Below are 89,325 nucleotides of genomic sequence, written 5' to 3' on the forward strand. Positions count from 1 at the left end.
TGGGGCAACAAGAAGTACATGAATATGAGGCACCTGGAAGCTGCTCTGGAGGACACCTCTATTGCCGGCTGACTTCATTCCACCCAGAGTCTGCATACTAATTTGCGAAATAATCTTGACACTACCCCATCCACAACTGGCAGTTTATCCAAATTGCGATATTCCTTCATAACACATTGCCTCACATAGAACTGGTAATTCTCAATAGCTGCCTCTTGCTCTGGGGAACATATAACGGGATTCTCTCCAGCACGTAGCAGTTGATAGTCAAGAGAATACGCCTTATCAATTCCAAAAATCAGATGTTCGGCCAACTCGGTATTTAACACAGATTTTTCCCGACTGGCCTCCTGTTCAATGGCTTTGCAGTGCATTTCCCATCCTTCAATTTCTTCCGCTTTGCTCATGGGTCTGGTTCTATAGTCCTCCATCGTGAGCGAAGCATCCGGGATGATTTTATAGTGAGCCTCATACTGTACGGTTCCTTCTCTATGTAAAGCCTCCAGATTGCTTTTCAGGATATCCTTCACCTTCTCGGATATGATACTACGATATTCCTTTTCACCAGGGGCCATAAACTCATTTCGTTTCCATAAATTATAGTCCAGCTCATTGGTCTGCCGCTCTAATTGCTTCATCAACTCGGAATTGTTTTTCTTCAATTCGTCGAAATACCTGGAGAATACACCTACTTGATTCGCCAGAGTAGAGTATTTTCCCTCAAACGTTCCCAAGCTCACCAGCAGCGGCTTTATATCGTCAGCATATATTCCATGTTTTCCCCTGCCGTCATTTTCTTTAGGCAGTGGTGGATTGTGAATTTTGGTAACAATCACAGCATTTTTCTTGACACACGACGGGTCCGCTTCACATAGTTTCCGATATTCCAAATAACGAGATAGGTTAGCTTTGACTATATCCAGGTTATTCTTTCCTGTAGGTGGTTTCCTGCCTGTAACCGCACAAAATAGTTTAGAAAATGAAGGAAATATTGCATTTATGTCGATATTTCGCGTTTCATAATTATATTGAGTTAATTTCTTTTCCATGTATCACTCCTTTCATAGAAAACCAATTCACAAAACACTGGTACTTCTTCCCTGTTTATATTAACTATTATTATAGGGAGGTAAGAAGTACCATAAAATTTTCGGATGGTCAAAGTGTGGTACTTTTTCGGTCCCCTATATATTAGATAGCTAAACTTCTTGCGGATATTTAAGTAACTGTTTATTGCTCTTTCCTACTGCATTTTATCGCCCTCCTACTCTTATCCGAAAGCCAAATAGAACCCTCGCCAGAATCATCCAGCGAGGGCTCAACATTAGGTGTTATCCCCAGACCGCTTTCATCATCTCAGTCAAAGTGCCATCTCATATTCCAAATTCCGTGTTCCAGTCAAGTTCCGTGTTCTTTACCATTGGGCCCGGGGCTAACTGATGAGTACATATTACCATACATCGCTCCATTTGTCAAGGCGATTTTGGAATTACTCATCCGAAAAATGATTAGTTTATCTAAAATTTTAGATTAATTCATTTTAATTTGTGAAGAAAAGTTATGAACAAATTGCACAATGCCTTGACGCCCAGGTATCTCTAGGTGTATAATACCTGTGATAAATAAATTTTGAAAGGGGAACCAGAAATGACTACTTCAACAAAAATCCTAACCCACTACGGCTAGATGCCGACACGCTCATGCGCCTTATCACCGTATCTGCGTGGCGAAGAAAGGAGAAATTATGCCACGCCCAAAGAAAAAGATTACAGCTCAGAACAAGAAGCCTGAACCGGGAAGAAAAGCAAACGGTATGGGTTCACTCAGACAGATAATCAGAAATGGTAACGCCTATTGGGAGGGCCGATTCTCAGTAAAGGACCCCGAAACCGGAAAGCTGAAACAGCATTCTATCTCTGGGAAAAATAAAACCGAAGTCGAGAAAAGATTACGCAAGGCACTTGTAGAAGCCGAAGAAGGAACCTATGTAGAACCCTCCAAAATAACCGTGGGCCAATGGCTGGACATTTGGCTGGAGACTTATCTGAGCAATGTGCGGCCTTATACGGTCCTGAGCTACACCCAGCACGTTAACAACCATATCAAACCAGCACTTGGCGAAATAAGGCTCGATAAGCTGCGCACCCATTCGATTCAGCAGTTTTACAATCGTCTCGGAATGGCTCATGGGGATAAACCTGGCCTGTCCCCTAAAACTGTGCAGAATATCCATGGAGTGCTTCACAAAGCATTGCAGCAAGCGGTTAAAATCGGCTATCTGCGTACAAATGCTTCGGATGCCTGTGAATTACCCAGGGCAGAAAAAACGGAAATCAAGCCTCTGAGCGAAGAAGAAATTCAAACCTTCATGAAAACCATAAAGGGCCATAAATTTGAAACCGTCTTTTTGGTGCTGATGTTTACTGGCATACGCCGTGGGCAGGTTTGCGGTTTGACCTGGGACCATGTAAACTTTGAGAGAAATACCATCTACATCAACCGACAACTCCAACAGATTCCAGGTCAGTCTGGAGTTTTTCACCTTACGCCTACAAAGAATGGAAAAGGACGTACTATTACCGCCGCCGCCTTTGTTATGGATGCTCTGAGGCAGTATAAGGTTCAGCAGACAGAAGCACGATTAAAAGCCGGACCCGATTGGCAGGACGAAGGATTTGTATTCACAAATCACCTGGGGCGGCATCTTTCTCCCAACACGGTCTATAACAACTACAAGCGGTTAATGGCCTCTATTGGCTTACCGCAAGCCCGGCTCCATGATTTGCGTCATACCTATGCTACCATTTCTCTTGATGCTGGGGACGATATCAAGACGGTACAGGAGAATTTAGGGCACCATACCGCCGCCTTTACTTTGAGCCAATGCGCCCATTCCACGGAGAAGATGAAAACGGAGAGTGCTGCCCGGATGGACCAGTTTATCAAAGGGGTTTCCGGCGCATAAGCAGAAATTAGGGAAACTGTTGGGAAATCGATGGGAAACCAAAAGGAAAAAAGCCTGTAACCATTGAGATTACAGACTTTTTCGTGGTGGAGCGGCCGCAACCAACGGTGAACACCCCACAAAGCCGGAAACAGCGCTTTCAAAGTGTTCTTCTATCTCGTCCAGCAGAATGTCGTCAATCGTAATCGGCCTGTCCCCGCCGTTGAGAATCAGCGTCATTCTGTCGTCGTAAAGGTAGATGGCCCGAAGGAAGATATTCACCATCCCCCGGCGGTTGTTCTCGTCGTTGACATCTCCCCGTTTCAACGAGTAGAGAAACGCTTTGATTTGCGGTGCGGTGAATGTGGCCTGCTTTCCCATCTCTATGGCAAGCTGGCCCTGCAACTCGTCCTTTTCCCGCTTGCGCTTCTCAATGCGCTCGGTAATCATATCCACCGCCTGCCTGCGCTCCAAGGCTTTCCACAGGTTTTCTATGGCTGCGTCCGCCTCTTGTATTGCCGCCTTGATGCGCCTGATGGCGGAGCTGTCATAGTCGGCCTCACAAGCGGCGGCAACCGCAAGGGAAATCTTTTCAATATTGCTGTCCGTCAACAGCTTGCGGCACTCCAAAACAACCCTGTCCTCAATTTTCTGCTTGTTGACAACTTTCTTCCGGCAGGTCTTTTTCTTGGCGCTCTTGCAGGCGTAGTAGCGATAGGCCGTCCCGGATTTTCCCGTCCCGCCATAGCCGGTCATCATCTCCCGGCAGTAGCCGCAAAATAGCTTCGTTGTCAGCAGATATTCCTCTCGCCCCCTGGAACGGGCGGGAGCTTTTTTGTTTCGGTCAATGATGTGCTGTACCCGCTGAAAAAGCTCGTCCTCAATGATGCGGGGCATACCGTCCGGCGTTTCCGTATCCTTGTAGATGTAATAGCCGATATACCGCTTGTTCCGCAAAAGCCGGTGCAGGCTGTTCTTGTTGAACTCCTTGCCTTGGGAGGTCTTGACCTGTTTCGCGTTGAGATATTTTGTGATTTCAGCGACGGTCTTTCCGCTGGCGTACATCTCGAAAATCTCCCGGACAACGGCAGCGCCCTCTGTGTCAACATGGAAGCGGCGTTCCTCGTCCACATAGTAACCAAGACCCGGATTGCTCCCATTGCTCAAACACTTTTCAGCGTTGATGTCCATGCCCCGCCGTATCTTTTGGGACAGCTCCGCCGAGTAGTATTCGGCCATGCTCTCCAACACGCCCTCCACCAAAATACCGCTGGCGTCGTCACTGATATTTTCTCTGGCGGAGATCACCCGGACGCCGTTCTTTTTGAGCTTGGCCTTGTTGATGGCGCTGTCATAGCGGTTCCGGGCAAAGCGGTCAAGCTGATAGACAAGCACACCCTCAAAAATGTGTTTGTCGCTGTCGGCAATCATGCGCTGAAACTCGGCCCGGCTGTCTGTCGTGCCGCTCTGCGCCCGGTCGATGTATTCACCAATCACGATATGCCCGTTGTTCTTGGCAAACTCATAGCAGGTTTGAAGCTGGCCCTCAATGGATTGCTCTGTCTGGCTGTGGCTGGAATATCGGGCGTAAATGACAATGTTCACTCTTTCACCCCCTCCAGCATTTCAACGATGGCTTTTTTCAAGCGGTCATTCATGGGTGAGGCGGGGTCAAAGCACATCTCCACAAACCGCCTCATGTCCTTATCTTCTTCCAGAATTTTTGGCTTGTACTCGTACAGCTTGCCCTGGGGTTTTTCAGTGCGGCAGCAGATATAATCCATCGACACATCGAAGTAATCCGCATACCAGATCAGCACTTTGATGGGAGCGGCGGAGTAGCCTGTTTCGTATCGATTGATGGTAGCCTGGGGGATGCCAGCAATTTTTCCGAACTTGGCTTGGGACAGTCCGATGCCCTCCCGGAGCGTTCTCATTCTTTTGCCTATATCGCTCAAATTGTTCACCTCCTGTCGTACTGATAGTATAGCAGAAAGTGACGTCTCTGTCAATCCAAATTATGAATTGCAAAGAAAGGAGATATGAATACCATGTCAGTATTTCATGTCAAGAAAACCACAGATTACACCGTCATGTCCAACCACCATCTGCGGGACAAAGCCCTGTCCCTGAAAGCCAAGGGCCTCCTATCGCAAATGTTGTCACTCCCGGAAGAATGGGACTACACCCTGCAAGGGCTGGCCTACATCAACCGGGAGCAGATCGACGCCATCCGTCAGGCCGTCCATGAGCTGGAGCGGGCTGGGTATATCGTGCGGACGAGGGAACGGGACAGCCGGGGACGTCTGCGGGGAGCGGAGTACACCATCTACGAACAGCCGCAATCGGTGTCTGCTTTACCGGCGTTGGATTAACCTGCATCGGGAAATCCAATATCGGAAAATCCTATGTAGGTAAATCCGACGCAATAAAATAAAGATATAAGTAAATAAAGAAAAATCAAATAAAGAGTTATCAATTACCCATTCCTTTCCTATCCTTTCTCCTGCCCTCTCCTTTGGGGATGGGCGGCAAAGCCGCCGGAAGGGAATGGAACGGAAGCGGAAAGCAGGGAGACCATATAGCAGCAGGGCTTATCGAGGCCCTTATCTGACCCGCAGAAACCGTACAGACGCGAAGCGGGTGTACGGTTTCTGCGGGTGCCACAAGAGGGGCTGCAGGCCCTCTTGTGTGACAGCATAGTTTCACAGTTCAGCATGAGCCAGGACAGGAGAGCCGGAGTGTCGGCCTCCTGCCCTGGCTTTTTTACGTCCATCTGTACGCCGTTAGAGGCCCGTTTTGGCAGGCGCAGGTCAAATTGTGCTACACCCCTATCGACCGTAGCCGGAAAGCCTTGAAATAGTGGGGCTGTTTTGCCTCTAAAGCGTTACATATCAGCTCTATCCTGGCGGCAGGGGTTCCCCGTCCATTTCTACGCAGTTAGAAGTCCATTTTTGAGGGTGCAGGTCAAATCGTACTACTCCCTATGCGACCGCCGCTTGGAAGCCTTGGCAACAGGGCGCTGAACAGGCCCTAAATGCGTAGTCTGATGGGCTGATTTGGGACTATTAACCGAGGTGTCGGCAAGAGTGCTATGTAGAAAGAGTTACCCCCTGTTTTCGGAAAAACAGATTATAAACACCTTGCCGCTCTCCGACACCCACGAAAAAAGCCTGCGTTTTCAATACCTTTGGGAGTTGCTTTTTCTACGCCTGACCCATAAATTTTCTGTCCCGCTGTTCCGGCGTCTTGGTGCAGACTTTTCGGGTAGCCTGATAAAAATACATCGCTACATCTTTTATGCATCTGTGAGTGTTGCTTCCGTTTTGCATAAGGGTTTGGGAATCCCAACAAGCAAAACGGACACGGCCCGGCAGGGGCCGGATTTGACCGAATTTCGGGAGTGTGGCCACACTCCCTATGCTTGCTACGATAGCGGTTTCCCGTTCTTTTTTCTTAAAAGTACCTCAAAAAAGTCCTGATTTCAAAGTCGCAATCCAAGCTTCAATCGTTTCAGCTAAGACAAACTGCTGACGCAAAACCGCTATACCGATTTCAGGAACCTCCGGCGCATTTTCTTTTTCCCGAAGGTTTTCTTCCAGATAGCTTTTCAAATCCTGCACATTTTTTTCAATACTGGCAACGCAGGATTTTTGCATTTCCAAAGGAACGCTGTCCAAATTTACAATCACAGCATTGAAATCTAAAAACATTCGGATAGGCTGGGCGGAGAGTTCTCCCATCAGCCGCTCAAATTCCTGCTCACCGTTGGCCGTCAGCGAGTAGACTGCTTTTTCCGGCATATTGGTTTCCCGCACAGGGACGCTTTGGAGCAGGCCCTTTTCCTCTAACTGAATGACCTTTTTATAGATAGATGGTGTACTGATTTTTACCCATTTTGAAATATTGCGGTATTCCACAAGCTTTTGAATGTCGTAGGCACTCAGCGGCTGCTTTTTGAGCATCCCAAGGACAATCAAATCTATTGTTGCCATGAAGATTTCCCCTTTCGCACTTGACAACTACTATAAATTATAGTAGTATGTGCTGACTGACAGCTGCTATAAATTATACTACTTCACATTACACCGGCTGTCAAGAGAAAGGAGCAATTTATGGACGGAAACAAAAAAATGGCGTTTCTGGGGAGTGCGCCAATTCCCAAAGCTTTCCTGGCACTGGGCATCCCAACGATGATTGGTATGCTCATTAACGCCCTCTACAATTTGGTAGACACCTATTTTGTAGGCGGGCTGGGGACCGACCAGATGGGCGCGGTCACGGTTGCCTTTCCCCTGGGACAGATTGTTGTTGGCCTGGGCCTGCTGTTCGGAAACGGCGCTGCCGCCTATCTGTCCAGGCTGCTGGGCCGTGGCGACAAGGATACGGCGAACAAGGTAGCGAGTACAGCCATTTACAGCGGCGTTTCCATTGGCGCAGTTGTGATTCTGCTCTCTGTTATCTTTCTGGAACCAATTTTGAAACAAGCTGGCGCAATCGAAAGCGTGATGCCCTATGCGATTACCTACACCCGCATATATATCGTGTTCTCCATTTTCAACGTGTTCAACGTCACCATGAACAATATCGTTTCCAGCGAGGGCGCAGCGAAAACGGCTATGTGCGCGCTGATGGCTGGCGCGGTGCTGAATGTGATATTAGACCCTGTTTTTATCTACACACTGAACTTTGGCGTAGCTGGCGCGGCGATTGCGACAGCGATTTCCCAAATCGTTTCCACATTGGTTTATCTTTGCTACATACTCCGGAAAAAGAGCGTGTTCAGCTTCAGCATTAAAGAATGTTACTTTGCAAAAGAGATTATGTCCGAAATTTTGAAAATCGGTATTCCTACGCTGATTTTCCAACTTCTGACCAGCCTTTCCATCAGCATGATAAACAGTGCCGCCAAGGAATACGGAGGCTCCGCACTGGCCGCCATGGGGCCGGTCACAAAAATTATGTCTATGGGGACACTGATCGTCTTTGGCTTTCTGAAAGGATTTCAGCCCATTGCCGGATTTAGTTATGGGGCAAAAAAGTTTAACCGGCTGCGGGAGGCCATCAAAACTGCTATCCTCTGGTCTACTGCCTTTTGTGTGATTTTTGGTGTTATTGCCGCTGTATTCTCTACGCAAATTGTATCCCTTTTCACAAAGGAAGATGCGGAGATGGTTCGTGTCGGCTCTATTGCGCTACGGGCAAACGGCCTCTCTTTTGTCCTTTTTGGTTTTTACACAGTCTATTCCTTCCTGTTTCTTGTGATGGGAAAAGCCACAGAGGGCTGCATCCTCGGCGCTTGCCGTCAGGGGATTTGTTTTGTCCCTGCTATTTTGATACTTCCAGCGGTTTGGGGATTAGGCGGCGTTCTCTATACACAGCCGATAGCGGATATTATTTCAGCGATTGTCACTGTAGTTATGGCGGTTCGGCTACACAGAGAATTGTGGATAGCAGAAACCCATATCTCCGTCTCCACTCCACCCCAGGAGCATTGATAAAATGAGGTGGTGCAAATGAACGCAGTACAGAATTGTTCTCATTGGATATGCTGTCCTGCCTGTGGCGGAAAGACCCGAATAAAAGTCTACAAGGATACGATACTTGAAAGATTTCCGCTGTATTGCCCCAAGTGTAAGCAGGAAGTGTTAATCAGTGTCCAACAACTGAATACATCCATCATAGAGCCAGACGCACAGACGCAGAGCCGGTAACGTTACGGGAACTTCCCCTATAGTTATCGGCTTTGCCTTTGAAAAGTCGTGGCTAAGTCAAATAAGGAGCAACGGCTTTTAAGAAATCAAAAGCCGTCGCTCCTTTTGCGCTGTGGCGGTACATAGGAGCAGCCGCCATGAAACACAAAGCCATTCTACACAACCTAGCAGTCCAAGATTTATCAAAAAAAGCCTGCTTCCCTCATGGGAGAACTGCGGTCACAACGCTATACTATACGATGCAGATACAGTAAACTATACAATGCAAACCGCCCGGTGGGTCTGTGACCTGCCGGGCGGTTTTTGTCGTTTCCTGCGGTCTGGAAAATTTTCTTCACTTTTTTCTCTGCGGAAATCGGTTTTGCGCGCAAAACCTGTGCCGCTGAACGCTCTGTTAGCGGAAAGGGAAAGTACCACCACCATCCCCAAACGAAAGGGGGTGAGAAGATGAAAACGAACCCCCGCGACTATGGCGAACGGTGCAGGTTTGACGCCTTTTGCAAGACCGTGTTGAAGCATGAGGCAATCGACTACATCCGGGAAATGAAACGGCGGGCCAGCCGGGAAACGTCCTTGGAGCGTCTGCCCCAAACGGCGATGGACAAGCTGTGTTCCGTAGACGATTACCCCAGCGACAGCTACGTGTTTTCGTACTGCGGCTATGACCTGCCGATCAGAAGCGAACGAATTGCCGACGCCTTTGCCAGTCTGCCGGAGCAGGAGCAAAGCATTTTAATTTTGCGGTTGGTTCTGGACTTGACAGACAGCGAGATTGGCGAGGCCTTGGGACTGTCCCGGAGTGCCGTCCAGCGGCGCAGAACAAAATCGCTGAATGTCCTGCGGACAAAACTGACAGCGAGTAAAGGAGGTTAGCACTATGAAGCGCCGTAACTACAAAGGCCGTGAGCTGCTGCCGCTGGCGGTGAGCGATGCGGCCCGCGCCGGGGACGCCGATGCTGTGGAACAGGTCTTGCGGTACTACGAGGGCTACATAAACAAGCTCTGCACCCGGATGGTCTACGATGAAAGCGGCTGTCCCCGCGCCTGCCTGGACGAGTACATGAAAAGCCGTCTGGAAAACAAGCTCATCCGCGCCATTCTCAGCGTGAACTGATAACCGACCCCAGAGGGAGGAACAGCTTACCCTTTCCTTGTTTCTCCCACCTGCGGGCCTTGTCCTGCGTTTTGGAAAGGGGGAACATCTTTGCCAAAAAATCAACCAGATAAAGCGGCCCATGAAATTGAACTTCCACAAGCCATTATAGAAACCTTTGCCCGGTTCCTCGTCCCGGAGATACGGAAATACTATGACAGCGCACAGGGCCAACGGGAGTTTGCGGAGTGGCAGGAAGCACAGAAAAGTAAATCCTACAAGATGTAAAAGAGTAAGAGTATAGGAACAGCGGTGATAAAGCGTTAAAGCCTTATCACCGCTGGCTATTGCGATTAAGTTATCCCTTCGGCGGGAACGGGTCTTTCCCATGTGAGTCCTTATCTCTGATTTGACCGTTTGGGCGATGGATTACTAATTCAGACCCTTGATGCTGCGAAATTTGACGTGCAACATCAATTGCAGCTTTCTGCGTTGGGGTACGTACAGTCGCACGCGAATTTCCAGCTCCCTTGACTTGCCAGCCGCCGCCGGGGTGCGGAGTTACATGTTGATTCTTTCCCATAACACATACCTCATTTCAGCCGAGTAACACGCCCACAGTGGGGACATCTCGATGGATTGGTCACAGGAATGATTTTCTTGCCACAACGGCAAATGTAATATTTGTACTTGATTGTCATTGTTTTTACGCTCCTTTAAAATATGATGTTATATGTCATCACATTTTTGGGAAAAAGCCTGCGTTTATTTTTTCCTTTCTGGATACAGATTTCATATTGCAATCGAGAATCAAGCGTGGTACAATGTAAAAGCATTCATGACAAAGTACAACGTCCCGTGCTTCTGTCATCCCGCAGGACACCGAGTTGCCGCTCGGTGTCTTTCCTTTTTCTTATTATGTGTTATTGTCAAAGAACAGTTGGGGATTACACCCAAAAGCTCCTTTCAAAATTTGTGCTGTAAGGTTTACTTTGGCTCGTGGAGTCTGTAATTCACTCAATCTATGTAACGAGCTTTTTCCAACAGAATCTTTGGTCGCAACCCACACTTGATCGCGTCGATAATCTCCGTCTAACAGCAATGGTTGATGTGAAGTGCATATAAGCTGGGCGTGGTTAGGGTTGCTCTCTTCGCTACTAAATAGACTAATGATTTCCTTTGCAAGTGAGAGATGTAACCCATTCTCTAATTCGTCGATGATAAGGACACCACCCATTTCCAAGACATCATAGAGATACGGGAGAGCCGTAAACAATTTCACTGTTCCTAATGATTCTTCTGCGAAAAAAGTAATTGGGACTTGACTATCTTGTTCCTCACCATTGCTGTAAACGGCATGTTTGGTATCAATACTCACGGTCATTTTCTTTGCAATGATTTCCCTGTTCTCAAAATCGTCCGTATCAATTTTTTGCCGTGCGATTTCTTCTTCTGATGTTGATACACTGATATTTCGAATTGTGGGGTCAGCCTTCTGGATAATGTGTATATACTTTGCTATGCGTTCTTCGGTAAAAGTCTTTTTGGGATTGATTGGGTTTAAACGCCCTGCTGCCATACTAACTACTTGAATCCCACAAATCACAGCATTCAGTCGGGCGGCCAAAGGATTATTCAGCATTGCCGCAACAGGAAGGCAAAGAGCTTCAGGTTTTACTGTTTGCTTTGTTGGTTCAAACCCTTTCAAATCAGAACGAAGCAAAATATCTTTAAAGGAAGGAGATGTGCGTTCTATAAGTTTCTCCGTCCGACGGAATTTTTTTGTTAGAATTTCTCGTACAACTGTTTTCCCTTGAATCGAGAACTCATAATGGTAACTTACTCCGTCTAAAACAATGTCAATTCCAAGCGTTGTTGGCTTGTCTTGATACTGCGTATCAAAGGCAAAGGGCTTTACAGGGGCGTCCATGCCCTTGATCTGTGGTGTTGCTAGAAACTGGGCGCTATTGGTTGCTGTAATCAGAGGGGAGAGAGCTAAAATCCGCTGAATTTCCCTCAAAATCTTGCAAAAGAAGGTTTTCCCCGATCCGTTTGCTCCGTAAAGAAAAGAAACCTTGTTGAAACGCATATCCTCTACTGTGAATGTATTTTCAAGGTGCTCTTTTTTACCCGAATCTGTCTCTGTTGAAAACTCGATTCGTTCGGCAAACGAAGCGAAATTTTCGGCGGATAAGGATTTCAAGATCACGTTATCCATCTGTTTCGCTCCTTTCTTGGCTCATTTTACCACGGAGTCCCGTTGCTGTCAAGATGTTATTTTTTATATTTCGACGAAGATAGCGAAATATATAGTACAACAAAAATTTTGCACAGATGATGCGAAAAAATAAGAACTGAGGACAAATCCTCAGTTCTTAATTCTGCTGACATCAGAGCCACACCATGACGGCAAAGCCGCCTTTGAAATAATAGGTGTTCGTCCAATGTCCATCTGGTGGAGGTGGCGGGAGTTGAACCCGCGTCCGAAAGCACTTTAACGGGACTTTCTCCGGGCGCAGACGGTGATTGCGGAGGGCCTTACCCCTCCTGTTCCCCTCGGAGACGGCACATCGTCACGCCGTCAATTCAGGTGAGCTTCATGATGTGTGGCACAGGCAAAGCTTACTGTACGCACATTTACCGCTAAACGACGCCCTTCCCGGCTCGCGGTCCTTCCGGGTCGGACGGCTGCCTTTAGTTAGGCAGCAACAGCAACAGTGTTGTTGTTATTTGATTTATAATTTGCCCGTTTTATGGCGGTCAGGCGCCGCCGCCCGCTGGTCCCGCCTCCATACCCCCGTCGAAACCCTTACACCCCCGGATGTGTCGCAAAGTCCACTATGCTCCGTTCCCGCCAAGCGCCTTCGGCGGTTGGCGAGAACTGCGCCCGCTCCCTTGCTCCACTTCTTCAAGGGGGATCGGGCTCCCCCTTGAGCAACCCCCACCCCCCTGCGGGGGAACGAGGGAGGAAAGACGGGGGATGGGAACGGGGGACTTGCGCGGGGTCTTGGTCTTTTGGGTGTTTGCAGGTGGAATCGTTAGATTAGTATAGCACAGGTTTGGACCGGTGTGTGTTACGGTTTTGTGACATTTGGGAGAGAGGCCCTTGAGCGGGCCCCCTCCATCTTGTCTTTTCTGCTCAGGTCTTGACAAACTTGACTAAAAGCTGGGAGGGAGTCAGTTTGGCCAGGAGGCGGTAGAATTTATACAGAAGCTTGGGGGTGTAGATCGTGCGGCCCGCTTTGGCGGCGCGGAGAGCGCCCCCGGCTACTCTTACCTGGTCACAGTAAGGCAGGAATTCAAAGGTGCTGGAGCGGCCCGTGATTCCAGCCAACGGGAGAAACTCCGTCGCCATGGGACCGGGACAGACCGCCGTGACGCTGACCTTGCGGCGGCGCAGCTCCTCGTTCAGGCCTACCGTGAAATGGGAGACGTAGGCCTTGGTGGAGGAATACACCGTCATCCGGGGATTGGGGCAGAAGGAGGCAATGGAGGACACATTCAGGATATGGCCCCCCTCGGGCATATAGGGGAGGACCAGGTTGGTCACGGCGGTCAGGGCCCGGACGTTCAGGTCCACCATCCGGGTCTGGGAAGCGGTGTCCATCTCCCCTACCCGGCCCAGACAGCCGCAGCCCGCGCAGTTCACCAGCAGGGACACCTCCGGCTTCTCCGCCGCCAGGCGGTCTTTTAAGGAGATAAAGCTCATGGGGTCGCACAAGTCCAAGGCCAGGCAGGTGGTATGGCGGCCCGGCAAACTGATCGCCAGGCTCTCCAGCCGGTCCTCCCGGCGGGCGATGAGCCAATAACACGCGATGTCGGGAAACACGTCCTCGATTTGGCGGGCCAGCTCCCGGCCCAGGCCGGAGGACGCGCCGGTGATGATGGCGGTTTTCATGGCTTCCTCCTTCTCATGCGCTTTGTTTTGTTCAGCGGGTCTCCGGTTCGGGATAATCCACGCCCTTGGTATCCACGCGAATGGACTGGATGACCACGGGCTTCTTGGGCTTGTCGTCCATCATGCTCCGGGGGACCCGGGAGATGGCGATGGCGTCGTCCACGCCCTCAATGACCTGGCCGAAGGCGGCATACTCACCGTCCAAGTGTCCTGCCGGGGCCACCATGACGAAGAACTGGCTCCCGGCGGAATCCGGGGCCATGGTCCGGGCCATGGAAAGGACGCCTGCAGCGTGCTTCAAGTCGTTCTGGGCGAAGCCGTTGGAGGCAAACTCCCCTTTGATTTCATAGCCGGGCCCTCCCATGCCGGTGCCGTCCGGGCAGCCGCCCTGGATCATGAAGCCGGGAATGACCCGGTGGAAGGTTAAGCCGTCGTAAAAGCCCTTGTTGGCCAAGGTGATGAAGTTATTCACCGTGTTGGGGGCCTTTTCGGGATAGAGCTCGGCGGTCATTTTTTTGCCGTCCTCCATGAGGATGGTGGCGATTGGATTGCTCATGCCGGTCGCTTCCTTTCTGTGCTTTTATTATTTCCAAGCTTAAAACTCGGAAATAATCCATTTGATTTAAGCCGTTTTGCTCGCCGCTGTAAACAGCGGCAACCGCAGAACATGGCACATATTACTTCCGGCCTTTCAGTTCGGAAGTAATATATAGTTTCTTTAAAATTTATCGCGCTTTCATGGCCCGGTCGATCTCCCGTTTGGCGTCCCGCTGGGCGGCGGCGGACCGCTTGTCGTAGTTCTTTTTGCCCTTGCACAGGCCCACCTCCACCTTGACCCGGGAGTCCTTGAAGTACACGGACAGGGGGACCAGGGTATAGCCGTCCTGCTTCACCAGGGCGTGGAGCTTCCGTATCTCCCGCTTGTGCATCAGCAGGCGGCGGGGCCGGACGGGGTCCTTGTTGAAGATGTTCCCCTTCTCATAGGGGGAGATGTGCATCCCGTGGACGAAGAGCTCCCCTTCCTTCACGGAGCAGTAGGAGTCCTTCAGGTTCAGCGTCCCGGCCCGGACGGACTTGACCTCCGTGCCCGCCAGCTCGATGCCCGCCTCATATTTCTCTTCCACATAGTAATCATGGTGGGCCTTCCGGTTTTGGGCGGCGATTTTCACGCCCTTCTTTTCCATCGCGGTCACCTCCTGGAAATCATGCCCGGTTTTTCCGGTATTTAGTATACCATGGTTTTCCCGTTCAGGCAAGGGGAGAATCTGGAGAACGGAAGCGGCCCCGGCTTTTTGCCGGGGCCGCATGTCTTGGGAATGGGCGCGTTTTCTTTGCTTACGCCGCGGGGAGAATCAGGATCTGGCCGATCCGGATGGCGGCGGGGTCCTTGACGGTGGAGCGGTTGGCGGCGTAGATGGCGCCCCACTTCGTTCCGGCGCCGTAGGTCTTCTGGGCGATGCTCCAGAGGCAGTCCCCGGCCTTGACGGTGTATGTCCCCTCGGAAACGGCGGGCGCGGGCTCCGGCTCGGGGGCAGACTCGGGCTCCGGTTCAGGCGCGGGCTCGGGGGCCGGGGCGGGCTCCGGCTCCGGTTCGGGAGCAGGAGCGGGAGCGGGTTCCTCAGCGGGCTCCTCGTCCTCCAGCGGGGGCAGGACGCCCTCGGATCGCAGGGCGGGGCCGTTCAAGGAGGCGATGTTGGGGGTGCGGCCGTCCTCGCTGGTGGGGATGGCAATCTCGCCGGAGCGGACCTTCTCGTAAATCAGATCCTTCTGGGGATCGTCCAGGTCCGCGCCCACGATCTTCCAGTTGTTGTCCACCTCGGGCATCAGGGGGCCGTCCAGGGATTCCACGTACTCCGTAATCATATCCCGGACCGCGCCGCCCTCATACACCACGTCCGCCTCGTTGATGAGGCCCGCGGAAACCAGGCCGCCGTAGCGGTAGTTGTTCAGGGCCAGGACCATGGTGTCCGTGTCCTTCATGGGCTGTCCCTTGTAGACCACGTTCTGGATGCGGGACCCGGCGGGCTTGGAGATATCGATCTCATAGTCCAGCCCCGCGAACATGTCGTAGTTGTACAGCCGGATATTGGGGTTGAAGCTGATGGTCACGTCGCCGGGCTGATACTGGTTGAAGAAGTTCCCGGCCTTTTCCTCCATGATGGCCTTCATCTGTTTTCCGGTAACTTTCACGCCATAGAGGGTGTTGTCGTATTTGTAGATTTTCACGCTGTCCCGGTGCAGGAAGGGGCCCTCCTGGAGGTTGCTGGTGGAGTCAAACAGCGCCGCCAGGGACACATCGGCTCCCGCCCGCTCCATCTGGACCTTGTTCACCAGGTCGGTTACCGCGTCATCTTCCAGAACCGCGGTGGGAATGCCGGGGAGAACTTCCAGATTCTCAATGAAGGTCTTGCCTACGGTGCCCACTTGCCGGGACGCCAGCTCCAGGCTCTTCGTATGGAGATCCTTGACCTGGGCCAGGAAGTCCGGGTCGGGGGTGGCCTCGGCGCAGTCCAAAAGCGCGCCCTCGGCCTTCTCCACGGCCCAGCCGTCGCCGTCGGCCTTCAAGGTCAGGGTGACCTTGCTGACAAATTCGCCGTTGCTGCCGGGCTCCAGGACGGGGATGCCCCCGATGGTCTCATTGACCTTGGCGTGGGCGTGGCCGATGAAGAGGGCGTCCATCCGGTCGCCGTACTTCTCCGCCACTTCCCGCATGCCCGCGACGCCATATTCGCCGTCCAGGCCATAGTGGACGGAGCCGACGATCACGTCGGCCTTGCCTTCCAGCTCGTCCAGGATTTTGCCGATTTCCTCGTCGGGGTTTGTGATCTTCATGTTGTCATAGTGGCCCGGGTCGGATTTCTCCCACTGGGGGATGTGGGGCGCGTCCACGCCGAAAACCGCCACCTTCACGCCGTCCACCTCGAAGATCTTGTAGGCGTCGATCCAGCGGGAGCCGTCGGCCTTGTAGAAGTTGCCGCCCAGGGTCACGCCCTGGAACTCCTCGATTTCCCGGGTGGTATACTTGAAGTCGAAGTTGAACTCGTGGTTGCCTAGGGTCCAGGCGTCGTACTTCAAGTAGTTCATGGCCGCAATCATGGGATGGGGCTCCTCGTCCAGGAAGGCCTGGATGTAGTTGGCCTGGGTGGTGTCGCCGGTGTCCAGCAGGAGCAGGTCCGGGTCCTCCTCCCGCTCCGCCTTGATGATGGCGGCGGCATGGGCCATGCTGGTTTTGTTTTCCTTGTTGGAGGCATAGTCAAAGGGATTGACCATGCCGTGCAGGTCGCTGGTTTGGAGAATGGTGACGGTTTTTCCGCCCTCCTCCGCCGCCAGGGCGGGGACGGACAGCCCCGCCAGCATGGCCAGGACCAGCACCAGCGCCAGGAACTGCTTGCGCGCGGTGTTTCGCATAAAAATGACCTCCCGTTCTTTCTTTTCCTCTTTGTGGAAACTATGTGTTTTTATTATACGACGCCTCCTTCCAAAAAGCAATCGTTTTTGTGAAAATTAGCCATTGACTTTATCCCTTTAAAGCTGTATAGTACAAAAGCGTCAAAGGAATACTTTGCGATGGAAGGCGGTCCCGCCTGCGGACGGGCCGCTTTTTATCATGAACCCGGCAAAACCGCGCACACTATAAGAACATAAGGAGATTGGAAACCATGAAGAAGAAACTGCTTGCGCTCGTTCTGACTCTGGCCATGGCCCTGAGCCTGGCCGCCTGCGGCGGCTCCAGCGAGTCCTACAAAATCGGTATCTGCCAGCTGGCCCCCCACCCGGCGCTGGACGCCGCCACCCAGGGCTTTACCGAAGCGCTGAACAAGCTGCTTCCCGGCCAGGTGGAAATCGATTCCCAGAACGCCGCAGGAGATACCCCCACCTGCGCTACCATCATCAACGGCTTTGTCTCCGGCGGCGTGGACCTGATTATGGCCAACGCCACTGCTCCCCTCCAGGCCGCCGCCTCCGCCACTGCCGACATTCCGGTGCTGGGCACCTCCATCACCGAGTACGGCGTGGCCCTGGGCATTGAGAACTTCTCCGGCACCGTGGGCAGCAACGTCTCCGGCACCTCCGACCTGGCGCCCCTAGACCAGCAGGCCCAGATGATCCATGAATGGTATCCCGACGCCAAGACCGTTGGACTGATTTACTGCTCCGCCGAGCCCAACAGCCAGTATCAGGTGGACAACGTCCAGAACTATCTGGAGGACATGGGCTACACCTGCACCCAGTATCCGTTCTCCGACACCAACGACATGGCCTCTGTGGTCCAGAGCGCCGTGGACGCCTCCGATGTCCTGTATGTCCCCACGGACAACACGGCGGCCAACAACACGGGAATCATTGACAACATCTGCCGGGGCGTGAAGCCCGTCTTCGCCGGAGAGGAAGGCATCTGCGGCGGCTGCGGTGTGGCCACCCTGTCCATCAGCTACTATGACATCGGCTATAAGACCGGCGAAATGGCCGCGGACATCCTGACGGGCAAGGCCAAGGTATCCGAAATGGCCATCGAATACGCGCCCCAGTTCGTCAAGAAGTACAACCCCGCCACCTGCGAGGCCCTGGGCCTCACCGCCCCCGAGGGCTACGAGGCCATTGTCACCGAGTAAAGCGTTCTCACAGGGGAGGGCGGGAAGCCCTCCCCTGCTTCCTTCCATTTGGGATGCGGAAAGAAACGCCCTAATTTCAAGAGAGGTCGTGAAATCAGATCATGCTGAGTTTCCTCAACGCCTTACCGGGGGCCATGTCCCAGGGTCTTATCTGGGGCATCATGGCCATCGGCGTATACATCACCTATAAGATTCTGGACATCGCGGACCTGACTGTGGACGGCTCCTTCTGCACCGGCGGCGCGGTGTTCGTCATGCTGTTCTCCGGTGGAGCCAACGTCTGGGCGGCGATGCTGGCGGCCCTGCTGGCGGGCATGCTGGCGGGCCTGGTTACCGGATTGCTGAATACCCAGTGCGGCATCCCCGCTATTCTGGCGGGCATCCTGACCCAGCTGGGGCTGTACTCCGTCAACATGGCCGTCATGGACTTCAAGGCCTCCGTGGCCATCAACGTCACCCAGGCGGACACCCTGGAAAAGCTGCTGGTCTCCCTGCGCTTCGTCCAGGGGGCCATCCGGGGGGACTTTCCCCTCTGGCGGCACCCCATTTTGGTGGTAGGCCTATTCACCGTGGGCCTCATTGCCCTGCTGTACGGCTTCTTCGGCACAGAGCTGGGCTGCGCCCTCCGGGCCACGGGCTCCAACGGCAGCATGGCCCGTGCCCAGGGCATCGACACCGACTTCTGCAAGGTGCTGGGCCTGATGATCTCCAACGGCCTGGTAGCCCTCTCCGGAGCGCTTCTGTGCCAGTACAACGGGGCCAACGAAATCAACGTGGGCCGGGGCGCCATCGTCATCGGCCTGGCGGCGGTCATCATCGGTCAGGTGCTGTTCAGCAAGCTGTTCCACAACTTCGCGCTGAAGCTGCTGGCGGTGGCTATTGGGGCCATCCTGTACTACATCGTCATCCAGGCGGTGCTGGCCGTGGGCCTGAACCCCAACTATCTAAAGCTCCTCTCCGCCCTGGTGGTGGCGGTGTTCCTCTCCCTGCCCTATTGGAAGGGCAAGTATTTCCACGCCAAGGTCAAGACGGGAGGCGCCAGCCATGCTTGAAGTAAAAGAAATCTGGAAGGTTTTCAACGCCGGGACGGTCAATGAGAAACAGGCCCTCCGGGGCGTGAGCCTGACGCTGAAGGACGGGGACTTCTGTACCGTCATCGGCGGCAACGGGGCGGGCAAATCCACCCTTCTGAACGCCGTGGCGGGGACCTGGGCCGTGGACGGCGGGTCCATCTCCATCGGCGGCGTGGACGTAACCCACCTGCCGGACCACAAGCGGGCCCCTTATATCGGCCGGGTCTTCCAGGACCCCATGCTGGGCACCGCGCCTACCATGCAGATTCTGGAGAACCTGGCCCTGGCGGCCCGCCGGGGCCAGAGGCGGGGCCTCCGCTGGGGCGTGACCAAGGCGGAGAAGGAGCAGTACCAGGAGATGCTGAAAAATTTGGACCTGGGGCTGGAGGACCGGCTGACCAGCAAGGTGGGCCTCCTCTCCGGCGGACAGCGCCAGGCGCTGACGCTGCTGATGGCCTCCTTGAAAAAGCCCAAGCTGCTGCTGCTGGACGAGCACACCGCCGCCCTGGACCCCAAGACGGCGGCCAAGGTGCTGGAGCTGTCGGACCGCATCGTGGCGGAAAGCCATCTCACTACCATGATGGTCACTCACAATATGAAAGACGCCATCCAGCACGGGAACCGGCTCATCATGATGTACGACGGAAAAATCGTCATCGACGTCTCCGGGGAGGAGAAAAAGAAGCTGACGGTGCCCCAGCTGCTGGAGCTGTTCAGCAAGGTCAGCGGCTCCGACGAGGCGGACGACAAGCTGCTGCTGTCGTAAGGACACAAAACGCGCGGCGGGGTTTTCAGCCCCGCCGCCTTTCTCACTACATACGAAAGGGGTCCCTTCCATGAAACTGATTACCTGTCTTTACAAGGGCGAAGAGCGCGTGGGCGCGCTGACGGAGGAGGGCGTGGCTTTTCTCCCCTATCCCGACATGAACACCCTGATTGAATCCCTTCCTCCGGCGGCTTTTGCCGTCACCTCCACCGCCAAGCCGGTTCCCCTGGAGGACGTAACCCTCCTGGCCCCCATCCCCCGGCCCCGGCAGGACGTGATCTGCCTGGGGATGAACTACCGGGACCACGAGAAGGAAGCCGCCAAGTACGACGCGGAGGCCTTCAAAAAGAAAAAGCCCGCGGCGGTCTACTTTTCCAAACGGGTCAGCCGGGCCGGGGACCCGGAGGGGGAAATCCCCCGGTATGAGGGCTTGGTTGAGCGGCTGGACTATGAGGCGGAGCTGGCGGTGATCATCGGAAAGGCCGCCAGAAACGTCAAAGCGGAAAACGCCGGGGACTACGTTTTCGGCTATACGGTCCTCAACGACGTATCCGCCCGGGATCTCCAGACGGGACACAAGCAGTGGTACTTCGGCAAAGGCCTGGACGGCTTCACCCCCATGGGGCCCTGCATCCTCACCGCGGACGAAACGGCCTTCCCCCCGGCCCTGGACATCTCCTGCGCCGTCAACGGGGAAGAGCGCCAGCGCTCCAACACCGCCCTGCTGATTCACGGCATTCCGGAAATCATCGAGGAGCTCTCCGCCGGGATGACCCTGCTGCCGGGGACCATCATCGCCACCGGCACTCCCGCCGGGGTGGGCATGGGCTTCGACCCGCCGAAATTCCTGAGCGCCGGAGACGTGGTGGCATGTACCATCCAGAACGTCGGAACCCTGCGGAGCACGGTTCGCTGACGGCGCAAAAATCTCTAAGGCCGGACGGTTTGCGCCGTCCGGCCTCAATTTCTGCCTGGGCTTCCAGAAGCTGTTCCTTGCCCCAGAGGGGGAATCTGCTGTAAAATAGGGCGTAGAGTTTGTTGAAAGCTATTTTATAACGCTTTTTTTATTATTTTGTTGAGGAGTTTGGAACGATGCGGAAAACACGCCGTTTTGCCCTGTCAATCCTGGTATTCGCCCTGCTGCTGTCCCTGATCGGCAGCGGCAGGGCCTCCGCCGCCGGAGGCGGCGGTGCCGGGGAGGTGGTGGGCTATTACGCCTCCTGGGCCGCCGCGCAGGGCCACACGCCGGACAAGCTCCCGGCGGAACAGTTTACCCAGATTAATTACGCCTTTGCCAAACTCGAAGACGGCAGAGCCGTCCTGGGCGACCCGGCCCGGGATGGGAAGACCCTCCGGGAGCTGACGGGCCTGCGGAAGCGGAACCCGGATTTGAAAATCGTGCTCTCCCTCGGCGGCTGGGACGATTCCGCCGGGTTTTCCGACGCGGCGGCCTCCGCGGAACGCCGGAGGATCTTTGCCCGGTCCTGTGTGGACCTGCTTCTGGCGCACGGCCTGGACGGCGTGGACCTGGACTGGGAGTATCCCGTTTCCGGCGGGGCCTCCGGCGTGGTCCACCGGCCCCAGGACAAACAGAACTTCACCCTGCTGCTGCGAGAGCTCCGGGAGGCCCTGGACCGGCAGGGGCGGCGGGACGGGAAGCGCTATGTCCTGACCATCGCCGGGGCGGTGAGCGGCGGCTATCTGAACAGCATCGAGCCCCAAGCGGTGGCGGAAACCGTGGACCATATTTTTCTCATGGCTTATGACCTCCACGGGCCCTGGGACTCCTCGGCGGACTTCAACGCGCCGCTCTACACGCCCTCGGACAGCCCGCCCCGCTACCGCGCCAGCGTGGACGACGGCATTTCCGCCTGGCTGGCCCGCGGCGTCCCGGCGGAGAAACTGGTGCTGGGAATGCCGCTGTACGGGTACATATACCAAGGCGTTTCCAGCAGGAACAGCGGGCTGTACCAATCCTTTCAAAGCGCTAAATCCGTCTCTTGGGACAAGGTGAAGGGCGAGTATCGAAGCCGCTCCGCCTACCGGCAGTTCCGCCATGAGGAGGCGAAGGTCCCCTACCTCTACGGAAGCCGCTCCTTCCTCTCTTACGACGATCCGGACTCCATCGCCGCCAAGGCGGAGCTGGCCCGGCGGCGGGGCCTGGGAGGCGTGGGTTTTTGGGAGCTGTCCCAGGATACGGCGGGGGACCTCATCCAAAGCGCCTGGAACGCGTGGAACGGCGGGCGCTTCCAGGACGTGCCCCAGGACGCGTGGTACGCCGGGGCGGTGGAACGGGTCTGTGCCGCCGGGCTGATGAACGGCACCAGCCCTACCGCCTTCTCCCCAGGCGAAACCGTGACGCGGGGACAAATCACCGCTATCCTCCACCGCCTGGCGGGGAAGCCGGAGGTCCGGGGCTCCTCTTTCTCCGACGTGCCCGACTCCGCCTACTACAGCGGCGCCGTGGCCTGGGCCGCCCGGCGGGGCGTGGTGGAGGGCTTCTATGACGGAACCTTCCGCCCGGACCTGCCGGTAAGCCGCCAGCAGCTGGCCTCTATCCTCTGGCGCTATGCCAAGCTGGAACGGGCCGACCGGGGAAGCCGGGCTTCCCTCCGGGGCTTCCCGGACGCCGGAGACGTGGCGGACTACGCCGGGGAGGCCATGAGCTGGGCCCTGGCGGAGGGGATTTTGCAGGGGACCAAGGAGGGACGCCTCCAGCCGCAGGGCCGGGCCGCCCGGGGGCAGACCGCCGTGCTGCTGGAGCGGTTCCAAACTCTGCTGGAGCGCACATAGCTTAAGAGGCAAGGGCTTTTTCCCTTGCCTCTTTTTGCCGAAGCTGGTATACTGTCCCCATCAGCAGAAAGGATGATGGACATGAAACGCTGGCTTGGCGGCCTGCTGGCCGCTTTTACCCTGTTCTCCCTCACCGCCTGCGGCGGCGTGGTGGACCTGACGAGTGTTCCCGAAGACGGGACCCGGTTTGAGGACGCAATGGCAGATCTCCCCGTCGCGGAAGATCCGGAAGATCCGGAAGACCCGGAAGACAGCTCCGGCCAAGAGGACCCGCCGCCGGAGGACCAGTCTCCCGGCCAGGAGGACCCGGACGCGTCCAAGGAGCCGCAGCGGCCCGGCAACGCTTCTTCAGAGGACCAGTCCGCCGGGCTGGACGCCCTGCCGGAGAACGGAAGCTACACCACCAAGGAGGACGTAGCCCTCTATATTCACACCTACGGCCGTCTGCCGGATAACTTCATCACCAAGAAGGAGGCCCAGGACCTGGGCTGGCCCGGCGGGAATTTAGAGCCTTACGCCCCGGGCATGTGCATCGGCGGCAGCCGCTTCGGAAACTATGAGGGCCTTCTGCCCGAGGCCAAGGGCCGGACCTACACGGAATGCGACATCGACACCCTGGGGGCCAAAAGCCGGGGGGCCAAGCGGATCGTCTTCTCCAACGACGGCCTTGTCTACTACACCGGGGACCACTACGAGTCCTTCGAGCTTTTGTATGGAGACGAGGGCGATGGCTGAAATCGTGCTGGACGGGCTGGAGCTTCGGTCCCTGGAGGAGGTCCATGACCGCTTTGCCCAGGCCTTGGCGCTGCCGGAGTGGTACGGGCGGAACCTGGACGCCTTATTCGACTGCCTGACGGACCTGGGCGAGCCTGTGACGGTCCGCCTCCTTCATCAGGAGGTTCTGGAGGACCGGCTGGGCCGCCGGGGGCGGGCGCTGGTCCGCCTCCTCCGCCGGGCGGCGGCGGAAAATCCCCAGGTGACGCTGCTGGAGAAATGAGCGGAGGAAAATTGCCCCTTTTCAGAAGCTCCTTCCTGTGCTATACTATGGGAATCAAATTGACTCCTGAAAGGACCCGTTTGTTATGGATAAACATTACGCGCTTCCCTTGACGGCGGCGCTGGGCGGGGCCGCCGCCTGTGTGCTGCGGCTGCTGCAAAACCACACCGGCTTCGAAGCGGACACCGGCCTCCCCATCCCCGGCAACCTCGCCGCCCTGGCCCTGGCGGTCCTTCTGATCGGATTGGCCCTTGCCCTGGCCCTGACGGCCCGGCTCCTCCCGGCGGAGGAGGAACCCGGCCCCGTCCTGCCCAGGGATTTCTCCACGGAAAATACCGGCCTCCTGACCATCCCCATGTGCGGCGTGTTCCTCCTGGTCCTCAGCGGCCTGAGCGACCTGACGGAGAGCCTGGCGGTCCTGCCGGAGGGATTGGTTTCCTCCCGGCACGCCATCTACGGCATCCTCCGGGCGGGAGGGCTGGGCTTCTCTCCCCAGGGGCAGACGCTGCTGGGGGCGCTGACCCTTCTGGCCGCCGGGTCCCTGTTTCCGGTGCTGGCAGGCTGCCGCCGCCGGGAGGGCGGGCCGAAGCACAAGGCCCCCGCCGCCATTACCCTGCTGCCGGTGGCGGCGCTGGTGGTGCGGCTGGTGCTGACCTACCGCATCGACTCCGTGAATCCCTCTTTGACCATGTACTATGTGGAGCTGCTGGCCCTGGTGTTCATGACTCTGGGCTTTTACCGGCTCAGCTCCTTCGCCTTTCAGGCGGGGCAGACCCGGCGCTTCGGCTTTTACGCCGCCGGGTCCCTGGTTCTCTGCGCCGCCTCCCTGGCGGATGGCAGCGCCTACCTTTCCTCCCTCCTCCTTTACGCCGGAGGGGCCCTGACCCTGACGGGCTTCTTGCTTTTGCGGATCGCCAACGGCCTGGAGAAGGAAAAGAGCGGCGGGACCATCGTCGGGCCGGTGGAGTAACGCTTTTTCCGGTTCATGAAAAAACGAAAGCCCCGGCGCGTTGCACGCGCCGGGGCTTTCCTCATTTTGGGACTTTTGTGATCTGCACATCCAGCTTGTTATAGGGTATCTCCACCTGCGCTTTGGCAAACTCCGCCCGCAGGTTCTCCGCCAGGGCGAACTGGGTGGTCCAGAAATCCTCCGCCAGCGCCCAGCAGTAAACAGTGAAGTCAATGCCGCTTTCTCCAAACGCCGTCAGGTACACCGCCGGGGCCGGGTCGGGGAGAATGTGCTCCGTGGCCTCCACCGCCCGGTAACAGGCAGTCTTTACCGTCTCGGTAGGCGCGTCATAGGCCGCGCTCATCTTCCAGACGATTCTCCTTCGGCCCAGGGTCGTGTAGTTCGTCACCTTGGAGGCCGCCAATTCCTTGTTGGGCAGCAGAGCCGTCAGGCCGTCCGGCGTGATCAGCCGGGTGTGGTTCAGGCTGATCTCCTCCACCGTGCCGGAGACCCCGCCGGACTCGATGAAATCCCCGATGGCAAAGGGGTGGGAGGACAAAATCACCAATCCCCCGGCCACGTTGCCCAGGACGTCCTCCGCCGCCAGAGTGACCCCCAGGGACCCAACGGACAGCAAAGCCACCAGGGAGGTCATGTTGACGCCCAGGCTTCCGGCGGTGAAGACCACCGTCAGGGTGTACAGCACCAGCTTCACCAGCATCAGGATATAGCGCCGGATGCGCTCTTCCAGCTTCGTCCGGCAGAGGAGGCGGCGGGCCAGCTTCAGCAGCAGGCGCACCGCCACCATGCACACCAGCAGCGTGACGGCGGCGGCCAGAATGTTCTCCAGGGCCAGCTTCCCGGCGAACCGCTCCAGGGCCCCGTTCAGATCGAACACAGGCGTCCCTCCTTATTCAGGTTCGTAAAAAATATTTAATCAATCACCCGTACCCGGATGACGTTGGACAGGCGCTTCAAATCCTCCAGGACGGCGGACTCCACCCTGGCTCCCAGGTCCACCAGGGTGTAGGCGTAGTCCCCCTTGCTCTTATTGCTCAGGTTTTCCACGTTTACCCCGTCCCGGCTGAGGAGGGCGGTGATGTTGGCCAGCATGGCGGGGATGTTCTTGTGGAGGACGCAGAGCCGCTGGGCCCCGCTGCGGTCCAGGTACACGTCGGGGAGGTTTACGGAGTTTTTGATGTTTCCATTCTCCAGGTAGTCCCGCAGCTCCTCCGCCGCCATGACCGCGCAGTTCTGCTCGCTCTCCGGGGTGGAGGCTCCCAGATGGGGCATGGCTACCACATGGGGATTTTCCACCAGCTTGTTGGTGGGGAAGTCGGTAACATAGGCCGTCACCTTCCCCGCGTCCAGGGCGGCAAGCAGCGCCCCGTCGTCCACGATGCCCCCCCGGGCCAGGTTGATGAGCCGGACGCCGGGCTTCATGGCGGCGAAGGCTTCCGCGCCAATCAGGCCGCGGGTCTTTTCGTTGAAATGGATATGGGCGGTGATATAGTCCGCCTTTCTATAGAGCTCATTCACGTCCCGGACCACATGGACATGGCGGTCCAGCCGCAGGGCGGCGTCCACGGAAAGGAAGGGGTCGTAGCCGTACACGTCCATGCCCAAATCCAGGGCCACGTTGGCAACCAGCGAGCCGATGGCCCCCAGGCCGATGACGCCCAGGGTCTTTCGGTAGAGCTCCGGGCCCACAAAGGCGGCCTTGCCCTTCTCCACCACCGTCTCCACCTCCACGCCGGAGGCGGCCTGGTTCTTTACCCAGCGCACCGCGCCGGTGACATCCCGGGAGGCGATGAGCATGGCGCAGAGGACCAGCTCCTTCACGGCGTTGGCGTTGGCCCCGGGAGTGGAGAAAACGGCAATGCCCTTTTCCGAGCAGCGCTCCAGGGGGATGTTGTTCACGCCCACCCCCGCCCGGGCTATGGCCAGCAGGCTCTCCGGGAAGGGATAGTCCAGGAGGCCCGCGGAGCGGACCAGGATGCCCTCCTCCTCCGCCACGTCTTCCCCCACCTGATAGCGGGCGGGGTCCAGCCGCTCCAGCCCCTGGGGGGCGATTTTGTTGAATGTTTTAATCCGGTACATGGGAAACCTCCAATACTGAAGAGATGATGTTTCAGGGAACATTCCCGCCGGGCGGGTTTCCGGTACTAGTATAGCCCTCTTTCCCTCCGGGGGCAAGTGGCATTTCCACCGGATTTCCCATCTGGTGTTGCTTTTGCCATGGAGCTTTTCGAGAAAGACGCTTATACTGAGACTAATATTGCATTCGGGAGGTTCACGCCATGGCGATCTTTACCCCAAAGCCCCTTGCCAAATCCTGCCCCCTGGAGGACCCCGCCGGGGATTACAAGACCGCCCGCCGGGCGGAGCAGTACCGTTTCAGCAAGAACGCCGTCTACTTCCCGGCCTTCCCCGGGACGCAGTACCTCTCCTTCGCCTCCCTGACCAGGGCCCTGACCCGGAACACCAGCCTGCCCCTGACGGGCTGCTGCGGCAAGGCCCTTCCGGTGACCCGGCTGCGGCTGTATTACGACGGCGGGGAGTTCTACCAGGACTTCACCTTTGAAAAGCTGGCCGGCGCCAACGAGGTGCTGGATACCATCGCCGCCGCCCGGCCGGACCTCTCCGTGGAGCGGGAGGAGCGGGCCCAGAGCGCCATATGACGGAAGCGCCGGAGGACAGTCCTCCGGCGCTTTTTCGCTCTTTTTCGGAAATTTACAAAATTCCTCTTGACCTTCCCCCTGCTGGAAGGTGTATCATGAACCCGGAAACCGAGGTGAGGAACTTGAAAATCAACGAGGTGGAGGCCCTGGTGGGCATTACCCGGAAGAACATCCGCTTCTATGAGGCCGAGGGCCTTCTGGCCCCCCGGCGGAACAGCGAGAACGGCTATCGGGATTACGGGGACGCCGAGGTCCAGGTGCTCCTCCAAATCAAACTGCTGCGGAAGCTGGGCGTGCCCCTGGAGGAGATCCGCCGGATGCAGAACGGGGCCCACACGGTGGGAGACGGCATGCGCCGCCATCTGGTCTCCCTGGAGCGGGACCGGGACAACCTGGAGCAGGCTATCCGTCTCTGCGCCGGGCTGACGAACCGGCAGGAGCGGCTGGGGGATCTGGACGCGGGCAGTATTTTAAAGGAGATGGAGGCCATGGAGCAAAGCGGCGCTACCTTCCAGAATAAGCAGCGGCAGGACGTCCGCATCCGCTATGTGGCCCCGGTGGCCATCACCGTGCTGATGCTGCTTTTGATGGGGGGCATCGCGGGGCTGATTCTCTGGCTCACCGCCCTGAGCGCCAAGGAAGCGCCCCCGGCCTTCATGCTGGCGATCATCGCCCTGGTTCCCCTGGTTATCAGCGGCGGCGTGGTGCTGGCCCTGGTTCAGCGGATTCGGGAAATCGGGAAGGGAGAGATTGACGATGCGAAAAACTACTAAAAAGAAGATCGCCCCCATTGTCATCACCGCGGCGGTGGTGCTGTATGTCGGGCCGCTGGTCCTGGCGCTTCTGGCGGCCATGGGCGGCCTTTTTGAGGAAGGGGGCTTTTTCCCTTTGATCTTCCTCGCGGCCTATCTGCTTATCGGCGGCGCGGTGATCGTTGGGGTAATCAAGGCTCTGCTCCAGCGGCTGGATGAGATTGACGGCGGCGAGGAGGAGGAGGCCAGCCGGTACTGAGCGCGAAAACGGGGTGCCTCCGAAGAAGCGCCCCGTGGGGATCGCGTTTACCAGTGCCCGTCCTCGGTGCGGCTGTGCTCCCGCCGGTTGCCGAGCTGCATGTTAAAGAGGACCTTGGTCAGGGAGTTGATTTCCTCCTTTTTCAGCTGGGCAAAGAGAACTCCGCAGCGGAATTCATTGGGCCCGCACTCCACCACCCGGATAACCTCGCCGATGAAGTCCATGGCGACGTAATCCTCCAGCTTAACCTTGATCCGCAGCACCTCGCCCTCCCCGTGGAGGTACTCCGAGGTGAAGCAGCAGCCGCCGGTGCTGATGTCCACCAGTTTGCACTCCTCCGGGCGCTCGAAGCGCTCGTCGTTCAAGTAGTAAATGGAGATGGGAACATTGTTCACCGCCAGGCGGAAGGTGTCCCGGTGGTTCTCGTGGACCTCCGGCTCCAGCTCCTTCAGCCGCATGAGAATGCGGGAGGACTCCTCTACGGTGGCCCGGAGATAGAATTGGTTCATCTTGTTGTCGCAGCCCCGGACATACACCGTGCTGCCCGGTTCGCAGACTTTAAAGGACAGTCCGCCGGGATGGCGGCCCATGGTGAGCTCCGCTCCCCCATACTCCGTAATCAGGCCTGTGTTCAACACCCGGCCGGACTTCTCCACCACCTCGATGGGCATTTCCCTGCACATCTCGGGGAGGCTCGGGCCCGTTTCCTCCAATGCCGGCGTCACCGGAGCGGGAATGTACTCCGCAAGGTCCTGGTCCCGGTTCAAAAATGAAAAGATACCCATACCGCACCACCTGTATCGAAAAGATTGGAAAGCCGTCCGGCCGGAGGCGGTTCTTTGGTTTGACCGCCGCTTATTGGGCATTATAGCATAAAACCTTTCCCGCCGCAAGCCCTTCCCCATTTTTACGGAGGAGGGAAACTCAGGGGGAATTTTCATCCCCCCCATTATACGATGAAGGGAGGGACCGCCGTGACGGTCTCCATGAACTTTCAAAAGCGCCGCCTGAGGCGGCAGGCCCTGCTGAGCGTGACGCTGTTCGTCCTGTTTCAGACGGCCTGCGCCGCCGTATTCGGCGCGCTGTGTTTTATCCCGAACCTGCCCAGGTGGGCAATCTGGCTTTTCGCTGCCCTGGCGGGCGGATGCGGACTGCCGGTCATTCCCGCCCTGGTGGTGTTAAAAGAACGTTTTCAAGAAATTGAAGGAGGAGAATCCGATGCTGCTGCTGACTATTGACTATGTGCCCGGAAAGGAACTTGAGGCCCTGGGAATCGTGAAAGGGACTGTGGTCCAATCCAAGAATTTCGGAAAGGACTTTATGGCGGGCATGAAGACCCTGGTGGGCGGCGAGATCGCGGGCTACACGGAGATGCTTAACGAGGCCCGGCAGATCGCCACAAAGCGCATGGTGGACGAGGCCCAGGCCCTGGGGGCCGACGCGGTGGTCAACGTCCGCTACGGCTCGTCTTCCGTGATGCAGGGGGCCGCCGAGGTGGTGGCCTACGGCACGGCGGTGAAGCTGAGGTAATGCAAGTCACCTTTCTGGACCACAGCGGCTTTCTGGTGGAGCTGGACTCCGCCGCGCTGCTGTTCGACTGGTGGAAGGGAGAGCTCCCGGCAATAAAGCCGGGGGTCCCCCTGTACGTCTTTGCCAGCCATGTTCACCCGGACCACTTCGATCCCCGGATTTTTACCCTGGACGATGGGAGCCGGGAGGTGCGGTTTATCCTGGGCCATGACATCAAGCTCAGTTCCCGGAATCTCAGCCGCTGGGGCGTCTCGCCGGAGACGGCGGAGAAGTGCCGGAACCTCCGGGGCGGGGAGACGCTGGAGCTCTCTGGGGCCACGGTGGAGGCCCTGCCCTCCACCGACGAGGGGGAGGCGTTTTTGGTGACGGCGGACGGGCGGACCGTCTTTCATGCCGGGGATTTGAACTGGTGGCACTGGGAGGGGGAGGACAAGGGCTGGAACCGGAACATGGAGGTCAACTTTAAAAAATACGCGGAGGCGCTTCGGGGACGGACCATTGATCTGGCCATGCTGCCTCTGGACCCCCGGCTGGGGGAGGCGGGCTTTTGGGGCCCGGCGTATTTCCTCGAAACGGCGGAGATCCGGCGCTTCCTGCCCATGCACCAGTGGGGCGAGTTTGACTTTACCAGGAAATTTTTGGAAAAGCACTCAGCCTTTACAGACCGCGTCCTGCCGGTAAAAGAGCCTGGACAGGTCTTCGCGCTTTGACAAGGAAAAGCCCCTCCGGGAAGTTCTCCCGGAGGGGCTTCTTTTTATTCCTCTTTCAGCAGGTATTCCGGGCCGAAGCCGTGGGGCAACAGCTCCCGGAGGGTCCGGGACAGCTCCTCCCCCTTGCCGTTGAGGCTGATAACCTCCATGTCCGGGGCGAACTCGTAGAGCACCTGGCGGCAGACGGCGCAGGGGACGCAGAAGTCCTCGCACCGGCCCGCCACCGCGATGCGGACAAAGTCCCGGTGGCCCTCGCTGACGGCCTTGCCAACCGCCACCCGCTCGGCGCAGAGGGTGGGGGAATAGGCGGCGTTCTCGATGTTGCAGCCGGTGAAGACCGTGCCGTCGGAGCACTCCAGGGCCGCGCCCACGGGGAAGTGGGAATAGGGAATATAGGCCCGGTCCAGCATGGCCACGGCGGCGGCTTTCAGTTCTTCTCTTGTCATGGAAAAACTCCTTTCTTACTCCTCCGCCCAGGAGACCTCTCTCTGGGGGCGGACTTCTAAGTCTATGATGTCCTTGGCGTCGTAGAATTGGAGATAGCGGTCCCGGGAGTGGCGCAGAGTCGTCCCGTCCGGGTGGAGGCGGTCGCAGATGACGGCGCTGATATCCTTTTTGATGAAGCTGAAGCTCTCCACGCCTACGGAGCAGAAGACCCGGAAGCCCTGGCTCTGTAAGTACCGGAAAGCCGGGCCTGTTATGGTCCAATCGTTGCCGTCGGGGCGCTCGCCGTGGGGGTAGAAGAGGATCGCGGTCTCCCCCACCAGGCTTCCCACCTCGTCCAGCCAGCGCTGGGTGTCCGCCTGGATGCGGGTCATGTTGCCGTCCCCCAGGCGGATGTGGCCCCAGGTGTGGCTTCCGAAGGTCCAGCCGGTGCGGCGGAGCTCTTCGACAATGGGCTGGACGGCCTCCCGCTCCTTCTGGCGGTTGGCCTCCTTGGCGTCGTCCCACTCCTTGGTGTCCGTCTGGGTGCGGTAACCCAGGATGCCCTCATAGCCCGTCAGGCTCAGGCAGCCCTTGGCCCCGAAGGGGGAGAAATCCGGGTGCTCCTCCACAAACTTGTCCAGGATGGGGATGGCGTCCAGGTCCCGGCTGACTACTTCGTTCCCCTCCGGGTCCAGGCCGTAGGAGGCGATTTTCAGGTCCTCCCCGATGATGAGCTTATGGGCAAAGCCGTTTTCCAGCATATAGGGGTAGTAATTCGTATCGTCGTAGCTGAGGACCAGGGGCTTCTTTCCCTCGGGGAGGTAGAGGGTATTCCGGACCATGTGGGGGCCGTCCTCCCCTTCCTCCTCGCTCCAGACGCTGTTGATATCCACCAGGACATAGCCCTTGTCATAGACGCTTTGGAGGATTTTATTATACTCGTCCACGGTGACCATGAAGTCGTCCAGGCCGTTGGCCTGGTTATCCCCGTCGAAGGCCAGCTCCGGGTAGGCAATGACGGGATGGAAAAACAGGTGCTCTACGACGCCGGTCCAGGGGACGTAACCCTCCCGCTCCTGGGTGGGGTCCTTGATTTCATAGGGCTCCTGGACGGGGGCGGGGGGCGGCTCCGGCTCTTGAATTTCCGGTTCCGGCGGGGGCGGCTCCTCTGCCGCCGGAGGGGCGGAAGCACAGGCGGTCAGGAAGAGGAAACACAATCCGAGGATGCATAATCGGCGCATGGCGTCGGTTCCTTTCTGTCGAAAAATCTGTGGTCTTAGTATAGCAGATTCTCCGGCAAAAAGGGGTAACAATTTTATGACAGATTTTTGACAGCTTACTGGACCGGCCTTGCGGCGCTTGTCGAAATTTGGTATAATGACCGTGCTGTCCCTGCCCTAACCTGACAGCAGGGAGGGGGTGAGACCATGGGTATCCTCACTAATTTTATTGTGTCGGTAGCCGCAGGCATTGCCTGTTACTACATTTGCAAATGGCTTGACCGGCACAGCAGAGGCAGCTAAGCGAAACAAACTCCCGGAGAGGTAGGCTCTCTCCGGGAGTTTGTTTTTGCTGTGTGAAACCATGCTATCCTCACTAGCTTTTGGCAAGTATGAGTATACCACACCCGCCTGGAAAAGGCAAGGGGATTTTTCAGCGCTTCGTGCTGGGCTTGAACACCGAAGCCATGACGGCGGCGAAAAACGTCGCGGCGGCTACGCCGCCCGCCGCGGCCGTCAGGCCCCCGGTGAGGACCCCCAGCCAGCCGTCCATGTCCACCGCCTTGCGGACTCCCTTGGCCAAGAGATGGCCGAAGCCCGTCAGGGGCACCGTCGCTCCCGCGCCGCCCCACTGGGCCAGGGGTTCGTAAAGCCCCACGGCGCTGAGGATTACCCCGGCTACCACGTAGCCCGTTAGAATCCGGGCCGGGGTCAGCTGGGTCCTATCGATCAGTATCTGCCCGATGGCGCAAAGCACGCCGCCGCACAGGAACGCGTTCAGATAATCCATGAAAAAACCTCCCTTTTCCGGTAGGGTTTCCCGGAAGGGCGGTTTTATGCGCGGAAAAGGCGCGGGGCTTCGCTCCCGCGCCGCTTCCATTGTCTATCAGAAGTCCTCTTCGCTCTTTATCGGGTCGACTTTCGAGTCAGATTCCTCTGCGGCGCTTTTCCCCGGCCAGCCATTTTTGGCATTCTCCCGTTTGTTTGCCAAGTCATTTTCCTGAATGGACTTCACAATCTGCGTAATATACTGCTCGTCGTTTTCCGGGAAGAAATATTTTGTGATAATCAGCAGCACACTGACCACCAACCCAAGGAAGGATACACAGGCCGTGACGAAGGAAACCATCTCCGTCATTTCAATCCCCGCCGGTGCGCCGGTAAGCTGACGGAAAAACCCCCCCCAAAGCCCAGGCAAAGGCCACGATAATCCCCATACAGGGCACCAGAATTAAGTAACGGCAAATTACGCTGTGCCGGACCTTTTTCTCGTAAGCGTACACATAAGACCTCAGCAATTTTGTAATCAGCGCGTCCCGGGCCTTCTGTTCCTTCGTAAGGAACTGATCCTCAAAATACAGTCCCCGTTCATTCTTTACCATCTGAAAGGGAGATCGCTTTAAAAGCTGATATACCTCACGATAGTTCATCGCCAGCTCGCGCGCCGCGCGTTCTCTCCTAACCTTTTCCTGTAGCTCCTGCCATTCTCTCTTAATCTCTTCTTCCTGTCCCATCCCGCACCTCTCCGGCAAGCCTTACGCGGTAATATCCAGCTCATCCAAACGCCGGAGAACGCTTTCTAAAGACGTCCGATAGCGTTTTGCCAATTCGATGCAAATTGCACCCTGCTTTTTCCCGCTTTTTTTCAGCTCGCTGTAGCTCCGCCGGAAAGACTCCTCCGGCATCAAGAGCGCGGCGGCAAAATAATCGGCATCATTCTCCTGCTCGTCTTTGCCCTTTTTGTTCTCCCGATGCAGATAGATCTTTTCATCTTTATAATGCAGGATCGAATGGCCAAATTCGTGAGCAATGATAAACCGCTTATCTGCCATGGGACGGGCCGAATTCACGCCAATGACCTTCTCCCCGATACCATTGTCCTCCCGCGTTCCGACAGAATCCGGCTGCATAATCAGGAAACCATCTTCATTGTCCGACAACTCGGAATTTCCCACAACAAAACCGTGGCTTCCGGCAAACTTGACAACGTCAAAATAATCGTCTGTTTCCGGATGATAGCCGAAACTCTTTAAGAGCTCCTGCACCTTCTTTTCAATCTCTCTTTTTTCCATTGCGCTCAGCTCCATTTCCCGCCTGCCTCCCCGTCCTATACCCAAGAGTTGTAGCAAGTATATGTGGGGGGAGAGCATTTTATCGTGTCAAAGGTGAACAAGTTCTAAATAGTCTTATATAACACAGCCGTCCCAGCCTGTCAAGGGCTTGTCCGTCCGGGTAAGGTAATTTTAGCAAATTTTCGTTCTTATTTCAATAGCTTGTCCCAAATATTCCGGTCTGGAGCCGAAATATCTCCCAGCTTTTCAGCGCTCTCCCTATGCTTTCAGAAAATTTTTATCAGATTTGCACGTTTTCCGGCAACTCTTCCTTCATGGCCCTCCTTGTTTAGGTACAACCATATATCAAAACAGGAGGTTATTTTTATGAAGCAAACAGACCAGTATGGATTGAACCAATGGGATCTCTCCGACCGCATCCGCATGGAGGACTTCAACGCCGACAACTTAAAAATCGCCGCCGCCCTGGCCGGGCTGGACGCGCGGGCCGACGGGCTGGGGGGGCAGGTCTCCGGCCTGGGCGGGCAGATTGCCACTTTGGACGGGCAGGTTTCCGGGCTGGGGCAGCAGCTCTCCACCTTGGGGGGAACCGTGGCCGGACTGCCCACCTCCGCCAGCCTGGAGCAGCTGAAAGCAACTCTGCAAAGGGCGGACGCGAAGCTTCAGGAGACCAAGCTGGGCACCGAAACCATCCGTCTCACCGGCAGCAATGGCTTTCACGCTTCTGAGGACGGCAGCCACTTCATCTTGAACACCTCCTCACATATCAATCTTACGAGCTACTATATCTTGTTCATGATGTTCCAGATGTCCTACTCGGAACGCGAAACCTTCTACCTCAAGCCTGTCAATGATTCAAAGCTTTCCACCGGCTGTATCTCCACCCAGGGCGTTCTAAACACGGGCATCGCCACATTCATCCATTCCAGGCCGGTTTCCCTGGTCTTCTTCCCCGTGAAGGGCCTGGCCAGACAGCTGAACTGCCTGTTTTTCAGCGAGACCGCCGGGATCGGATACTCTCAGCTCCCCTTCGCACAAACTGAGGGCTTCGCCATCGTTCCGGCGTCGGGAAAAGCCGTCAACACCCACTTCCAATATGACGTCACTTTTTTGGGCATTAAATAAAGAAGAACCCCGGGCCGAAGCCCGGGGTCCTTTTCATCTGAATTTTACAGCGTCAGATACGCGCTTTCACAGGCTGTTGGGGGGATTAGGAGATCGCCAGAACGCCCTGAATGATCATGCCGCTCTCAGAGCCCACGATCTGCCAAGGATAGCTGCCTTCTGTCAAGGCGTTGGTCAGGTTCGTGCCGCCCGAACCAATGGTATTGCCCAGGGTGCCTTCGCCAGCAACCTGAATGAAGAAGTAGTGCCCGCCGGCGTCGCTGAAGTCAGTGCTATCTTGGTATTTCTTCTTGTTCGGGTTGGTCGAATCAAACAGCGTGAAGGTGTAGGTCTCGCTTCTGCCCGTACCGTTGAACTTGAAGAGGCGGTTCTGATCGGGAGTGCCGGACAGGATCACAGACTGGTTGGTCGTGCCGGTCGTCTCAGCCCGGATGTCAGGGAAGATATAGGCGCCAGGATCGAGGTTGTCCTTGATATCCTGGACAAACTTCTCGGCGTTGCTGTCGGCAACAGCCTTTTTCTCATCATTCGTACCGTCCGAAGGAATCGCTTCGATACCATCGGTGGCGAGGGTGGGCTGCCTGGAGCCGTTTCCGGTGGCAGTCATACCAACAGCCTCAACCTTGATGGTGCCGCTGGCAAGAACCACGCCGCTGGGAGAGGTAATCTCCCAAGTGTGGGTGCCTGGGTTCAGAGGCGTACCGTTACCGCGCATCGTTCCGGTTGCACCATCGTAGTTATGGAAGACATCGCTGTAGTACTTGCTGACCTGAACATTGAAGAGGTCCTTCTCAGCAGCGCGACCCCCGTTAATTTCCGAAGTCTCTTCCGTGTAGGCGCTGCCACCGTCGATCTTCAGCGTGTACTTACCCTCTTCGCCGTTGCGCTGATAGACGAAAGTACGGGTGTCCTTGCTGTTGCAGTTCTGGTCGAAGGGAGAACCAGCGCCTTGATTCGTCGGCAGGCCCTCAAGGATATACACGCCGGGATCCAGATTTTCGATCACCCAGTTTTTGGTGCCGCTGGTCGCAGCGTTCGTAATCGTCTCTTCCGTATAGTTGCCGGGGTTCTCAACATCCACGACCATACCCGTCAGGTTGAACTCAACCACAACAGCGCCGTCCTTAGAGGTGACTGCCTGGTTGGTGGTAACGGAAATCGGGTAGCCGGAATTGAGCTCTTCATGCGTCAGCGCCTTCGCCCTGCTCATGAGAGACTTGCCGTTCTGCTTCACATCTACAGTGCCGCTCCGATAAGCCCCCGCGGGAACCCTGAACGACACGGTAGCGGTCGTACCAGTCGCCACAGTCTCAGTGACACCCTCCACATTCGTGGGAGCCTCATAGGAGACATTGACGGCGGTCCAAGTGACCTTGGTCACCGCGACGACAACCTCGCTGTTCTCGTCGGGCTGGAGGGACTGCTCGGAAGCCGTGTAGGTAGCCTGGCTGTCGCTGTAGGTGAAGGCATTGGCATCGCTGACCACAAGGTTCTTGCGGAAGCCGTCGACAGAGACATAGTACTCGGCAGTAACCTTCGCATCCGCGGGGACCCAGTCGGGACGCTCGATCACGAGAGTGTGAGTAATCCAGCCGGTCCGATCATTGACCCTGTAGGAGGTGGTGACACGGCTGCCGTCCACTTTGTCGCCGCTGCTGCCCGCGCTGCCATCGGAGGGTTTCGCGTTCAGGATCATGATAGCATACGCATGACGGAAGCCGTCACTGCTGGAGTTGCCGTTGACCAGGATCTTCAGCTCGACAGTGGACTTGTCGCACTTCTCCTCGTCAAACAGGTCGCTGAGTTCGCTGATGTTGCCGGGACGACCGTCGCGCAGGTCGATGAACTGGGTGGTGCTGTCGACCCGGATGAGGCCTTCCTTGTTCTCGGCAATGTCGATACCCATGACATCCTTACCGGTGAGAATCTCCGCGACACTCTCGGTCAGGGCAACCTGGTTCCCCTTCACGCCGGTTCCCAGGTACTCGATGGTTCCGCCGCCGTTCTCGGGACCAACATAGAAGGCATAATCGGACTCCTTGCCCTCCAGGGTCTTCAGGGGCTCAATGCCCTTGACATAGAAGCCATCGGGGTTGCGGTTGGTGTAAGCGTCCGCGTGGAAGGTGCGGGTCTTGATGATACCATCCGTACCCTCGCGGCCGGTGATGACGGTACCCACGCTGAGCGCACGGTCGAAGTAGCCGGTCTTCTCTTCCTTGAAGCCGTCCGCGCCAGAGACATACTGACGGGTGTAGTACGTGCCGGAGGTGGGAGCCTCAGCGCCGGTGCTCTTCACGGAGGTGTTGGCGCCCCGGTTATCGGTAATAATCATCAGATCGTTCAGATTCGCCTCAGCGGAATCGGACTTGATGACCACGGCCTTGACCTTGCCGTTTTTGTCGACATAGGCCTCGGCGGGGCTGGTAACGAATTCCTCGCTGTTTGTACCGACGTTCTTCCAATAGCGGTTGATCTGGAGCAATTCCTTGTGGTCAACGTTCTGCACGCCGTCCAGGACATTGATGGTATCCACTTCGCCGTTCGTCTCATCGAAGCCAACGAAGATGAACTTCACGCCGTCATAGGGGGCGGTGCGATACGTCCAGGTATTGTACCGATCGGGGGTCTCATAGAAGCCACTGCCGCTGTTGCCAACATAGCCAGCTGCGTCGACCGACGTCAGGCTGTTGACCTTACTGTAGTCTACGTGGCGGCCGGCAACCGTTCCAGCGGTTCCGCTTTCACGGGCGGTATTGTAGAACTCCAGGGGCAGCAGGGTATTTCTGCTCTTGATGCTGTATTCGTTGTTTTCCACGCCAGTCTGCACGGCATACTGCGCGATATTGTAGATGCCTTCGCCGGTCTGGACACTACCGTCCATAGAGCCTTGGGGCTCAACCCAAGAGGAGGTCTTGCCGTCCTTCCGGATACGGCGGCCATTGGTATAGTCGTCGTCGTGGAACAGAGGCTTCACCAGCTCATACTCGCCGTTGCCGTTCTCGGCAACACGGTACTTCACCAGCTCGCCGGGGGCGTACTTCTCAGCCGCGCCGCGGATGGTGCCCAGCTCCAGGTCGACCTCGTCGCCCTTGATGGTCCAGCCGTGGACGAACCAGCTCACACGGCTGTTGGTGCCGGTGGCCTGATAGTAATCGCCGACGATGATCCAGTTGTCGGAAGCGCCCACATCCTTGGCCAGCAGGGCGTTGCCCATCTTGTCCAGGAGCAGAGTCACGTCCTTCTTGGAGGACCGGATCTGATAGCCGTCGATCTCGCGCATATCCTTGTTCCACTGCGCGATGGGATAGGTGGTTCCACCAACCGTGATGGCAACGGCGTTGCCGTCGGGCTTGCTCTTGGTGTTGTAGATGTCGACGTTGGTCAGAGCGCCGGAAACGGTCTCGGGCACATAGGCCTCGCCGACCTCCCAGGTCTTGCCGTCATCGGCGGTGTAGGGGATGATAGCAACTTCGTCGCCGGCCTTCAGGTCCTTCAGGACGTTGTAGGCGTCATAGTTGTTGTCCTTGACGCTGATGACTTCGTCATAAAGGGCGTAGTCGTTGTAACCGGCAATCTCATGCAGGTCACCGTCCTTGCGGGGGTCCTTGCTGTCGGAGTCGATGACATCCAGCTCGACATAATCGGTGGCAACGCGGTCCACTTCCATCAGCTGGGTCCGGGTGACGACGACGTCGGTGATGAAGTCGGCGTCCACGGGGCAGACATAAACCTCAACGGTCACGCCGTTGTCGGTCAGGTCGCACAGCTCAGACAGAGAGGGGGCCAGGTCCTTGCTGCTGGAGTCGATGCTGCGAGCATCGTAGGTGTACCACTGGCCCTGCTTGGCAGACTCGCCCTTGATAACGGCAGTCTGCTTGTAAGCGTCGTTCCGCACGCGGGCGTTCCAGCCGTTGATGTGAATCTGGGTAGCATCCGCGAAGGGGCTGCTGTAGTACTGGTTGCTGGCAGCGGTGCTCCAGTTCACATAGCCGCCCTTGTGGTCGGTGCTGTAGGTGTCGTAGCCGCGCAGGCCCAGAGCCTTCTCCTTGGTGGCCACGGTGTCTTCCAGGTGGGCCATCTGCTTGGTGAAGGTGAAGTCAGCAGGCAGCTTGAAGGTGCCGATGGTGACCTTCTTGTAGGACCACTCGTTGGAGGGATGGCCGTACACGTCGTAAGCGGGATCATAACGATCGTGCTCCAGGCGCAGATCCTTGAAGTGCTCCTCGCCGAACTCGAGAGTCATCTCGTTGTTGGCGGCGTTGATCACACGGCGGTTGATGTTGGCGTTGATGTCACGGTTGTTGCTGGTGCGATACACAGCCTTGCTGCCCTGAACCGTCAGGACCTCGCCGGTAGAGCTGACAACGGTGTTGGCGTTGCCATAGTCCACCATGGTGGCCTTCAAGGTGTTCAGAGCCAGCTGGCAGGCCTCATCACGGGTCACGGCCTTCGCGCCGTCGAAGCTGATGCGGTCGAACAGGCCGGCGACATTGCCGATCCGGGCCACGTTCATGGTCCAGCCGGTGTCCACGAAGCCCTCGATGTTGCTCTTATAGCCGATGGCGCCGAGCAGCATCTTCGCGAAGGCATAGCCGGTCAGGGGGTTGGCGGGCTTGAAGGTGCCGTCGCCATAGCCGCTGATGTAACCGGCCGTCTTGCAGTAGCCGATGACGCCCGCGAAGGTGTGGCCCGCGGGAACGTCGGGGTAGGGACTCGCGTTGTTGGGCAGAGCGGAGGCAGCGTCGGGGCCGATCATCAGGGAGACGATGATCTTGGCGGCCGCGCCGCGGGTCAGCTCCGTCTCGGGACGGAAGCTGCCGTCCTCGTAACCGGTGATGACACCGATACGGTTCAGAACGGCAACTGCTTCCTCGTACTGGATCTCGTCCTTGTCGGTGAGATCCCGGTACTCGGTGGCTCCCGCGCTGATGGTGACCAGAGACATGGTCATAATCAATGCGAGAACCAGGGACAGGAATTTCTTCATTGAACATTCCTCCTTTAAAGATTACGGTCCGCTCGAACTTCCAACGCCCCCTCCAGGATTCGTGTCGGGGCTAGCCGATCCCACATCAAGCCTGGAATTGGCCTCTTCCGCCCGTCGTCCGCAAATGCAATCTATCAGGAAAAAAAAGCCCTGGCAAGGCTTTTTCCGGCCTTTTAACCGAACTGAAAACCGCCATACGATAGCCTTTGGGTATTTGCCGGAAAGGAATAACGCAATCCAATTTTTCCCAAAAAGTGAAGCCGGGCGGCAGTTCCCTTTGGCGAAACGCTCCGCCCCTGCCCCCGGCTTCCAAGAAAGTTATTCGGCTTTTCGTTTCTCCCGCTCCGGGAGGAAGTATTTCTGCCCCAGCTGGACCAGGGCCCCCTCCTCCACCATGCGGTGGAGCACCAGGGTGCACTGCTTCGGCTGGATGTGAAGGAGGTCTACGATATCCTGCCGGTAGGCGAAGCCCGCCCCGGCCAGATACTCCAGGATGGCCTCCCGGTGCCGCTCCGGCGGAACCACGGTGCCGGGGAGGTAGTACTTGCCCCCCACGCGGACCAGCCGCCCGTGCTCCGTCAAGCGGCGCAGGCGGGCGTATGTAGCAGTCTTGGACAGGCTCAGCAGCTCCGACACGTCTCCCCGGGAGACAAAGCCCTGCTCCAGGGCCTGCCGGAGGATGCGCTCATCCTCTATATCCCGGCAGTCGTCCCGTTTCAGGTCCCGGAGGGTTGCCCGCTCCAGCCCGCCCCGGATCAGCGCGGCCCGGGTGAGCCGGGACAGCCGGGGAAGGTCCAGGGGCTTTCGGGACTGCTCCGTCAGGAGGACATGCGGGTCCTCCTCCGGGTCCCTCCGGCGGTGTTCCTCCTCCAAAATCCGCCGGAGGGCGCTGGTGATGGCCACGCTTCGGTCCGGCAGATGAAGAACCCCCTCCTGGAAATCCACCTGCTCCCAGGTAAGCGCGATCATCTCCTGGGCCTGGAGGCCCAGCTGCCAGCCCATCCACATAGCCAGGCCCGCCGCCGTGTCCCGCTCTGCCTGGAGAAGCTTCCAAAGCTTAAACTCGTCCACCTGGACGGCCGGGGACTTCGGCGCTTTTCTGGCCGGGGCGCTGGCGGAAAAGCGGAGCTGCAAAGTCGCAACCTCCACGCCGCTAACCCGGGCAGCCTCAGGCCAGTCCATTCGGTCCAGGCAGCGGATGATCCAGTCATAGCGCAGATCCAGCAACCGCACACCTTTCAGCCCGCCCCGGTCCAAGGCCAGCCGGGCAATTCGGGAAATGGATTCCAGCCGCATCGGCTTCCGCTCCCGGGCGGAGAGGAGAACATGCGGGTCCCCCGGTTCCCCCCGGGCCTCCCGGGCCTCCTGAAGCTTCCAGAGGAACGCACGCATCTCCTGGTCCAGGGGCACCATCCGGCCCGGAAGCTCCAGCCTGTTATCCAGGAAGGAAATCTGATCCCAAGTCAGGGCGGCGATTTCCTCCCGGGTCAGCCCCTCCAGCCAGGCAAGACGGAGCACCAGCGCCTCCGGTCCCGTCTGCTCCTGCTCCAGCAGACGGCGCAGGGCGGTTTCGTCCAACCGTCGGTTCTTTTCCTCCATGTGCTCCTTCCCCCCCAGCGTTAAGTTATTTTCATCTGACAAGTCGGGCGGACTTTTTGAAATAACTTCCAATCCCGCCTGTCAAATCGGCCTTATCCCCCGCCGGCGGTTTCCTCTCCCTCTCCACGGGCGCCGAATCGCTCCACGCCCGTGAGATCCCAGCAGCCATGCCGGGTCACCAGCCCGCCGGACAGACGGCCCTGACGCACGGTAAAGATGGCGTCATACGGCTCTTTATCCACCTGGCACCGCAGTGCGCCGGAAATCAGATATTTGCCGCTTTGCAGCACGCTGCCGGAAAAACGGTTCCGGCGGCTGAGCAGGCGCAGCTCCCCGGAGACGGTTCCCGCCTCCTCCAAAAGCAGCAGCTCTCCTGCCCGGGGGCCCAACTGGCTTTGCAGTATAACGGTGTAACAGACTTTTTTCACAGCATCACTTCCTGTTATGGTTCGATTATAAATAGGCAAGCGCTTTTACCAAAGGGACAATTTTGTAAAAACCGTCTAATTTTGGACATAATTGAAACAATTGTCAAAATCCTCCCGTTTTGTGTCGACTGAATGAAAAAAGAGGGCGGGAAAACCCGTCCTCTTTGCATGCTCCGCCCATCAGGGCATTGGATTCCAATCGCCCCGCTCCTGTAAGGTCTGCCACATGGCTCCCGCCGCGCTCCGCTCCGCCGCCTGTTCCAGCGCGTCCGCCAACTCCTCCGGCCGCAAAACCTCGCCGTTTCGAACCCAGCTCTCTATCAGGGACAGCAGCAAGGCCCGGCCCCATCGCCGTTCCCGCTCTGCCGCCTCCTGATCCGGCGGCGCGCCGCATCGGTTCCGATAATAAGCCTGAACCGCTTTCAATACTTCTTCCAAAGGGATCATTTCCCCCAGCCCCGTCTGGCCGCCCTGCTCCAGAACCGCCCGGTAAAACGCCCGCTCCTCCCCGGCCCTGTCCAGCAAATCCAAAAAGGCCTGCCGCCAGGTGATGCAGTCCGCCAGGCGGTTTGTCAATAAGACACGCTCCTGCCGGACAGTCCAGGCGAAAAGGTCGTAAACATCCTTGAAGTGGTAATAAAAAGACTGCCGCCGGAGTCCGTACATCTCCGTCAGTTCCCGGACGCGGAGCTGGTCCAGCGGTTTTTGCCTCAGCAGCGCCCGCAGGGCGGCGCTGAGCTCCTGCCTGGTTCGATTTTCATGTCCCGGCATAAACTCCTCCTGACCGCCGGAGCTCCCTTCCCCGGCGCATTTGAATAATCTCCGGCCTATCCGGCGGAAAGCCCGCTTTTTCGCCGCTTTAAGCATACTCTACGCCCTCCTTCCCGTCAAGATTTCCTGCTTTTGCATTTTTCCATTTCCCTCGACAAATTCAGACAAGTTATTTTCCGCTTCTTGTGTATCATATCCATAGAACCCAGCTACATTTTGTGTTTCATCAGAAAGGAAGACCTGCTATGACCGCACTTTCCAAAGAATACCTGCTGCTGTTTAACGCCGTCACCGACGCAGAACGGACCCTGTTCCAGCTGCGGGAGGCCCTGCTGGAATCCCAGCGGCAGGCGGAGGAGCTTTTTCTGGAGGAAACGGCCTGGGACAGTCCCCCCGATGAAGCCCGGCCGGTTTCATAAGCTGTCGGAAAAGCCGTTGACCTTCCGCTGTAAATGGGGTACAATGGTTTTATATTCCGGCAGCCGCTGCCATGGCAGGGGGCCTTCCGCGGGAAGGCCCCCTCTTTAATTTAAGGTTAAACGCCGCCGCCGGACCCCATGGAGGTCGCCTATGCCCAGTATCTCTGTCATCGTCCCCGTCTACCAGGCGGAGAAGTTCCTGCACCGCTGTCTCGACAGCGTAGCCCGCCAGACCTTTTCCGATTGGGAGCTCATCCTGGTGGATGACGGGTCCACCGACGGCTCCGCCGCCCTGTGCGACCACTTCGCCGCCAAGGACAATCGGGTTCGCGTCTTTCACCGGAAGAAGAACCAGGGCGTCAGCGAGGCCCGGAACCTGGGAATCAACGAGGCCAAGGGGGACTATATTGCCTTTCTGGACGCCGACGACTGCTATGAGTTCCAGGCTCTGGAAACCCTTTGGAATCTCCGGGAGCAGTCCGGCGCGGACGCCGCCGCCTGCGGCCTTACCTATCTCTGGCCCGGCGGGAAGCAGTCCGTCCAGGCCCAGCTCCCCGCCGGGGTCTACGGCGGGGCCGAGATCCGCGAGAAGCTGGTCCTTCCCCTGACAGGGGATCGCCTGACCCAGCCGGTGTTCAACGGCTACAGCGTCTGCTACCTCTTCTCCACGGAGCTCATCCGCAAAAACCACATTGCCTTCGACGGCCCTTATTTAGAGGACGAGCTCTTCGTCCTGGAGTATTTCTGCAACGCCCGCACCCTGGCGGTGACGGACCAGCCCCTCTACCGCTACTTCCTTCACGGGGAGTCCGCCACCCACCACTACATGAAGAATTTCCCTCAGGTCTTCGCCCGCTTCATGGAGCGGAAAGAGGCGCTGGTTTCCAAGTACGGCCTGGAGTCCCTCCGGCCCCAGTGGCGGGAGAGCTCCAACTGGGCGGGCCTTCTGATTGCCGTGGGCAACGAGTACGCCCGGGACAACCCCAAATCCATCCGCCAGCGGCAAAAGGCCGTCAAGGAGTTCTGCCAGCGGCCGGAGATGCAAAAGGCCATTCGCGAAATCGCTCCCGCGGGCCTCAGCCCCAACAAGCAGATGGTGGCGAACCTGGTCCGGGGAAAGCACTTCTTCACCCTGACCCAGCTCTACCGTTTGAAAAACCGCATTTGAGGAAAACGCCATGACTCTTTTAAAAGAAAGCTATCTCTGCCATCTTCTGTCCCTGCTCCTGGCCGCCTATCAGCACAGCGCTCTGCACCGCCTGGCCGTCCGGCTGGGGGCCTGGTGCAGCCGCCAGATAGAGGAAAGCGCCATTCTCCGCCCCCTGTGCCGGGAGGGGGCCGCTGCCCGCTCCTGGCCGGACAGCCAGGCCTGCAAGCTTTTCAGCCGCCTGGTGAACCTGCCAGGCCGTCTGCTCCGCAAGTTCTACCTGCTTTTGGAGGGGACCTTTGAAACCAGCTTCTTCGCCCAGCTGGCCTTCCGTCTGGGGGATGAGACCGCCGTGGCCGAGGGCTGGCTGATTCTCCTCCTTTGGATCATCCCCTACGAGTACTGGAACAACGCCTACACCCTCATGGCCTTCCTGCTCCTCCTGCTCCTGCTCCACGCCGGGGCCATGGGCCGGGGGGACCGGAGGCTGGATGTGGAGGCCATCGGCTTCTTCCCCGTCCTCTTCTTTGGGGCGGTGGTCCTGGGCGTGGTCTTCTCCCTGACCCGAAACGCCTCCACCCGGTTCCTCGTCTACCACATTTCCGCCGCCCTCTGCGTGCTGGTAACCGTCAGCGCCCTGCGCTCCGCAGAGGAGCTCAAGCGCCTGGCGGCGGGGGCCTCCGGCTGCGTGGCCGTCTCCTCCCTGTACGCCATTTTCCAGCGTCTCTCCGGCTTGGAGGTCAACGAGTCCTATGTGGACATGGATCTGAACGCCGACATGCCCAGCCGGGTCCTCTCCTTCTTCGACAACCCCAACACCTTCGCCGAGGTGCTGATCCTCCTTCTGCCCCTCACCCTGGCCCTGATTCTGTGCTCCAAGCATTTTATTTCCAAGCTGGCGGCCTCCGCGGCCTTTGTCCTGGGCGCCGCCGCCCTGGGCATGACCTACTGCCGCGCCGCCTGGATCGGCATTGCCTGTGCCATGGTGGTGATGATTTTCCTCTGGAAGCCCAAGCTGCTGCCTCTCTTTTTCGCCCTGTGCCTCCTGGCGGTGCCCTTCCTCCCGGGCAGCATCTGGAACCGCATCCTCACCATTTTCGACGCCTCCGACTCCTCCACCAACAGCCGCTTTCCCCTGTTCAAGGCGGGGCTGGAGGTCATCACCCGCCGCCCCCTCTCCGGCGCGGGCCTGGGCACCGCCGCCGTCCAGCGCTACGTGAAGCTGCTGAACTTCTACCACGCCCGAACCCCCTTCGTCCACTCCCATAACATCTACATCCAGGTCTGGGCGGAGATGGGGGTCTTAGGCTTCGTGGGCTTTGTGGGTTCCGCCCTTTGGGGCGTAAAGCGGGCGGCCCACGCCGTCCGGCACTGCGCCGGCGGAGCCGCCAGGACCATCACCGCCGCCGCCTGTGCAGCTCTTTGCGGGGCCCTGGTCTGCGGTCTGGCGGACTACCTCTGGAACTATCCCCGGGTGATGTGCATTTTCTGGTTTGTCTTCGCCGTGGCCCTGGGCGGAGCGAAGCTCTGCATGGAGAACACATAAATACCCGATTCGAAGGTTCATGTCGTAGGGGCGGACCTGTGTGTCCGCCCCTACGGCTGCACGCACAAAAAAAGCGGGTCCCCGGAGAGGCGCAGCTCTCCGGGGACCCGCTTTTGCATGACAGAGATTTTACTCAATTTTTGGCTGTATGGATCATACCACACCCCATGCAGGATACACAAAAGCCCATTTCCCTCAGCTCTTGCTGGGCAGCACCGAGGCGATGGACCCGGCGAAGGCGCTCAGCGGCATGGTCTGAAGCACCACATGGCCCGGCCCTGTGACCACGGTGTTAAACATCCCCTCCCCGCCGAAGAGGACGTTTTTCACCCCCTTGACGGACTGGATGTCGATGGAGCAGGTCTCGTCCATCATGGCCAGATTTCCGGTGTCCACAATCAGCTGCTGGCCCGGGGCCAGGTCGTACTCCACGGCGGAGCCGTCAATTTCCAAAAAGGCGATCCCCCGGCCGGAGAGCTTCTGCATAATGAAGCCCTCGCCGCCGAAGAAGCCCGCTCCCATCTTCTTCTGGAAGAACACGGACAGCTCCACCCCCTGCTCCGAGGCCAGGAACGCGGACTTCTGCGCCACAATGGACTTGCCCGGCCCGATCTCCACCGCCCGGATGGTCCCGGGGAAGCTGGAGGCAAAGGCAATCATGCCCGGCGCGCCCTTGGCGGTGTAAAGGTTCTGGAACATGGACTCCCCGGAGAACATCCGCCCAAAGGCCTTGCCCAGGCTGCCCCCGGCGGAGGTCTGCATCTCCATGTTGGGGCTCATCCACACCATGGACCCCTTTTCCGTAATCATCGTCTCCCCGGCGTTCAAATCGCAGATCACCACGGGCATGGGCTCGCCCTTGATTTCATAGTTCATCCCGCACACTTCCTTTCGTTTTATCCCCCTTCAGGGTTTGTTATATCTTACTATAGCAAAGTCCCCTTTTCTCCGCAAGAGCCGGAAGCAAAGAGGACACCTTTTGCCTTTTTCTCCCGCATAAAGCGCCCTCCCGCGGGCATCCTAGGAGGAACACCACTGCCACAAGGAGGCGCGCTATGAACAACAAACGGATCGGGCGCCGCACCGTCGCCCTGGAGCATCCCCCCTCCGTCATCTCCTACGCCAACATCGGCGGCAAGCTGGAGGGGGAGGGCCCCCTGCGGGAGCACTTCGACGAGCTGGACCAGGACTCCTTCTTCGGGGAAAAGACCTGGGAAAAGGCGGAGTCCGCCATGCAGAAGCGGGTCCTCCAGCGGGCCCTGGACCAGATTAAGCTCAAGCCCGGAGACCTGGACTATATCTTCGCCGGGGACCTCTTAAACCAGTGCATCGGCTCCTCCTTCGGCCTGCGGGAGTTCGGCGTGCCCTTCTACGGGCTCTACGGGGCCTGCTCCACCATGGGGGAATCCCTCTCCCTGGCGGCCATGGCCATTGACGGGGGCTTTGCGGAAAAAGCCGCCGCCATGACCTCCTCCCACTTCTGCACGGCGGAGCGCCAATACCGGATGCCCGTGCCCTACGGCAACCAGCGGACCCCCACCGCCCAGTGGACCGCCACCGCCGCCGGGTGCACCATCCTGGCCTCCCAGGGGGAGGGGCCCTATATCACCCACGTCACCTGCGGAAAAATCGTGGACAAAGGCATCGCGGATGCCAACAACATGGGGGCCGCCATGGCCCCGGCGGCCTACGACACCCTTTCCGCCTTTTTCCAGGACACAAAAACCAAGCCCCAGGACTACGACCTGGTGGTCACCGGGGACCTGGGGGAGCTGGGCCACGCCATCGTCCGGGACTTCTTTTCCAAGGACGGCATCGACATGGGGGAGCACTTCCAGGACTGCGGCCTCCTCCTCTACGACCGGGAAAAGCAGGACATGCACGCCGGGGGCTCCGGCTGCGGCTGCTCCGCCTCGGTGCTCAACGGCTACCTCCTCTCCGGTATGCGCCAGGGGAAATGGAAGAAAATCGTCTTCGCCCCCACCGGGGCCCTGCTCTCCCCCACCTCCAGCTTTCAAGGAGAGTCCATCCCCTCCATCTGCCACGCCCTCTGCATCTCCACCGCAAAGTAACCAGGGGCCCGGATTCCGGGCCCCTTTCTACATATCCTGCAGGGAGTTCCCCAGTATCCTTGTGCGGATTCACGGTTGACCTTGGTATGAAATCAGACTATACTACCATTTGTCCTCAGCAAGTCCGATTTCATACCATAATAAGGAGCCCGCACATGGACCATTACACGCTGTTTCAGGAATACCTCCAGGCCGACCACCAAATTGATGAATTTTACCACACCCTGGCCCAGGCCCTGGGCCTGTCGGACAGCGCCCTCTGGGTACTGTGGTGCCTGGTGGAGCGAGGGGACGGCTGCACGCAGAAGGACATCTGCCGTCAAGTCTCTATCAGCAAGCAGACCGTCCACTCCTCCGTCCGGAAGCTGGAGCGGGACGGCTTTCTCTCCCTCCGTCCCAGAGAGGGCCGGGAGGTTTCCCTCTTCCTCACGGCTCAGGGCCAGGAGCTGGTCCGTGAAAAAGTCCTTCCCATCATGGCGGCCGAGCGGGCCGCTGCCGGGGGGCTGACCGAGGAGGAGCTGCGGGATATGATCCGCCTGTCCCAGAAATGGCTCTCCCTCTTCCGAAAGGCGGCGGCCTCCCTTCCCAAACCATAAAACCGCCGGAATCCCCGGCGGCCCCTGATATAAAGAGAAAGGAACTCCCTATGCACATCCGTTTATCCGAGCATTTCAGCTATGCCAAGCTCCTGCGCTTCACCTTCCCCACTATCGTCATGCTGATCTTCACCTCCATCTACGGCGTGGTAGACGGCGTTTTCGTCTCCAACTACGCGGGCAAGACCGCCTTCGCGGCGGTGAACCTCATTATGCCCGCCCTGATGATTTTCGCCACGGTGGGCTTCATGCTGGGCACCGGCGGCAGCGCCGTGGTGGCCCGCACCATGGGAGAGGGGGACCTGCCCCGGGCAAACCGCTACTTCTCCCTCATCGTCGCCGCCGGCGTCCTCGCCGGCGCGGTGCTGACGGTTCTGGCGGAGCTCATCATGGAGCCCCTCTGCCTCCTTCTGGGGGCCGCAGGAGAAATGCTTCCCCTTGCCGTCCGCTACGGGCGCATTCTCTCCCTGGCCCTGGTGCCCTTTATTTTGCAAAATATGTTCCAGAGCTTCCTCGTGGCGGCGGAGCGGCCCAAGCTGGGGCTGTGGCTCACGGTGGCGGCGGGCCTGACCAACATGGTGGGGGACTGGCTTCTGGTGGGGGTCCTGCCCTGGGGCGTGGCCGGGGCGGCCATCGCCACGGTGGCCAGCTCCCTGGTGGGGGGCGTGGTGCCCCTAGTCTACTTCCTCCTGCCCAACAAGACCCCTCTCCGCCTGACGAAAACCAGACTGGAGGGCCGGGTCCTGGCCCAGACCTGCTCCAACGGCTCCTCGGAGATGATGGGGAACCTCTCCACCTCCCTGGTCAGCATCCTCTATAACTTCCAGCTCATGCGCCTCATCGGGGAGGACGGCGTGGCGGCCTTCGGGGTCATCATGTACGTGAACTTCATCTTCATCGGCGTCTTCATGGGCTACTCCATCGGCGCGGGCCCCATTGTCAGCTATCACTATGGCGCGGGAAACCAGGAGGAGCTGCGAAGCCTCCTGCGCAAGAGCCTCCTTTTGATGCTGGCGGGCTGCGCCGGGCTCACCGCCGCCGCCGTGGGCATGGCGTTCCCCCTGTCCCGGATCTTTGTGAGCTATGACGCGGACCTGCTGGCCCTCACCGCCCGGGGCTTCCGGCTGTACGCCCTGTCCTTCCTGGCCATGGGCTTCAACATCTTCGGCTCCGCCTTTTTCACCGCCCTGGGAAACGGCGTCCTCTCCGCCGCCATCGCCTTTCTGCGGACCCTCCTCTTTCAGACGGCGGCCATCTTCGTCCTGCCCCTCTTCCTGGGGCTGGACGGCATCTGGCTGGCGGTGACGGCGGCGGAAGTCCTGACCCTGGCGGTAACCATCCTGTTCCTCCTCACCCAGCGCAGGCGCTACGGCTACGGCGGCTAACCCCGAAGCTCCATTCCCGCCGTGCCCCCCACCACAATGACGGCGGGGGCCGCGGCCTCCCGGGCCCGCTCCGCGATGTCTCCCAACGTCCCCCGGATGGTCCGGGGGGCGTTTTTTCCGCCGATCACGGCAACGGGGGTATCCGGCGGCAGTCCGGCTCCGGTAAGCCCCCGGGCGATTTCCTCCAGCCGGGACAGGCCCATGAGAAACACCAGCGTCCCCCCTAGCCGGGCCAGCTCCTCCAAATTCTCCGGCAGTCCGTCCGCCGAATCCGCCGTGCGGGCCGTAACCACGCAGAAACTCCGGCCCACCCCCCGGTGGGTGACGGGAATCCCCGCCGCCCCCGGCACAGCCACGGCGGAGGTAACTCCGGGCACATACTCCCACGCAATTCCGGCGGCCTGGAGGGCCAGGGCCTCCTCCCCGCCCCGCCCAAAGACGAAGGGGTCCCCGCCCTTGAGGCGGACCACCTGTTTTCCCTCCCGGGCCTTGGCAATAAGCAGGGCGTTGATGTCCTCCTGGGCCATGGAGTGCCGTCCCCGCCGCTTGCCCACATAGATTTTTTCCGCCCCCTCCGGGGCCGCGTCCAGCAGCGCCTGGTCCAGCAGATCGTCGTAAACCACCGCCCCGCAGCGCTCCAGCAGCCGCAGGCCCCGGACGGTAATCAGGTCCGCCGCCCCGCAGCCCGCGCCCACCAGATAGACCTTCCCCATCCCGGGCGCACCTTCCAGCACCGCCGCCAGCGCGGCCTCCTTCAGGGGAAAGCCCTGTTCCATACAATCCGAAAACAGCCGGGCAAACACGGCGGCGCGGTTTTCCTCCGCCACCCGTTTTTGGACCATGGGACGCAGGGAGGCCAGGTAGTCCAGCAGCTCCCCGAAGTCCTCCGGCAGACGCTCCGAAACCCGCCGCCCCACCCAGGCGGCGGCGCTGGGGCTGGCCCCGGCGGTGGAGACGCCCACGGTCAAATACCCCCGCTTCACCAGGGCGGGAAACAGGAAGGTGCACTGCTCCTTGTCATCCACCGCGTTCACCGGAATGCCCCGCTCCCGGCAGAGGGCCGCAATCCCCCGGTTCACCTCCCGGTCATCCGTGGCGGCAATCACAAAGCCTTTCCCCTCCAGCATCGCGGGCGCAAAGGACCGGCGGAGCCGCGTCAGCCCCGGCAGGGCCTCGATTTCCGCCAGCAGCTCCGGCGCGGCCACGGTGAGCCGGGGGCCGTAGGGCAGCAGCTTTTGAAGCTTCCGAAGGGCCACGGCCCCGCCGCCTACGACCAGGCCCTCCCGGCCCTCCAGGTCCATAAAAAACGGAAAATACCCCATGTCAGCCCTCCTCCGGCAGTTGGCAGAAATAGCGCCGCCCCCCGGGCCCTTCGCTCCGGTCCAGCCGGACCCCCATGACCCGCTCCAGCACCTTGCTTTGATAGACCGCCTCCGGCCCGCCCAGGGCCAGCAGGCGTCCCTCCCCCAGCACAGCCACGTCATCCGCCGCGGTCAGGGCCAGGCAGAGATCGTGGAGGACCAGCACCACCCCCCGCCCCTCCTCCGCCAGGCGGCGGACCAGGGCCAGGACCTCCAGCTGGTGCCGGATGTCCAAAAAGGTGGTGGGCTCGTCCATGAGAATGGCCTCCGTCTCCTGGGCCAGGGCCATGGCGAGGTAGGCCTTCTGCCGCTGTCCCCCGGAAAGCTCCGGCAAAGGCCGATCCGCCAAATCCAAGGCGTCCGCCGCCGCCAGGGCCCGGTCCACCGCCTCATAGTCCTCCCGGCCATAGCGCCGGGGATAGGAGAGGTAGGGAAACCGCCCGTGGAGAACCAGCCGCCGGACCGTGATGTTGGGCGCCGTCCGGGACTGGGGAAGATAGGCGACCCGCTGGGCGGCCTGCCGGGGGCTGTAGTCCCGCCTTCCGTCCAGCAGCACCTCCCCGCCCAGGGGCGGCAGAAGGCCGGCCATGGTCCGCAGCAGCGTGCTCTTTCCGCAGCCGTTGGGCCCCAGCAGCGCCAGCACCCGCCCGGGCCGCGCCGCCAGGGACACGCCCGCCAGCACCGCCCGGCCCGGATAGCCCGCCGAGAGATTTCTCGCCTCAAGCATGCCCGCGCCTCCTTCCCCGTCTCTGCCGCAGAAGAAGCCACAGGAAAAACGGCCCGCCCAGCAGGGACAGCACCACCCCCACCGGCAGCTCATAGGGGGCGAACAGCGTCCGGGCCAAAATATCGCATACCGTCAGCAGCGCCGCGCCCCCCAGGGCGGACGCCCAGAGCAGCCGGGCGGAGCTGTCCTCCCCCACCAGCCGCCGGACCATGTGAGGGGCGATGAGGCCCACAAAGCCCAAAAGCCCCGCGAAGCTCACCGCCGACCCCGCCAGCGCCGCCGCCAGGGCCAGCAGCACCAGCCGCAGCCGCCGGGCGGGAAGCCCCAGGCTCCGGGCGGTCTCCTCCCCCAAAAGCAGCACGTCCATCTCCCCCGCCAGGGACAACGCCAGGAAAAGCGCCGTCAAAGCCACCCAGAACGCCGGGGCCACCCGGCCCATGGAGAGGTTCGCCACGCCTCCCACCCGGAAGTCCGTGTAGCCGTTCAGCGCGTCGGGGAAGAAGGTCAGCACGGCGTCGATGCCCGCGCTGAACATGCCGGACACCGCCACCCCCGCCAGCACCAGGGTCATTCTGGACGCGCCGGTCCGGGTCCCGATGGCCAGCACCAGCCCAACGCCCCCCAGGGCGCCCAAAAAGGCGGCGAAGGGAAGCGCCGCCGTCCGGGCGGGCCAGAGGGCGGCGCACAAGGCCGTACAAAGCCCCGCCCCGGCGTTGACGCCGATGACGTTGGGCGCCGCCAGGGGATTTCCCAGCACCCCTTGGATGATGGTCCCCGCCGCCGCCAGCGCCGCCCCCGCCAGAAGGCAGCCGCAGGTCCGGGGCAGCCGGGCATAGAGGACGATCTGAGCCGCCGCCCCGCTCTCCCTCCCCGCCAGGGCGGAGAAGACCTCTCCCGGCCCCAGGGGGACCGCCCCCAGGCACAGGCTCAGCAGGGCGGAGAGGACCGCCAGCGCCCCCAGGGCCGGGAGGGCATATTTAGTTCGGGTAGAGGATATCCGCAAGTCCTTCATAGGCTTCCCCCCAGCGGGCGTTGGGCTTCAGGTTGTAAAGCTTGTGGTCCAGGGTGATGAACCGCCCTTCCCGCACCGCCCGGAGAGTCCCCCAGGCGGGGTTCGAGAGCAGGGCGGCATCCAGGGACTTCCGGGCCGCCGCGGCGTCCGCCCCTTGAAGCACGGCGAAGATATAGTCCGGGTCCCCGGCGATGATGCCCTCCAGGCTCAGATTTTCCAGCAGCCCCCCGCTGTCGGCGATGTTGACGCAGCCCAGCGCCGCCAGCATCTCCCCCAGGACGCTGCCCTCGCTGCCCTTGGCCTTGCAGCTGCTGCCGCTGGCCCGGACATAGAGAACCTTCGGGGCGCTGCCGTCCTGCCGGGCAACCGCCGCGTCCACCTGGGCCCGGACGGCGATCCCATAGATCTCGTACCGCTCCGGCTGTCCCGTGAGGCGGGTGCAGATTTCCAGCATCCGCAGGTAGTCGTCGAAGCAGTCCACCTCGAAGTAGGCGGCGTTCAGCCCCGCCTGGGCGAAGGTATCTTTCAATTCCAGGTTCGCGGCGGTATTGACGCTGGCCAGAATCAAATCCGGCTCCGCCGCCAGCAGGACCTCCAGATTCGGCTCCTTCACGGCCCCCAGGTCCGCCACGTCCTCCCCCAGTCCCAGATCGAAGGAGGTCCAGGCGTCCCCGGCGGCGGCGATGAGGCTGTCCCGCCCCCCGGCCAGGCACCAGATGTCGGCAAAGCTGCCGATCATAGCCGCCACCCTCCGGGGCGGCTCCAGGGCAAACGATTGTCCCAGGTCATCCGTAAAGGTTACCGCCTTTTCAGAAGGCGGCGGATCTCCGGCCGGTTTCCCCGGCGCTCCACAGGCGGTCAGCGGCAGCAGCAGCGCAAGCAGCAGGCAAAGGCGTTTCATGGTTTTCCATTCTCCCATCAAGCGGCAAAGGAGACGGACCCCAGGCCCGCCTCCTTTCCGTCAAAATCGTATCAGGCGTACTTCGCCACAATGGCGTTCAAATCCTCCCGGTGAGTCTCGGACCACTGGGCCCAGCTCTGTCCCTGCGCCGCCGCGGCCCTTCCCAGCTCCACCAGCAGGGCGGGGATATCCTTCTCCAGGATTACCGCGCCCGCCTCGCCGAAACGGGCCTCGTCCAGGGCGTCGCCGCCTCCCAGGAACAGGCGGAATGCGGGCTGGGGCTTCTTGTCCTCCAGGCGCACGCCGCCCTGGAAGCCGATGGTCCCCGCCTGGTGGGCGGCGCAGCTGGAGGGGCAGCCGGAGATCCGAATCCTGGGCAGGGCCCCGTCAGGGATGCCCGCCTCCCGGACCGCGCTTACCGCGGCCCGGAGCAGCCCCTGGCTGTCCCGGACGCCCTGCTGGCAGACTGTGGCGCCGATACAGGCCACGCTGTATTCAAACTCCGTCTTCGCCCCGTCCTCCGTAAGGGCCAGGACTTTTTCCGCCCCGGCGGCGGGGAGATTGATGATATACAAAGTCTCGTCCGGTCCCACCCGGCACTCCGCGTTGCACAGGTCCTTGATGGCGGCGTACAGCCGGGCGGGCTTCTCCGCCGGCAGGAGGCCGCCCACGGGGTGGTACTTCACCGTATACATTCCCGGCTGCTTCTGCCGGATGGCCCGTGGGTGTTCCAGCGTCTCCTCTCCCCCGCAGACATCGGCCAGGGCCTCCAGCCGGGGCAGTTCCAGCCCTCCCTCCGCCTTGGCGGACTCCACGTTTTTCAAAAACGCCTCCTTAAGCCCCTCGGGGCCCAGGGTGTCCTGCATGAAGCGGGTCCGGGCCTTGGCCCGGTTCTCATAGTTGCCGTGCCGGCAGAAGGTGTCCACCATGGCCTTGACGTAGTAAAGGACCTCTCCAGGCTGGACAGCCTCGTCCACCAGCACGCCCATGCGGTGGCCCATGGCCCCCAGGCCCCCGGCGATGCGGAGGGAGAAGGTCCCGTCCGCCTGGGCCCGGAAGCCCATGTCCCGGAAGGCGCTGTGGACAGAGTCGTCCGCGCCGTTGGAGAACGCGATTTTCAGCTTCCGGGGCATGTGAATCTCCCGGCAGACGGAGAGAAGGTAGTCCGTCACCGCCGCCGCGTAAGGGGACGGGTCAAAGGCCTCCCCCTCCTGCACGCCGGAGAGGGGGCTGCACATGACGTTCCGGGGGTTGTCCCCGCCGCCGCCCCGGCAGAGGATGCCGCAGGCGGCGGCCTCCTCCATAATGGCGGGCACCTGCTCCGCCGCCAGGTCGTGGAGCTGCACCGTCTCGCAGGTGGTGAGCTTCAATCGCCGGACCTGGTACTTCTCCACGGTATCCGCCAGGAATTTCAGCCGCTCCAAGGTCAGCCGCCCGGCGGGCAGGCGCAGGCGGAGCATGTGCTTCGCCGCGTCCCGCTGGGCATAGCTGCCCATGCCGCCGGAGCAGCCCTTGTAGTCCTTCCTGTCAATTTTGCCCTCCTGGAAATCCCGGATTTTCCCGGAGAAGGTTTCAATCTCCTCTCGGTAGGTCTGGAGCCATTTCTGGTCCATCATCACACACCGCCCTTTTTCAAGCTGTCCGCCCAGCGGCGGATTCTAATCACGGAGGTTATTTTACCACAGGGACGGGCCCGACCGCAATCCCCTATTTCAGGTTTTCACGGCAGATCCTCGGGTTCCAGAAGCGGGAAGCCGCTCTCCGCCAGCAGCCTGGCAAAGACGCCCTGTCCGCTGACTCTCCGCCCGCTGAATGTGCCGTCATAAACCTGCTTCACGCCGCAGCTGGGGCTCCTGGGCTGGAGCACGGCCAATTCCGCGCCCTCCCGCCGGGCGATGCCCAGGGCCGCTTCCGCTCCCCGGCGGAAAGCCTGGTCCACGTCCTCCCCGTCCCGGGTGGTGACCGCGCCGCCCACAATCTCCGCCGGAGTCCGGGGCGTGGGCAGGCCCCCCAGTTGTTCCGGGCAGACGGGCACGGCCTCATGGCCCTCCTTTTTCAGCCAGTCCAGCAGTCCGGGACACAGGTTGTTCCCTCCGCTGTACTTGCAGTTCTCTCCCAAGAGGCACGCGCTGACCAGCACCTTCATTCCGCCAGCCCCTCCAGATAGTGGACGAACTGCTGGGCCGTCCGGCCGGAAAAGCCGCCGTGGCGGACCTCCCAGGCGTTGGCCTTGACCATCAGCTCCTTCTCGTCCATCTGAATCCCCTGGCGCTCCGCCAGGGCCTTGACGATGGCCTGGAACTCCTTGGGGCTGGGGGCGTTGTAGTTGATGGTCACGCCGAACCGGGCCGCCAGGGAGAGCTTTTCCTCCATGGTGTCGGAGCGGTGAATGTCCCCGTGGTGCTCCATATCCTGCCGGTCGTTCCAAGTCTCCCGGATGAGGTGGCGGCGGTTGGACGTGGCGTAAATGAGGACATTCTCCGGCCGGGTCTCCACGCCGCCCTCAATGACGGCCTTGAGGAACTTGTATTCCACCTCGTTTTCCTCGAAGGAGAGGTCGTCGATAAAGATGATAAAGCGGTAGTTCCGGTTTTTGATCTCCGCCAGGATGCGGGACAGCTCCCCGAACTGGTGCTTGTAGATCTCGATCATGCGAAGACCCCGGTCGTAGTACTCGTTAATGAGGGCCTTGACGCTGGTGGATTTTCCCGTCCCCGCGTCGCCGTAGAGCAGCACGTTGTTGGCGTGCTTCCCGGCCAGGAACGCCTCCGTATTCCGGCGCAGCTCCGCCTTCTGGCTCTCATAGCCCAAAAGATCCTCCAGCCGCACGCCGTCCACATTGCTGATGGGCAGAAACTCCAGCCCATCCTCCCGCCGGATGCGGAAGGCCCGGTTCATGGCGAAGACGCCGTAGCCGTACCGCTTGTAATAGTCTGTCACCAATTGGAACATCTCATGCCCGTTTTCCGCCTCCGACAGCGCCTTCCGGAGGGCCAGGACCTGGGCGCTGACGTCCCGGTTATAGGTCCGCTCCCGCTTGGGGATGGCGTGGTAGGCGGTGAGGATGGAAAAGCAATCTGTCAGCAGGTACCGCTCCAGCTCGGAAAAATCGTAGTGGAAGAGCTGGTGGAAAACGGCGAAGTCGCTTTCCGCAAAGCGGTTCACGCTGCCGCCCTCCGTGGCGCCCACCCGCTCGCAGGTCCGGGTGAAGGAGTTTTCGTTGGTCATGAGGACCCAGGTGAGATAGCACTGCCAGAGATTTTCGTCAAAACCGCAGGCGGTGGAGAGGTCCAGGATGCGCTTGACCTCCGCGTTGGCGCGCAGAAGCAAAGGCTCCTTCGCGCCGCCGGTTTTGCACTCCCGGATAATCTCCGCCAGGCGGACCAGGATGCTGTCCGGCCCTAAATCGCTGTAAAGAATGAGGTGGGGAAGGATACGGTTCATAGCGGTCAATCCTTTCTTGAAAAAACGCCGCCTGGGGAGGCGGCGCTTTTCGGAAGCTGAGCAATCAATTGGAGGCGGTATCGGGGTCGGTATCGTCGCCCCAGAGCATGTTGCGCCGGAGCTCCGCGCCCACGGTCTCCATCTGGTGCTGGGCCAGCTGACGGCGCTTGGCGTTGAAGAAGGTCCGGCCGTTTTTGTTTTCGGCAATCCACTTCCCGGCAAACACGCCGTCCTGGATGTCCGCCAGCACCGCCTTCATGTTCTTCTTGGTCTCCTCATAGGGGAGAATCCGGGGACCGGAGACGTATTCGCCGTATTCCGCCGTGTCGGAAATGGAGTAGTTCATCATGGCCACGCCGCCCTTGTTGATGAGGTCGATGATGAGCTTCATTTCGTGGATGCACTCGAAGTAGGCGTTCTCCGGGGCATAGCCCGCCTCCACCAGAGTCTCGAAGCCCAGCTTCATCAGCTCCACCACGCCGCCGCAGAGGACGGCCTGCTCGCCGAAGAGGTCGGTCTCCGTCTCATCCTGGAAGGTGGTTTCCATGACGCCGCCTCTCGCGCCGCCGATGCCCGCCGCATAGGCCAGGGCCAGATCCAGGGCCTTCCCCGTGGCGTTCTGCTCCACGGCGACGAGGCAGGGCACGCCCTTGCCGTTGACATACGTAGAGCGGACGGTGTGGCCCGGGCCCTTGGGGGCGATCATGGCCACGTCCACCCCGGCGGGGGGCACAATCTGCTTAAAGTGGATGTTGAAGCCGTGGGCGAACATCAGCAGGTTCCCGGCTTCCAGGTTGGGGGCGATGTCGTTTTTGTAAACGTCCGCCTGGACCTCGTCGTTCACCAGAATCATGATGATATCGGCCCATTTGGCGGTATCCGCCACGGTCTGAACCTTCAGCCCCGCCGCCTCGGCGCCCGCCCAGTTCTTGGAGCCCTGGCGCAGGCCCACGCACACGTCGCAGCCGGATTCCTTCAGGTTCAGGGCATGGGCGTGGCCCTGGGAGCCGTAGCCGATGATGCCGATTTTCTTCCCGTCCAGCTTGCCCAGGTCGCAGTCCTTTTCATAGTACATTCTTGCCATATTCATATTCCTCCTTCAATTTGCTCTCGTCATATATCGTGCTACGCCCTCTTTCGATGGCGATAGTACCCGTCTTGGCAATCTCCAGGATGCCGAAGTCCTCCAGCATCTGAATCAGCGCCGCGTTCTTGCTCTGGGAGCCGAAGACCCAGACCGTCAGGGACTCCTTGTCCACGTCGATGATATGGCCCCGGAAGATGTTGGTCATCTGGATAATCTCGTCCCGGGTGCCGTGGTCCGCCGCCCGGACCTTGATGAGGGCAATCTCCCGGCGGATGCAGGTCTCCTCGTCGAAGATCTTCACCGCCTGAACCCCCAGGAGCCTGCGGCACTGAGTGGCCAGCTGGTTGACCACCAGCTCGTCCGCCAGCAGCTCGATGGAGATGCGGGCGGTGTGGGGCCGGTCCGTGGCGCCGGAGACAATGGACTCGATGTTATAGCCCTTCCGGGAGAAGAGCCTCGCCACCTGGCTGAGGATGCCGGGGGTGTCCTCCGTCAGGATGCAGAGGGTGTAGAGCTTCTTCTCCGTGTCCCATTGCTTTCTCATGACTCTCCTCCTTCGCTCAGCAGGAAATCCGTAATCTCGGACCCGGAGGCCACCATGGGCCGGACCATCTCGTCGATGTCCAGCATACAGTCGAGGACCGCCGGCTCCCGGGCCGCCAGGGCCTGGGCCAGGGCCTTTTCCATGTCCTCCTTGCTCTTCACCCGGAAGCCCCGGATGCCATAGGCCTCCGCCAGCTTCACGAAGTCCGGCCCCCGGTCCAGGGTGGTTTCGGAGTAGCGCTTTCCGTAGATGAGGCTCTGCCACTGGCGGACCATGCCCAGGGTGCCGTTGTTAAAGACCACGGTTATGATGGGCAGCCTGTAGTGCTGGACCGTCGCCAGCTCGTGGCAGTTCATGCGGAAGCACCCGTCCCCGGTGATGTGGAAGACCCGCTTGCCGGGGTGGGCCGTCTGGGCCCCGATGGCGGCCCCCAGGCCAAAGCCCATGGTGCCGAAGCCGCCGGAGGTGAGCATCTGGCCGGGGTACTGGAAGTGGAGGTACTTGATGGCCCACATTTGGTGCTGGCCCACGTCCGTGGCCACCACCGCGTCCTCGGGCATCTGGAGCCGGATGGTTTCCAGCACCTGCTGGGGGGTGAGGTGGTCGCTGTCCTCGGCCACCGACGGGGCCCGGAGGGGCAGGATGTGGGCCTTCCATTCGCTGTGGTCGTACTGGGGCAGCTTCTCGTTCAGCATGGCCAGCACCCGCCGGGCGGAGCCGATGATGTGGTGGTCCGTCAGCACGTTTTTGTCAATCTCCGCCCGGTCGATGTCGATTTGGACAATCTTGGCCTGGCGGGCAAACGTCGCCGGGTTCAGGGCCACCCGGTCGGAGAAGCGGCAGCCCACGGCGATGAGCAGATCACACTCGTCACAGGCGGTGTTGGAGGCCTTGGAGCCGTGCATGCCGATCATGCCGGTGGTCAGGGGGTGGCTTCCGGAGAAGCCGCCGCCGCCCATGAGGCTGATGGCTACCGGGGCGTCCAGCTTTTCGGCAAACGCCTTGAATTCCTTGTCCGCCCGGCCCAGCACCACGCCGCCGCCGCAGATGACGAAGGGCCGCTGGGCCTGCTTAATCATCTCTAAGAGGATGTCCACGTCCTCTTGGTTGGGGGTGGGCTTTTTCAGCTCGTGGTCCCGGTTCAGCTCCCGCATTCCGGCACAGCCCCGGTTCTCCCGCCAGGGGACGAACTCATATTCAATCTCCACGCTGGGGAAGGTCACGTCCTTCAAAAAGTCGATGAGCACCGGCCCCGGCCGCCCGCTGGCGGCCACGGCGAAGGCCTGGCGCATGACGGCGGGAATCGCCGCCGGGTCCCGGACTAAGAAGGTGGCTTTCGTAATCGGCATGGCGATGCCGGTGATGTCCACCTCCTGGAAGGCGTCCTTGCCCAACGTGGCCTCGGTGACGTTGCAGGTGAGAAAGACCACCGGGGAGGAATCCAGATAGGCGGTTGCGATGCCGGTAGTCAGGTTTGTGGCCCCGGGGCCGGAGGTGGCGAAGCACACGCCGACCTTCCCGGTAGACCGGGCGTAGCCGTCCGCCGCGTGGGCCGCCCCCTGCTCGTGGGCGGTGAGGATGTGGCGGATTTTGTCCTGGTAACGGTACAGCTCGTCATAGACGTTCAAAATGGTGCCGCCGGGATAGCCGAAGACGGTGTCCACCTCCTGCTCCAGCAGGCACTCCATGATGGCCGCGGTCGCTCTGATTTTCATAGGCGCACTCTCCTCCTCCGGCGGTTCATTTCCATATTTTCACCGCGTGTTCGTCCTCCGCCAGGCACAGCTCCCGCAGAGTCTCCAGCTCCTCGCTGTGGTCCTCCAGCGGGTCCTCATACTCCAGCACGGCGGCCACGGAGAACGCAAAGCCCTCCTCGCCGTACTGCTTCCATAGCTCCATCAGCCGCTTGTTGGGGTGCAAGCCGCCGGAGAGCTTGGCCCGGACGCTGTTGAACGCCGCTTTCGTGTCCTTGGCGGTTCCCAGGAAGACCTCTCCCGTCTCCCTGCACCGCAGGGAGATGACGCCCATCTCCGGGCGGCGGTTCTTCCACTCCTCCGTCAGGGCTTTTTTCTGTGCTTTATCCATATCGTGGTCACTCCTTCATACCGTCAGATTTTTCCCCCGCCCTTTTGCAGGGCGATGACTCCGGTCCGGGCCACCTCCAAAATGTTGAAGGGCCGCATCATCTCCTCGAACACGTCCACCCGGTCCGGGGTGTCGGAGATCTCCAGGGTCATGGAGGTGGGGGAAATGTCCGCCGCCTTGGCCCCGCAGATGCCGCAGATGGTCATGATGTGTTCCCGGTTGTTTTTGTTGGCGCTGACTTTTATGATCATCAATTCCCGGCCAATCATGTTCCCCTCGTCCAGGGTGCGGACCTTGATGACCTCCACCAGCTTGTTCAGCTGCTTTTCCACCTGCTCCACCACGCTGTTCCCATTGTCCACAATAATGGTCATCCGGGACAGGGAGGGGTCGTCCGTCACGCCCACCGCCAGGGAGTCGATGTTGAAGGCCCGGCGGGAGAACAGGCTGGCCACCCGGTTCAAAACGCCCGCCCGGTTCTCTACCAGTATGGAAATTGTCTGTTTCATCCTTCCGTCCTCCCTCTCAGTCCGTGGTTTTCCACTCGGGGCTCACCTCCGCGATGAGGAGGCAGGGCCCCTCCTTCGCCAAAAAGCGGTCCAGCGTCTCCTCCACCTTGGCCTCATCCCGCAGCGTCATGCTGGGGACGCCGTAGGCGGAGGCGATGGCGGCGAAGTCCGGGTCCCCCTCCAGCCGCACGCCGAAGGGCCCGTGGTAGGGCTCCTTGCCCTGAATCTGGTTCACAAGGCCCAGGACGCCGTTGCGGAAAAGGACAATTTTCAAATCAAAGCCTCCGGCCTTCACGGCGGCCAGCTCGTTCATGGACATCTGGAAGGACCCGTCGCCGCAGACGGCCACCACCTGCCGCGACCGCTGGGCGGTCTTTACGCCCACGGCGCAGGGGATGGCGTAGCCCATGGTCCCCAGCCCCCCGCTGGTCAAAAACCGGGCCCCGTTGAGCCGCAGGTGCTTGCAGGCCCAGATTTGATTCTGCCCCACGTCCACGCAGACGGCGGCGTCCTCCTTTAGACGCTCGCCCAAAAGCCGCAGGAGGCGGCCCGGGAAGACGTACCCGTCCTTCGTGGGATAGCCCCGGCCCAGGTTTGTCCGGCGGAGCTCCTGGAGCATCTCCCGCCACGCCCCGCACTCCGCCCGGGCCCCCCGCTCCATCAGCTGCTGGAGGATCACCTTGGCGTTCCCCACCAGGGGAAGGGTGGACTGCATGTTTTTCCCGATTTCGGCGGGGTCCACATCGATGTGGATGTTGGCCATCCGCTTTTGAATCTCGTCCGGGGAGACGATGGCCCGGTCCGCCACCCGGGTGCCGATCATAATGAGAAGGTCCGACTTTACCAGGGCCTTGTTGGCCGTATTGTTCCCGTGGGCCCCGATCATGCCCATGTTCAGCGGGTGCTCCGTAGACAGGAGGCTGAGGCCCATCATCGTCGTGACCACCGGGATGCTGGTGTACTCGGCAAACTGCCGCAGCTCCTCCTCGGCATGGGCCAGGAACACGCCGCCCCCGGCGCAGATCACCGGCCTTTGGGCCACGCCGATGGCCGCGGCCACGTTGGAAATCTGTTTGTCGTTGCCCCGGACGCTGGGGTTATAGCCCCGGATGCGGACCTCCTCGGGGAAGACCACGTCCGGCACCAGCTGCTCCTGCACGTCCACGGGGATGTCAATGAGCACCGGGCCGGGGCGGCCCGTGGAGGCGATGTGAAACGCCTCCTTGAGGACCACCGGCAGCTGGGCCGCGTCCTTCACCAAATAACAGTGCTTGGTAAAGGGGGTCACCGCCCCGGTGATGTCCACCTCCTGGAAGATGTCCCGCCCCAGGAGGTTGGAGGGCACCTGGCCCGTGATGGCCACCAGGGGGATGGAGTCCATATAGGCCGTGGCCACGCCGGTAATGAGGTTCGTGGCCCCCGGGCCGGAGGTGACGATGCACACCCCCGTCTTCCCCGTCACCCGGGCGTAGCCGGAGGCCATGTGCCCAGCGTTCTGCTCCGTGCGGACCAGGGTGTAGTCCAAGTTGGGGTCCTCCCGCAGGGCGTCGGCAATGGGGCAGATGGTGGCCCCGGCGTAGCCGAAGATCCGCTCCACGCCCTCCCGGGCCAGGCCCTCCATCAAAATCTGCGCGCCTGTCAGTTCCATGCTCAGCATCTCCTTTCGGTGTGGAAAGCAAAAAAGCCCGTGTCCCTCGTCGGGCCACGGACTTGCAAGAGTTCCGGTTTTGGGGGACCGGCGGTTACGCTGTTTTGGGAAAACCGCTTATCACGCCCTTGTTTCGCGCATGACCAAACGCACTATTCTGTTTCGGCGGCAAAACTACCAGTACCAGAACCAGAATAATGTACAGGCCCAGAATGCTGTTCAGAGCGTGCATCGTCATCATTGTGCGTTCCCTCCGCCGCGCAAAGCGGCCCTTTGGCGTCCTCCCCGGCAAGGGGACTTCGCCTGTCTTGAGTCGTTATTATACATGTCCGGCGCGCAAAGCGCAACAAAAAAATTGGATTCCTTCCGTTTTCCGGATAAATTCACGAATACCCGCAAATTTTTACAGCTGTTCTCGTCAAAAATGACGGAGCTTTTTCCAGGATGCGGTATCAGACCGCACAGCTTTTTTGCAGACAACGCCCGCCGGAAAACCGGCGGGCGTCGTTGGTCAGATATGAAGATTAGAGGGAAATGGAGGTGCCGGTCTCCCCGGCGATGCCGGCCTTGGCCTTTTCCAGCAGGGTGATGAGGGCCATCCTGCCCGGGCGGGACTCGGCAAACTGCACCGCCGCCTGGACCTTGGGCAGCATGGACCCGGGGGCGAACTGCCCCTCGTCCATGTAGCGCCGGGCCTCCTCCGGGGTGAGGCTGTCCAGCCACTTCTGGTCCGGCTTTCCGAAGTTCACCGCCACCTTTTCCACGGCGGTAAGGATGATCAGCACGTCGGCGTCCAGCTGCTCGGCCATCTTCTCGCTGGCAAAGTCCTTGTCAATGACCGCTGCCGCGCCCTTGAGGTGGTGCCCCTCGGTCTTGAAGACGGGGATGCCGCCGCCGCCGCAGGCCACGACCACCAGCCCGGCCTCCACCATGTCCTGGATGGACTGGATTTCCACAATGGAAACCGGCTTGGGAGAGGCCACCACCCGGCGGTAGCCCCGCCCGGCGTCCTCCACCACCTTGTAGTCCCGCTCCTTCACCAGGGCGTCGGCCTCTTCCTTGGTCATGAAGGCGCCGATGGGCTTGGTGGGATTCTGGAAGGCGGGGTCGTGGGGGTCCACCTCCACCTGGGTGAGCACGGTGGCAACCCCCTTGTTGATGCCGCGGTCCAGCAGCTCCTCCCGCAGTCCGTTCTGAAGGTCATAGCCGATGTAGCCCTGGCTCATGGCCACGCACACGGACAAGGGGCAGGGGATATACTTCTCGGGGTCCGAGCGGGTCAGCTCGGTCATGGCGTTTTGAATCATGCCCACCTGGGGGCCGTTGCCGTGGGCGATGACCACCTGGTGGCCCTGCTCAATCAGGTCCACAATGGCCCTGGCGGTCTGCTTCACTGCCGCCATCTGCTCCGGCAGGTTATTGCCCAGGGCGTTGCCGCCCAGAGCGACTACGATACGTTTACCCATGATGCGCGGCCTCTCAGAAGAACTTCCGCTTGCCGGCGGCGTCCAGGGCCATCAGGGCGGACACGGGGTCCTTCACCTTGCTCATCATAATCATGGCCGCGATGACATAGGGTTTGTAGCTGGCTTCCTTGTACAGGGGCACCAGGTAGCGGTCGAAGACGGAGTTGTCCACCTCGCCCTCGGGGCAGCTCAGGCCGGTGATGTCGGCGGGGAGGCAGTGGAGGTACAGGGCGGAGCCGTTCCGGGTCTTCTTCATCATCTCCTCGGAGCAGGTCCAGTCCTTGTGCTGGGCGTTCTGGGCCAGGAGCTTCTTCTCCAGGGCGTCGATGCCCGCCTGGTCGCCGGCCTGATAGAGCTTGGTCCGCTCCTCCATGGCGGCGAAGGGAGCCCAGCTCTTGGGATACACAATGTCCGCGTCCTGGAAGGCCTCTTCCATCGTCGCGACCTTTTTGTAGCTTCCGCCGGTGGCGGCGGCGTTCTTCTTGGCGATTTCCTCCACCTCGGGCATCACGTCATAGCCCTCGGGATGGGCCAGCACCACGTCCATGCCAAAGCGGGTCATGAGGCCGATGACGCCCTGGGGAACGGACAGGGGCTTGCCGTAGGAGGGGGAGTAGGCCCAGGTCATGGCGATTTTCTTGCCCTTGAGGTTCTCCACGCCGCCGAACTGGTGGATGATGTGGAGCATGTCGGCCATGCACTGGGTGGGGTGGTCCACGTCGCACTGGAGGTTTACCAGGGTGGGCTGCTGCTCCAGGATGCCGTCCCGGTAACCTTCCTTCACGGCGTCCATGAAGGTTTTCTGGTACTTGTGGCCCTCTCCGATGAACATGTCGTCCCGGATGCCGATGACGTCGGCCATGAAGGAAACCATGTTGGCGGTCTCCCGGACGGTCTCGCCGTGGGCAATCTGGGATTTCTTCTCGTCCAGGTCCTGGACGGTGAGCCCTAACAGGTTGCAGGCGGAGGCGAAGGAGAACCGGGTCCGGGTGGAATTGTCCCGGAAGATGGAGATGCCAAGGCCGGAGTCAAAGATCCGGGTGGACTTGTTCCGCTCCCGGAGATCCCGCAGGGCGTCGGCCACGGTGAAGATGGCGTCCAGCTCCTCGTCGGTCTTGTCCCAGGTCCAGTAGAAGTCAGACTTGTACATATTGTTGATGTGCAGCTTCTCCAGGTGCTGTGCCAGCTCGATGGTCTTAGACATAGTGTTGTACCCCTTTATTTTAATAATTAGAATCTGTGATTGGGTATGATTATTTGATGTCGTTGTCCGTCAGGCTCTGGCGGAACTCCGTCACGTCGGCGGTCTTGTTCTCCGGCTTGTACAGGGGGATGGCGGCGGCGTACAGGGCGGCGCAGGTCACCAGGTCCTGCTTCCAGGTAATCTCGTTGGGGGCGTGGGCCTGGGACTCCGCGCCGGGGCCGAAGCCCACGCAGGGGATGCCGTACCGGCCCTGGATGGACACGCAGTTGGTGGAGAAGGTCCACTTGTCCGTCAGGGGGCGGCCGGTGCGCAGGTGCATGGCGTCCTTGGCCTGGTCCGCGTCGGCGTGGCCGATGCGCTCCTGGCCCCAAAGGGCGTGGTGGGCGTCCACCAGGGCCTGGACATGGGCCGCGCCGGCCTTGTTGATCCAGGTGGGGAAGAAGCACTCCGTCTCATAGACGGTTCCCGTCCAGGCGGGACGGTCGTACATGTACATGGAGACCTTCACGTCGTCCCCGTATTTCTTCACGCTGGGCAGCTGGCGGATTTCCTTCAGGCAGGAGTCCCAGGTCTCCCCGGCGGTCATGCGCCGGTCGATGGAGATGGAGCAGCTGTCCGCCACGGCGCAGCGGCTGGGGGAGGTGTAGAAAATCTGGCTGGTGGTGCAGGTGCCCCGGCCCAGGAACTGGGCGTCCTCGTAATGCTCGGGGTTGAACGCGGGATTCAGCATCTTGACCAGGCCCTTGACGGCGTTGGAGGGACCGTCGCCGTTTTCGTTCAGGGCCCGGACGTCCTGGAGGATGTCGGCCATCTTGTAGATGGCGTTGTCGCCCCGGTGGGGGGCGGAGCCGTGGCAGGAAACGCCCTTCACGTCCACCCGGATTTCCATGCGGCCCCGGTGGCCCCGGTAGATGCCGCCGTCGGTGGGCTCGGTGGAGATCACGAACTCAATCTTGCTCCGGGCGTCCTCCGGGCCCTGGAAGTACTTGTTGACGATGTACTGCCAGCACATGCCGTCGCAGTCCTCTTCCTGGACGGAGCCCACCACCATGATCTTATAGCCCTCGGGGATGAGCCCCAGGTCCTTCATGATTTTCGCCCCGTACACGGCGGAGGCCATGCCGCCCTCCTGGTCGCTGCCGCCCCGGCCGAAGATGATATCGTCCGTCTCATAGCCCTTGTAGGGGTCCGCTTCCCAGTTGTCGATGTTTCCGATGCCCACGGTGTCGATGTGGGAGTCGATGGCGATGATTTTTTCGCCCTGGCCCATCCAGCCGATGACGTTGCCCAGGCCGTCGATCTCCACCTTGTCAAAGCCCAGCTTTTCCATCTCGGCCTTGATGCACATCACCACTTCTTTTTCCTCGCAGCTCTCGCTGGGGTGGGAAATCATGTCCCGCAGGAACCGGGACATCTCCGCCTTGTAGCCCTCCGCGGCCGACTTGATCTTCTCGAAATCCATGATGCAGACCTCCGTTTTTATTTTATGTTGACGGCTTCGCGACCTCGCCGCCTGTTCCCTATAACCCTATCATAGCACAAGATTTCCCGTTGTCAAACAAAATTTTAGAAAACCAAAAAATTTTTTTGAATTGCTGTTGATTTCTCCGAAACTTCGTGGTATGATGCTAGTATGAATCGGTGTCTTTATCCAAAAATCAGCCTGAAAAGGGGGGAGCACCCACGGAAAACAGCAAGCTGGAGCTGCTGCGCCAGGTAGCCGCCGGCATCGCCGCCCAATTCGGTTCCAACTGCGAGGTGGCCATCCACGATTTAAGCCGGGACCCGGACCGCTCCATCGTCTTCATCGCCAACGGCCACGTCTCCGGGCGGAAGGTGGGGGACGGCGCGTCCAACGTGGTGATGGAGCAGCTGCGCACCCAGGACCCGGAGCCCAAGGACCACCTCTGCTACCTCACCAAAACCCCGGACGGGAAGATTTTGAAATCCTCCACCGTCTATATCCGGGACCGGAAGGGGAAGGTCTCCGCCATCCTGGCCATCAACTACGACATCTCCCGCCTCATCCTCATGGAGGAGGCCCTCCACGACCTGACCTCCACCGGGGAGGAGGTCCCTTCCGAGCCGGAGCGCATCACCAACGTCAGCGATTTGCTGGACGAGCTGATCCAGCAGTCCGTGGCCTTGGTGGGCAAGCCCGCCGCCGTGATGAACAAGGAGGACAAGGTAAAGGCCATCCAGTTCCTCAGCCAAAACGGGGCCTTCCTCATCACCAAGTCCGGCGACAAGGTGGCGAAGTACTTCGGCATTTCCAAGTATACCCTGTATTCCTATATTGACATGAACAAACAGGAGGGAACTTAGTATGATCGATCTCACCATCCACCGCCAAGGCCTGGAGCACAACCTGAAAAAAGCCCGGGAGAACAACATCCTCATTCCCACCATCGCCCAGATGCAGCACCCGGAGACCATCCCCGGGAAGGTCCAGGACAAGCTGAAAGCCGTGGGCCTCTGGGACGTAAACCCCCTGAACCTCTTCCGGGTCACCTGGAAGAACGAGGCCAAGGAGTCCGGCGGCCTCTTCCAGGACGTCCCCAACTACATTGAGCTTCCCCCGGAGCTCACCGGCGTGCCCTGCCGTATCGTCGCCATGGTGGGCAAGTGGTTCCCCACGGGCTGCCACAAGGTCGGGGCCTCCTTCGGCTGCCTGGCTCCCCGGCTGGTGACGGGCCAGTTCGACGTGGACGTCCACAAGGCCGTCTGGCCCTCCACCGGCAACTACTGCCGGGGCGGCGCCTTCAACTCCAAGCTCCTGGGGGCCCAGGGCGTGGCGATTCTCCCGGCGGAAATGAGCCAGGAGCGTTTCGACTGGCTCCATGAGATCGGGGCGGAGGTCATCGCCACCCCCGGCTGCGAGTCCAACGTGAAAGAGATCTTCGACAAGACCAACGAGCTCAAGCAGGACCCCCAGTACATGATCTTCAACCAGTTCGAGGAGATGGGGAACCCCCTCTGGCACTACAACGTCACCGGCACCGCCCTGGCGGACGTGTTCGAGGCCGTCAAGCGTCCCGGGGACCGCTTCGCCGGCACCTGCTTCACCTCCGGCTCCGCCGGCACCATGAGCGCCGGGGACCTTCTGAAGGAGCGCTATCCCCACCTGAAGCTGGGCGTGGGCGAGGCCCTCCAGTGCCCCACCATCCTGAACAACGGCTTTGGCGGCCACCGGATCGAGGGCATCGGAGACAAGCATATCCCCTGGATTCACAATGTAAAAAATACGGATATGGCCATCGCCATTGACGACGAGGACTCCCAGCGGCTCCTCCGCCTGTTCAACACTCCCGAGGGTCAGGACTACCTGCTCCACACCCTCAAGCTGGACCCGGCGCTGGTGGAAAAGCTGACCTGGCTTGGCATCTCCGGCATCGCCAACGTGCTGTGCTGCATCAAGATGGCAAAGTACTACGAGTTCACCAGCCGGGACGTGGTGGGCACCGTCCTGACGGACTCCGCCGTCATGTACCGGAGCCGGATTCAGGAGCTGAACGACCAGTTCGGCGCGTACACCGGAGAGGAGGCCCGGCTGGACCACAACCTCCACATCCTGGGGCTCAAGACCGACAACCTCATCGAGCTGACCTACGCGGACCGCAAGCGGGTCCACCACCTGAAATACTACACCTGGGTAGAGCAGCAGGGCAAGGACATGCACGACCTCAACGCCCTGTGGTACGACACCGAGGGCACCTGGGACGCGGTCCACGCCCAGGCCAAGGATCTGGACGAGCTGATCAACGCCTTCAACGAAGAAAGCGGCGTGCTGAAAAACCTGTAAGCGCAAAAAAGAGACGGAAGGGAAAATCCCCTTCCGTCTCTTTTTCGTTTAGGCGAACAGTGCCTCGAATTCCTCCACGGCGGAGGCGGAGGCGTCCCCCACCGCCAGCATCACGTAATTGCCGTGGCTGACAATCCGGGACTTGGTCTTCCAGCCCTCAATGGTCTCGGGATACCAGGCTCCGCCGGGGTTCGTGCCGTCTCCCACCTGATAGTCGATCCGGGCCTGAAAGATGTCTTCCACCGCCTGGACGTCTTCGGCGTTCTCCACCTCCACCAGGGCAATTTCGCCCACGGCGGCGGATATGGCGGCAACGTAGACCCCCCGCTGCTTGGCGGCGATCTCCGAGAGGCCGGGGTAGTAGCTGTCCAGCAGCTCCTTCATGTTCGCGTCTGTGGTCAGGTCCATCAGCTCCGGCCAGATGTTCCCTTCCCGGAGGGTGTTGTAAAAAGCGGTGAGGTCAACTTCCTCCGGAGCCCCAGGGGCTTCCGTTTCCGGGGAGTCCGTACCGCCGTCCTCGGGGGCGGAGGCATCCGGAGCATCGGTTTCGCCGCCTTCGGGAGCGCCGCCTTCGGGAGCGCCGCCCTCGGGGGCGTTCACCTCAGGAACGTCGGAACCCGTGTCCTGGCTGGGGGTGTCCTTGCCGCCGCAGGCGGCCAGGGACAGGGAAAGGGCCAGCGCCAAAGTCAGCGCGAGAATCTTCTTTTTCATGTCAAATCTCCTTGTGTCAAAATGGCCTTGTGGTCTGCTTCTGATAGATAGACGGCGCTCCGGGAAGAAAAGTTTCCGTTTCCGCAAAAAAATTTTCGCGTCCCCCCAGAAAAAGCTGAGGCGGCCTTTGGCCGCCTCAGCCCGGCTTATCCCCCGTCCCGCAGGCGGAAGGCCGCCTTGACAAAGAGATCCACTTCCTCCATGGTGTCAAAACAGGCAATGGCCACCTGGTTTCCCATGGTCCCCGCCAAAGCGTCGGGCATCCGGGTGAAGAGCCGGGCCCGGTCGCCGCACCGGGCCTCCAGCTGGCCCAGGGAAATGTCGTAGCGCACCCCGTCCCGCCGCCCGGCATAGACGCAGTAACGGCGGGGGCCGATGTAGGTGTGGCGCAGACGGTCGAAGGCCACCATGTCCGCCCAAATCTGATATACGTCCACGCTCTGGCTGAAGTCCAGCATGTCCGGGGTATAGCCCCCGGCGGGGCGCATGTTGACCTCCAAGGCCACGATGTCCCCCACGCTTCCCAGGCCCTCCTTCGCCTCCGTCAGGCGGAAGAACTCCAGGTGGAAGAAGCGGCTGGACGCGCCGAAGGCTTTCAGCGCGGCTTTGCCCGCGGCCTCCACGTCCGGTGGGACCTCCTTGTCCACGTAGTAGTACGTGGGCACATGCTTGTTCACCATGTCCATAATGGAATTCCGGGTCACATGGCTGGCGGCGAAGAGGACTTCGCCCTTGGAGTCACAGACGCCGTCGTAGGTGGTGACGGAGCCGGAGACATACTCCTCCATAAGATAGGGGGCCTCCGGCGGGGCCTGGAAGAAGCGGCGCAGGTCCTCCTCGTTTTCCAGCTTCCAGGTGGCCACGGCTCCCACGCCGTTGTCCGGCTTGACGACGACGGGATACCCGGCTTCCCGGACGAAGGCCAGGCCCGCGTCCAGGTCCGTCACCGGGGCGCACCGGGCGCAGGGAATGCCCGCCTTTTTGTAGTATTCCTTCATGGCCAGCTTGCTCTTGTACTTTTCGATCTCATGAGCTCTTGGCCCGGTGGTGATGTGGAAGTCCGTCCGCAGCCGGGCATCCAGCTCCAGCCAGTACTCGTTGTTGCTCTCCAGCCAGTCGATCTTCCCATAGCGCCCGGTAAAGTACCCCACGGCCCGGAGGACCTGGTCATAGTCCTCCAAGCTGTCCACCCGGTAGTACTCGGTCAAAGCCCGCTTCAGGTCCGGGTGCAGGAAGTCATAGGGCGCGTCACCCACGCCCAGGACATTGACGCCGTTCTCCTTCAGGCGGACGCAGAACCAGCGGTAGGCCTCGGGGAAGTTGGGGGAGATGAAGACAAAATTCATAGAGGATTCCTCCTTTGCCGGCGGTGATTTCACGCTTTAAAGTATAGCACATCTCTAGGAAAAGCGCAAGAGGCGGAACCGGGGAGGCACAGCCTCCCCGGTTCCCGGTCATGTTATCCAAATTTCGCCGTCAGGCTGCCCTTTTGCAGGATATGGCCCTCCGCCGCCTTGAGGAAGTGCTTCTTCCGGGCGTTGGAGCTCAGGCCCAGGACGCAGTCCAGGGCGTAAACCGCCAGCCGGTAGGAGTGGACGGACCAGACGGGGGGCTTGGGCCCGGCGTAGCGGTGGATGCCGTAGGCCATGCCCTGGACCACGCCGCTCTCCAGCCGGTCCCGCTGGGGGATGCCGCCGGGAATGACCGGGCGGGCGGGGAAATTCCACATCACCCAGTGGGTGAAGCCCTTTATGGGGTGGGACATATCCTCCAGGGTGACCGCCAGGGTCTTGGCCTGGGGAGACAGGTTCTCCAAAACGATTTCCGGAGAAAGATCCTTTCCCCGGCCGGTGTTGTCCAGGGGGAAGCGGCCGCCGTCCTCCAGGCCGGGGCAGCGAAAGCGCAGAATTTCGATTTCCATGGTTACCTCAATCTCTCTCAAGCTTTCTCTTTGGGCAGAATCAGGTTCAGCAGCACCGCCATCAGCGTGGCGATGACCACCGGGGATTTGCCGAAAATCATGGTGAAGCCCTCCGGGAACTGGGCCAGGGCCCCGCTGGCCTGGGATACGCCCACGCCCAGGGCGGCGGACAGGCCCACGATGGTGGTGTTCCGGGCCGTCAGGCTCTGGGAGGCGATGAGCTTCATGCCCGTCATGGCGATGGTGGAAAAAACGGTGATGGTGGCCCCGCCCAGAACGCACTGGGGGATGGTGGTCAGCACCGCCGCGAACTTGGGGGACAATCCCGCCAGCAGCAAAAAGCCGCCGGTCATGGTAAAGACCACCCGGTTCACTACCTTGTTGGTGGTGACGATGCCCACGTTCTGGGAGTAGGTGGCGGTGGGCAGGCCGCCGAAGAAGGCCGTCAGGATGTTGCTGAAGCCATAGGCGATGATGCCGCCCTGGAGCTCCTGGTCCGTGGGGTCCCGGTCCAGGCCGCCCACGGTGGTGGCGGTGAAGTCGCCGATGGCCTGGATGGAGTTGATGGCGAAGAGCAGACCGATGGCCACGCAGGAGGGCAGGTCAAAGGTGACGCCGAAGTGCATCACCCGGGGCAGGGAGAACCAGGCGGCAGGCCCCACCTCGGCGAAGGAAACCATGCCGAAAAACATGGAAATCACATAGCCGCAGAGCATGCCGATGAGGATGGAGGCCAGCTTGCAGATGCCCTTTCCGTGGTTGTTCAGCAGCATGACGATGGCCAGGGTCAGCGCGGCCACCAGCCAGTTCTGCCAGGAGCCGTAGACCAGGGCCTCCGTCTGGCGCTTGGTTTCCACCACCAGCTCATATGTATTGGCGGTTCCTCCCGCCATGTAGTTGATAGCCGTGGGGTAGAGGGACAGGCCGATGGTAAAGACCACCGTGCCGGTAATCACCGGCGGAAACAGGAGGCGGATTTTCTTCACGAACACGCCCACCACGATGGCGACGATTCCGCCCGCGATCATGGCCCCGGCCACGGCCCCCACGCCGCCCCCGGCGGAGGCGATGGCCTGCATGCTGGGCACGTAGGCAAAGCTGACGCCCATGATCACCGGCAGGCCGGAGCCGAAATACTTATTCACAGGGTAAAGCTGGATGAGGGTGCACACGGCGGACATCACCAGGGACGCTTGAATCAGCAGTACCTGATCCGCCGGGCTGAGGCCGATGGCCCCGGCGATGATGATGGGCGGCGTGACGCAGCCCACAATCATGGCGACAAGGTGCTGAAGGGACAGGGAGACGGCGGACCCAAGCGGGGGAATGCCTCGAATCTGGAACAGCGCCTGCTGGCCGGAGGGGGTTGTCATGGCGGGGTTCTCCTTCCTGTTTCTTCTGTCTTAATGGACGGCGGGCCTTAAAAAAAGGTCCACCTTTCCCAGTGTACAGGAGCGAAAACCGGATGTCAAGGACAAAACTTTACTCTTCCTCGCCGCCGAAGGCCCCCAGGTCCCGGCGGAATTCGCCGTCCACCAGGAACCGAACCTCCTCCACCGCCTCCAGAGAGGAAAGAGAGTCCTCCAGGGCCCGGAGGGCGGTTTGGAGGGCGCTTTCCCCCAGCCCCTCCAGCAGGGCGGAGGAGAGATTTACATAGCAGATGTCCTCCTCCAGCCAGACGGACTTCACCTGGAAGCCCTCCGGCAGGGGGGACAGCAGGTCCCGGCCCTCCGGGCGGCCCTCCAGGGCCTTGGCCACGGCGGAGACCTGGGTGTCGCCCTCGTAGAGATCCAGAATCTGCTCCGCCGCCGTGAGGCGGCCCTCCTGGTTCAAAAAGTAAAGCCGGGCCTCCACGGTGCTGATGACGTCCTCCTCCGGGGTCAGCAGCAGCTCCCGGAGGTTCAGCACCTGCCGGTCCCGGTAGGCCAGTTCCCGGCCCCGGACGGTGATCTGGACGGAGGAGACCTCCGGCACCTGGGAGAGGGTCATGGCGATGGCGCTGTCCGCCAGGGTCAGCGCCACGCCGGAGAGGCTCTCATAGGAGGGGGACAGGTCCACCCGGGCCCGGTCCCCCTCAATCTCCAGGGAGAGGAGGGTGGTCCCGGCGGGGAGGGTGCTTTTCAGTGTCTCGTCGGCGGGGCCCTTCAGCAGTTCGCGGATCAGCGCCTCCGCCAGGCGGGGGGCGCTGTCCGTCTCGGCGTCGTATAAGTACACGGTTTCCGTGCGGAAGGGGGACTCCCCGGCGGAGTAGGTCAAATCCGCCTCCTGGAAATAGAGGGCGTAGGAGGTGCGGGCGGGTTCCTCCCGCCGGCAGCCCGCCGGCAGCAGGAGCAGGGGGACAAGCAGCAGGAGACCGATTTGCTTTTTCACGCGTCCTCCCTCCTCTCCAGCGCGGGCCAGCGGACGGTGAACACCGCGCCGCCGCCAGGGCGGTTGGCGGCCTCCACGGCGCCGCCCCGGCGCTTCACCGTGTCGCTGACGATGGCGAGCCCCAGGCCCGTGCCTCCCGCGGCCCGGGACCGGGCCTTGTCCACCCGGTAGAACCGCTCGAAAATCCGGGGCAGGTCCGCCTCGGGGATGCCCGCGCCGTTGTCCGCCACGGTGAGGACCACCAGCTCCCCCACCCGCTCCAGGGAAACCTGGACGGAGCCGCCGATGGCGGAGTACTTCACCGCGTTGTCCACCAGGTTGTAGATGACCTGATGAGTCTCGTCCCGGGTGCCCAGAACCGCGCAGTCCCCTCCGGCGGAGTAGGTGAGGTCCACGCCCTTCTCCTGGGCGACGAGGTTCATCATCCGCATGACCTGCTCCAAAACCGGCAGAATGTCCACCGCCGCCGGGGGCTCCAGCACGCCGCTGTCCAGCCGGGTCAGGCGGAGGAGGTCCTCCGTGATGCGGGAGAGGCGCTCCGCCTCCCGGCCGATGTCGGTGACAAACTCCTTGGTGGTTTCCGGGTCGATGTTCTCCGTCTGCAAAATGGAGTCCGACAAAAGGCGGATGGCCGCCAGGGGGGTTTTCAGCTCGTGGGACGCGTCGGAGACAAAGCGGCGGCGGGCGTTCTCCGTGGTTTGGAGGCGGTCCGTCAGGCTGTTGAACTCGTGGCCGATCTGGGCGATCTCGTCCCGGCCCCGGATGTCCGCCCGGTGGCTGTAGGCCCCCTCCCGCACCTGGCGGATGGCGGTGAGGAGCAGGCCGATCTTATGGGTCAGGGCCTTGGAGAGAATCAGGCTCAGCACCAGCACCAGCCCCCCCGCCACGGCGGAGAGGCGCAGCAGCGTGTCCTGAAGCCCCAGGAGCAGGGCGGCCTGCTCCGTGTCGTACTCATAGGCGTAGACTGCGCCGATCACCTGGTTTTGATACATGATGGGCGAGGAGGCCCGGCTGCGGAAGGCCCCCTGCCGGAAGGTGCAGCTAAACGCGTCATAGCCCAGCAGCGCCTGGACGATCTCCGTGTAAAGGGCCATGCTTCCCACGGCGGAGCCGGTCTCCCGTGTGTCGTAGAGCACCCGGCCCGCGCTGTCGGTGACCAGGATGCGGGAGAGGCCCGCCTCCTCCGCCACGGCCATGGCGTCCGCCACGTTCTCCTCCGTCAGGGGGGAGAGGCCGGAAAGGGCGTTCACCATGACGGAGACGCTGCTTTGGAGGTTGGTGGCCTTAGAGTGGAAGACCAGGTCCTCGGACACCAGAAGGGGATAGGTGTTCAGCAGCAGCAGCACCGCCAGAATGACGGCGATGTAGCTCAGGCCGACGCGGAACTGCAAGCTGCCCCAGCAGGGGCGTTCACTCCTTGAAATAGTACCCCACCCCCCACTTGGTCATAATGTGGTCCGGCTCCGCCGGGTTCTCCTCCAGCTTCTCCCGGAGGCGGCGGATGTGGACGTCCACCGTCCGGTAGTCCCCGGCGTAGCTGTAGCCCCAGACCACGTTCATGAGATTTTCCCGGCTGTAGACCCGCCGGGGATTGCGCATCAAAAGCTCGATGAGGTCGTACTCCTTGGCGGTGAGGTCCACAGGCGTCTCCCCCCGGGCGGCGGAGCGCTCCTCCGTGTTCAATGTGATGCCCCCGGCGGTCAGGATGCTGCCCCGGGTCCGCTGGACCCCGGCGGCCCGGCGGAGCAGGGCCCGGACCCGGGCCTTCAGCTCCAGGATGTTGAAGGGCTTGGTCAGGTAGTCGTCCGCCCCGCACTCAAAGCCCATCAGCTTGTCCGCGTCCTCGCTCTTGGCGGTCAGCATGATGACGGGCACGTTGGAAAATTCCCGGATGCGCATGCAGGCCTCCAGCCCGTCCACCTCCGGCATCATCAAATCCAGGATGATGAGATCCAGCTTGCCCTCCCGGGCCAGCTCCACGGCGGCGGCGCCGTCATAGGCGCACTCCACCTCATAGCCCTCGTTCTCCAGATTGAATTTGATTCCCTTCACCAGGGTCCGCTCGTCGTCCACCACGAGTATTTTCATTCGCTGTCCTCCACTGTCACAAGTCCCTCCAGCGCCGCCAGCTTCCCCTGGCCGATGCCGGAAACGTTCGTCAAATCCTCCACGGCTTCAAAGGGCCCGTGCGCCTCCCGGTATTCCACGATCCGCGCCGCCAGCGCCTCCCCGATGCCGGGGAGGGCGGTCAGCGCCGCCTCGTCCGCGGTGTTGAGGTTTACCGGGGACAGGTCCGGCCGGACCTCCTCCACGGGGGCCGTCAGGGCCGTCTCCACGGAGGCGGGCGCCTCCATAGCCGCCCGGTCCCGGAGAAACAGGCCCAAAAGCAGGCACAAAAACAGCCCCGTCAGGCCCAGCAGGGCCCCTTCTCCCCAGGCGGCTTTCCGGCGCGTCTCCATGGTTGCGTTCCTCCGTTTTTTTTGGTATACTGTAGGGGAAATCATCGAAGGGCGGCGCTTCGCCGCCGGTTCTGCCTTTGGCTAACGCCTATTATAACACAAACTTTGGGGGATGGATATGAAAACAAAGCGCTTTATATCAGTTTTTTTCCTGGCCCTTCTGCTGGCGGGGCTGCTGGCCGTCCCCGCCCGGGCGGCGGGCCCGGACGTCTGGTCCGGAAAGGTGACGGACCCACAGGTCCAGGCCAAGGCCGCCCTGCTGGTGGACCGGAAGACCGGGGCGGTAATCTATGCCTTAAACGAGCATGACGAGCTCTACCCCGCCAGCCTCACCAAGATCATGACCTGCCTATTGGTGCTGGAGGCCATCGACGAGGGGCGGCTGAAGCTGAGCCAGGAGGTCACCGCCACCCCCACGGCCCTGGAGGGGCTGGCGGAGGACGGCAGCACCGCCGGCATTGAGGCCGGGGAGATTTTAACGGTGGAGCAGCTTCTCTACTGCCTGATGGTGGTCTCCGCCAACGAGGCCGGGGCCATTCTGGCGGAGAAGATCTCCGGCTCTGTGGACAGCTTCGTGGACCGGATGAACGCCCGGGCGGAGGAGCTGGGCTGTGAGAACACCCACTTCATGAACCCCCACGGATACCACGACTCCCTGCACTACACCTCCGCCTGGGACCTGTACCTCATCACCAGGGCGGCCCTGGAGCACCCCATGTTCATGACCGTCTGCGACGCCGCTTCCCACACCGTCCCGGCCACCAACATGTCTGAGGAGCGCACCCTCAACAACACCAACTTTCTCATCCGCAGCGGCCGGGAGTACTACAACCCGGACGTTCACGGCGTCAAGACCGGGTCCCACTCCCAGGCGGGGAACTGCCTGGTCACCACCGCCCAGCACGCCAGCATGGATCTGCTCTGCGTCATTCTGGGGGCGGAGCGGACGCAGGATGAAAAGGGCATCTGGTGGACCTACAGCTTTGTGTATACGGACAAGCTCTACAACTGGGCCTTCGACAACTTTTCCTATCAGGTCATCCTCAAGGAGGACGACGCAGCCGGGGAGGCCCCGGTGTCCCTCTCCTCCACGGACCATGTGACCCTCCGCCCCGCCCAGGCGGTGGAGCTGCTGCTGCCCAAGGGGGCGGATCTGGAGGAGCTGGAAAAAACCGTCGTCTTGAAATCCGACCCGGTGGAGGCTCCCATCACCGAGGGAGACGTGCTGGGCTCCATGACCGTTTCCCTGGACGGAGAGGAACTGGCGGAGGTGGATCTGCTGGCCTTCACCAGCGTGGAAGCTTCCCGCATCCGGGTCCTCTGGAGGGACGTGAAGGAATTTTTCTCCACCACCGCCGCCAAGGCGGCCCTGGGCGTGGTCTTGGTCCTGGCCGCGGTCCTCGGGGGCTGGAAGCTGCTGTTCAGCCGCCGCCGCTACCGCTATGGCCGCAGCGTCGGCGGCGGGGGCCGCCGGGGCGCCTACCGGGGCCCGAGAAGAAGACGCTGAACAAAACGGAGGCTGCCGGGCGGCAGCCTCCGTTTTTTCGGCGTTACAGGTATTGCACCAGCTCCTCCAGGGGACGGCGGTCCGTGTGGAGCCGGGCGGGGTGAGCGCCCTCCGCCGGATAGCCCAGGGGCAGCAGGGCGATGGGGCAGGTCCCCGCCATCTCCGGGAAGGCCGCCAGAAGCTTGTCCGGCTCGAACATGCCCACATAGGTGGTACCCAGCCCCAGGTCCGCCGCCTGAAGCATCATCTGGGCGGCGGCGATGGCGGCGTCGATTTCTCCATGGTCCTTGCCGTCGTACTCCCGCTTCCAGGAGACGGCGGGGTCGTAGGCCACCGCCAGGATGACCGGGGGGTTGAAATGGGACCCGGCGCAGGCGTCGGCCTTCTCCAGGGCCTCGGGGCTTTGGAGGACGAAGATGCGCTGGGGCTGGTAGTTGTGGGCCGTGGGGGCGTTCCGCCCGGCCTCCAGGATCAGGTCCAGCTTTTCCTGTTCCACAGGCCGGGAGTCGAATTTGCGCAGGGAGTACCGCGCGGCGGAGAGGGTCTGGAAGTCCATAGAAATTACCTCGTTTCCATCAAAAGCTGATGTAGTAAATGAAATGCGGAAAATCTCGCTTGACGCCTTGCGGTTAAAAGATAGCATAGGATTCCCAAAAAAGCAAGCCCCACCCCCTCCGAAATAAAGGGTGACAAGCGCGGGAAACTCTGGTATACTACAGGCAGCACACTTTCCAATCTGGAACATCAAGGAGATGTGACTATGAACATTGTCTGTCTTGACATGGAGGGCGTCCTGGTCCCCGAAATCTGGATCGCCTTTTCCGAGGCCAGCGGCATCCCGGAGCTCCGCCGCACCACCCGGGACGAGCCCGACTACAACAAGCTGATGAACTTCCGCCTCGGCATTCTGAAAGAGCACAACCTGGGCCTCAAGGAAATTCAGGCCACCATCGCGAAAATCGACCCCCTCCCCGGGGCCAAGGACTTCCTGGACGAGCTCCGCTCCATCACCCAGGTCCTGATTCTCAGCGACACCTTCGAGCAGTTCGCAAAGCCCCTGATGGAAAAGCTGAACTGGCCCACCATCTTCTGCAACACCCTGGAGGTAGCGGACAGCGGCGAAATCACCGGCTATAAAATGCGCTGCGAGAAGTCCAAGCTCACCACCGTCAAGGCCCTCCAGTCCATCGGCTATGAGACCATCGCCGCCGGGGACAGCTTCAACGACCTGGCGATGATCCAGGCCAGCAAGGCGGGCTTCCTCTTCAAGAGCACCGAGCAGATTAAAAAGGACTACCCCGAGCTCCCCGCCTATGAGGAGTTCGGCGATTTGCTGGCCGCCATCAAGGCCGCCCTGTAAGGCCGGGCATGGACCTGGCCTTTTTCCGGGGAGCTCTCTGGGAAATCTTCCGGGGCCCCCTGCTGATTCTGGCCGCGCCGGCCCTGCCCCTGTTCCTGATCTGCCTGGGAATCATCGCGGTCATGATATTCCGGGAACTGCGAAAAAACAAGTAGGAAGGGAGATCTGACATGAATCCAAAATTTGAGAAACTGGGCTTTTACCCCGCCGACGTCCTCCTGCCCAAAAAGGGCACGGACATGACCCGCTGGGCGGTGGTGGCCTGCGACCAGTTCACCTCCCAGCCCGAGTACTGGCAGGCGGTGGAGGACACCGTGGCAGACGCCCCCTCCTCCCTGCGGCTTATCCTCCCCGAGGCGGCGCTGAACGCCCCGGACGTGGAAGACCGCATCGCCGCCGTCAACGCCGCCATGGGCAAGTACCTGGACAGCGGCCTGTTCGAGATGCTGGAGGAGAGCCTGATTTATATTGAGCGGGTCCAGTCCGACGGGAAAATCCGCCACGGCCTGATCGGCATGGTGGATCTGGAGCAGTACGACTTCACCCCCGGCTCCGGGGCCCTGATCCGGGCCACGGAGGGCACCGTCCTCTCCCGCATCCCCCCCCGGGTAAAGGTGCGCAAAGACGCCCCCATCGAGCTGCCCCACGTCATGCTCCTCATTGACGACCCGAACAAGACGGTGATCGAGCCTTTGACCCGGGCCTCCGGGGAGATGGAGCGGCTCTATGCCTTTGATCTCCAGCAGGGCGGCGGCTCCATCACCGGCTGGAAGCTCAGCGCCGCCCAGATGGATGAGACGGCGGACGCCCTGTCGGCCCTCTGCTCCGCGGAGGAACAGGCCTGGAAGTACGGCGTGAAGGACGTTCCGCCCCTGCTCTTCGCCGTGGGTGACGGAAACCACTCCCTGGCCACCGCCAAGCAGTGCTACGAGGATTTGAAGAAGGTCACGCCGGAAAGTGAATGGGCTTCCCTCCCCGCCCGGTACGCCCTGGTGGAGGTGGTGAACAACCACGACGGCGCCCTCCAGTTCGAGCCCATCCACCGCTGCGTCTTCGGCGTGGAGCCGGAAGAGGTCCTGGACGCCTTCAAGTCCTACTACCCCGGCGCGTATGAGGGCAAGGGCGAGGGCCACGTCATTGCCTACACCCACGCGGGGGGCCAGGGCTTCCTCACCGTGCCCCAGCCCCGGGTCCAGCTGGCGGTGGGCACCCTCCAGGCCTTCCTGGACGCCTATGTGAAGGACCACGGCGGCGAAATCGACTACATCCACGGCGGCGAGGTCACGGACCGCCTGGGCCGCCAGGCGGGCGCCATCGGCTTCAAGCTGCCCGCCATGGGCAAGCAGCAGCTGTTCAAAACCGTCATGGCCGACGGCGTGCTTCCCCGGAAGACCTTCTCCATGGGCCACGCCCAGGACAAGCGCTACTATGTGGAGGCCAGAAAAATCCGGTAACAAGACCATAGGAGTGAACCATTGTGGGACTGTTTGATAAATTGAAGAAGAAAGCGCCGGAGCCCCCTCCGCCGCCGCCCAAGCCTGCGGATACCTCCGAGGACGTGTCCGTCTACTCCCACATGCGGGTGGAAGTGACCACCAAGGACGGGCAGATGCTCTTTGTGGCCAAGCTGATGTACCCCCAGCGGACCACGGCGGAGCTGCACCAGTACTCCGAGGCGGAGGTTTCCCTGCTGAAGGACTGCTCCGAGGCGGAGTCCTTCCCCGTCCACATCCGGGGCTATCACGACCACCTGCGGAAGGCCGTGTATATGGAGGGCTTCATCACCCCCCAGCCCAAGCACATCTGGCTGGTGTCCCACCTGTATGTCGCCCGGGTGGGCAACGACCGGGCCTTCTTCCGCCTGGACACGAACCTGGACGCCAGCATCACCAAGTTCAGCGGCCGGAACGCCGGGAAGTTCCCCTGCAAGCTGCTGAACATCAGCGTGGGCGGGGCCCGCGTTTCCTCGGAACAGCAGTATTGGGAGGGGGATAAGCTCCTTCTGACCGTGAAGCTGCTGGAGGATCGGGACCCCTCCATCATGTACTGTCAGGTGCTGCGGGTCATCGAAAAGGAAGACGGCCCCCGGGAGTACGGCTGCCAATTCCTGGAGATGAACGAGGCCGACCAGGACAAAATCACGGAAAACATCTTCGCCGCCCAGCGCAAGAGCCGGAAGGGCTCCTAGGGCTTATGATGAACAAAGGCCGTCCATGCCGGGCATGGACGGCCTTTCCTCGCGAAAAAGCCTGGAAGCCTCAGAGCCGGAAGAGCTTCAAAATCACGCCGTACAGCACCGAGGCCACGGTGCCGAAGACGATGACCGGCCCCGCCACGGTGAACATCTTCGCCGCCATTCCGGTGACAAAGCCCTCGCTCTTGAAGTCGATGGCCGGGGACACCACGGCGTTGGCAAAGCCCGTGATGGGCACCAGCGTCCCCGCCCCGCCGTAGCGGGCCAGCTTGCCGTAGAGGTTCAGCCCCGTCAGCAGGGCGGAGAGGAACACCAGCGTGCAGGAGGCGGCGGTGCCCGCCTCCTCCTTGTTCAGGCCCGCGGCGCTCCAGCCGTTGGTAATGGCCTGCCCCAGCACGCAGATGGCCCCGCCGATGACAAAGGCCAGGGTCACGTCCTTGACAATGGGGGACTTCTTCGCTTTCTGCTTGACGTAAGCCTGATATTCCTTGGGAGACATGTCCATGGAAAGCATCCTCTTTTCATGTTGGATTTCCTGGATAGTGTTGCCTCCGGGGGCGGAAATATTCCCCCGGGAGGGCGGTATTGAATCCGGCGGGCAGTTGTGGTACTATGGGGACAGCTAAACATCAAGGAGGTCCCCCGTATGGAGTTGAAAAATCCCCTGCTGGCGGTCACCGATATGGAGCGGTCGCTGGCGTTTTATGAGGCTGTCCTGGGGCTCCGGGTAGTTCTGGACTTCGGGGCCAATAAGACCCTGACCGGCGGACTTTGCTTACAGACGCTGGAAACCTGGCGGGAGTTTATCGGCGGGAAAACCGTCTCCTTTGGCGGGAACGCCGCCGAGGTCTATTTTGAAGAAGACGATTTTGACGGCTTTGCGAAAAGGCTGAAAACCCTTGCCGTTGCATACATTCACCCGGTGAAGGAACACCCCTGGGGCCAGCGGGTGGTGCGGTTCCGCGACCCGGACGGGCATATCATTGAGGTGGGGGAGCGCATGACGGCGGTCTGCCGCCGTTTCCTGGACTCCGGCCTGACGCCGGAGCAGACGGCGTCGCGCATGGACGTCCCCGTGGACTACGTCCGGGAGTGCACGAAATGAGCCGGGCCCTTGGTATCTATATTCACGTCCCCTTCTGCAAGCAAAAGTGCGTCTACTGCGACTTCTACTCCCTCCCCCGCCGGGAGGACCAAATGGACGCTTATGCCGCCGCCCTTCGGTCCCAGCTTTTCGAGACGGACTTCTCCGGCTATGACGCGGACACCGTCTACTTCGGCGGCGGCACCCCCAGCTATCTGGGCCCCCGCCGCCTGACGGCCCTGCTGGAAGCGGTCTTTGCCGCCTGTCCCATCGCCCCCGGCGCGGAAATCACCCTCGAGGCCAACCCCGATTCCGCCGCGGACGCCGGGGACCTGGCCGCCCTCCGGCGGGCGGGGTTCAACCGCGTCTCTCTGGGGATGCAGTCCGCCGACGATGGGGAATTAAAATCCATCGGCCGGGTCCACACCATGGCCCAGGTCCGCTCCGCCGTGGAAGCCGCCCGCAAGGCGGGCTTTGACAACCTCTCCCTGGACCTCATCTACGGCCTGCCGGACCAGGACCTGCCCCGCTGGCGGAAAAACCTCTCCGCCGCCGCGGAGCTTTGCCCGGAGCATCTTTCCTGCTACGGCCTCAAGGCGGAGCCGGGGACTCCCCTCTACGCCCGCCGGGAATCCCTGCCGGGGGACGAGGTCCAGGCGGACATGTATCTGGAAACCGTGGGCTTTCTGGAGAAGCGGGGCTGGAAGCAATACGAGATCTCCAACTTCGCCAAGCCCGGCCGGGAGTCCCGGCACAACCTGAAATACTGGACCCTGGGGGAATACGCCGGGTTCGGCCCCGGGGCCCACTCCGACTTCCGGGGCGTCCGCTATGCCTGGGCCAGGGATTTCGAGGCCTTCCTCCGGGGGGACCGCATCCTCTCCGAGACCCGGCGCATGGCCCCCCGGGACCGGGAGGCGGAGTGGCTGATGCTGTCCCTCCGTCTGGCCCGGGGCCTGGACGCGGCGGATTGGGAAGCCCGCTTCCGCCGCTCCTTCGCCCCCTTTTTACCCTTTCTGGAGCGCTGTGAGGCGGCGGGCTACGCCGCCCGGGCGGAAGGCCGCTGGCGGCTGACCCCCCGGGGCTTCCTGGTGTCCAACCAGATCATCGGGGAACTGCTTGCGCAAATCGAGGAGGAATAAACGGATGCACGTCTACACCACGGGCCAATGGGTCCTGCTGTTTTTCTTCTACTGCCTCTGCGGCTGGGTCTGGGAGTCCTGCTATGTCTCCCTCTGCCAGCGGCATTGGGTGAACCGGGGCTTTCTCCACGGCCCCCTGCTGCCCATTTACGGTTCCGGGGCCATCATCATTTTGCTGGCCACCATTCCCGTGGCGAAGGACCTCCGGCTGGTCTGGCTCTTCGGCATGCTGGCGGCCACGGCCCTGGAATACGTCACCGGGGACGTGATGGAGCGGATTTTCAAGGTCCGCTACTGGGATTACTCCAATCAGAAATTCAACCTCAACGGCCACATCTGCCTCACCAGCTCCATCGCCTGGGGCTTCTTCTCCATCCTGCTGGTGCGCTTTGTCCATCCCCCCATCGCCCGCCTGCTGGCCCGGGTGCCCGCCCTGTGCGTGGACCCCCTGGCCATCCTCCTCACCGCGGCCTTTACCGTGGACGCGGTGCGCTCTGTCCAGGCCGCCCTGGATCTGCGGGATCTGCTGGCCCGGGCCGCCGAGGAAAACGAGGACCTGCGCCGCCTGGCAAAGCGGGCGGAGGTCTACGCCGCCTTTGCCAAGGACGACCTCCGCCGCTTCCGGGAGAAGACGGAGCTGGAAGCCCTGGAGCTCCGGCAGAAGGTGGAAGAGGAGCTGGAGGAGCGCCGCCAGGCCCGGGCGGAGCGGGTGGAGTCCTCCCTCCGCCGCCTCACCGCCGCCAAGCTGGAAGCGCTTTCCACCATCTCCAATGCCCTGGAAACCTGCCGGGACCACCTGGAGGACCTGCCGGATTCCACGCCGGAAAACCTGGCGGAGCGCCGGGCGGATCTGGAGGAGGCCATCCGCCGGGTCCGGGCCCGGGAGGCCGCTCTGCAAAACCGCTCCGCCGCGCCCTATCACCGCTCCCTGCGGCTTTTGAGGGCTCACCCCTCCGCCTCCGCCAAGGACTTCGGCGAGGTGCTGGAAACACTGAAAAAACTGGGGAAGGACTAAGCCCTCCCCAGCTATAAGTCCAGGGATTCATCATACCCCATATTCGGGCAATTGTCTACATTTTAGTAATGGCTAAAATATTAGATATGTTCAACATCTGAACTTCCGGGTAAACTATCTTTAGGTGATAGCTATGATTATATACGATCCATTTTGGCGCACATTAAAGGACCGGGGCATTTCCACGTATAAAATGATCAACAAGCTGGGCTACAGCAGCGGAACTCTCTACCGCCTGCGCCACAACAAAGGCATCTCCTCCCGGCTGATCGACGATCTCTGCAAGCTGCTGGACTGCCGGGTAGAGGATATTCTGGAGTACGTCCCCGACCCGGAGGAATCGGAGGCCCCCGGCACAGGGGAAACCCCATAACAAAAACCGCCGGACGGCTTGTCCGGCGGTTTCGCTTTTAACTCATCTGCTTGCGGCGGCTCAGGTTCATGGTGCCCTCCTGCATGTTGCCCAGGGTCTCCAGGCTCATGCCGGTGCCCAGGGCCACGCAGGAAATCGCCTCTTCGGCAATCATGGTGTGGATGCCCGTCCGGGCCGTCACCAGCTTGTCAAAGCCGGACACCAAGCTGCCGCCTCCGGTCATGACGATGCCGTTGGTGGAGATGTCCGCCACCAGCTCCGGCGGCGTCCGCTCCAGCACGGAGTGGATGGCCTCCATGATGCGCTCCACCGGCTCCTCGAAAGCGTCCATCATCTCCGTGGAGCTGACGGCCACCACCTTGGGAAGGCCTGTCAGGAGGCACCGGCCCTTCACGTCCATGACCTCCTCCTCGTCCTTGGGGAAGACACAGCCGATCTGCTTCTTCATTTCCTCGGCGGTGCGCTCGCCCACCAGGAGGTTGTGCTTGCGGCGCATATACTTGACCACGGCCTCGTTGAGCTGGTCACCGGCGATTTTGATGGAGGCGGACTCCACCACGCCGCCCAGGGAGATGACGGCGATGTCCGCCGTTCCGCCGCCGATGTCCACCACCATGTGCCCGTCGGGCTTGGCGATGTCGATGCCCGCCCCGATGGCCGCTGCCACGGGCTCCTCGATGAGGTAGACCTTCCGGGCTCCGGCGGAGATGCCCGCGTCGATAACGGCGCGCTCCTCGACCTCGGTGATGCCGGAGGGGACGCAGATAATCACCCGGGGCTTGAAGACGGAGACCCCGGCCACCTTGTGGATGAACTCCCGGAGCATCCGCTCCGTCATGTCGTAGTCGGAGATGACGCCCTCCCGCAGGGGGCGGATGGCAATGATGTTGCCAGGGGTCCGGCCCAGCATGGCCTGGGCCTCCTCGCCCACCTTCAGGAGCTTCCCGGTGTTCTTGTCCAGCGCCACCACGGAGGGCTCATTCAAAACGATGCCTTTGCCTCGTACAAAAACCAGAACCGAAGCGGTACCAAGGTCGATACCGATATCCTTTGCCATGGGCAATTCCTCCATTTATCTTTTGTCCAAATTTATGATAGGCGGATAACCGCCAGCGTATCCATAAAGTTACAAAGTACATTATACTGGCAGTCACGCCAGAATGCAAGCCTATTCTTTCCCTTTTTCTCCCCTCTTTTCCTCCTCCGGCCTGGGAAAGGCCGCAGAGGCGCAGACCACGCCCGCCGCGCCCGCCGAGAAAAGGACCCCCGCGGCGGAAACCAGGGTGGACCCGGTAGAGCACACGTCGTCAATAAGGAGAATCCGCTTCCCCGCCGGGCTGCCCGCCGCCTCGTAGACGCCCTGGGTGTTCTTCCAGCGGTCCCCGGCCCGTTCCAGGCTGGATTGGGCGGGGTTGTCCCGGATTTTGCGGAGGAGGGCCTCCGGCTCCACGTCCCAGAGCCGGCACGCCCGCTCCGCCAGAAGGCGGGACTGGTCGTAGCCCCGCTTCCGCAGCCGCTTGGCGCTGACGGGGACCCAGGCCACCGTGTCGAACTCGCCGGAGAGGCGCTCGGCGGCGGCCTGGGCGATGAGCTCCCCCAGGGGCCCGGCGGCGCAGACGCCGCCATGGAACTTGAAGCGGCGGACGGCCTCCCGGACAGGGCCCTCATACCAAAGCGGCGCGGCGCAGAGGAGGCCGCCCCGCAGTTCCCGGAGGCTGTGGGCCTCGTCCGTCCAGGGGAGGGTCTTTTCGCACTCCGGGCACATGCCGGGAGCGTCCAGGACCCGGCGGCAGAAGGGGCACTTGGGCGGGAAGAGGAGGTCCAGAAGGGTGCCGGTGAGCTTCATGGCTTTGCCTGCCGCTTCCGGGGATACGGGACAGTCTCATCTGTCAGGCCCACTAAATAGTCAACACTAACGTTGTAGTATTCCGCCAATTTGACAACCGCGTCCAGAGGGAAACGGGAGACGCCGATCTCGTATTGCGAGTACGTGTTTTGACTGACGTTCAACAGCTTCGCGATTTGCTTCTGCGTCAATCCATGGTCATTTCTCAAATCCCTGATTCGTCCGTATTTTAAAATCTCTGTTCTCATACTTATCACCAAGTATGAGTATATGTATCTAGAAATCCGATACGGAATTTTATCTGATTTTCAGATATCCGCGCTTGACAAATGTATCTCCATAGCCTATAATGAGCATAAGAAGGCACTGCGGTAAGCGGTTAGCCCGAGTTTATGAGAGTTTGACTATGCAAAGCATAGAAACCGTCACTTGCCCGAGTGGCGGTTTCCGCTTTTTACCTTGATCGTTACCGTCCAATGCAGGATATGGAACGTCAATGTAATCGGCATCTTCTCACCCCCTTTCCGAGGGTGTGACCAACCGCCCGCCTTTTTGCGCAGTGCCTTCTTATCCGACACTTTATCACATTTTCCGGCAAAAAGCAAGGACCGCCCAAGGGCGGTCCTTCAGTCTGTCGAAAAAGTCTGCCACAAGGCAGACTCTTTCATATAAAGATGATAAAATAGGGAATAAGGGGAGAGAGATATGTTGGAGCGAGGGAAAAACGAGCGCGGGGTCATAGAAATGGTGGATACGGAAAGTCTTGTGCCGACGGAACATCTTTCGGCAAGTGGATGCGGCGGTGGATTTTGAGGGGCTGTATGAAATTGCGGAGCCGCTGTACAGCGAGGATGAAGGGCGGAGGAGTATCGATCCGGCAGTGCTGTTCAAACTGGTGCTGCTCCAACACCTGGACGGGAACGTATCGCTGCCGGGGACGCTCCGCAGAGCAAAGACGGATGCAGCGTACCGATGGTTCCTGCGATAC

At 60.5% G+C, this 89,325-nt stretch carries 94 protein-coding genes and 1 other RNA gene; 40 read left to right on the top strand and 55 right to left on the bottom strand.

Annotated features, from left to right (window positions below; genetic code table 11):
- Positions 1–74: 74 nt before the first annotated feature.
- Complete coding sequence (locus Q1M04_RS06045; RefSeq protein WP_297998318.1) at positions 75–1,049, bottom strand: hypothetical protein; 975 nt, start codon at positions 1,047–1,049, stop codon at positions 75–77.
- Between the two features lie 695 nt (positions 1,050–1,744).
- Here Q1M04_RS06045 and Q1M04_RS06050 point away from each other — a divergent pair.
- On the top strand, positions 1,745–2,965 hold the full coding sequence (locus Q1M04_RS06050) for a tyrosine-type recombinase/integrase (RefSeq protein WP_297998316.1): 1,221 nt from the start codon (positions 1,745–1,747) through the stop codon (positions 2,963–2,965).
- 69 nt (positions 2,966–3,034) lie between these two features.
- Here Q1M04_RS06050 and Q1M04_RS06055 read toward each other — a convergent pair whose 3' ends face one another.
- Positions 3,035–4,549 carry a recombinase family protein gene (locus Q1M04_RS06055; protein WP_297998314.1) on the bottom strand — a complete coding sequence of 505 codons (1,515 nt, stop codon included), beginning with the start codon at positions 4,547–4,549 and terminating at the stop codon, positions 3,035–3,037.
- Positions 4,546–4,902, bottom strand: coding sequence for a helix-turn-helix domain-containing protein (locus Q1M04_RS06060; RefSeq protein WP_204791132.1), 357 nt, complete (start codon positions 4,900–4,902; stop codon positions 4,546–4,548). Before Q1M04_RS06060 ends, Q1M04_RS06055 begins: the two co-directional genes overlap by 4 nt.
- Positions 4,903–4,995: 93 nt before the next feature.
- On the opposite strand from Q1M04_RS06060, the gene Q1M04_RS06065 reads away from it, so the two are divergent.
- Entirely contained in the window at positions 4,996–5,319 is a 324-nt protein-coding gene (locus Q1M04_RS06065; protein WP_366140805.1) for a hypothetical protein, read from the top strand.
- 1,092 nt (positions 5,320–6,411) lie between these two features.
- On the opposite strand, the gene Q1M04_RS06070 is transcribed toward Q1M04_RS06065, so the two are convergent.
- Positions 6,412–6,939: a PadR family transcriptional regulator gene (locus tag Q1M04_RS06070; protein WP_297998312.1), complete on the bottom strand. Its 528-nt coding sequence runs from the start codon at positions 6,937–6,939 to the stop codon at positions 6,412–6,414.
- Positions 6,940–7,059: 120 nt separating this feature from the next.
- Here Q1M04_RS06070 and Q1M04_RS06075 point away from each other — a divergent pair, with 120 nt between their 5' ends.
- The 5 genes from Q1M04_RS06075 to Q1M04_RS06095 all read left to right on the top strand — a co-directional run bounded on the left by Q1M04_RS06075 (position 7,060) and on the right by Q1M04_RS06095 (position 10,039).
- Positions 7,060–8,442 (top strand): MATE family efflux transporter, encoded by a 1,383-nt coding sequence (locus Q1M04_RS06075; RefSeq protein WP_297998311.1) that lies wholly within the window; start codon positions 7,060–7,062, stop codon positions 8,440–8,442.
- An 18-nt stretch (positions 8,443–8,460) separates the two neighbouring features.
- Positions 8,461–8,658 carry a cysteine-rich KTR domain-containing protein gene (locus tag Q1M04_RS06080; protein ID WP_297998309.1) on the top strand — a complete coding sequence of 66 codons (198 nt, stop codon included), beginning with the start codon at positions 8,461–8,463 and terminating at the stop codon, positions 8,656–8,658.
- Positions 8,659–9,105: 447 nt separating this feature from the next.
- Positions 9,106–9,531 carry an RNA polymerase sigma factor gene (locus Q1M04_RS06085; RefSeq protein ID WP_300346591.1) on the top strand — a complete coding sequence of 142 codons (426 nt, stop codon included), beginning with the start codon at positions 9,106–9,108 and terminating at the stop codon, positions 9,529–9,531.
- Positions 9,532–9,535: 4 nt separating this feature from the next.
- Positions 9,536–9,772, top strand: a complete 237-nt coding sequence (locus tag Q1M04_RS06090; RefSeq protein ID WP_297998305.1) for a helix-turn-helix domain-containing protein — start codon at positions 9,536–9,538, stop codon at positions 9,770–9,772.
- A 90-nt stretch (positions 9,773–9,862) separates the two neighbouring features.
- Positions 9,863–10,039, top strand: a complete 177-nt coding sequence (locus Q1M04_RS06095; RefSeq protein WP_297998302.1) for a hypothetical protein — start codon at positions 9,863–9,865, stop codon at positions 10,037–10,039.
- Between the two features lie 70 nt (positions 10,040–10,109).
- Here the strand turns inward: Q1M04_RS06095 and Q1M04_RS06100 are convergent, their stop codons facing one another.
- From Q1M04_RS06100 to Q1M04_RS06130, 7 genes are all read right to left on the bottom strand, one after another.
- A complete protein-coding gene (locus Q1M04_RS06100) occupies positions 10,110–10,334 on the bottom strand; it encodes a DUF2188 domain-containing protein (protein WP_297300721.1) in 225 nt (74 codons plus the stop codon).
- Positions 10,335–10,667: 333 nt separating this feature from the next.
- Positions 10,668–11,969 (bottom strand): ATP/GTP-binding protein, encoded by a 1,302-nt coding sequence (locus Q1M04_RS06105; protein WP_297998300.1) that lies wholly within the window; start codon positions 11,967–11,969, stop codon positions 10,668–10,670.
- 235 nt (positions 11,970–12,204) lie between these two features.
- Positions 12,205–12,570: a transfer-messenger RNA gene (gene ssrA / locus Q1M04_RS06110) on the bottom strand.
- Between the two features lie 320 nt (positions 12,571–12,890).
- Complete coding sequence (locus Q1M04_RS06115; RefSeq protein ID WP_297998297.1) at positions 12,891–13,649, bottom strand: SDR family oxidoreductase; 759 nt, start codon at positions 13,647–13,649, stop codon at positions 12,891–12,893.
- 31 nt (positions 13,650–13,680) lie between these two features.
- A complete protein-coding gene (locus Q1M04_RS06120; protein ID WP_297998295.1) occupies positions 13,681–14,205 on the bottom strand; it encodes a peptidylprolyl isomerase in 525 nt (174 codons plus the stop codon).
- Positions 14,206–14,374: 169 nt separating this feature from the next.
- Positions 14,375–14,833, bottom strand: a complete 459-nt coding sequence (gene smpB, locus Q1M04_RS06125; protein WP_293279078.1) for an SsrA-binding protein SmpB — start codon at positions 14,831–14,833, stop codon at positions 14,375–14,377.
- 151 nt (positions 14,834–14,984) lie between these two features.
- Complete coding sequence (locus Q1M04_RS06130; protein ID WP_297998292.1) at positions 14,985–17,057, bottom strand: 5'-nucleotidase C-terminal domain-containing protein; 2,073 nt, start codon at positions 17,055–17,057, stop codon at positions 14,985–14,987.
- Between the two features lie 251 nt (positions 17,058–17,308).
- Between Q1M04_RS06130 and Q1M04_RS06135 the strand changes: the two genes are divergently transcribed.
- The 8 genes from Q1M04_RS06135 (at position 17,309) to Q1M04_RS06170 (ending at position 24,861) form a co-directional block, all read left to right on the top strand.
- Positions 17,309–18,262 carry an ABC transporter substrate-binding protein gene (locus Q1M04_RS06135; protein ID WP_297998290.1) on the top strand — a complete coding sequence of 318 codons (954 nt, stop codon included), beginning with the start codon at positions 17,309–17,311 and terminating at the stop codon, positions 18,260–18,262.
- A 101-nt stretch (positions 18,263–18,363) separates the two neighbouring features.
- The gene (locus Q1M04_RS06140; protein WP_295759160.1) at positions 18,364–19,314 is read left to right on the top strand and encodes an ABC transporter permease; all 951 of its coding nucleotides are present in this window, start codon (positions 18,364–18,366) and stop codon (positions 19,312–19,314) included.
- The gene (locus Q1M04_RS06145; RefSeq protein ID WP_295759158.1) at positions 19,307–20,101 is read left to right on the top strand and encodes an ABC transporter ATP-binding protein; all 795 of its coding nucleotides are present in this window, start codon (positions 19,307–19,309) and stop codon (positions 20,099–20,101) included. The genes Q1M04_RS06140 and Q1M04_RS06145 overlap by 8 nt, the downstream gene beginning before the upstream one ends.
- A 70-nt stretch (positions 20,102–20,171) precedes the next feature.
- On the top strand, positions 20,172–21,017 hold the full coding sequence (locus tag Q1M04_RS06150) for a fumarylacetoacetate hydrolase family protein (protein WP_297998288.1): 846 nt from the start codon (positions 20,172–20,174) through the stop codon (positions 21,015–21,017).
- 176 nt (positions 21,018–21,193) lie between these two features.
- On the top strand, positions 21,194–22,894 hold the full coding sequence (locus Q1M04_RS06155; RefSeq protein WP_297998286.1) for a glycosyl hydrolase family 18 protein: 1,701 nt from the start codon (positions 21,194–21,196) through the stop codon (positions 22,892–22,894).
- An 81-nt stretch (positions 22,895–22,975) separates the two neighbouring features.
- Positions 22,976–23,629: a ribonuclease domain-containing protein gene (locus Q1M04_RS06160; RefSeq protein ID WP_297998285.1), complete on the top strand. Its 654-nt coding sequence runs from the start codon at positions 22,976–22,978 to the stop codon at positions 23,627–23,629.
- Positions 23,622–23,891, top strand: coding sequence for a barstar family protein (locus Q1M04_RS06165; protein WP_297998284.1), 270 nt, complete (start codon positions 23,622–23,624; stop codon positions 23,889–23,891). The genes Q1M04_RS06160 and Q1M04_RS06165 overlap by 8 nt, the downstream gene beginning before the upstream one ends.
- Positions 23,892–23,976: 85 nt before the next feature.
- Positions 23,977–24,861 (top strand): hypothetical protein, encoded by an 885-nt coding sequence (locus tag Q1M04_RS06170; RefSeq protein ID WP_293279067.1) that lies wholly within the window; start codon positions 23,977–23,979, stop codon positions 24,859–24,861.
- A gap of 61 nt (positions 24,862–24,922) precedes the next feature.
- On the opposite strand, the gene Q1M04_RS06175 is transcribed toward Q1M04_RS06170, so the two are convergent.
- Entirely contained in the window at positions 24,923–25,738 is an 816-nt protein-coding gene (locus Q1M04_RS06175) for a mechanosensitive ion channel family protein (protein ID WP_295759147.1), read from the bottom strand.
- Between the two features lie 35 nt (positions 25,739–25,773).
- Positions 25,774–26,940 (bottom strand): phosphoglycerate dehydrogenase, encoded by a 1,167-nt coding sequence (locus Q1M04_RS06180; protein ID WP_297294755.1) that lies wholly within the window; start codon positions 26,938–26,940, stop codon positions 25,774–25,776.
- Positions 26,941–27,140: 200 nt separating this feature from the next.
- On the opposite strand from Q1M04_RS06180, the gene Q1M04_RS06185 reads away from it, so the two are divergent.
- From Q1M04_RS06185 to Q1M04_RS06195, 3 genes are all read left to right on the top strand, one after another.
- On the top strand, positions 27,141–27,521 hold the full coding sequence (locus Q1M04_RS06185; RefSeq protein ID WP_297998280.1) for a hypothetical protein: 381 nt from the start codon (positions 27,141–27,143) through the stop codon (positions 27,519–27,521).
- Between the two features lie 95 nt (positions 27,522–27,616).
- On the top strand, positions 27,617–28,294 hold the full coding sequence (locus Q1M04_RS06190; RefSeq protein ID WP_297998278.1) for a MerR family transcriptional regulator: 678 nt from the start codon (positions 27,617–27,619) through the stop codon (positions 28,292–28,294).
- A complete protein-coding gene (locus Q1M04_RS06195; RefSeq protein ID WP_204791034.1) occupies positions 28,278–28,532 on the top strand; it encodes a hypothetical protein in 255 nt (84 codons plus the stop codon). The genes Q1M04_RS06190 and Q1M04_RS06195 overlap by 17 nt, the downstream gene beginning before the upstream one ends.
- A 47-nt stretch (positions 28,533–28,579) precedes the next feature.
- Here Q1M04_RS06195 and Q1M04_RS06200 read toward each other — a convergent pair whose 3' ends face one another.
- A complete protein-coding gene (locus tag Q1M04_RS06200; RefSeq protein ID WP_293279059.1) occupies positions 28,580–29,317 on the bottom strand; it encodes a PilZ domain-containing protein in 738 nt (245 codons plus the stop codon).
- Positions 29,318–29,506: 189 nt separating this feature from the next.
- Here Q1M04_RS06200 and Q1M04_RS06205 point away from each other — a divergent pair, with 189 nt between their 5' ends.
- Genes Q1M04_RS06205 through Q1M04_RS06215 form a run of 3 tightly spaced genes read left to right on the top strand, consistent with a single transcriptional unit; the run spans position 29,507 to position 30,772 of the window.
- Complete coding sequence (locus Q1M04_RS06205; protein WP_297998275.1) at positions 29,507–29,770, top strand: hypothetical protein; 264 nt, start codon at positions 29,507–29,509, stop codon at positions 29,768–29,770.
- Positions 29,751–30,062, top strand: coding sequence for a YbjQ family protein (locus tag Q1M04_RS06210; RefSeq protein ID WP_297998273.1), 312 nt, complete (start codon positions 29,751–29,753; stop codon positions 30,060–30,062). The genes Q1M04_RS06205 and Q1M04_RS06210 overlap by 20 nt, the downstream gene beginning before the upstream one ends.
- Positions 30,062–30,772, top strand: coding sequence for an MBL fold metallo-hydrolase (locus tag Q1M04_RS06215; RefSeq protein WP_297998272.1), 711 nt, complete (start codon positions 30,062–30,064; stop codon positions 30,770–30,772). The genes Q1M04_RS06210 and Q1M04_RS06215 overlap by 1 nt, the downstream gene beginning before the upstream one ends.
- A gap of 44 nt (positions 30,773–30,816) precedes the next feature.
- On the opposite strand, the gene cdd is transcribed toward Q1M04_RS06215, so the two are convergent.
- From cdd to Q1M04_RS06245, 6 genes are all read right to left on the bottom strand, one after another.
- Complete coding sequence (gene cdd, locus Q1M04_RS06220) at positions 30,817–31,218, bottom strand: cytidine deaminase (RefSeq protein ID WP_293279055.1); 402 nt, start codon at positions 31,216–31,218, stop codon at positions 30,817–30,819.
- 15 nt (positions 31,219–31,233) lie between these two features.
- Complete coding sequence (locus Q1M04_RS06225; protein ID WP_297998269.1) at positions 31,234–32,439, bottom strand: polysaccharide deacetylase family protein; 1,206 nt, start codon at positions 32,437–32,439, stop codon at positions 31,234–31,236.
- A 412-nt stretch (positions 32,440–32,851) separates the two neighbouring features.
- Entirely contained in the window at positions 32,852–33,208 is a 357-nt protein-coding gene (gene spoVAE, locus Q1M04_RS06230) for a stage V sporulation protein AE (protein WP_293279053.1), read from the bottom strand.
- Between the two features lie 96 nt (positions 33,209–33,304).
- Complete coding sequence (locus Q1M04_RS06235) at positions 33,305–33,556, bottom strand: hypothetical protein (protein WP_297998267.1); 252 nt, start codon at positions 33,554–33,556, stop codon at positions 33,305–33,307.
- A gap of 1 nt (position 33,557) precedes the next feature.
- A complete protein-coding gene (locus Q1M04_RS06240) occupies positions 33,558–33,932 on the bottom strand; it encodes a hypothetical protein (RefSeq protein WP_297998264.1) in 375 nt (124 codons plus the stop codon).
- Between the two features lie 21 nt (positions 33,933–33,953).
- The gene (locus tag Q1M04_RS06245; protein WP_297998262.1) at positions 33,954–34,505 is read right to left on the bottom strand and encodes an ImmA/IrrE family metallo-endopeptidase; all 552 of its coding nucleotides are present in this window, start codon (positions 34,503–34,505) and stop codon (positions 33,954–33,956) included.
- 351 nt (positions 34,506–34,856) lie between these two features.
- Between Q1M04_RS06245 and Q1M04_RS06250 the strand changes: the two genes are divergently transcribed.
- Positions 34,857–35,615 carry a hypothetical protein gene (locus Q1M04_RS06250; protein ID WP_297998260.1) on the top strand — a complete coding sequence of 253 codons (759 nt, stop codon included), beginning with the start codon at positions 34,857–34,859 and terminating at the stop codon, positions 35,613–35,615.
- An 85-nt stretch (positions 35,616–35,700) separates the two neighbouring features.
- On the opposite strand, the gene Q1M04_RS06255 is transcribed toward Q1M04_RS06250, so the two are convergent.
- From Q1M04_RS06255 to Q1M04_RS06270, 4 genes are all read right to left on the bottom strand, one after another.
- Complete coding sequence (locus Q1M04_RS06255) at positions 35,701–40,602, bottom strand: S-layer homology domain-containing protein (protein WP_300446876.1); 4,902 nt, start codon at positions 40,600–40,602, stop codon at positions 35,701–35,703.
- A 318-nt stretch (positions 40,603–40,920) separates the two neighbouring features.
- Positions 40,921–42,201, bottom strand: a complete 1,281-nt coding sequence (locus Q1M04_RS06260; RefSeq protein WP_297998246.1) for a DNA glycosylase AlkZ-like family protein — start codon at positions 42,199–42,201, stop codon at positions 40,921–40,923.
- Positions 42,202–42,293: 92 nt separating this feature from the next.
- Positions 42,294–42,629: a hypothetical protein gene (locus Q1M04_RS06265; RefSeq protein WP_204790736.1), complete on the bottom strand. Its 336-nt coding sequence runs from the start codon at positions 42,627–42,629 to the stop codon at positions 42,294–42,296.
- Between the two features lie 180 nt (positions 42,630–42,809).
- Positions 42,810–43,400: a hypothetical protein gene (locus Q1M04_RS06270; RefSeq protein WP_297998235.1), complete on the bottom strand. Its 591-nt coding sequence runs from the start codon at positions 43,398–43,400 to the stop codon at positions 42,810–42,812.
- A 245-nt stretch (positions 43,401–43,645) separates the two neighbouring features.
- Here Q1M04_RS06270 and Q1M04_RS06275 point away from each other — a divergent pair, with 245 nt between their 5' ends.
- The 3 genes from Q1M04_RS06275 (at position 43,646) to Q1M04_RS06285 (ending at position 46,512) form a co-directional block, all read left to right on the top strand.
- Positions 43,646–43,819: a hypothetical protein gene (locus tag Q1M04_RS06275; protein WP_293279502.1), complete on the top strand. Its 174-nt coding sequence runs from the start codon at positions 43,646–43,648 to the stop codon at positions 43,817–43,819.
- Positions 43,820–43,970: 151 nt separating this feature from the next.
- Positions 43,971–44,987 carry a glycosyltransferase gene (locus tag Q1M04_RS06280; RefSeq protein ID WP_297294323.1) on the top strand — a complete coding sequence of 339 codons (1,017 nt, stop codon included), beginning with the start codon at positions 43,971–43,973 and terminating at the stop codon, positions 44,985–44,987.
- Between the two features lie 10 nt (positions 44,988–44,997).
- Positions 44,998–46,512 carry an O-antigen ligase gene (locus Q1M04_RS06285; protein WP_297998230.1) on the top strand — a complete coding sequence of 505 codons (1,515 nt, stop codon included), beginning with the start codon at positions 44,998–45,000 and terminating at the stop codon, positions 46,510–46,512.
- 195 nt (positions 46,513–46,707) lie between these two features.
- On the opposite strand, the gene Q1M04_RS06290 is transcribed toward Q1M04_RS06285, so the two are convergent.
- Positions 46,708–47,388 carry a TIGR00266 family protein gene (locus Q1M04_RS06290; protein ID WP_295756285.1) on the bottom strand — a complete coding sequence of 227 codons (681 nt, stop codon included), beginning with the start codon at positions 47,386–47,388 and terminating at the stop codon, positions 46,708–46,710.
- A gap of 179 nt (positions 47,389–47,567) precedes the next feature.
- On the opposite strand from Q1M04_RS06290, the gene spoVAD reads away from it, so the two are divergent.
- The 3 genes from spoVAD to Q1M04_RS06305 all read left to right on the top strand — a co-directional run bounded on the left by spoVAD (position 47,568) and on the right by Q1M04_RS06305 (position 50,565).
- On the top strand, positions 47,568–48,584 hold the full coding sequence (gene spoVAD, locus Q1M04_RS06295) for a stage V sporulation protein AD (protein ID WP_293279510.1): 1,017 nt from the start codon (positions 47,568–47,570) through the stop codon (positions 48,582–48,584).
- 155 nt (positions 48,585–48,739) lie between these two features.
- Positions 48,740–49,180, top strand: coding sequence for a MarR family winged helix-turn-helix transcriptional regulator (locus Q1M04_RS06300; protein WP_297294321.1), 441 nt, complete (start codon positions 48,740–48,742; stop codon positions 49,178–49,180).
- 50 nt (positions 49,181–49,230) lie between these two features.
- The gene (locus Q1M04_RS06305) at positions 49,231–50,565 is read left to right on the top strand and encodes an MATE family efflux transporter (RefSeq protein WP_297998209.1); all 1,335 of its coding nucleotides are present in this window, start codon (positions 49,231–49,233) and stop codon (positions 50,563–50,565) included.
- Here Q1M04_RS06305 and cobA read toward each other — a convergent pair.
- The 17 genes from cobA to Q1M04_RS06390 form a co-directional block, all read right to left on the bottom strand.
- On the bottom strand, positions 50,562–51,887 hold the full coding sequence (gene cobA, locus Q1M04_RS06310; protein WP_297998206.1) for a uroporphyrinogen-III C-methyltransferase: 1,326 nt from the start codon (positions 51,885–51,887) through the stop codon (positions 50,562–50,564). The two genes, Q1M04_RS06305 and cobA, sit on opposite strands and share 4 nt — an antisense overlap.
- Position 51,888: 1 nt before the next feature.
- The gene (locus tag Q1M04_RS06315) at positions 51,889–52,653 is read right to left on the bottom strand and encodes an ABC transporter ATP-binding protein (RefSeq protein ID WP_297998198.1); all 765 of its coding nucleotides are present in this window, start codon (positions 52,651–52,653) and stop codon (positions 51,889–51,891) included.
- Positions 52,646–53,665 carry an iron ABC transporter permease gene (locus Q1M04_RS06320; RefSeq protein WP_297998184.1) on the bottom strand — a complete coding sequence of 340 codons (1,020 nt, stop codon included), beginning with the start codon at positions 53,663–53,665 and terminating at the stop codon, positions 52,646–52,648. The genes Q1M04_RS06315 and Q1M04_RS06320 overlap by 8 nt, the downstream gene beginning before the upstream one ends.
- Positions 53,631–54,566, bottom strand: coding sequence for an ABC transporter substrate-binding protein (locus tag Q1M04_RS06325; RefSeq protein WP_297294318.1), 936 nt, complete (start codon positions 54,564–54,566; stop codon positions 53,631–53,633). The genes Q1M04_RS06320 and Q1M04_RS06325 overlap by 35 nt, the downstream gene beginning before the upstream one ends.
- Positions 54,567–54,637: 71 nt before the next feature.
- Entirely contained in the window at positions 54,638–56,182 is a 1,545-nt protein-coding gene (locus Q1M04_RS06330; RefSeq protein ID WP_366131777.1) for a nitrite/sulfite reductase, read from the bottom strand.
- A 104-nt stretch (positions 56,183–56,286) separates the two neighbouring features.
- On the bottom strand, positions 56,287–56,712 hold the full coding sequence (locus Q1M04_RS06335) for a DUF523 domain-containing protein (protein ID WP_297998170.1): 426 nt from the start codon (positions 56,710–56,712) through the stop codon (positions 56,287–56,289).
- Entirely contained in the window at positions 56,709–58,010 is a 1,302-nt protein-coding gene (locus Q1M04_RS06340; protein ID WP_297998164.1) for an ATP-binding protein, read from the bottom strand. Before Q1M04_RS06340 ends, Q1M04_RS06335 begins: the two co-directional genes overlap by 4 nt.
- Before the next feature lie 64 nt (positions 58,011–58,074).
- The gene (gene ilvC, locus Q1M04_RS06345) at positions 58,075–59,094 is read right to left on the bottom strand and encodes a ketol-acid reductoisomerase (RefSeq protein ID WP_293279528.1); all 1,020 of its coding nucleotides are present in this window, start codon (positions 59,092–59,094) and stop codon (positions 58,075–58,077) included.
- Positions 59,075–59,641 (bottom strand): acetolactate synthase small subunit, encoded by a 567-nt coding sequence (ilvN, locus tag Q1M04_RS06350; protein WP_295756276.1) that lies wholly within the window; start codon positions 59,639–59,641, stop codon positions 59,075–59,077. Before ilvN (Q1M04_RS06350) ends, ilvC begins: the two co-directional genes overlap by 20 nt.
- On the bottom strand, positions 59,638–61,356 hold the full coding sequence (gene ilvB, locus Q1M04_RS06355) for a biosynthetic-type acetolactate synthase large subunit (protein WP_297998141.1): 1,719 nt from the start codon (positions 61,354–61,356) through the stop codon (positions 59,638–59,640). Before ilvB (Q1M04_RS06355) ends, ilvN (Q1M04_RS06350) begins: the two co-directional genes overlap by 4 nt.
- Positions 61,357–61,381: 25 nt before the next feature.
- On the bottom strand, positions 61,382–61,726 hold the full coding sequence (locus Q1M04_RS06360; protein ID WP_293281333.1) for a GIY-YIG nuclease family protein: 345 nt from the start codon (positions 61,724–61,726) through the stop codon (positions 61,382–61,384).
- A 23-nt stretch (positions 61,727–61,749) separates the two neighbouring features.
- A complete protein-coding gene (gene ilvN / locus Q1M04_RS06365) occupies positions 61,750–62,235 on the bottom strand; it encodes an acetolactate synthase small subunit (RefSeq protein ID WP_204789943.1) in 486 nt (161 codons plus the stop codon).
- A 16-nt stretch (positions 62,236–62,251) separates the two neighbouring features.
- On the bottom strand, positions 62,252–63,883 hold the full coding sequence (ilvB, locus tag Q1M04_RS06370) for a biosynthetic-type acetolactate synthase large subunit (protein ID WP_297998094.1): 1,632 nt from the start codon (positions 63,881–63,883) through the stop codon (positions 62,252–62,254).
- 94 nt (positions 63,884–63,977) lie between these two features.
- Complete coding sequence (locus Q1M04_RS06375) at positions 63,978–64,124, bottom strand: hypothetical protein (protein WP_295756269.1); 147 nt, start codon at positions 64,122–64,124, stop codon at positions 63,978–63,980.
- A 283-nt stretch (positions 64,125–64,407) separates the two neighbouring features.
- Positions 64,408–65,349, bottom strand: coding sequence for a carbamate kinase (gene arcC, locus Q1M04_RS06380; protein ID WP_297998086.1), 942 nt, complete (start codon positions 65,347–65,349; stop codon positions 64,408–64,410).
- Between the two features lie 13 nt (positions 65,350–65,362).
- Complete coding sequence (gene ygeW / locus Q1M04_RS06385; protein WP_204789946.1) at positions 65,363–66,553, bottom strand: knotted carbamoyltransferase YgeW; 1,191 nt, start codon at positions 66,551–66,553, stop codon at positions 65,363–65,365.
- Between the two features lie 49 nt (positions 66,554–66,602).
- A complete protein-coding gene (locus tag Q1M04_RS06390; RefSeq protein WP_297998077.1) occupies positions 66,603–68,015 on the bottom strand; it encodes a YgeY family selenium metabolism-linked hydrolase in 1,413 nt (470 codons plus the stop codon).
- 179 nt (positions 68,016–68,194) lie between these two features.
- On the opposite strand from Q1M04_RS06390, the gene Q1M04_RS06395 reads away from it, so the two are divergent.
- Both Q1M04_RS06395 and Q1M04_RS06400 read left to right on the top strand, forming a co-directional pair.
- A complete protein-coding gene (locus Q1M04_RS06395; RefSeq protein ID WP_297294312.1) occupies positions 68,195–68,878 on the top strand; it encodes a transcriptional regulator in 684 nt (227 codons plus the stop codon).
- Between the two features lies 1 nt (position 68,879).
- Entirely contained in the window at positions 68,880–70,355 is a 1,476-nt protein-coding gene (locus Q1M04_RS06400) for a pyridoxal-phosphate dependent enzyme (RefSeq protein WP_297998074.1), read from the top strand.
- A gap of 48 nt (positions 70,356–70,403) precedes the next feature.
- Here the strand turns inward: Q1M04_RS06400 and Q1M04_RS06405 are convergent, their stop codons facing one another.
- From Q1M04_RS06405 to Q1M04_RS06440, 8 genes are all read right to left on the bottom strand, one after another.
- Entirely contained in the window at positions 70,404–71,066 is a 663-nt protein-coding gene (locus Q1M04_RS06405) for a DUF4358 domain-containing protein (RefSeq protein ID WP_297998071.1), read from the bottom strand.
- Between the two features lie 146 nt (positions 71,067–71,212).
- Positions 71,213–72,412 (bottom strand): acetyl-CoA carboxylase biotin carboxylase subunit family protein, encoded by a 1,200-nt coding sequence (locus tag Q1M04_RS06410; RefSeq protein ID WP_297998068.1) that lies wholly within the window; start codon positions 72,410–72,412, stop codon positions 71,213–71,215.
- Between the two features lie 113 nt (positions 72,413–72,525).
- Positions 72,526–72,987, bottom strand: a complete 462-nt coding sequence (locus Q1M04_RS06415) for a YbhB/YbcL family Raf kinase inhibitor-like protein (RefSeq protein WP_297998320.1) — start codon at positions 72,985–72,987, stop codon at positions 72,526–72,528.
- A gap of 17 nt (positions 72,988–73,004) precedes the next feature.
- The gene (locus Q1M04_RS06420) at positions 73,005–74,360 is read right to left on the bottom strand and encodes a uracil-xanthine permease family protein (RefSeq protein ID WP_297998065.1); all 1,356 of its coding nucleotides are present in this window, start codon (positions 74,358–74,360) and stop codon (positions 73,005–73,007) included.
- A 109-nt stretch (positions 74,361–74,469) separates the two neighbouring features.
- Positions 74,470–75,357 carry a GerMN domain-containing protein gene (locus Q1M04_RS06425; RefSeq protein WP_297998062.1) on the bottom strand — a complete coding sequence of 296 codons (888 nt, stop codon included), beginning with the start codon at positions 75,355–75,357 and terminating at the stop codon, positions 74,470–74,472.
- Positions 75,354–76,748, bottom strand: a complete 1,395-nt coding sequence (locus tag Q1M04_RS06430) for a cell wall metabolism sensor histidine kinase WalK (RefSeq protein ID WP_295756249.1) — start codon at positions 76,746–76,748, stop codon at positions 75,354–75,356. Before Q1M04_RS06430 ends, Q1M04_RS06425 begins: the two co-directional genes overlap by 4 nt.
- Positions 76,749–76,767: 19 nt before the next feature.
- Positions 76,768–77,445, bottom strand: a complete 678-nt coding sequence (locus tag Q1M04_RS06435; protein ID WP_295756247.1) for a response regulator transcription factor — start codon at positions 77,443–77,445, stop codon at positions 76,768–76,770.
- Positions 77,442–77,816 (bottom strand): helix-hairpin-helix domain-containing protein, encoded by a 375-nt coding sequence (locus tag Q1M04_RS06440; RefSeq protein ID WP_297998059.1) that lies wholly within the window; start codon positions 77,814–77,816, stop codon positions 77,442–77,444. The genes Q1M04_RS06435 and Q1M04_RS06440 overlap by 4 nt, the downstream gene beginning before the upstream one ends.
- A gap of 118 nt (positions 77,817–77,934) precedes the next feature.
- Between Q1M04_RS06440 and Q1M04_RS06445 the strand changes: the two genes are divergently transcribed.
- Complete coding sequence (locus Q1M04_RS06445; protein ID WP_295756243.1) at positions 77,935–79,323, top strand: D-alanyl-D-alanine carboxypeptidase family protein; 1,389 nt, start codon at positions 77,935–77,937, stop codon at positions 79,321–79,323.
- Between the two features lie 43 nt (positions 79,324–79,366).
- On the opposite strand, the gene Q1M04_RS06450 is transcribed toward Q1M04_RS06445, so the two are convergent.
- Positions 79,367–79,879 (bottom strand): nitroreductase family protein, encoded by a 513-nt coding sequence (locus tag Q1M04_RS06450; RefSeq protein ID WP_297294305.1) that lies wholly within the window; start codon positions 79,877–79,879, stop codon positions 79,367–79,369.
- 204 nt (positions 79,880–80,083) lie between these two features.
- On the opposite strand from Q1M04_RS06450, the gene thrH reads away from it, so the two are divergent.
- From thrH to Q1M04_RS06470, 4 genes are read left to right on the top strand one after another with little or no spacing between them, the layout of a single operon-like run.
- The gene (gene thrH, locus Q1M04_RS06455) at positions 80,084–80,683 is read left to right on the top strand and encodes a bifunctional phosphoserine phosphatase/homoserine phosphotransferase ThrH (protein WP_297998051.1); all 600 of its coding nucleotides are present in this window, start codon (positions 80,084–80,086) and stop codon (positions 80,681–80,683) included.
- An 8-nt stretch (positions 80,684–80,691) separates the two neighbouring features.
- Positions 80,692–80,838: a hypothetical protein gene (locus Q1M04_RS06460; protein WP_293278818.1), complete on the top strand. Its 147-nt coding sequence runs from the start codon at positions 80,692–80,694 to the stop codon at positions 80,836–80,838.
- Between the two features lie 15 nt (positions 80,839–80,853).
- Positions 80,854–82,137: a DUF1015 domain-containing protein gene (locus Q1M04_RS06465; protein ID WP_297998047.1), complete on the top strand. Its 1,284-nt coding sequence runs from the start codon at positions 80,854–80,856 to the stop codon at positions 82,135–82,137.
- A gap of 23 nt (positions 82,138–82,160) precedes the next feature.
- Complete coding sequence (locus tag Q1M04_RS06470; RefSeq protein ID WP_297998044.1) at positions 82,161–82,871, top strand: flagellar brake protein; 711 nt, start codon at positions 82,161–82,163, stop codon at positions 82,869–82,871.
- Positions 82,872–82,941: 70 nt separating this feature from the next.
- On the opposite strand, the gene spoVAC is transcribed toward Q1M04_RS06470, so the two are convergent.
- Positions 82,942–83,382, bottom strand: a complete 441-nt coding sequence (gene spoVAC / locus Q1M04_RS06475) for a stage V sporulation protein AC (protein ID WP_297294301.1) — start codon at positions 83,380–83,382, stop codon at positions 82,942–82,944.
- Between the two features lie 141 nt (positions 83,383–83,523).
- Between spoVAC and Q1M04_RS06480 the strand changes: the two genes are divergently transcribed.
- The 4 genes from Q1M04_RS06480 (at position 83,524) to Q1M04_RS06495 (ending at position 86,491) form a co-directional block, all read left to right on the top strand.
- Complete coding sequence (locus tag Q1M04_RS06480) at positions 83,524–83,982, top strand: VOC family protein (protein ID WP_297998040.1); 459 nt, start codon at positions 83,524–83,526, stop codon at positions 83,980–83,982.
- Complete coding sequence (hemW, locus tag Q1M04_RS06485) at positions 83,979–85,103, top strand: radical SAM family heme chaperone HemW (protein WP_297998037.1); 1,125 nt, start codon at positions 83,979–83,981, stop codon at positions 85,101–85,103. Before Q1M04_RS06480 ends, hemW begins: the two co-directional genes overlap by 4 nt.
- 4 nt (positions 85,104–85,107) lie before the next feature.
- A complete protein-coding gene (locus Q1M04_RS06490; RefSeq protein ID WP_297294298.1) occupies positions 85,108–86,118 on the top strand; it encodes a putative ABC transporter permease in 1,011 nt (336 codons plus the stop codon).
- Between the two features lie 133 nt (positions 86,119–86,251).
- Positions 86,252–86,491: a helix-turn-helix transcriptional regulator gene (locus Q1M04_RS06495; RefSeq protein WP_297998033.1), complete on the top strand. Its 240-nt coding sequence runs from the start codon at positions 86,252–86,254 to the stop codon at positions 86,489–86,491.
- A 37-nt stretch (positions 86,492–86,528) separates the two neighbouring features.
- Here Q1M04_RS06495 and mreB read toward each other — a convergent pair whose 3' ends face one another.
- The 3 genes from mreB to Q1M04_RS06510 form a co-directional block, all read right to left on the bottom strand.
- Positions 86,529–87,554, bottom strand: coding sequence for a rod shape-determining protein (gene mreB, locus Q1M04_RS06500; RefSeq protein WP_293278841.1), 1,026 nt, complete (start codon positions 87,552–87,554; stop codon positions 86,529–86,531).
- A gap of 105 nt (positions 87,555–87,659) precedes the next feature.
- Positions 87,660–88,337, bottom strand: coding sequence for a ComF family protein (locus Q1M04_RS06505; protein ID WP_293278830.1), 678 nt, complete (start codon positions 88,335–88,337; stop codon positions 87,660–87,662).
- Entirely contained in the window at positions 88,334–88,585 is a 252-nt protein-coding gene (locus Q1M04_RS06510; RefSeq protein WP_293278833.1) for a helix-turn-helix domain-containing protein, read from the bottom strand. The genes Q1M04_RS06505 and Q1M04_RS06510 overlap by 4 nt, the downstream gene beginning before the upstream one ends.
- Before the next feature lie 515 nt (positions 88,586–89,100).
- Between Q1M04_RS06510 and Q1M04_RS06515 the strand changes: the two genes are divergently transcribed.
- A partial coding sequence (locus tag Q1M04_RS06515) for a transposase (protein WP_300446906.1) occupies positions 89,101–89,325 on the top strand: 225 nt, incomplete at its 3' end.

It is taken from the genome of uncultured Oscillibacter sp., from assembly GCF_950073225.1.
In the GTDB taxonomy this organism is placed as follows: Bacteria; Bacillota; Clostridia; order Oscillospirales; family Oscillospiraceae; genus Oscillibacter.

Bases quoted from the DNA above. Each gene is read 5' to 3' on its own strand.
- Q1M04_RS06065 (WP_366140805.1), top strand. From the start codon at position 4,996: ATGTCAGTATTTCATGTCAAGAAAACCACAGATTACACCGTCATGTCC.
- Q1M04_RS06325 (WP_297294318.1), bottom strand. From the start codon at position 54,566: ATGAAACGCCTTTGCCTGCTGCTTGCGCTGCTGCTGCCGCTGACCGCC.
- Q1M04_RS06160 (WP_297998285.1), top strand. From the start codon at position 22,976: ATGAAACGCTGGCTTGGCGGCCTGCTGGCCGCTTTTACCCTGTTCTCC.
- Q1M04_RS06085 (WP_300346591.1), top strand. From the start codon at position 9,106: ATGAAAACGAACCCCCGCGACTATGGCGAACGGTGCAGGTTTGACGCC.
- smpB (WP_293279078.1), bottom strand. From the start codon at position 14,833: ATGGAAAAGAAGGGCGTGAAAATCGCCGCCCAAAACCGGAAGGCCCAC.
- Q1M04_RS06410 (WP_297998068.1), bottom strand. From the start codon at position 72,412: ATGAATTTTGTCTTCATCTCCCCCAACTTCCCCGAGGCCTACCGCTGG.
- Q1M04_RS06225 (WP_297998269.1), bottom strand. From the start codon at position 32,439: ATGCGCCGATTATGCATCCTCGGATTGTGTTTCCTCTTCCTGACCGCC.
- Q1M04_RS06150 (WP_297998288.1), top strand. From the start codon at position 20,172: ATGAAACTGATTACCTGTCTTTACAAGGGCGAAGAGCGCGTGGGCGCG.
- Q1M04_RS06480 (WP_297998040.1), top strand. From the start codon at position 83,524: ATGGAGTTGAAAAATCCCCTGCTGGCGGTCACCGATATGGAGCGGTCG.
- Q1M04_RS06180 (WP_297294755.1), bottom strand. From the start codon at position 26,940: ATGTACCGGATTAAAACATTCAACAAAATCGCCCCCCAGGGGCTGGAG.
- Q1M04_RS06390 (WP_297998077.1), bottom strand. From the start codon at position 68,015: ATGGATTTCGAGAAGATCAAGTCGGCCGCGGAGGGCTACAAGGCGGAG.
- Q1M04_RS06135 (WP_297998290.1), top strand. From the start codon at position 17,309: ATGAAGAAGAAACTGCTTGCGCTCGTTCTGACTCTGGCCATGGCCCTG.
- Q1M04_RS06195 (WP_204791034.1), top strand. From the start codon at position 28,278: ATGCGAAAAACTACTAAAAAGAAGATCGCCCCCATTGTCATCACCGCG.
- Q1M04_RS06045 (WP_297998318.1), bottom strand. From the start codon at position 1,049: ATGGAAAAGAAATTAACTCAATATAATTATGAAACGCGAAATATCGAC.
- Q1M04_RS06255 (WP_300446876.1), bottom strand. From the start codon at position 40,602: ATGAAGAAATTCCTGTCCCTGGTTCTCGCATTGATTATGACCATGTCT.
- Q1M04_RS06435 (WP_295756247.1), bottom strand. From the start codon at position 77,445: ATGAAAATACTCGTGGTGGACGACGAGCGGACCCTGGTGAAGGGAATC.
- Q1M04_RS06140 (WP_295759160.1), top strand. From the start codon at position 18,364: ATGCTGAGTTTCCTCAACGCCTTACCGGGGGCCATGTCCCAGGGTCTT.
- Q1M04_RS06050 (WP_297998316.1), top strand. From the start codon at position 1,745: ATGCCACGCCCAAAGAAAAAGATTACAGCTCAGAACAAGAAGCCTGAA.
- Q1M04_RS06340 (WP_297998164.1), bottom strand. From the start codon at position 58,010: ATGAACCGTATCCTTCCCCACCTCATTCTTTACAGCGATTTAGGGCCG.
- Q1M04_RS06185 (WP_297998280.1), top strand. From the start codon at position 27,141: ATGGCGATCTTTACCCCAAAGCCCCTTGCCAAATCCTGCCCCCTGGAG.
- Q1M04_RS06245 (WP_297998262.1), bottom strand. From the start codon at position 34,505: ATGGAGCTGAGCGCAATGGAAAAAAGAGAGATTGAAAAGAAGGTGCAG.
- Q1M04_RS06170 (WP_293279067.1), top strand. From the start codon at position 23,977: ATGGATAAACATTACGCGCTTCCCTTGACGGCGGCGCTGGGCGGGGCC.
- Q1M04_RS06200 (WP_293279059.1), bottom strand. From the start codon at position 29,317: ATGGGTATCTTTTCATTTTTGAACCGGGACCAGGACCTTGCGGAGTAC.
- Q1M04_RS06320 (WP_297998184.1), bottom strand. From the start codon at position 53,665: ATGAAGGACTTGCGGATATCCTCTACCCGAACTAAATATGCCCTCCCG.
- Q1M04_RS06070 (WP_297998312.1), bottom strand. From the start codon at position 6,939: ATGGCAACAATAGATTTGATTGTCCTTGGGATGCTCAAAAAGCAGCCG.
- Q1M04_RS06090 (WP_297998305.1), top strand. From the start codon at position 9,536: ATGAAGCGCCGTAACTACAAAGGCCGTGAGCTGCTGCCGCTGGCGGTG.
- Q1M04_RS06440 (WP_297998059.1), bottom strand. From the start codon at position 77,816: ATGGAGACGCGCCGGAAAGCCGCCTGGGGAGAAGGGGCCCTGCTGGGC.
- cdd (WP_293279055.1), bottom strand. From the start codon at position 31,218: ATGACAAGAGAAGAACTGAAAGCCGCCGCCGTGGCCATGCTGGACCGG.
- Q1M04_RS06420 (WP_297998065.1), bottom strand. From the start codon at position 74,360: ATGACAACCCCCTCCGGCCAGCAGGCGCTGTTCCAGATTCGAGGCATT.
- Q1M04_RS06465 (WP_297998047.1), top strand. From the start codon at position 80,854: ATGAATCCAAAATTTGAGAAACTGGGCTTTTACCCCGCCGACGTCCTC.
- ilvN (WP_204789943.1), bottom strand. From the start codon at position 62,235: ATGAAACAGACAATTTCCATACTGGTAGAGAACCGGGCGGGCGTTTTG.
- Q1M04_RS06275 (WP_293279502.1), top strand. From the start codon at position 43,646: ATGACCGCACTTTCCAAAGAATACCTGCTGCTGTTTAACGCCGTCACC.
- cobA (WP_297998206.1), bottom strand. From the start codon at position 51,887: ATGGGGTATTTTCCGTTTTTTATGGACCTGGAGGGCCGGGAGGGCCTG.
- ilvN (WP_295756276.1), bottom strand. From the start codon at position 59,641: ATGAGAAAGCAATGGGACACGGAGAAGAAGCTCTACACCCTCTGCATC.
- Q1M04_RS06215 (WP_297998272.1), top strand. From the start codon at position 30,062: ATGCAAGTCACCTTTCTGGACCACAGCGGCTTTCTGGTGGAGCTGGAC.
- ilvC (WP_293279528.1), bottom strand. From the start codon at position 59,094: ATGGCAAGAATGTACTATGAAAAGGACTGCGACCTGGGCAAGCTGGAC.
- Q1M04_RS06130 (WP_297998292.1), bottom strand. From the start codon at position 17,057: ATGCGAAACACCGCGCGCAAGCAGTTCCTGGCGCTGGTGCTGGTCCTG.
- Q1M04_RS06305 (WP_297998209.1), top strand. From the start codon at position 49,231: ATGCACATCCGTTTATCCGAGCATTTCAGCTATGCCAAGCTCCTGCGC.
- Q1M04_RS06080 (WP_297998309.1), top strand. From the start codon at position 8,461: ATGAACGCAGTACAGAATTGTTCTCATTGGATATGCTGTCCTGCCTGT.
- hemW (WP_297998037.1), top strand. From the start codon at position 83,979: ATGAGCCGGGCCCTTGGTATCTATATTCACGTCCCCTTCTGCAAGCAA.
- ilvB (WP_297998094.1), bottom strand. From the start codon at position 63,883: ATGGAACTGACAGGCGCGCAGATTTTGATGGAGGGCCTGGCCCGGGAG.
- Q1M04_RS06375 (WP_295756269.1), bottom strand. From the start codon at position 64,124: ATGATGACGATGCACGCTCTGAACAGCATTCTGGGCCTGTACATTATT.
- Q1M04_RS06235 (WP_297998267.1), bottom strand. From the start codon at position 33,556: ATGACGGAGATGGTTTCCTTCGTCACGGCCTGTGTATCCTTCCTTGGG.
- Q1M04_RS06250 (WP_297998260.1), top strand. From the start codon at position 34,857: ATGAAGCAAACAGACCAGTATGGATTGAACCAATGGGATCTCTCCGAC.
- Q1M04_RS06120 (WP_297998295.1), bottom strand. From the start codon at position 14,205: ATGAGCAATCCAATCGCCACCATCCTCATGGAGGACGGCAAAAAAATG.
- spoVAE (WP_293279053.1), bottom strand. From the start codon at position 33,208: ATGGATTATCTGAACGCGTTCCTGTGCGGCGGCGTGCTTTGCGCCATC.
- Q1M04_RS06315 (WP_297998198.1), bottom strand. From the start codon at position 52,653: ATGCTTGAGGCGAGAAATCTCTCGGCGGGCTATCCGGGCCGGGCGGTG.
- Q1M04_RS06450 (WP_297294305.1), bottom strand. From the start codon at position 79,879: ATGGACTTCCAGACCCTCTCCGCCGCGCGGTACTCCCTGCGCAAATTC.
- Q1M04_RS06240 (WP_297998264.1), bottom strand. From the start codon at position 33,932: ATGGGACAGGAAGAAGAGATTAAGAGAGAATGGCAGGAGCTACAGGAA.
- Q1M04_RS06145 (WP_295759158.1), top strand. From the start codon at position 19,307: ATGCTTGAAGTAAAAGAAATCTGGAAGGTTTTCAACGCCGGGACGGTC.
- Q1M04_RS06290 (WP_295756285.1), bottom strand. From the start codon at position 47,388: ATGAACTATGAAATCAAGGGCGAGCCCATGCCCGTGGTGATCTGCGAT.
- Q1M04_RS06330 (WP_366131777.1), bottom strand. From the start codon at position 56,182: ATGATGGACCAGAAATGGCTCCAGACCTACCGAGAGGAGATTGAAACC.
- ygeW (WP_204789946.1), bottom strand. From the start codon at position 66,553: ATGTCTAAGACCATCGAGCTGGCACAGCACCTGGAGAAGCTGCACATC.
- Q1M04_RS06075 (WP_297998311.1), top strand. From the start codon at position 7,060: ATGGACGGAAACAAAAAAATGGCGTTTCTGGGGAGTGCGCCAATTCCC.
- Q1M04_RS06445 (WP_295756243.1), top strand. From the start codon at position 77,935: ATGAAAACAAAGCGCTTTATATCAGTTTTTTTCCTGGCCCTTCTGCTG.
- Q1M04_RS06115 (WP_297998297.1), bottom strand. From the start codon at position 13,649: ATGAAAACCGCCATCATCACCGGCGCGTCCTCCGGCCTGGGCCGGGAG.
- arcC (WP_297998086.1), bottom strand. From the start codon at position 65,349: ATGGGTAAACGTATCGTAGTCGCTCTGGGCGGCAACGCCCTGGGCAAT.
- Q1M04_RS06415 (WP_297998320.1), bottom strand. From the start codon at position 72,987: ATGGAAATCGAAATTCTGCGCTTTCGCTGCCCCGGCCTGGAGGACGGC.
- Q1M04_RS06165 (WP_297998284.1), top strand. From the start codon at position 23,622: ATGGCTGAAATCGTGCTGGACGGGCTGGAGCTTCGGTCCCTGGAGGAG.
- Q1M04_RS06335 (WP_297998170.1), bottom strand. From the start codon at position 56,712: ATGAAGGTGCTGGTCAGCGCGTGCCTCTTGGGAGAGAACTGCAAGTAC.
- Q1M04_RS06510 (WP_293278833.1), bottom strand. From the start codon at position 88,585: ATGAGAACAGAGATTTTAAAATACGGACGAATCAGGGATTTGAGAAAT.
- Q1M04_RS06100 (WP_297300721.1), bottom strand. From the start codon at position 10,334: ATGGGAAAGAATCAACATGTAACTCCGCACCCCGGCGGCGGCTGGCAA.
- Q1M04_RS06105 (WP_297998300.1), bottom strand. From the start codon at position 11,969: ATGGATAACGTGATCTTGAAATCCTTATCCGCCGAAAATTTCGCTTCG.
- spoVAC (WP_297294301.1), bottom strand. From the start codon at position 83,382: ATGGACATGTCTCCCAAGGAATATCAGGCTTACGTCAAGCAGAAAGCG.
- Q1M04_RS06490 (WP_297294298.1), top strand. From the start codon at position 85,108: ATGCACGTCTACACCACGGGCCAATGGGTCCTGCTGTTTTTCTTCTAC.
- Q1M04_RS06300 (WP_297294321.1), top strand. From the start codon at position 48,740: ATGGACCATTACACGCTGTTTCAGGAATACCTCCAGGCCGACCACCAA.
- Q1M04_RS06155 (WP_297998286.1), top strand. From the start codon at position 21,194: ATGCGGAAAACACGCCGTTTTGCCCTGTCAATCCTGGTATTCGCCCTG.
- Q1M04_RS06285 (WP_297998230.1), top strand. From the start codon at position 44,998: ATGACTCTTTTAAAAGAAAGCTATCTCTGCCATCTTCTGTCCCTGCTC.
- spoVAD (WP_293279510.1), top strand. From the start codon at position 47,568: ATGAACAACAAACGGATCGGGCGCCGCACCGTCGCCCTGGAGCATCCC.
- Q1M04_RS06405 (WP_297998071.1), bottom strand. From the start codon at position 71,066: ATGAAAAAGAAGATTCTCGCGCTGACTTTGGCGCTGGCCCTTTCCCTG.
- ilvB (WP_297998141.1), bottom strand. From the start codon at position 61,356: ATGAAAATCAGAGCGACCGCGGCCATCATGGAGTGCCTGCTGGAGCAG.
- Q1M04_RS06495 (WP_297998033.1), top strand. From the start codon at position 86,252: ATGATTATATACGATCCATTTTGGCGCACATTAAAGGACCGGGGCATT.
- Q1M04_RS06400 (WP_297998074.1), top strand. From the start codon at position 68,880: ATGATCGATCTCACCATCCACCGCCAAGGCCTGGAGCACAACCTGAAA.
- Q1M04_RS06270 (WP_297998235.1), bottom strand. From the start codon at position 43,400: ATGCCGGGACATGAAAATCGAACCAGGCAGGAGCTCAGCGCCGCCCTG.
- thrH (WP_297998051.1), top strand. From the start codon at position 80,084: ATGAACATTGTCTGTCTTGACATGGAGGGCGTCCTGGTCCCCGAAATC.
- Q1M04_RS06280 (WP_297294323.1), top strand. From the start codon at position 43,971: ATGCCCAGTATCTCTGTCATCGTCCCCGTCTACCAGGCGGAGAAGTTC.
- Q1M04_RS06505 (WP_293278830.1), bottom strand. From the start codon at position 88,337: ATGAAGCTCACCGGCACCCTTCTGGACCTCCTCTTCCCGCCCAAGTGC.
- Q1M04_RS06260 (WP_297998246.1), bottom strand. From the start codon at position 42,201: ATGGAGGAAAAGAACCGACGGTTGGACGAAACCGCCCTGCGCCGTCTG.
- Q1M04_RS06360 (WP_293281333.1), bottom strand. From the start codon at position 61,726: ATGGATAAAGCACAGAAAAAAGCCCTGACGGAGGAGTGGAAGAACCGC.
- Q1M04_RS06210 (WP_297998273.1), top strand. From the start codon at position 29,751: ATGCTGCTGCTGACTATTGACTATGTGCCCGGAAAGGAACTTGAGGCC.
- Q1M04_RS06190 (WP_297998278.1), top strand. From the start codon at position 27,617: ATGAACCCGGAAACCGAGGTGAGGAACTTGAAAATCAACGAGGTGGAG.
- Q1M04_RS06460 (WP_293278818.1), top strand. From the start codon at position 80,692: ATGGACCTGGCCTTTTTCCGGGGAGCTCTCTGGGAAATCTTCCGGGGC.